This window comes from Flavobacteriales bacterium (assembly GCA_016713875.1).
In the GTDB taxonomy this organism is placed as follows: domain Bacteria; phylum Bacteroidota; class Bacteroidia; order Flavobacteriales_F; family PHOS-HE28; genus PHOS-HE28.
Map to the genome: position 1 here is coordinate 1,596,416 of JADJOI010000003.1, position 113,245 is coordinate 1,709,660.

Sequence of the window (113,245 nt, forward strand, 5' to 3'; positions counted from 1 at the left end):
TGCGCATGGCGTCGTTCACCAGGGAGGCCACGGGCTTCACCTCGCGAGGGGCGTTCAGCAGCGTGCGCAGGTCGCGGCGGGCGCGGTCGGTCTGGTCCAGCGCGCCGTTGAGGCTGGGCAGAAGGGCTTCGCGGTCGCCTGCATAGTTGGCGTAGTAGGCGTGGTCCTCCTCGTTCACGTCCACCACGCTGCTCACCAGCACTTCGCCGGTCTCCAGGCTCACCAGTCGGTAGCTGAAGGAGGCCACCACCTTGTTCTCCTGGAAGTGTTCGGTGTACTCCACGGGCTTGTACTTGGTCACCAGCACGGTTTCGCCGGTCTCGGGCACCTTCTGGCGGACGCTGTAGGCCTCATAGCCTTTCTTGGTGCTGAAGCGCGGTTTGCCGGCCTCCTCGCGATAGGTGATCAGGTCGCCCATCAGCACGGCCTTGGCGCCGATGAGGTTGCCCACCTGCACGGCCGTGGCCTGGTCCACCACGCCGCTGAGGCCGAGGCGTTGCTCCTCGAGGATGCGGTCCATGTTCTCGCGGTCCACCACCTTCAGGAAGGGATCGCCCGAGCCCGTGATGCCGCTCACGGTCTGGGCCTGCAGTCGGGCGGCGAGGTCGGTGCGCTTCCCGCTGCTGGCGAAAGGGAGCACGGCGATGGAGTACTGGCCTTTGGCGAGGGCCTCGGCGCGCAGCGCCGACGCGTCCTTGTAGGCGGGGTCCTTGGCCAGCACGCGGCTCAGTTCCTCGTGGGCCCGGCGGTACCGACCGCCTTCCAGGTCGCTCTTGGCGGCCCGGTACAGCGGCTCCAGGTAGGCGATGTTCTGCAGGCTGCTGGCGTCCTTGTAGCCGGGTTCCAGCTTGGCGATGCGGGCGAAGGTGGCCTCGGCGGCCTGGAACTCCTGGTGCTCCAGCTGCCCCTGCCCTTTCGTGTAGAGCTCAACGAGGTGCTCGCCCTTCACCCGTTCGTACTCGTCCTGCTGATGTTCGGGGATCTCGAGCACCACGCCCAGGCGGCCGGCACGGTCGGCGTAGGCCTTGGCGTCGAGGTAGGTGTCCACCGCCTTGGCGCGGTCGCCGGTGCCGTTCACCTCGCGGAAGAAGGCGCCGAGCTTGTCGTTGAGCAGGGTCTGCCCCGCCTTCTTGAGGCCGATCTTGGCCTCCACGTTCTTCTGGTCGCGCTGCAGGGCCTGCAGGTACATGTCCGCGGCTTCAGCATAAAGACCGGCCTCGTCGAGCTTCTCGCCCTTCTTCACATAGCTCTTGGCGCCGGAGCAGCCCGCCCACAGGGCGGCGGTCGCGGTCAGCACGAGCAGCGGTCGACGCAGGGAGGCCATGGTCGGGGCGGTGCGGTGGTTCCGGCGCTCAGCGTCCGCGGATGTACGCGTTGAGCTCATCGACCGAGCTCTCGAAGGTGAACGCATCGTTCAGCTTGAAGTAGTTGCTCAGGTCGAACGTGTGGTCGTAGGCGAACTTGGCGAAATCGAGCTTGGTCTCCTCGAAGGTGAACAGCTCCATGATGCCCCTCACCTGGTCCACGGTGAAGCAGCGGTCGGTGGCCACCTGCTTGGCGACGCTCATCCGCGTGTCCTCGAAGCTCTTGGAGCTGATGCTGGACCTCGCATCGGCGAACTCGCCGCTGCTCATGGGCCAAGGGCATCCCACGCGGCCGGTGTAGCCGGGCATGGTGTACACCGGAGGTTCCGCCGGACGCGTGGCCGTGGTCTCCACCGGCTCGTCCAGGTCGGTGGTGACGGTGGTGGTGGTCGTGGTCGTCGTGGTGGTGGTCGTCGTGGCGCTGGTGCCCAGCACGGGGTCCGTCACGTTCACGTTCATGTTCACGCCCAGGCCGTTGAAGCCGACGGTCATGTTCACGTTCTCCCCGGTGCCCGGGGTGGTGGTGGTCTGCTCGGTGACCACCACGGTGGTGCCGGTGCTGCCAGTGCTTCCACCGCCGCCCGGGTTGGTGGCGCTGGTGGGCACATCGTCCTGGAAGCCCACGGGACGGGGCTTTTCATCGATCACCAGAGCGCCCGCGGCGGTGCCCAGGGCGGCTTCGCCTGTTGGGCGGAAGACCTTCTCCCCCTTCTTGTTGGTGGTCACCATCACGGTGTACTCCTTGCCGAGCGGGAAATAGCCCTGCTTGCGCACCTCCGGGATGGAGAGGTCCTCGAAGCGCACGAGCACCACGGGCGTCTCGTTGCGGATGCCGGTGGCCACTACGCGAGCGGCCGGCTTCTCGTTCTTCACATCTCCGTCCACCACCAGGGTGAACTTGACGCCATCATCGGTGAAGAGCACCAGGTCGCTGGTCTGGGCATCGGCCAACGCGGAGAGGAACAGGGCGGCGACAAGGGGGATCGGGCGTAGCATGGCTTCAAATGGGTTGCGAAGGTAGGTCCGCCACCGCCTTGGCAAGGCCTGTGCCAAAGGACGGAACGGAGCGCGCTGCCCATCTTTGCGGACGCCGTCACCAGCCGGCGGCAGCGGTCATGCGCACGATCCTCATCCTGGGAGCGGGACGCTCCGCGTCGGCGCTCATCGCGCAGCTCATCCACGATGCCCCGAGCGAGGAGTGGCGCATCACGGTGGTGGACCGCGACCTCGCCCATGCGCGGGCCTTGGTGGGCGGGGGCACGTCGGTGGCCCGCGCCGAGCAGGGCGACGCCGGCGACCCGGCCGTGCGCGACCGCCTGATCGCGGCGCACGACCTGGTGATCAGCATGTTGCCGGCCTTCATGCACATGGATGTGGTGAAGGACTGCCTGCGGCTGAAGCGCCACGTCATCACGCCCAGCTACGTGCCCGACCCGCTGTGGCCGCTGCACGCGGAGGCCAAGGCGGCGGGGCTCATCTTCCTGAACGAACTGGGCCTCGACCCCGGCATCGACCACATGAGCGCCATGCGCATCCTGGACCGCATCCGCGGCGAGGGCGGGCGGATGGAGGCCTTCGAGAGCTATTGCGGTGGACTGGTGGCGCCCGAAAGCGACGACAACCCGTGGGGCTACAAGTTCAGCTGGAACCCGCGCAATGTGGTGCTGGCCGGGCAGGGCGGCATGGCCCGGTACATCAAGGACGGCAGCTACAAGTACCTCCCCTACCACCGGCTCTTCCGCGAAACGGTGCGGGTGACGGTGCCCGGCTTCGGGGACTTCGACGGCTATGCGAACCGGGACTCGCTGAAGTACCGGGCTCACTATGGGCTGCAGGAGATCCCCACGCTGGTGCGGGGCACCCTGCGGAAGGCGGGCTTCTGCGCCGCGTGGGACGCTTTCGTTCAGTTGGGCTGCACGGACGACGGCTTCGCGATGGAGCTGCGGCCCAACGCCACCTGGGAGGAGTACATGGAGGCCTTCCTGCCGCACGATGTGGAACGTGACGTGCGCTCGAACGTGGCCCACACCCTCGGCCTCGACCCGAAGGGCGAGGTGATGGACCGGCTGGACTGGCTGGGCCTCTTCGGCCACGAGCGCATCGGCGTGCAGGGGCTGAGCCCGGCGGCCACCTTGCAGCACTTGCTGGAGGCCAGGTGGAAGCTGGGGCCGGCCGACCAGGACATGGTGGTGATGTGGCACCGCTTCCGCTACACGGTGGAGGACCGGCACCAGGAGCTGCAGGCCTCGCTGGTGGTGCTGGGCGATGACCCGGTGCGCACGGGCATGGCGAAGACCGTGGGGCTGCCCCTGGCCTTCGCGGCACGGCTGGTGCTGGGCGACCGGCTGAAGGGCCGTGGCGTGCTGCTGCCGATCGAACGCGAGATCTACGACCCCATCCTGGACGCCTTGGAGGCGGCCGGCATCGTGTTCAATGAGGAGGAGGTCGAAGGCTAGAACTTCAACAGGTACGGCGCCAGCAGCCTGCGGTACGCCTCGCTGAAGCGGCCGGGCCGGTGCTCCACGAGCAGTTCCTCCTGCCGCAGCGGCGACGGGCCGTGCACGAGTTCCAGGAGCACGCGTTTCGGTGGCCGACCTTCCAGATAGTGCAGCACGCAACGGCATGCGGGGGATAGTCCGTGGCCGGCGGCGATGGCGCAGAGGTCCGCCTCTCTGTTGAGCGGGATGATGCACACGAAGCGGCCGGCAGGCGCCAGCAACCGCGCGGTGACCTTCACCAGCTCCGGGAAGGTGAGCCCGCCGTCGTGCTTGGCCACACCGGTCCGGGCGTCGGGCGAGTCCATCTCACCGGCATAGAACGGCGGGTTGCACAGGATCCGGTCGTACGGCTCGCTCGCTCGCATGCGGCGGGCATCCATGCGGTGCACACGCACACGCGGGGCCCAAGGGCTCGCGGCCGCGTTCGCCGCCGCTTGTTCCGCCGAAGGCTCGTCGATCTCCACGGCATCGATGCGGGCGGCGGGGTTGCGCTGGGCGGCCATCAGGGCCAGCACCCCGGTGCCCGTGCCGATGTCCAGGATGCGCGCGCCGTCCACATCCGCCCACGCGCCGAGCACCACGGCATCGGTGCCCACCTTCAGGGCGCAGCGGTCCTGCTGGAGGCTGAATTGCTTGAAGCGGAAGGGCGTCGCGGCCACTAGCGGTCCCGGTACAGGTCGATCAAGCCCTCCGGCGTGCGGATGGTGAGGGTGCGCTCCTCCATGTCGAGGTCCACGATCATCTCCTCGACGAGGGGCACCATCACTTCCTGCTCGCCGTGGAGGATCACGAGCACGGGGTTGCGGTCTGTTCCTTCGATGGCCGTGACCTCACCGAGGTCGCCGTGCACCTCGTCGCGCACCACCAGGCCGATGAACTCGTCGGGGTCCCAGCTCTCGTCGCTGCCGTCGCTCAGCAGGCCGGGCGGGGCGTAGAGATCGCGCCCCACGAGGATGGCCGCGCTCTGCGGGTCGTGGAAGTCGTCGAACTTCACCAGCACATCACGTCCTTTCTCGCGCAGGTCGGTGAAGAAGAAGGGCACCTTCTGGCCCTCGATGTCGACGAAGAGCGAGCCGGCGTGGACGAGGTCGTCGGTGTCGCAGCCCTCCAGGTGCACGGTGAGGTCGCCCTGGTGCCCCCAGGGTTTGCCCAGCTTGCCGATGCGGTGCAGGCTCTCCAGGTCCATGCCCGAAGGTAGGTCGGTGAACGAAAAGGCCCGCGTCTGTGGACGCGGGCCTCTCCCAGGAACGTGCGGGACGCCTATTCGGCGGGTGCTTCGGCCGGTGCTTCGCCCTCGGCGGGCGCCTCTACAGGCGCTTCCGCGGGAGCGGCGGCGAGCTTGGCGCTCAGCTTGGCGGCCATCTCGGCGGCCTTGCGCTTCTCGGCATCGAGGCGGGCCTTGTGGGCCTGCTCGGCGCCGGTGGCCAGCTTGCTGCGCTTGCCCTCGATCTTGGTGTTCTTCTCGTTCAGCCAGGCGTCGAAGCGGCGGTCGGCCTCCTCCTGACCGAAGGCGCCCTTCTTGACGCCGTTCTGCAGGTGGTTGCGGTACACCACGCCGGTGTAGCTCAGGATGGCCCGGCAGGTGTCGGAGGGCTGGGCCCCCTTCTGCATCCAGTCGAGCGCCTTGGTACGGTCGATCTCGATGAACGCGGGGTTCTGGTTGGGGTCGTAGGCACCGATCCTCTCGATGTACTTCCCATCGCGCGGTGCGCGTTGATCAGCCACCACGATGTGGTAGTACGGCTGGCCTTTCTTGCCTTTCCTCTGAAGGCGGATGCGGGTCGGCATGTCGCTGGTTGTTTATCCCCTTGCTCGAAGGGGCCGCGAAGATAGGCAGATCCCCGCCACGGGCGACACCCTAGCGGAAACTGAGCCAGCTGCCGCCGTTCTCCACCTGGTCGAGGCCCTGGGCGCGGAGCCACGCGGTGGCCTGTCCGCTGCGGTGGCCCGAGGCGCACACCAGCACGATGGGCCCGGTGATGGCCTTGAAGCGCGGCAGCTCGCGCTGCACGGTGTCCAGGGGGATGTTGATGGAGCCCTCCACGTGCCCGCCGGCGAACTCGGCCGGGGTGCGGACATCAATGATGGTGGCCCCGTCCGGCAGGGCGGGTCGGGCGGGGGAACCGAAGATCTGGCCGAAGATGCTCATGGTGCGCGTGTTGCGGGTACAAAGGTGGGGGCCGGATGTCGGCGCCGGACGGTGACCCCGATCACCGGCTCGCGCGATGGGCCATCTTTGCGGGGCAACCCATCGCCATGCGCACCCTGCTGCTGCTCACCGCCCTGCTGGCCGCGCCGCTTGTGCACGCCCAGAACGTCATCCACGCCATGGCCATCGGCAACTGGCGCAATGGTCCGGTGGTGGTCCTCACCCCGGTGTTCGCCACCACCGAGGCGGCCACCACCCCGCAGCTGATCGAGCGCGTGAAGCACGAGCACCCCGAGCTGGCCGCTGCGGTCGACATCGACGTGATGCGCTTCGCCACCGTGGAGGAGGGCGAGGCCCAGCGGGCCTCCCTGAAGGCCAAGTACGGCGTGCGCAAGCTGGAGGTGGTGCTGCTGGAGTCCCCCGCACCGGCGGCCGTGCCTGCCACCAAGCCATGAGGGCGCGGAAGCACCTGGCCGCGGCCCTGCTGCTTGCAGGGGCCGTGGCGCGGGGCCAGGCGGTCCCCGAGCTCATCCCCGCACCGGCCGACCTGCAGCTCGACGGCGGCAGCCTCGACCTGCGCTGCCCGTGGGTGGTGACGGCCGACGCCCCGCTGCTGGGCACGGTGGAAGCGGAGCTCCTGGCCCTGCACCCCGCTTCGGAGCTGGCCTGCTTCGTCCCCACCCCCATCAGCTTCCACCGCGTCGCGTTCGACACGCTGATGCCTCCGGAATGGCATCGGGTGCAGGTCACCGGCGGCGGCATCACCATCACCGCCCCATCGGAGGCCGGGCTCTACCGCGGCAGCCGCACCCTGGTGCAACTACTGGAGCACGGCCGCACGAGCGGGTCCCTCCCCTGCCTCACCATCACCGACCACCCGCGCTTCCCCTGGCGGGGCATGCACCTCGATGTGTGCCGGCACTTCTTCGGCGTCGACTTCGTGAAGACGTACATCGACCTGCTGGCGCGCTACAAGATGAACAGCTTCCACTGGCACCTCACGGAGGACCAGGGCTGGCGCATCGGGATCAAGAAGTACCCGAAGCTCACCGACGTGGGCGCGTGGCGCAGCGGCAGCCAGGTGGGCCCGTACAGCAGGAGGGAGTACGACAGCGTGGCCTACGGCGGCTTCTACACGCAGGATCAGATCAAGGAGGTGGTGGCCTACGCGACGGCGCGCCACATCACCATCGTGCCGGAGATCGAGATGCCGGGGCATGCGATGGCCGCGCTGGCGAGCTACCCGCAACTGGGCTGCACGGGCGGTCCGTACGAGGTGCAGAAAGGCTGGGGCGTGTTCGATGATGTGTTCTGCGCGGGCAACGACAGCGTGTTCACCGTGCTGGAGGATGTGCTCACCGAGGTGATGGCGCTCTTCCCCGGCCCGTACATCCACATCGGCGGCGACGAGTGCCCCAAGGAGCGCTGGAAGACCTGCGCGAAATGCCAGGCGCGGATGAAGGCCAACGGGCTGAAGGACGAGCACGAGCTGCAGTCCTACTTCATCCAGCGCATCGAGAAGTTCGTGAACAGCAAAGGCCGGAAGATCATCGGCTGGGACGAGATCCTCGAGGGTGGTCTGGCGCCGAACGCGGCCGTGATGAGCTGGCGCGGCACCGAAGGCGGCGTGGCCGCGGCGAAGCAGAAGCACCACGTGGTGATGAGCCCGGGCAGCCACTGCTACTTCGACCATTACCAGGGCGATCCCGCGAACGAACCGCTGGCCATCGGCGGCCACACCACCGTGCAGAAGGTGTACGGCTACGAGCCCATCCCGGCCGAACTGAAGCCCGAGGAAGCGGAGTACATCCTGGGCGCGCAGGGCAACGTGTGGACCGAGTACATCCTGACGCCGGAGCATGTGGAGTACATGGCCGCGCCGCGCATGCTGGCGTTGGCTGAAGTGTTGTGGTCGCCAAAGGAGAAGCGCGACGAGGCGGACTTCATCCAGCGACTGGAGAACGAGTTCCCGAAGCTGGAGGCGATGACCGTGAACGCGAGCAAGAGCTTGTACAACGTTGGATTCAAGCTAAGCCCCGGTGGTGCTGGCGATGTGAGGGTTGAGCTAAGGTGCCCAAGCCCTGGCCCTCCCGTGGTCCTGGACGAGGGCAGCACAGCAGCAGCCCTGTATACAGCACCGTTCATTGTGAATGGTGATCGAACCGTGACCGCGATATGTCGGAATGAAAACGGCCTGCTTCGTGGCCGCCCCGCACAACGAAAGTTCTCCTTCAACCTCGCCACCGCCCGCCCCATCACGCTCAGCGTTCCGCCGAACGAGCGCTACAACGACGGCGGAGCCTTCACGCTGGTCGATGGCATCACCGCGCAAGAGAAGCGTGTGAACACCGAGTGGCTGGGCTGGCGCGAGGGCGTCACCATCACGGTGGACCTGGGCAGCGTGCAGGATGTGCGCACCGTGAGCATCGGCGCGTTGAACGAGACCTACAGCTGGATCCACCTCCCAGAGCGCGTGGACTTCAGCGTGAGCAAGGACGGGAAGACGTTCATGGCGGTCGGCTCCGCTGAGGTCGCTCCGACCGTTGGTCGCAATTCCTTCAGCCTGGGCAAGGTCGGTGAAGCGCGCTACGTACGCTTCACGGTGAAGCACCGCGGCAAGATCCCCGAGGGCTTCCCCGGCGCAGGCAACCCGGCGTGGATGTTCCTGGACGAGATCGACGTGCGGTGATGGAACGGCCTGTCGTATCATCGTAAGGCCCATGGCACGTTCAAAGTCGCCTTCCGCCACCGCCTACCGAGACCTGCTGCGCGCCTTGCAGGAGCGCATCGACTCGGCCAAGCTGAACGCTGCGCGAGCGGTGAACCACGAGCTCGTGCTGCTCTACTGGGACCTTGGTCGATCGATCCTCGAGAAGCAACGCAGCGAGGGCTGGGGGGAAAGCGTGGTGGAGCGGCTCTCGCGCGACCTTCGGAAACGCTATCCCGGCACTACGGGTTTCTCGCCGCGGAACCTCTGGGACATGCGCCGGTTCCATGAGACGTGGAGCCGGAATGCAATTCTGCGACAAGCTGTCGCAGAATTATCGGAGCCCTTCCTGAACACGCCCCGCGGGCTGGCCAAAGCACCGGAAAGCCCCGTCAGGAGCGGTGGAAAGCAAACGCTGGCAATTCTGCGACAGCTTGTCGCAGAAATTCCGTGGGGACATCATGTCCTCATCCTGAATAAGGCCCGCAACGATGAGGACCTCCTCTGGTACACCAAGGCCGCGCGGCAATATGGATGGAGCCGCAACGTGCTCCTCAACCAGATCAACGGCAACGCCCGCACGCGCAGCGTGAAGGCCGCCAAGCGACACAACTTCGACCAGGCGCTCTCCAGAGAGTTGGCGCTTCAGGCCGATGAAGCGCTCAAGAGCACCTACAACCTGGAGTTCCTGGGCGTATCGCAGGTGATGAATGAACGCGACCTCGAGACCCGGCTGATCGAACACATCCGCGATTTCATCCTGGAACTGGGTTACGGCTTCTGTTTCGTTGGGCAGCAACACCGCCTCACGCTCGGTCGCAAGGAGTACTTCATCGACCTGCTGTTCTATCATCGGTTCCTTCGATCGCTCGTGGCGATCGACATCAAGGTGAACGAGTTCGAACCCGAGCATGCGGGCAAGATGGACTTCTACCTCAACCTGCTCAACGATCGCGAGCGCGGCGCCGATGATGCACCATCCATCGGGATCATCCTGTGCGCCGAGAACGACGACCTCGAGGTCGAGTACTCCCTGCGGGCGAAGAACAATCCGATCGGCGTGGCCAGCTACAGCCTGCTCCACGACCTGCCCACCCGGTACAAGGGGAAGCTGCCCACGGCACGCCAGTTGAAACAGGCATTGAGCCAGGCCCTGCTCGAACAGGGGCCGTCGGCCGATCCGAAGACCCGCCGGATCTCCCGAAGAAAGCCGTCCACCCGCGCACGATGACCGCCACGAGCCTTCGCCTCCTCACCCTGCTCCGTCTTGCCCTGCTGATGACCGGTGCGCACGCCCAGGTGCTGGACGCCGCAGCTGCGGCCTTCACCCGCGCCGACACGCTGCGCGGCTCCATCGGTCCGGAGCGGACGTGGTGGAACGCCACCTTCTATGACGTCAGCGTGAAGCCCGACCTTGACCGGCGCAGCATCGCGGGTGTCACGGCCATCGCGTTCATCGCCGTGGCCGAGGGGCGGCGGATGCAGATCGACCTGCAGCAGCCGCTGTTGGCGGACAGCGTGACCGTGGAGGTGCAGGTGGTGCGCGACGGCGCCATTGCCATCGTGGACCGCTTGGTGCCGTTCACACGCGACGGGGACGTGCTGTGGGTGGACCTGCCGGACGCTCTGCACAGCGGGGAGGCCACCACGGTACGCGTGCACTACCACGGCATCCCACGCGCGGCGAAGAACCCGCCGTGGGACGGAGGCTGGATCTGGCGCCGGGACGAGAGCGGCGGACCCTGGGCGAGCGTGGCCTGCCAGGGGCTGGGCGCCAGCGTGTGGTATCCCTGCAAGGACCACCAGAGCGACGAACCCGACGACGGGGCGGCGCTGCACATCACGGTGCCGGACAGCCTGCAGGCCGTGGGCAACGGCCGGTGGCGCGGCACCACGGCCAACGGCGATGGCACCAGCACCTGGCACTGGCGGGTCACCAGCCCCATCAACAGCTACAACCTGGTGCCGAGCATCGGGCGCTATGCCCACTTCAGCGAAGTGTACATGGGGCTGGAAGGTCCGCTGGACTGCGACTACTGGGTACTCGCCGCGAACGAGGCCCGAGCGCGCGAGCAGTTCAAGCAGGTGGCGCCCATGCTGGCCTGCTTCGAGCAGCGTTTCGGCCCCTACCCCTTCCGCGCGGACGGCTACAAGCTGGTGGAGTCGCCGCACCTGGGCATGGAGCACCAGAGCGCGGTGGCCTATGGCAACGGCTACCAGAACGGCTACCTGGGCCGCGACCTCAGCGGCACTGGCGTCGGCCTGCAGTGGGACTTCATCCTGGTCCACGAGAGCGGGCACGAGTGGTTCGGCAACAGCATCACCACCGCCGACATCGCCGACATGTGGGTGCACGAGGGCTTCACGCACTACAGCGAGACCATCTTCACCGAATGCCAGCAGGGCCGTGAAGCCGCCGAGCGCTACGTGACCGGCTGTCGTCGCAACATCGCCAACGACAGGCCGATCATCGGCCCGTATGGGGTGAACGAGGAGGGCAGCGGCGACATGTACTACAAGGGTGCAGCGTTGCTGCACACGGTGCGGCACATTGTGGGCGACAGCACCTTCTTCGCCATGCTGTTGGAGATGAACCGGCGGTACCGCCACCGCGTCGTCACCAGCGCGGAGATCGAGGACTTCCTCATCCACTTCGACGAACGCACCCGGGCCAGGCTCAACCGGGCCATCTTCGATCAGTACCTGCGGACAACGCAGGTGCCGGAGCTGCAATGGGGCGTGCACAAAAAAAGGCTGTGGGTGCGATGGACAGACTGCGTGCCCGGTCTGAGCATGCCGGTGCGTGTGCGGGTCGATGGCCGGACCGTGGAACTGGTGCCGGGCACCGACCTCTCCATCGCTGAGGCGGTCATGTCGAGGACCCCGGCCTTGGAGGTGGACCGGAACTGGTACGTCGGCGTCAAGCACCTGAACCGAAAGGAGCTGGACCGGGCCCGGCGTTCCACGCTCGTCAACACCTCTTGGTAGCACACCACCATGAAACATCTGGCCCTTCTCACCTCCGGCGGCGACGCGCCCGGCATGAACGCCGCCATCCGGGCGGTGGTGCGGGCGGCGCACCACTATGGCATGTCCGTCACCGGCGTGCTCGACGGTTTCGACGGCGTGGTGGAGGGCCGGACCCGCGCGCTAGGTCCGCGCGACGTGAGCAACATCATCCAACGTGGCGGCACCCTGCTGCGGAGCGCGCGGAGCGAGGCCTTCCGCACGCCGGAAGGTCGGGCCCGGGCCGTGGCGCACCTGCGTTCGGCGGGCATCGAGGCGGTGGTGGTGATCGGCGGCAACGGCTCGCAGACCGGAGCGATGATCCTGCATCAGGAGTGCGGCCTTCCGGTGATCGGCATCGCGAGCACCATCGACAACGACCTGGCGGGCACCGACCGCACGATCGGCTTCGACACGGCGTGCAACACGGCGATGGAGGCCATCGACCGGCTGCGCGACACGGCCTCCTCGCATGAGCGGCTGTTCTTCGTGGAGGTGATGGGGCGCGACGCCGGGTTCATCGCGCTTCGTACGGCGATCGCCGGCGGGGCGGAGTACGCCATGGTGCCTGAGGCGCGGCAGGACATCGACGAAGTGGTACGCGTACTGACGCAGGGTGCAGCGGGCAAGGGCAGCAGCATCGTGGTCGTGGCCGAGGGCGACGAACAGGGCGGCGCCTTCGCCATCGCCCAGCGGGTGAAGGAACGCGCCCCGCAGTTCGACATCCGCGTGAGCGTGCTGGGCCATCTGCAGCGTGGCGGCAGCCCGACGGTGGCGGACCGCGTGCTGGCCAGCCGCCTGGGCGTGGGCGCGGTGGAGCACCTGCGCGATGGGCGATGGGGCGGTGTGCTCGGCATCGTGAGCGGCCAGCTCGTGCTGACGCCGTTCGCCGAAGCCATCGCCGGCCGCAAGCCTGCGGAAAGCGACCTGCTGCGGATCCTGCCCATCCTCGCCGTGTAGGCCAGTTACCTTCGGCACATGCGCCTCCGCTTCTTTCTTCCTGTGCTGCCGCTGCTGGCCGCACCGATCGTCATCCGGGCCGCGAACGTGGTCGTGACGCACGTGGGCACACCACCCGCGGCGCAGACCGCCATCGACCACGCCGCCGGCATCTGGGGCGGCATCCTGGAGTCCGCGGTGACCATCAAGGTGCGCGTGCTGTGGTTCCCGCTGGGCGGCACCACGCTCGGGATCACCTTTCCGAACGGCCGCCGCGATTTCGCCGGGGCCCCGCTGCCGCAGACCTGGTACGCCAGTGCGCTGGCCAACAGCATCGCCGGCACGGAGCTGAATCCGGGTGAGAGCGACATGGACATCTACCTCAACAGCGGCACGAACTGGTACCTGGGCACGGACGGGCAGCCCGCCGCCGGTCAGCACGATCTGGTGACCGTGGCGCTGCACGAGATGGGGCATGGTCTCGGATTCGTGGGCCTGTCCAAAAAGGTGGCCGGCCAGGGCTCCCTCGGCCTGCTGCAGATGGCCGACTTCGCCCCGCTGACCACGAGCTTTCCCTGGCCGCAGCTGGACACCCTGCCCGGTGTGTTCGATGTGTACCTCAGCGATGAGCAGGACGGCCCGCTGGTGATGATGCCGAACCCCGGAACCCAGCTGGGCGATGCGATGACCGGCAACCAGCTCCATTTCAATGGACCCCAGGTGCTGGCCGCCAACGGCGGGACCGGAGCACGGATGTACGCGCCGTCCACCTTCGCGTTGGGCAGCAGCTGCGTGCACTTCAACGAATCGACGTTCCCGCCGGGCGATCCCGATGAGCTGATGACCCCGTTCAGTTCCAGCGGCGACGCGAACCACTGGCCCGGGCCGCTGTGCCTGGCGCTGATGCAGGACATCGGCTGGGTGCTGGCGCCCGATGTGAGCGTGCAGGAACGACCTGTGGCGGAGGTGGCCCAGGCATGGCCGAACCCAGCCGTGGACGTGCTGCACGTGCGCCTGCCCGGGCTCGTGCAGGGCGAAATGCTTCGCATCGTGGACGGCACCGGTCGCACGGTGGGCCGCGTGGCGTACGGCGACCCGTTGTCCGTCGGCGAGCTCGCGCCCGGCGTGTACACCGTGAACGCCGAAGGGGAAGGCGCGGGGCTCCGGTTCATCCGTGCGGAGCAATGAACAACGGTGAGCACCACTACGCGCTGGACCTGGAATGGCTCGGCAACACCGGCCAGGGCACCCGCACCTACGAGGGCTACTCGCGCGAGCACGTGGTGCGTATCGCGGGCAAGCCCGACCTGCGCGGTACGGCGGACCCGATGTTCCGAGGTGATGCCGCGCTGCACAACCCCGAGGACCTGCTGTTGGCGGCGCTGAGCCAGTGCCACCTGCTCACCTACCTGGCGCTGTGCGCCCGCGCGAGGATCAATGTGCTGCGGTACCGAGACCGCGCCGAAGGCACCCTGATGCTCACCAAGGACGGTGGTGGGCACTTCACCGAGGCGGTGCTTCGGCCCGCGGTGGTGGTGGCCCAGGAGAGCATGCTGGAGAAGGCACGGTACTTCCACGGCGAGGTGCACAAGTACTGCTTCATCGCCCGCAGCGTCAACTTCCCCGTGCGGTGCGAGGCGGTGGTGAAGGTCGGATGAACGGCGTCACGCGCCCTTCGGGCTGGATCGCCGCAGGGACACCCGGATGGCGACCAGTTGGACGCATCCCGCCAGGAGGTACATGTACGGCAATCCCGTCTTCCCCGCGGCGAACAGCTCGAGCATCACCGTGAAGGACAGCAGGGCCTCGATGCCGATGAAGACCGCATCGATCCACGGATGACGCCTTGCGATGGCGTGGTGGAACACGGCCAGTGAGAGGAAGACCAGTGAGGCGGGCGCGAAGAGCATGTAGGTGGCATGCCCGTGCTCCCACCGCTCGTACGCGTGCAGCGCGATGACCAGGCCGGCCAAGATGTGCGCAAAGCGCAGCAGGCGCCGCCTGCGAGGGGACCGTGACGTGGACGACATGTTGACAAAGATGGGGTTGCCGCCCCCATGTGCGAGGGCCGGCGCGTTGTGGAAAACTGCGGACCTCATCCCCCGCTCCCGCCCGGTACCTTCGTGGCCCTCCCCCCATGCAGTTCTCCCACCTCCACGTCCATACCCAGTTCTCGCTCCTCGACGGGGCCGCCAGCATCCCTTCGCTCTTCAAGAAAGCCGCCAAGGACGGCCAGCCCGCGCTCGCCATCACCGACCATGGCAACATGTTCGGGGCCTTCAAGTTCGTGGCCGAGGCCGGCAAGCACAAGAACGACGACGGCAGCCTGAAGGTGAAGCCCATCGTGGGCTGCGAGTTCTACGTGGTGGCCGACCGCTTCAAGAAGACCTTTACCCGCGACGACAAGGACAAGCGCCACCACCAGCTGATGCTGGCCAAGAACGCCGAGGGCTACAAGAACCTCAGCAAGCTGTGCTCGCTGGGCTTCATGGACGGTTTCTACAGCAAGTATCCGCGCATCGACAAGGAGCTGATCCTTCAGTACCACGAGGGCCTGATCGCCACCACCTGCTGCCTGGGCGCCAGCGTGCCACAGGCCATCCTGCGTGCCGGCAACGGAAACCTCAGCGCGGCCGAGGCCGAGTTCAAGTGGTGGCTCGATCTCTTCGGCGAGGACTATTACGTCGAGCTACAGCGCCACGGCATTCCCGAGCAGGACCAGGTGAACGCCGTGCTGGTGCAGTGGGCGCGCAAGTACAACGTGCCCATCATCGCCAGCAACGACAGCCACTATACCGATCAGGAGGATTACAACGCGCACGACATCCTGTTGTGCATCAACACAGGGGAAAAACAGCGCACGGAGATCGCCACGGACGAGGACACTTCCACCAAGGACAAGCGCTTCGGCTTCCCCAACGACCAGTTCTTCTTCAAGACGCAGGCGCAGATGGCCGAGACCTTCAGCGACCTGCCGGAGGCCTTGGACAACACCGGCCTGATCGTGGACAAGGTGGAGACCCTGAAGCTGAAGAAGGACATCCTGCTGCCCAACTACCAATTGCCCGAGGGCTTCAGCAACCAGGATGAGTACCTGCAGCACCTGACGTACCAAGGGGCCATCAAGCGCTACCTCAACGACGGAGCGTCGGGCATCGATTCGCTGGACCCCAAGATCAAGGAGCGGCTGGACTTCGAGCTCTTCGTGATCCGCACCATGGGCTTCGCGGGCTACTTCCTCATCGTGCAGGACTTCATCAACCACGGTCGCGAGATCGGCGTGTTGATCGGTCCGGGCCGTGGCAGTGCGGCGGGCAGCGCGGTGGCCTATTGCATCGGCATCACCAACATCGACCCCATCAAGTACGACCTGCTGTTCGAGCGGTTCCTGAACCCGGACCGCAAGAGCATGCCCGATATCGATACGGACTTCGATGACGAGGGGCGGCAGAAGGTGATCGACTATGTGGTAGAGAAATACGGCCAGAACCAGGTGGCGCAGATCGTCACCTACGGCAGCATGGCCGCCAAGAGCAGCATCCGCGATGTGGCCCGCGTGATGGACCTTCCCCTACAGGAGGCCGACCGCCTGGCCAAGCTGGTGCCCGAACGGCCGGGCATCGAACTGGGCCGTCTATTGCGTGCCCCACTGGACGGCGAAGGCAGCCTGAAGCAGAAGGAGAACCTGGGCAGTGAGGAGCTCGCGCTGGTGAAGCAACTGCGCGAGGTGCTGGAGAGCGGCGAGCTCACCAGCGATGTGCTGAACGCCGCCGAAAAGCTGGAGGGCTCCGTGCGGGGCACGGGCGTGCATGCAGCGGGCATCATCATCGCTCCGAAGGACCTGACGGAGATCCTACCGGTGTGCACCAGCAAGGAATCGACCCTGTTGCTGACACAGTACGACGGCAAGGTGGTGGAGGACGCGGGCGTGATCAAGATGGACTTCCTGGGGTTGAAGACCCTGACCATCATCCGCGATGCGCTGCGCATGATCAAGGCCAACCACGGGGTGGACATCGACATCGACGGCATCCCGCTGGACGACCCGAAGACCTACGCCCTCTACCAGCGCGCCGAGACCAACGGCACCTTCCAGTTCGAGAGCGCGGGCATGCAGAAGTACCTGCGCGAACTGAAGGCCGACCAGTTCGGCGACCTCATCGCCATGAACGCCCTGTACCGCCCGGGGCCGCTGGAATACATCCCCACCTTCATCAAGCGCAAGCACGGCCTGGAGAGGATCGTGTACGACCTGCCGGAGATGGAGGACCTGCTGAAGGAGACCTACGGCGTCACCGTGTACCAGGAGCAGGTGATGTTGCTGAGCCAGAAGCTCGCCGGCTTCACCAAGGGCGATGCCGACGTGCTGCGGAAGGCGATGGGCAAGAAGGACCGTGCCACGCTGGACAAGATGAAGGGCAAGTTCCTGGAGGGAACGGCCGAGCGCGGCTTCGATGCCAAGGTGTGCGAGAAGGTCTGGACCGATTGGGAGGCCTTCGCGCAATACGCCTTCAACAAGTCGCATTCCACCTGCTACGCCTTCGTGGCCTACCAGACCGCCTGGCTGAAGGCCAACTACCCCAGCGAATACATGGCCAGTGTGCTCACCCACTCGGGCGGGCAGATCGACAAGATCACCTTCTTCATGGAGGAGTGCCGGCGCATGGGCATATCCGTGCTGGGGCCTGACGTGAACGAAAGCCAGCTGCAGTTCAGCGTGACACCGAACAGGCAGGACCCGTCCCGCCCCGGCGGGATCCGCTTCGGTCTGGGCGCGGTGAAGGGTGTGGGCGAGGGTGCGGTGGAAGCCATCGTGGCGGAGCGCACCGGCAACGGTCCCTTCACCAGCGTGTTCGACCTGGTGCGCCGCGTGAACCTGCGCGCCGCCAACCGCAAGGCCCTGGAAAGCCTGGCCTACGCCGGCGCCTTCGACAGCCTGAAGGTGCAGCGCGCCCACTTCTTCCACAGCGCCGGCGAGGGCAAGCCCACCTACATCGAAACGCTGGTGCGTTACGGCCAGCAGCACCAGGACGGAGAGGACAGCACGCAGGTGAGCATGTTCGACATGGCCAGCGACACCGGGGCCGCCATCCCCGAGCCGCCCCTGCCGCAGATCGAGGGCTGGAGCGCGCTGGAGCAGCTGCACTATGAGAAGGACGTGATCGGCTTCTATCTGAGCGGGCATCCGCTGGACGACCACCGGTTGGAGATCAAGCACCTGTGCAACACCACGCTGCCCGAGCTGAAGGAGCTGGACAAGCTGGCCGGTCGGGAGGCGGCCTTCGCGGGCATCGTCACCAAGGCCGAGCACCGCATCGCCAAGAGCGGCAAGCCCTTCGGCAGTTTCAGCCTGGAGGACCACGCCGGCACGCACGACTTCATGCTCTTCAGCGAGGATTACATGAAGTTCAAGCTCTACCTGCAGACCGGGGCGCTGCTCTTTGTGAAAGGCCGCGCGAGCGCGCGCACTTGGGGGCGCGATGAAGGACAGATGGAGTTCAAGGTCGCCAACATCGACCTGCTGAGCGATGTGCGGGAGAAGTACTTCACGAAGCTGAACCTGAAGCTCGAGGCCGAGCGGGTGAACGACCTGCTGGCCCGCGAGCTGGGCGCGCTGCTGAAGCGGAGCCCGGGCAAGTGCCGGGTGAACTTCCAGATCGTGAGCCACCAGGAGAACCTGGCCATCGAGGCGCCCAGCAAGGGGCTCAGCGTGGCCGTGAGCGAGGAGCTGATCCGGGCGCTGGAGGGGCTGGGCGATGTGGCGTACACGCTGAACTGACGGATCGTCAGGATAGTTTCCATGGCAAGGAACGTGCGGTGGGGGGTTACCTTTGCACGACCGCTGGTGAAAAGGTGGGCTCCCGGGCCGGGGAACCTGAACCCTGGATGTCGCACCTTGCGGTCACAAGAAGAACCCTCAGCAACCAAACCCGGACGCACGGCGTCCACAGTCAACGACCATGGCACTCGAACTGACCGACAACAACTTTGAGGAACTCGTCCTGAAGAGCGACAAACCGGTGATGGTGGACTTCTGGGCCGAATGGTGCGGCCCCTGCCGCATGGTGGGCCCCGTGGTGGAGGAGTTGGGCAAGGAGTACGACGGCAAGGCCGTGGTGGGCAAGCTGAACGTGGACCACAACCCCGGCATCAGCATGAAGTACGGGATCCGCAGCATCCCCACGATCCTGTTCTTCAAGAACGGCGAGGTGGTGGACCGTAGCGTGGGCGCGGTGCCCAAGCCGCAGCTCGCGCAGAAGTTGGAAGGGCAGTTGCAGTAGGCAGTTGAAGTCGGGCAGTTGGCAGTTGGGCAGGTAGAAGTTGGTGCCAAGCCAGTAAGTTTGGTTTCCAACGCTAGCTGCCATGGCCGGCCTGAAGGACCTGATCGTCTACAAGAAGTCCTTCGAGCTGTCGATGATGATCTTCGAGCTGACGAAGAAGTTCCCGGTGGAGGAACGTTACAGCCTTACCACACAGATCCGCAACAGTTCCCGTTCGGTGCCAGCCAACCTTGCCGAAGCGTATCGCAAACGTCGATACTTGGCCGCTTTCATCGCCAAACTGACCGATTGCGATGGGGAGAACGCCGAGACCAGCGTGCATCTGGATACCGCGCTGGCGTGCAACTACATCACGTCTGAAGAACACGCTCCTGCCGTCGCCCTCAACGCTGAAGTGGGCCGGTTGCTTTGTGATATGTTGAACAGCCCGGGCAAGTACGGGGTGAAGGCCCGCTGATCCCGACAGGAAGCAAGCACCGCGTTCACGGTCGTTCACTTGCCAAGCCCCCTCAACTGCCACCTGCATCTTGTCCGATCGAAGCGACCCGGCACGTCGGATCAACCCACGCATCATCCGACGCCTGAACTGACGACTGCGAACTGCCGACTGCCGAACTGCCGAACTTCTTCCGATGCCCATCGAACAGCAGCACATCCAAGCCCTCTCGGCCCTGGAGTTCAAGGCGCGCCAGGTGGTGGAAGGCTTTCTTGCCGGACTGCACAAGAGCCCGTTCCACGGATTCAGCGTGGAGTTCGCGGAACACCGGGCTTACAACAGCGGAGAGAGCACGCGCCACCTGGATTGGAAGCTCTACGCCCGCACTGACAAGTTGTTCGTGAAGCGCTACGAGGAGGAGACGAACCTGCGTTGCCACCTGGTGTTGGACGCCTCCTCATCCATGTACTTCCCGTCGCGCGGTGAGGCCCGGGAGTTCAACAAGGTGGAGTTCGGCGTGCATGCCGCCGCGGCCTTCATCCAGCTGTTGCGGAAGCAGCGCGATGCCGTGGGCCTCACAGTGTTCCGCGAGGCGGTGACGCTGACCGAGGAGGCGCGCAGCAACGCGGTGCATCTTCGGCACCTGACGCAGCACCTGGAGCAGCTTCTGGCGGCGGACGCGCCGGCACGCGGGCAGCGCACGGGCCTGGTGGAGGCGCTCCATGACATCGCCCGGCGGGCCCATCGTCGCAGCCTGGTGGTGGTGCTCAGCGACATGCTGGAGGATACCGGTCGGGAGGAGGAGGTCTTCGACGCCCTGCAGCACCTGCGCTTCAACAAGCACGACATCATCGTGTTCCACGTCGTGGACCGCCAACGGGAGCTGGAGCTGGCGGTGGAGGACCGTCCCTACACCTTCGTGGATGTCGAGACCGGGGCCCAGGTGAAGGCCCACGCCGCCGAGGTGCGAGAGGGGTATCGGCAGGCCGTGGCCGAGCGCAGGCACCGGTTGAAGCTCAAGTGCGGCCAGTACCGGATCGATCTGGTGGAGGCCGACATCAACGCTGGATTCGGCCCGGTGCTGCTGGAGTTCCTCACGAAACGGGCGCGTCTTTACTGAGCTTTCCGGAGTGGGCTTGCAAAGTCGGCCCGGGGCTTTACATTTGCACCCGCTTCACCGCAAAGAGAAGCCAACGGACCGGTAGTTCAGCTGGTTAGAATGCCGCCCTGTCACGGCGGAGGTCGCGGGTTCGAGTCCCGTCCGGTCCGCGAAAGCCCCTTCCGAGGGGCTTTTTTCTTGCCCTGTCCCATCGATGGGCGCCCGCGGACCGAGGTGCCCGATGGCCGGCTCAACGGAATGTGGCCGCCCTCCTGCGATCACCGGTGGCGGAGCATAGGCCGACCGGGGCCCCTTCCATGGCCGTGAACGCCGAACGCCTGCCACAGGGCAGGCGTTCGGCATGTGCACTGACCGGGTTATGCCCCGCTCAGCGGTTCTTGCCCTCGGTAAGCCCCGGATCGATCGCAAAGTCCACGCTACCGATTCTGATGGGCTTGGGCGTCACCTCGCGGAAGGCATCGTTCCACACCAGCTTCATGTTGGCGAACTGCATGTCCACGATCTTGCCGGGGATCTCGCCCCACACGGTGAAGGCATCGTCCTCGCCCTGGTTGAGGATGACCTCCTTGCTCTTGCTGCTGGCGTTGGCGAACTCCTGGCCCGACTCGATGCGCAGCGCGGTGCGGCTGGGGTCCACCAGGGCCACCTTGCTGCCGCGGTACACCACCTTGAACTTCGCCGCGGTCTTGGCGGTCTCCTTGTCCATGCTCACGAGGTTCACCTCGAAGTTGCCCACCGTGAAGCTGTTCTTGCTGGGCGGGACATCGAAGTCGGGCACGCTGACCTTGCCCTCGGAGCGTGAAACGCGGCTGGCGCCGCCGAACTTCACAGTGAACGCATCGTGGTGCATGTTGCCGCCGGTGACCTCCAGGGTGCGGTTGATCTTGTCGTTGGGCCGGATCACGAAGTCGCGGTCCTTCGGCGAGTAGCTGGCACCGCCCACGGTGAACACGATCTCCGAGGCCTTGATCATCAGGATGTCGGAGGTCTTGTTCGTGAACTCCACGCGCACCTTGCACAGGGCCAGCTGGGCCACGGGGTCCTTGAACTCGATGCGGATCGCCTCGGTCTCGATGGGCTCGGGGATGCGGTAGAAGTTGGTGTGCTTGGGGTCCACCTTCTGCGCGTGGAGGGTGATGGAGGCCATCACGGCGGAGGCGGCGAGGAGCGTGCGGGTCATGGGAGGAGGGGTTCGTGCCCGGCGAAAATAGGCCGGTGCGGGCGGATGGCAACCGGTGTGCCAAAGCGATGACGTCCACCGCTCCTCCCCCGCCCATGCCGTTCGTGTAGGTGCCCCCCAGGCCGGTGCGCGTTCCGGTACTTTCGGGCCATGATCGTCCTGAAGGACATCCGCAAGGCGTACCGCACCGGGGCCAACCTCCTGCAGGTGCTGAAGGGCATCGACCTGGAGATCCGCAGCGGCGAACTGGTGAGCATCATGGGCAGCTCGGGCTCGGGCAAGAGCACCATGCTCAACATCATCGGCATCCTGGACAACTACGACCACGGGGAGTACCTGCTGGACGGGCTCCGGATCCAGGGGCAGAGCGAAACGGAGAATGCCCAGCTCCGGAGCAAGTACATCGGCTTCGTCTTCCAGAGCTTCAACCTGATCGCGTTCAAGAACGCCCAGGAGAACGTGGCACTGCCGCTGTACTACCAAGGGGTGCCACGCCGCAAGCGCAACGAACTGGCATTGGAGATGCTAGGTCGGGTGGGCCTGCGGGAATGGGCGCACCACATGCCCAATGAGCTGAGCGGCGGTCAAAAGCAACGCGTGGCCATCGCCAGGGCCCTCATCAGCGACCCGAAGATCATCCTGGCCGACGAGCCCACCGGCGCGTTGGACAGCAAGACCAGTGAGGAAGTGATGGCTTTGCTCACGCAAGTGAACCGCGACCTCGGCAAGACCGTGGTGATCGTGACCCACGAACGCGATGTGGCCGCCGCCACGCATCGGGTGATCTATTTGCGCGACGGGCAGATCGAGAACGCCCACCTGGACCCCAAGAGCCTCAGCACCAGCATGGATGGTGTACGCGAGGTGAACAAACCCGCCGGCGATGTTCGATAGGGAGAAATGGGGAGAGGTGCTCGAGAGCATCGGCAAGAACAAGCTGAGGGCCGTGCTCACCGGCTTTTCCGTGTTCTGGGGCATCTTCATGCTCATCATTCTCCTTGGTGCGGGTGCGGGGCTGCGGAACGGCTTCAGCTACAACTTCCGCAACACGGCCACCAACAGCATCCGCATCTGGGGCAACGAGACCAGCAAGCCCTGGAAGGGTCTGCCGCCGAACCGGGCCATCGCGCTGGAGGACACCGACATCGCGGCGCTGCGGAACACCATCCCCGGCATCCAGCACATCAGCGGTCAATACAGCGTGTGGCGCGGGCAGAGCAAGCTGCAGTACGGCATGAGCTCGGGCAGCTACAGCATCCGCGGCATCCAACCCGCCTACCAGCAACTGCAGCACCAGCGCATTGTCGACGGACGCTTCATCAACGAAGTGGACCAGGTGCAGGACCGCAAGGTGATCGTGATCGCCGAGGACTGCCGCACGGAGCTGTTCAAGAAGGAGGATCCACTTCACAAGTGGGTGAACGTGAACGGCATCCCGTTCGAGGTGGTGGGGTTGTACGAGTACGACACCGGTGGCCCCGAGCGGGGCCAGCGCAGTCCGGTGTACATCCCGCTCAGCGCCGCCCAGAAGGTGTTCAACGCCAAGGGCATCGTGGACGACATCACCTTCAGCTTCGCCGACGCCAGCATCGCAGGGGCGAAGCGTGCGGAACAGCGGGCCGTCCACACCCTGGCGCGACGACACGACTTCGATCCCACGGATGAGCGCGCGTTGTGGGTGGACAACAACGTGGAGAACGTGGGAACGATGAACTCCATCTTCGGTGGCATCACGGCCTTCCTGTGGTTCGTCGGCATCGGGTCGCTGATCGCGGGCATCGTGGGGGTCAGCAACATCATGCTCATCGTGGTGAAGGAGCGCACGCGAGAGATCGGCATCCGCAAGGCCCTGGGGGCCACACCGGCCAACGTGGTGGGCCAGGTGCTGCTGGAATCCGTGTTCATCACCGGGATGGCGGGCTGGCTGGGGCTGGTGCTCGGCATCTTCCTGATGGAGGGCATCGCCAGTGCGGTGCCGGGCAGCGAGTTCTTCCGCGACCCCACCATCCGCATCGATGTGGCCATCACGGCCTTGATCGCGCTGATCATCGCCGGAGCGCTGGCCGGCTTCATCCCCGCCCGCCGCGCCGCCGCCATCCGTCCCATCGAAGCCTTACGCGACGAGTAAGCCATGTTCGACAACGACCGCTGGGGAGAGATCTGGAACACGCTGAGCAGGAACAAGCTGCGCAGCTTCCTCACCATGTTCGGTGTGGGGTGGGGCATCTTCATGCTCGTGGTGATGCTGGGCATGGGCAACGGGCTGAAGAACGCGGTGCTCGGCGGATTCGAGGGCTTCGCCACCAACAGCTGTTTCCTATGGACGATGCCCACCACAAAGCCGTATGCGGGCTTCCAGAAGGGCCGTTCGTTCACCTTCGACAACGAGGATATCAGCATCATTCGCAACAATGTGCCGGGCATCGAGGTGTGCTCGCCGCAGCTGCAACTGGGCGGATGGCAAAGCGGCAACAACGTGAGCTACGGCTCCAAAGTGGGTGCGTTCAGTGTATATGGCAGCGAACCGGAGGTCATCCAGGTCGAGGCCATACGCCTGCCCCAAGGCCGGTTCCTGAACCACGCCGACCTGAGCGAAGAGCGCAAAGTGGCGGTGATCGGGCAGGATGTGGTGGATCAGTTGTTCAAGCCCGCGGACCCGCTGGGGAAGTACATCAAGATCAACGGGGTCTACTTCCAGGTGGTGGGTGTAAGCAAGAAGAAGAGCAGCGCCGAGATGGGCGACAACCCCGACGCCAAGATCTATGTGCCCTTCACCACGTTCCAGAAGGCCTTCAACGCGCTCAACCAGGTGCACTGGTTCACCCTGGTGGCCGAACCGGGGGTGGACGTAGGCGCGGTGGAGAAGCAGGTGCGGCAGCTGATGGCGCGGAAGCATCGCGTGGACCCTACGGACGAGAGCGCTTTCGGCAGCTGGAACATGCAGGAGTTCTACGGCCAGATGAACGGCCTCTTCCTCGGCATCGGTGGGCTCAGCTGGTTCGTAGGCATCTGCACGCTGCTGGCGGGCGCCATCGGCATCGGCAACATCATGCTGGTGAGCATCCAGGAGCGCACCAAGGAGATCGGCATCCGCCGCAGCCTGGGCGCCACCCCGCGCAACATCACCGGGCAGATCGTGCAGGAGGCCCTCACCCTCACCTTCATCGCCGGCTACTTCGGGCTGCTGGTGGGCGTAGGCGTGTTGGAGGCCATCCGCACGGTGGCCGGTGATGGCGACTTCTTCAAGAACCCGGGCGTCGACCTCTTCGTCGCCCTCGTCGCCTTCGCCGTGCTCATCGCCAGCGGCCTCCTCGCCGGGCTGTTGCCCGCGCGCCGCGCCCTGGCCATCAAGGCCGTGGATGCGCTGCGCGCCGAATGAACGTGACCACCGACCCACCACCGGACCCCATGAAAAAGATCCTGAAATACCTCCTCTTCATCGGACTGGGCGCCCTCTTCATCTGGACGCTCTATTTCCTCTACCAGAAGAGCGCAAGCCGTCCGGACGAGTTCAAGGTGGAGAAGCTCGCGCGCAACAACGTGGTGAAGAAGACGGTGGCCAACGGCAAGATGGTGCCGCGCAAGGAGATCCTCATCAAGCCCGTGGTCAGCGGCATCATCGCCGAACTCTACGTGGAGGCCGGCGAGGTGGTGAAGCGTGACCAGCCGCTGGCCAAGATCAAGATCGTGCCCGACATGCTGAGCCTGAGCAACGCCGAGAACCGCGTGCGCAACGCCGAGATCGCGCAGCAGAACGCGCGCCTCAACTTCGACCGCAACAAGCCGCTGGCCGACAAGGGCGTGATCAGCGCGGCCGAGATGCAGACCTTCGATGTGGCGCTGAAGAACGCCGATGAGGAAGTGGCCGCGGCCAAGGAGGCCCTGCAGGTCGTGCGCGACGGCATCAGCCGCAGCAGCGCGGGCAACACCATCGTGCGCAGCACCATCGACGGCATGGTGCTCGACGTGCCGGTGAAGGAGGGCAACAGCGTGATCGAGCGCAACAACTTCAACGAGGGTACCACCATCGCCGCCATCGCCGACATGGACGACCTCATCTTCCAGGGCAAGGTGGACGAGAGCGAGGTGGGCAAGGTGAAGCTGGGCATGCCCGTGGTGCTCACCGTGGGCGCCATCGAGAACGCCAAGTGGGACGCCGACCTGGAGTACATCGCCCCCAAGGGGGTGGAGGAGAACGGCGCCATCCAGTTCGAGATCCGTGCGGCCGTGAAGCTCAAGGACGGGCAGACCCTGCGCAGCGGCTACAGCGCCAACGCGGACATCGTGCTGGAGCAGCGCGACAGCGTGTACACCGTGCCGGAGAGCATCGTGGAGTTCAACGACAAGGGCGACAGCGCCTTCGTGCAGGTGAAGAACGGCAAGGACTGGAAACGGACCTACATCCGCACTGGCCTTAGCGACGGCATCAACCTGGAGGTGCTGGAGGGCGTGGCCCCGGCGACCGAGCTCAAGGGCGCCAAGGTGGAGCCTGAAGGCGCGTCCATCACGGTGAACTGACCGCTCACGGCTGGGGCAGCGCCTTTACGTGGGCGCGGAACGCCACGCCGTTCACCGTTCCCTCCGCGTCGGCCGCGTTCAGCTTCACCCCCTTCACGTCGTAGAAGAGGCCGTGGGGCGAGATGGCCTTCACGCCCATCTCCCGACCGTCGGGCGCCAGGGTCTTGATGTCGAACACGTTGCCGACCCTGCGCACGGCCTTCACCGGCAACCGGGTGCCATCAGCGGCCACCGCCTTCACATCGAGAAGGGTGCCATCGGGCAGCACGGCCTTCACCGGCATGGGCGACTCCTGCGTGGCCAGCACCTTCACCGGCACCTCGCGGCCGTTCACAAGCGCACGGATGTCGAGCACCGTGGCGTCGCCGTTGGCCTGCAGGGCTTTGATGTCATGGAGCGTGCCGGCCGCATCGATCGCCTTGATGCCCAGCACATGCCCGTCGGGTTGCACGCACTTGACGTTCCACACCGGGTCGCCATCCTGGTCCGTGGGGTGCGGCAGAGCCTTCACATGCGCGTCGATGGCCACGCCGTTGGTCCGCTCGGGCTCATCGGAAAGGTCCAGACCCTTCACATCGCGCATGAGGCCCTCCGCGCTGATCGCCTTTACGGCGTACAGGGCCCGCTCATCGCCGATGGCCTTGATATGCACCAGATGTCCGGCGCGCGCCACCCCCTTCACGTCGAGGCGGCGACCGTCCGGGGCGATGGCTTTCACGTCCAGCACCTCTCCTTTCGCGGTGATGGCCTTCACCGGCCGCATGGCGTCATCCGAGGCCAGCACCTTGATGGGCAGCAGGCTCCCGTTGTCGAGGGCCTTCACATCCATCACATGCGTGTCGTCCTCCTCCAGGGCCTTCACGTCCAGGATGCGGCCCGAAGGGTCGAGGGCCTTCACGTCCAGGGTGGTGCCGTTGGGCAACACGGCCTTGATGTTCCAAAGGACCGGACCTTGGGCCAGGCCGTTGATAGCTGCGAACAGCAGGCAGAGGGGGAGCAACGTACGTCTCATGGTCATGTAAGGTGTGGTCCGAAGCTAGTCAACCGTCACCGCATGCCCGATTCGTGGCCGGGGGTCCCGGTGCATCCGCGGGATCGCGCACCTTCGCAGCATGCGAACGCTGCCTGCTCTCCTGATCGCCGTCTCCCTGACCTGCGGTGCGACGCTGCGCGCCCAACCGGACCTCGCCGCGTTGGACGCCTACCTCGCCGACGCCCTGGTGAAGTTCGACCAGCCCGGCCTGGCGGTCGGCGTGGTGAAGGACGGGCAGCTGGTATGGAGCAAGGGCTACGGCAAGCTCGACCTCGCCAAGGCCGATCCGGTGACGCCCAACAGCATCTTCTACATGGCCAGCATCAGCAAGGCGTTCACCGCCTGCGCCGTGGGCCTGCTGGTGGACGAAGGCAAGGTGGACTGGAACGACCCGGTGGTGAAGCACCTGCCGTGGTTCCGTACGCCGGACGCGTACGTCACCGAGCAGATGCTGGTGAAGGACCTGCTGTGCCACCGCAGCGGCTGGATCACCTTCGACGGCGACCTGCTGTGGTACGCCACGGAGCTGGGCCAGCGCGAGATCCTGGAGCGCCATGCCCGTGAACCCTTCACCCACCCTTTCCGTGACGAATTCGGATACAGCAACCTGATGTTCATCGCGGCCGCGCAGCTCATCGAGGCGGTGAGCGGCAGCACCTGGGACGCCTTCATCACCGAACGCATCCTGCGGCCGCTGGGCATGACCCGCACCACGGTGGAGACGGCCGACCTGGCGCGGTTCACGGACGTGGCGCTGCCGCACGTCCGCAAGGGGCAGGACCCCACCGCCCCGCAGAAGAGCATGCCCTACCAGTCGCTTCGTGGCGCCGACGGCGCGTGCGGGGTGAACAGCTGCGTGACCGATGTGGCCAAATGGGATGCGATGTGGGCCGCCGAGGGCCAGGTGGGCGGCAAGCCCTTCCTGAGCGAGACCAGCTTCCGCACCATCACCAGCAGCCACCTGCCGATGGGCACGGAGGGCGCCGGGCTCGGCTGGTTCCTGGAGGAGTTCAACGGCCATGCGGTGATCACCCACAGCGGCGGCATGCCGGGCTTCATCCTCAACCATGCGGTGGTGCCCGACCAGGACCTGGCGGTGATCGCCTTGGGCAACGGGGAGAGCTACAGCGTGTTCGCCGCCACACAGAAGCTGCTGGACGCCTGGCTCGGCGACGGCAAGGCGGACCCCGTGAGCGACATGATGCCGCGTATCGCGAAGCGCAGGGAGCGCGATGCCAAGCGCGTGGCCGATCGCATGACCGCCCGGGTGGCGAAGACCAAACCCTCGCTCCCGCTGAGCGCCTATGCCGGCACCTACGCGGACAAGATCTACGGGGAGGCGACCATCACCGAGGCGAACGGCGCCCTCCAGCTCACCTTCCAGCCCGCCAAGGACCTGTTGACCGGAACGCTCGGCCACTGGCACTTCGACACCTTCCAGTGGCAGCACGCGGACCCGTTCCTGGAGCCGGGCTACATCACCTTCACCTTCGATGCCGACCACCGGGTGATGGGCTTCAAGGTGGACCTGCACAGCCCCGATTTCCATTTCTACAAGCTGGACTTCCGCCGGAAATGAGCGGAGGCGGCCGAAGCCGCCTCCACATCGTCGATCATCCGGCGTGTTCAGCGCCCGGCGTTCGCCGGAGCGGTGCCATGCTCGATGGCGTCGAGGCGGGCCTCGGTACGTTCCAGGGCGCTCATCAACCGCGCTTGCTGTCCCCGAAGGGTCTCCAGTTCGGCGCGCAGTGCGTCGTTCTCGGCGTGCAGCTCACGCAGGGCCTCCACGGCGAGGGCCTCGAAGCCGCGGATGGTGAGCCGCTTGTAGCCGTCCACCTCCTCCACCCAGTCGGGCATCACCTGCTCCACCTCTTGCGCGATGAAGCCGATGCGGGTGCCGGGCAGCTCGTGGATGGCCGCGGGGTCCTTGTACTCGAAGCTCACCCCGCGCAGGCCGAGCAGCGTGTTCAGTGATCCGGTGAGCGGGGCCACGTTCTTCTTAAGGCGCAGGTCCGAACTGTTGGACCAGCTGCCCCCACCGGGTTTGGCCGCGCTGCCGTTCACCAGCAGATTGAAGGCGCCGGGCGCCGTGGTGCCGATGCCCACGTTCCCTTGCACCAGCAGGCCGTTCGCAGGCGCCGTGTTAGTGCCCGAGTAGCTCGCACCGATCACGGCCGCACCCTCCACATCCAGCTTGTTCACCGGGTTGTCCACCCCGACACCGAAGCGATAGTCAGGATGCACGTAGATGTCGTTGAAAAGGTCCACTACTATGGCACTGTCCATCAACGAACGGGCGAAACGCGACATGATCGCGTACGGAGCAGCACTGATGATCGAAGGAGGAAGTGCGGTGAAGCTCGTTCCTCCGGTGAGGTCGATCTGCACCTCCAACCGGTGCGGGCAATTGCTCGTCCACTCATACCCCTCGAAGGTCCCCACCTCCGGTGTGCCCTGACCCACCCGGAGGTTCACCATGCCGAGGTCGTCGGTGGTCACCAGGTGCGTCTCCCAATAGGTGACCGCGCCGATGCAGGGGCCCAGGCCGATGCGCAGATTGACCAGCTGGTTGGGCAGGGCATTGCCGAGGGCGTCGCGCACCACGGCCTGATAGCTGAACGCGCCGTACGGGGTGAAGGGCTGCGCCGAAAGTGTGCCCACCACCGCCATGGCGCTGGCAAGCAGGGTTGAACGAAGGCTCATGATCGAAAGGAGGTGTTTGGTAAGATCGTGGGTTCAGGGGACGAAGGTGCTGCGCGTGGCGGTGGGCACCGAGCCACCGACGGTGGTGAGGATCACGTCGCGATCGTTGGCGGAGCCGGTGTACTTGGTCGCACCATTGAGGTTCACATCGGTGCCGGCGTAGCCTGAGGTGGTCGCGGTGGGGACCACACCGCCGATGGCGACGAGGATGGGGTCGCGGTCGTTCGCTCCACCGGCGTACTTCACCTGGCCATTGCCGGTGACATCGCCTGCCCACATGGCGCGCACGCTACCATTGAGCCGTTGTGCCGCCGCACCACCGAAGGTGGCCACCGAGCCGTTGGTGAAGTTCACCTGTACCCACAGCGGCCCGAGGCTGATGGTATTGGCCGACATGATCGCCAGGTGGTTCCGATGACGCACCACCAGATAATAGAGGCCGGGCACGGCCACGAACGATACCGGGGTCACGCCGTCCGGGGCCACCACATCGCCATCGCGCTGAAGCAGGCCCACGGCGGTGGCCTTCACCACCGTGTTGTCGCTGGCCGAGCGCAGCTCCAGGAAGACCCAATCGACGATGGCGTTGCTGCCGGTGATGCCCAGCACGTTCGGGCTCACGGTCTCGAAGCCCGATCCGATGTGGGTGTAGCCCGGAAGGGACGAATACGGCTCGGTGAGCGGGAAGCTCGGCAAGGTGCGCAGGTTGTCGTTCATCAGCCCCGACACGAGCGGTCCGTCCAGGAACACCTTGGGCAATGCGCTGACCCGTTCCGGTGCCGGCTGGTGAAAGCCTTGGGTGAGCACCGTGTTCGGCCATCCGGCCGGCCCGATCACGGGTTGGCCGAAGGTGGACTTCAGCGTGCCGCCGTTGGGCAGGGCGTTGGTGGTGCCGCCGCTCGCGATCACCTGGGGACGCACGGATTGCGCGTGACCACCGACCACAAGGAATGAGCCGAGAAGGATGCACAGGGGACCACGCATGTCGTTCGTTTGGGTTAGAAAGCTAGGCTTTTCCGCCAGATGGCCAAGCCGTCCAGCGAAGAGGCTGCCCACCCTTTCGCATCTTGCGCGTCCTTCCCTTCCCCGGTGCGCCCGCTCCCCTTCCTGCTCCTCATGCTGCTGCTGTGCGCCTGGCACCTGGACCGGGGGCCCAACGACAACACGATGAGCCGCGCGGCCATGGTGGCCGCCCTCGTGGAGCACCGCAGCCTGTGCATCGACCCCTACCACACGCACACCCAGGACAAGTCGCTCATCGACGGGCGCCACTACAGCGACAAGGCGCCGCTGCCGGCCCTGCTGGTGACACCGGTCTACGCCGCCGTGGTGGCCGCGGGGCTCGTGTCGCCCGGACCGGACGGGCTGCTGACGCCGCAGTTGCTGATGCTCGGCGGGCTGCTGTGCGGCAGCATTCCTCTGGCCCTGATCATCACCCTGTGCTGGATGCGGCTCCGGCGCCAGGGCACAGCGCTCTCCCCCGCCCTGCTGGCCACCCTGCCCTTCCTCGGCTCCTTCCTGTTCGTGTACAGCGGCAGCTTCAACGCCCACCTGCTCGGCGCGCTCTTCGCCCTGCTGGCGCTGATGGCGGTGGAGGATGATCGTCCGTTGCGGGCCGGCCTGTGGACGGGGTGCGCGGTGCTCTGCGAGTACCCGCTGGCGGTGCTGGCCGTGTGGTGGGCCGTGCGTCCCCTGTGGGGCGAAGGCCCCTGGCCCGCGCGGCTCCGCTCCAGCCTGCGCTTCATCGCCGGTGGGCTTCCCGCGGCGGCGCTGTTGTTGATCTACAACACCGCGCTCACCGGCTCGCCGTTCAGCATCGGCTACGAGCACGAGGCGCACTACACCTTCATGCACGACAGCTACGGCCTGGCCCTGCCCTCGCTGTCCGCGCTGTGGGGGCTCACCTTCAGCGGGTACCGCGGCCTGTTCGTGTACATGCCGGTGCTGCTGGCGGGGCTGCTCGCCTGGGGCCTCAGCGTGCGCCGCGACCACACTTGGCGGCAGGATCCGGTGCTGCCCGCCCTGCTCGCCCTGTTGCTGGTGATCGCCAGCTACCGCATGTGGTGGGGCGGCTGGGCCATCGGACCCCGGCACCTCAGCGCGGCGGCCGTGCTGCTCGCCTGGCGCTGGCTGCCGCTGGTGGCCGAGCACCGCTGGCTGCGCCTCCCGGTGGCCATCACCGGTGCGTTCGGGCTTGTGGTCGCCGTGGCCGCCAAGGGCACCGTGTGGTACTCCTTCCCCACCGAGGTGCAGCGCCCGTTGCGGGACCGGCTGTGGCCCGCGCTGCAGGAAGGCGCGTGGACGGACATGCAGGTCCCCGTGTCCTTCGGCCTGTCCCCCGCCAGTTCGTCCGTGCTGTTCGTGGTCATGCTCATCGCCACGCTGAGCTTCCTTTGGTGGCACGAACGCACACGCCCCCACCTGCCCTGATGCACCGCTTCCACTGCACCGGCCTGCACGCCCACGAGGTCGCCCTACCCGAGGAGGAGGCCGCGCATGCACTGCGCGTGCTGCGCCTGCGCGATGGCGATGCGGTGGAGCTGGTGGACGGCGCGGGCATGGAAGCGGACGGGGTGCTGCGCCTCATCGGACGGCATGAGGTCCACGTGCGGATCGGCGACCGCCGCACGCACCCGGCCCCGCCCAGCACGCTGCACCTGGCCGTGGCCCCCACCAAACAGGCCGAGCGCTTCGAGTGGTTCGTGGAGAAGGCCGTGGAGGTGGGCGTGGAGCGCATCACGCCGCTGTCCACCGCGCGCACCGAACGCGGGCACCTGCGCACGGACCGGCTGCGGCGCGTGGCCGTAAGCGCCATGAAGCAGAGCCGCCGCGCGTGGCTGCCGCGCATCGACGACCTGTCGACGCTGGACGCTTTGCTTCAGCAGGCAGCACAGGGCCAACGCTTCGTGGCCCACGCCTTCGGCGACCCCGAACCCCTGATGAACGCCTTCGTTCCAGCGGAGGACGCGCTGCTGCTGGTGGGACCAGAGGGTGACTGGACCGAGGCGGAGCTGCGGATGCTGCTCGACGCCGGGTTCCAGGCGGTGGGCTTGGGCGCGGCCCGTCTGCGCACCGAGACGGCCGCCCTGGCCGCCTGCACCTGGATGAGCCTGGCGCGTCAGCGGCGGTAACTTGCGCCCATGATCCTGCGGCCGGTCCTGCTCGCGTTGCTGATGGCGGTCCTTTCCGGGGCGCGGGCCCAGAGCACGTACAGCATCGCTCTACTGAAGTACAACGGCGGTGGCGACTGGTACGCCAACCCCACCAGCCTGCCCAACCTCGTCCGCTTCTGCAACGCCAACCTCGGCACGCGTATGAACCCCGACGTGCCCACCGTGGAAGTGGGGTCCAGCGACCTGTTCAACCATCCGCTGGTGCACATGACCGGGCACGGCAACGTGGTGTTCAGCCCCGCCGAGGCGGAGAACCTGCGCAACTACCTCATCGGCGGCGGCTTCCTGCACATCAGCGACAACTACGGCATGGACCCCTTCATCCGCCCCATGATGAAGCGCGTCTTCCCGGAGCTCGAGTTCGTGGCCCTGCCCTTCGCCCACCCCATCTATCACCAGCGCTACGACTTCGCCGCAGGCCTGCCCAAGGTGCATGAGCACGACGACAAGGCACCAGTGGGCCTCGGCCTCATCTGGGATGGACGGCTGGTCTGCTTCTACGACCTGGAGTGCGACCTGGGCGACGGCTGGGAGGACCCCGATGTGCATGGCGACAGTGAGGCGATGCGCACGAAGGCCCTGCAGATGGGGGCCAACATCGTGCAGTTCGTGTTCGCGGGAGCGCAGTAGCGCCACCTATCATCATGCAGGTCGAGGTCGAGCTGTGTGTCGTGCGATCCGACTACCTTCACAGAAGGATCAACCCCTATTCTGCCATGACACACGTTGCCCCCCCCCCGTAAGAAAATCGGTCCGAACAGCGCTTCTCTTTGTCCACGTGGCGTGCGCAGCGCTCCTCACCCGATCAGGCTCCGCGCAAACGTCCTACTCCATCAGCTTCAGCAACCTCACTGGTTGTGACATCAAGATCTGCGCGTATATCGATCAGGTAGCCGACAACTGCACCTCCCCGTATAACCTGGCATGCACCGTGGCCACCGCAGGGAACACGGTCACCTATTCCTTCACCGTACCGGTTGGTCATCTGTTCTGCTATTACACATTCAAGGAGGACACCAATAACCCCAACGCCACCGTGTGGACGTCGGGAAATGACCCCTGTTCCTGGAATTTTTCGGGGATCGATCTGTGCAACACGATGGACGAGGTGAATGGAAAAGGCAACTGCGACTCTGCACGATTCGCACAATGATCAAGCCCATGTGTAAGCACCCCCATTTTAGGCGCAGTGCATTGTAAAGGTACTTCTTGGTGTGGTGGTGTTGTGGATGTCCTGTTGAACTGTGGGGAACTCCGCGCGTGAGCCTGCGTAGTGGGCAGGGAGTTGTCCACATTTCAACAGGAACGCCCGGGGCGAGAGGCGGAGCAGCGAAGCGTGCGGGCGCACATGGTTGTAGCGCCACATCCACTCCTGGGTCATCTGCCGGACCTGTTCGAGGGACTCGAAGATCCAGGCATCCAGCACTTCGGTCCTGTAGGTCCTGTTGAAGCGCTCGATCAGGCCGTTCTGCATGGGCCGGCCAGGCTGGATGTAGGTGAACTCGATGCCGTTGGTTGCCGCCCATTCTTTCATGGCCTGGGCGATGAACTCCGGGCCGTTGTCCATGCGCAGGCGTTCGGGCTTGCCGCGCCACTCGATGAGTTGTTCGAGCTCCCGGATCGCACGAGGGGCCGGCAGTGAAGTGTCCACCGCGATGCACAGCGCTTCGCGGTTGAAGTCGTCCATCACGTTGAAGGTCCTGTACTTGCGGCCAGTGACCAGCGCATCGTGCATGAAGTCCATGCTCCAGGTGATGTTCGGCCCGATGGGCAGCACGATCGGGTCTTTCACCCGCTCGGGGACACGGCGTTTGGTGCGTTTGCGCTGGGGCAACTTGCACTCCTTGTAGATCCGATGCAGACGCTTCTTGTTGGCCTTGCAGCCCTCGTTGCGCATGTGGATCCGTATCAACGAGAAGCCCCACTGCGCCTCGCTCTCCGCCACCCGCATCATGTGTTCGATCACCTCCGCATCGTTCTTCTCCTTGGGCACGTAGCGGTACACGCTCGCGCTCAAGTCCAACAGCTTGCAGGCCCGGCGTTCGCTGTACTGGCGCTGTTCGACCAGCCGGCGTACGATCTCTCGCTTATCGTCCGGGCCTACAACTTTCCCTCGATGATCTCCTTAAGCACCTGGCGGTCCATCTGCGCCTCGGTGTACATCTTCTCCAGCCGGGCATACTTGGCCTTCAGCTCCTTGAACTCCTTGAGCTGGTTGGCGTCCAGGCCGCTGTACTTGGCCTTCCACTGGTAGAACGTGGGCTGGCTCACACCGTGCTCCCGGCACAGGTCCGCCACCTTCTTGCCCGCCTCATGCTCTCGCAGCATCGCAACGATCTGCGTCTCGGTGAATCTGCTCTTCTTCATCCTGATCAAGGTTAGGTGTTTCTACGTTCACCTGCACCTGTTTCAGGGGGTGCTTACACATGCGCCAGCTGCCGACCATATTACTTGGCCTGCTCGTCCAACTCTCGTTTACAAGTGGCGCGCAGAACCAGAATGCCGTGTGGTTTTACGACATCACTACGGGCCTGGACTTCATGACCAACCCACCTACGGTGATGCACGTCAGTACCGAGCTTGAGGGGAGCGTTTCGGTGATCAGTTCCGATGAGGGTGAGCTTATGTTCTACGCCGATGAGGAACGTATCCGGAACGCCCAGGATCAAGTACTGGTGAACGGTGATGGTCTGAACGCAAGTACGTTCATGAGCAAGTCGCAATCGAACATGATCCTGCCCTGGCCTGGCCACTCAGGGCAGTATTACATGATCCAACCCTATCCCTGGAACCTGAACGACCCCATGGCGCCGACGTTCTACCACAGGATCGACATGAATGCGCTAGGGGGGAGTGGCGTGGTAGTGGAGAAGAACATCGTGCTGGCGGACAGCGCCGGGGCATATATCACCGCTGTTCTTGATTCCGCTGGAACAGGCATCTGGGTGGTTCTTCACCACCTTAACGCTCCCCGGTTCATGGCTTATCATCTTGATACCGATGGGCTGTCCACCGTGCCTGTGGTCAGTGAAGCAGGACCCGATATCCCGCCGACGTTCTATCAGTCGCTTGGCTTACTAAGGCCTTCGCCCAATGGCGAGCGGTTGTATCTGGTCAAGCCCTACTCGAACTGGACAAGCGATTGTTCGTTGCATCAAATGGACTTCAACCGCTCCACAGGTGAGATAACGGCTTTTCAAACGATCGGTGGCCCGGGATATGGTGGTTTGGAGATCTCCCCGTCCGGGCAGTTCCTGTACACCAACACCTACGTGTGCGACTCCACCATCGCTTCAAGGTTGTGGCAGTATGATGTATCTTCCGGTGATTCGGCCACCATTCAGGCGTCCAGAACGTTGGTGTACGAAGCACCCAGACCGCCGGGACCCTGTCTCGGCATACAGGGTAATCTAGCCTTGGGCATCGACGGTCGGATCTATTGCGCTGTTTCCTATGCCCAGCACCTGGGCGTGATCAACGCGCCGGACCTTCCCGCCCCGGCATGCGACTACGTGCATCAAGGCTACTACCTCGATGGAGACACCACCTGGCTGGGCCTCCCCAACCAAATGCGCGCCTATCCGATCACGTCAACAGGCATCGCATTGATCACGGACGATGTGCCGCGCCTGCTCATCGTTCCCGATCCAGCCAAGGACGGGTGTCGGATCGTGGTCGGCGCCGACCAAGTGGATCGTCTGGAACTGCTGGACGCCAGAGGCCACCGTGTCCGCACACTGCGCTGCGCCCCGGGCCAACGCGAACTGCAGCTCGACCGGGAGGGCCTGGCCAACGGACTCTACATCGTGGTGGCCCGGCAGGCGGACGGTAAAGTGGCGGCCGTAGGGCGGGTGGTCTTTGAGTAGGACCGGTCCGGTCGAGGCTACAACGTCCCACTCGCGCGCTCGCGGATCTTGAAGGTGCTGGTTCCGAGATCGTTCATTTCGTGTTCGCGGGAGCGCAGTAGCGCGGTGAGTGGCGAGTGCCTGCGCACCAGGCCGAGTGGCGTGTGGCGAGTGACCGCCCATGCGGACTCGCCACTCAACACTCAACACTCGCCACTCGCCACTCGCTACTCAACACTCGCCACTCGCCACTCGCTACTCGCGACTCCTCGTCATCGATTAAGCTTCACCACCCGCTTCCGGTACCGCATGTTGAGCAGTTCCACGATGAAGCTGAAGGCCATAGCGGCATAGGCGTAGCCCTTCGGGATCTCGCTGTGGTGCACCGGCTCCAGCCCCTCGAAGAAGAGCATGAAGCCCACCAGCACCAGGAAGGAGAGCGCCAGCATCTTCAGGGAGGGGTGCTTCTCGATGAAGCCGCTGATGGCGTTGGCGAAGAAGAACATCACGACCATGGCGATCACCACGGCGGCGATCATGATCTCCACATGCTTTGCCAGGCCGATGGCGGTGACGATGCTGTCGAAGGAGAACACCGCGTCCACTAGGAGGATCTGGGCCATCAAGGCGCCGAACGAGGCGGGCTTCGTCCGGGCACCCAGGTCCTGATCATCCCCCTCCAACTTGTGGTGGATCTCCTTCACGGCCTTGTAGAGCAGGAAGAGGCCGCCGAAGAACATGATGCAGTTGCGCAGGTTGAACGGGTAGCCGAGCACCGAGAAGAGCGCGCGTTCGCCGTTGTGCACCAACCACCCGATGCCCAGGAGAAGTGCGGACCGCAGCAGGATGCCGCCGACCATCCAAATGCGCCGGCCGGCGAGCCGCTTCCCTTCGGGCATGCGCCCCAGGATGATGCTGACGAAGATGACGTTGTCGATCCCCAGCACCACTTCCAGCACGGTGAGGGTGAGCAGGCTGATGAGCGCGCCGACGGTGAACAGGTCCTCCATGGGGGCGAAGATGCGAAGGGCGGCCGGACCGGTATATCGATCGAACGGATCGGCAGGTCCGCGTGTACGGGAGCATGAAGACGGACCGTTCACCCCACAAACCCCTGCGCCATGTGGACCCTGCTCGCCCTCGCCCTGCTCGCCATCCTTGCGCTGTTGCTCCACGCCGATGGATGGAACAACGTGCTGTCCCCCGCCCGGAATGAGCTGGTCTTCGCCGGCCGGCACCAGGCCTACGGCGCCTACCGCCTCCGGCGTGATCACCAGCGGGTGATGGCCCTGGCGGTGGCGGCCACGGTCGCCCTGGTGGCCGCGCTCGTGCTGCTACCTCGGCTCTTCGCTCCGCACGGTGCCGCCGCCGCCCCACCCCGCAGCACCGGCATCATCGTGGAGCTGGAGAAGTTCACCACGCAGCCGGTGAAGCCGACAGCACCCACCGCGCCCCCTCAGCGCAGCACCCCGGCGGCCCCGCGGAGCCAGGGACAGGGCTTCGTGCCCGTGGCGGTGGACAGCATCGCCCATGCCCCGGTGGATACGGCATCGACGCCCACGAGCGGTACCACCGGATCGGGGACGGCCACGGACAGCACCGCTTCCGCAGCGCCTGCCGGAGGTGGCGGAGGCACCGCCACCGGGACCACGCCGGCCGGCCCCATGGGCATGATGGCCGTAGAGGAAGTGCCGCTCTACCCCGGCGGCATGGAGGCATTGTACCGCGACCTGGGCCGCTGGGTGATGTACCCCGACATCGACCGCACGGCCGGGCGCGAAGGCCGCGTGCTCGTGGGCTTCGTGGTGGACGAGGAAGGCCGCGTGGGCGAGGTGCGCGTGATCAGCGGAGTGAGCCGCACGCTCGACGCCGAGGCGGTGCGGGTGGTGAAGCGCATGCCCCGCTGGAAGCCCGGACGCCACGGCGGCCAGACGGTGTCCGTGTTCTACGTGCTGCCGATCAACTTCAAGCTGGGCCGGAACTGAGCGGCTCGCCGGCCAGCGCGCGCTGCACGAGCGCGGACACGGTCGGGGCCAGCGTGTACACCATGAGGTGGCCGCCCCCCTTCACCACCACCGCGCCCCGGATGGGGCCCAGCGGCATCAGGTGGTCGTTGTCACCATGGACATGCACCAGGCCCGGCACGGGCCGCGCCGGACCGTTCCACCGCAGCACCGCGTCCACCTGCACCTGCAACTGGGCCACGGGATGCACCTCCAGCAGCGCGTCCAGCAGGGCGATGGCGTCGGCATCGGTGGCACCCATCTGCCAGCGCAGGAAGGGCTTGGTGCGCTGGATGAAGGCCCGGGAGAGCAGCTTCTCCGGATGTGTGCCGCGCAGCACCTTGATCGGCGCCGGCATCTCGTGTGGTCCCTTCCAGCTGGAGATGATCACCACGCGTTGCGGCCCGGTCAGTGCCGCCAGCTCCTGGGCCACCATGCCGCCCATGCTCACGCCCACCAGTGCATGCGGCACGGTGCGGTCCACCCGCTCAGCCAGGCGTGCGGCGAGGTCGGCGAGCGTGCTGCCCGCCGGCATCGTCGGCCAGTCATGCGCGATCACGCGGTGGCCCGGCAGGTCGATCCTGCCGAACAGGCGATGGTCCGCGCCGAGGCCGGGGATGAGGTGCACGTCCAAGACGGCGCGAAGTTGGGCGATGCCGTGCTACATTGGGCTTCATGCGCACCCTCACGCTCCTCCTCCTCCTCGCCGGTCCGGCGGCGACCCCGGTGAAGGCCCAGGTCCAGAACCCCGGCTTCGAGAACGGCATCTCGGGGTGGAACGTGTACTGCCCTTGCCAGCCCTACCTGTTCACGGGTGATGTGCCGCCCGGTGGCGGATCCCAATCGCTGAGCGTGGGCATCCTGGATTTCAACTGCGTCTGCTCCATCGTGGAGACGATCTACCAACCGGCATCCTGGCTCACGCCGGGAACCTGGGTGTTGAGCGCCTGGATCCGCAACGCCGATCCCGGGAACGCTCCTGGCGCGGCCGTGCGGCTGAGCGAAGGACCGGCCTACGCCAGCCCCATCCTCGCGGATGCCTGGTCGGACGACGGCGTGTGGACCTACGTCGCGGACACCTTCCTCGTCACGTCCTCGACCAACATCAGCGCACTTCAGCTCTCGCTCATCCCAGATGATGGCAACCAGATGCCCCTCGGGCTCTTCGCGGCCTTCGATCAGGTGCTGATCCAACCGCTGATCGCCACCAGCATGGAGGAGCATGCGGCGGTCGCCCTATCGGTCTTCCCGATGCCCGTGTCCGATGTGCTCACCATAGCGCTTCCGGAACCGTGGTCATCGCTCACCGTGCTCGATGCCATGGGTCGCGTGGTGCAGCAGGTCACCCCGGTCCGAACGGAGGGGCCGATGCGCATGATGGTAGCTGAGCTACCCTCGGGGAACTACCTGCTGCAGGCCACGACGGACGCGGGCTTCCGCACCGTGCGCTTCATCAAGAACTAGGGTCGGCGAACGTTCACTGCACGGGGCACGCCTTCACGAAGGCGAGGGCCGCCTCCATGTGGTCGTGCATCACGGCGTCGACCCGCAGGAAGGGCACGTGCCGGCGGAAGTCGGCGACGAAGTCCTCCACGGCCTCGGAGCTGCGCGCCGGGCGACGGAACTCCAACGCCTGCGCGGCGGCGAACAGCTCGATGGCCAGGATCCGCTCCACGTCCTGCACCACGTCCCACGTCTTGATGGCCGCGGCGGCACCCATGCTCACGTGGTCCTCCTGGCCGTTGCTGCTGTCGATGGTGTCCACGCTGTTGGGCATCGCGCGTTGCTTGTTGGCGCTCACGAGCGAGGCGGCGGTGTACTGCGGGATCATGAAGCCGCTGTTGAGCCCTGGCTCGGCCACCAGGAATGCGGGCAGCCCACGCTGACCACTGATCAGCTTGAAGAGGCGCCGTTCGCTGATGCTGCCCAGCTCGGCCGCGGCGATGGCCATGAAGTCCAGGGCGAGGGCCAGCGGCTGGCCGTGGAAGTTGCCCGCGCTGATCACCAGGTCATCATCGTCGAACACCGTGGGGTTGTCGGTCACGGCCTCCAGCTCACGCTCCACCACGCGTTCCACGTAGGCGAGGGCATCGCGGCTGGCGCCATGCACCTGCGGGATGCAGCGGAAGGAGTACGGGTCCTGCACGTGGGCCTTGCGGCGCAGGATCAGCTGGCTGCCTTCGAGCAGGCGGCGCAGGCGGCCGGCCACCACGGCCTGTCCGGGATGGGGGCGCACGGCGTGCACCGAGGCGTGGAAGGGTTCGATGCGTCCGTCGAAGGCGTCGAGGCTCACCGCCGCGATGAGGTCCGCCAGGTCGGCCAGACGCGCCATGCGCAGCGAGAGCAGCGCGGCATAGCTGTTCATGAACTGCGTGCCGTTCAGCAGGGCGAGGCCCTCCTTGGGCCCGAGCTCCAACGGCGCCCAGCCCAGCGCCTTCAGCGCCTTGGCCGCGGGCATGCGTTTTCCCTGGAACAGCACCTCGCCCAAGCCGAGCAGCGGCAGACTGAGGTGCGCGAGCGGGGCCAGGTCGCCGGAGGCCCCGAGCGAGCCGCGCTCGTACACCACGGGCAGCACGTCGGCGTTGTGCATGTCGATCAGCCGCTGCACGGTGGCCAGCGCCACCGCGCTGTGCCCGAAGGCCATGTTCTGCACCTTCAGCACCAGCATGGCGCGCACGATGTCGGCGGCCACGGGATCGCCGCTGCCGCAGGCATGGCTCATCACCAGGTTCCGCTGCAGCTGCGCCAGGTCCTTCTTGGCAATGGACTTGTCATACAACGAACCGAAACCGGTGTTCACGCCATAGATCGGCGCATCGCTCTTTTTCAGGCGATCGCTGAGGTAGGCGTGGCTCCGCTTCACGGCGGCCACCGCGTCCCGGGACAGGGCGATCGGGCGGCGCTGCGCGATGATGGCGTCCAGTTCGTGCAGCGTGAGGCCCACGGTGCCGATGGCGTGCGGGCCGGTGGTGGAAGTTCTTTTCATGATCTGCCGTTCGGTCGTTGTGTGCCGGGCCGCTCCGCTCCTGCCCAATGATCACAACTGGCGTTCAAAGATGTAGATGTGCCCCTTCTTCGGATGGAGGAAGTAGAGCGAACCCAGGTTCCCTTCCCAAACCTCATAGTCCGCGGGAGGATCGAACCAGTCCGGCGCCCCATGGATCACCTGGTGCTCCACCGATCGCTCGAACCGCTTGCTCATGACGAAGTCCTTGGCGCGCGGGAACCGGAGCTCGAGGTACAGGGTGTACTCCTTGGACCAGTGGGCCGAGGCCCAGTACTCGCCGTTGAGCACCTGCATGTCCTCGCCGGGTTCCTCGCCGGCCCAATACCGGTAGGTCGCCAGCGCGCCTACATGGTGGCCATCGTCCTCCTCCTGCTCCTGTTCCTGTTCAACTTCCTCCTCGACGGGTACGGGTGCAGGAACCTCCGGAACACCCCTGTCCTTGATCGGGATGGCTTCCACCGCCGCACCACTTCCCGCAGGTGGATCAGGAGAACCACAGGCGAAGTGCAGGACACAGGCCAGCAACGCAGCAAGGCAGGACGGCAGGAACGCGCGGCTCCAAGGGGCACCGACCCGATGTGTCCGATCACATCCGCTCATCAGGTGGAACTGATGTCCATGGCACTGAACAGGCCCACCAGCTCCTCCTGCCTCACGGCCTTCTGCTCACCGCTCTTCATGTCCTTCACGGTGATGATGCCCTGCTTCAGCTCGTTCTCGCCGAGGATGGCCACATAGGGGATGCTCTTGTCGTCGGCGTACTTGAACTGCTTGGCCATCTTGGCCTTGTCGGGGTAGAGCTCGGCCGCGATGCCCGCGTCGCGCACCTGGCGCAGCAGCTTCAGGCAGTGCTGCGCTTCCGCCTCGCCGAAGTTGGCAAAGAGCAGCTTGGTACTGCCGCCCAGCTCTGCGGGGAACTTGTTCGTCTCCAGCAGCACGTCGTAGATGCGGTCGGCGCCGAAGCTGATGCCCACCCCGCTCATGCCCTTCAGGCCGAACACGCCAGTGAGGTCGTCATAGCGGCCGCCCCCGCTGATGCTGCTCTGGAGCGTGCCTTCCATGGCCTTCACCTCGAAGATCGCGCCGGTGTAATAATCGAGGCCGCGGGCGAGCGTGGGGTCGAACTCGAGCGAAGCGCTCTTCAATGCACCGACCGTATCGAACACGAACGCGAGCTCCTTCAGGCCTTCCTGCGCCACTACGCTTGCCGCAAGCCATTGCTCCAACTGCGGACGCTGTTCCCTCCAGGTGCCCTTCAGTTCGAAGAGCGGCGCGATGCCCGCTATCGCCGCATTGCTCACGCCCTTCGTGCGCATCTCCTCCTCCACCTTCTCACGGCCGATCTTGTCGAGCTTGTCGATGGCGGTGACGATGTCCACCACCTTGTCCGGCTGACCGCTCACTTCGGCGATGCCGCTGAGCACCTTGCGGTTGTTCAGCTTGATGGCCACCTGCAGCCCGAGCTCCGTGAAAGCCTCGTCGAGCAGCATCACCAGCTCCACCTCGTTCAGCAGGCTGGTGCTGCCGATCATGTCCGCATCGCACTGGTAGAACTCGCGGTAGCGCCCCTTCTGCGGCCGGTCGGCCCGCCACACGGGCTGGATCTGGTAGCGCTTGAAGGGGAAGGCCAGCTCGTTCTGGTGCTGAACGACGTAGCGTGCGAAGGGTACGGTGAGGTCGTAGCGGAGCGCTTCGTCCGCGAAGCCTTTGCTGCGGTCTTCCAAGGCGCGCTCAAGCTCCGCACCACGCTTCAGGACCTTGAAGATCAACCGGTCCCCCTCCTCTCCATACTTGCCGGTCAGCGTTTCCAGGTGCTCCATCGCCGGCGTTTCCAGCGGCAGGAAGCCGTACTTCTGGAAGACCTTCTCGATGGTGGAGAAGATGTACTTGCGGCGCAGCATCTCCTGCGGACCGAAGTCGCGGGTGCCCTTGGGAATGGACGGCTTCATCAAGCTTCAAGTAGCAAGTGACAAGGGACAAGGGACAAGTCCCTTGCTCCTTGGTGCACGTGAGGCCGCGAAAGTACGGGGCGGGGCGCGGAGGCCCGGGCCGGCTCACTCCTTCACGAAGCGCAGGGGCGGGATGCTGTCGTCATCCACCCGCACCACATAGAGCCCCGGCTTGAGGTCGGCGATGTCGATCGTGACCGCGTGGTCTTGCACCCGGGCACGCTGCACCAGATGGCCGGCCGGGTCGAACACGAACACCTCCTGACCGTGCGCCTGATCCGGGGGCACCAGCATGAACAGAGCATCGCCACGGCGGAGAAGCTGCAGCATGGGCAGCGACTCCTCATCCAGTCCCGTGGTGATCATCGGGCTGCGGAAGCTGAAGGCCTCCAGGAACACGCCGCTGTCGAAGGCTGCATCAGCCATGTCCGCGATGGCCACTTTGAAATGGTAGGTGAGACCGGGCTGCACCACGGCGAAGGCCGTGAGGTTGGTGGTGAAGCCATCGTAGGACACATACTGCCCGGCGACCGGCGTCTCGTTGTTGTGGTAGTACCCGGTGTTCAGCAGGTCGTTCACGTTGTTGATGGCCACGATGGTGCCCCCGGGAATGGCAGCCACGTTCACACGCGGCATGAAGCCCGGGCCGCTGAGGTAGATGGCGAAAGCGTCGTTGAAGGACGAGCCCACGAACTCCTGGTACTCCTCGCTACCGAAGCTGAAGTTGAAGAGCAAGGTGTCGCCCTGGGGCACGCAATCGAACTCCAGCACGCAGGCGTCGTTGGTGGGGATGCCCGTACCGGCATCCAGGTCAAGATCCGGATCCCCCGGCGATCCCCAGCCCAAGGTGGCCCAGTTGCCCACCGGACCGGTCACCAGATCGGCCATTCCCGTGGTGAGCACGAGCCCTTCGGTGATGGCCAGCTCGGAGGTGCCGATGAAGTGGCCCATGGCCGCTTCGGGGCAGTTCACCGTGACGTTGCTGACCACCACACCGATGCCTTCGAGCAGGGTGCTGATGGAGCCCACGGTGAGGCTGTCGGTGATGGTGAGCTGGGCCTGGGCGGAGAGGGCGCCGGCGCAGGCCAGCAGGGTCAGGGTCCGTGGCATGATCCCGGGTTTGGTGAGGTGAACCTACCGAAAAAAGCGGACCGCCCGGGCTGAGCCCTTGGGCGGTCCACCCACCAGAATGTCCCGCAGTGGGGACGCTTCGCACCACAAGGGTAGACGAACGCGGCGTGCGGAACACGCCAAGATCGCGAGCCGATATACCGGTCAGGCGGCTCGTGGGTGGCTGGTGGCCACCGTGGTGGGTGCCTGCGGAGCGCTGGTCAACGCCCGTCGACGGTGGTTCGCAAGGCTCCGCCCCCGACCCGCCTCACTGCTTCACGATCCGCTGTGCCTTCACCGGCCGGCCGTCCAGCTGCAGCAGACAGAGGTAGGTGCCCGCACCGACCGATGACCCGTTGGCGGCACGGTCGTCCCAGGCGGTGGTGTAGCGCCCCTGTGCCTTGCTCTCGTCCACCAGCGTCACGAGCACCCGGCCCTGGAGGTCGGCGATGTGCACCGCCGCACGCGCGGGCCGGAAGACGTTGAAGTGGATGTTGCCGAGCTCCCGCATCGGGTTGGGATGCACGGGCAGCAGGTCGCCCTCGGTGCCGAAGCGGTTCGGCTTCACCGCCGTCTGCCCGTCCAGCACGATGTCGAACACCCCTTCCTGGGCGGTGCCGCCGATGGGGTTCAGGGGGATGATGCGTTGCACGGCGTCGGGCTGTGAGGCCCATGGGTCGGCTGGGATGTACGGGTCGCCCTCGAAGTAGAGCTGGGTGGTGAGCTCGGGGAAGCCTGCATGGTTCACCCGGAAGTGGATGTGCCTGGGCCGGTACTGGTTGCCATTGAGGTAGTCTCCGGGCATGATGGTCTCGAAGGCGTACTGCCCGTTCGCATCGCTGTACAGCGTGGCCCGCAGCCGGAAGTCGGTCGACGTGTCGTACACCGCCGCGGCGTTCGCCTGCCACACCTCGATCATGGCGTTCGGCACCGAGGTGATGCAGATGCTGCTCAGCACCGTGCCCGCGATGAACAGGTGGTCCCCCGGTTCGTTGGTGTCGGCCACCAGGGTGGTCACCGGCGATCCGGCGAGGTAGGAGGGCCCCAGGATGTCGTCGGTGGTGGGCAGGCAGCCGCCCATGGGCGCCTCGGCGAGCTGCGCGGCGTCCACCGCAAAGCTCTTGGGGCCCTGGGCCCACGCGAAGAGCTCGGCGCGCGCGGCATGGCCCTGGCCCAGCAGCGCCTCCGGGCTGAACATCACCACCAGGCCGGCGCTGCTGGGCGACCGCTCCAGCTGGTGCACCTGCCCCGGCGCCACCACGTGCACGCAGGGGGCGGTGAAGGCGATGCGCTCCAGGTCGATCATGTGGGCGCCGCCGCCCTGCGTGAAGAAGAAGAGTTCGTTGAAATCGTGGCGGTGCACCGGGCCTGGCATGGGCCGGGGCTTGGGGCCGAAGCGCTCCACCCGCGTGGGCATGCGCGACGGGGCGGGCAGGTGGTGGACCGGAATGTGCGGGTCGGACATGCGGAGGATGGACGGCGCCGGCCCGCCGGACGATGCCTGGGAGCCGCGGATCAGTGCGTGTCCTCCGGCCTCACCCCCGCACCAGCTTCCGGTACTTGATCCTGTGCGGCACCATGTCGCCGCCGAGGCGCTTCTTGCGGTTCTCCTCGTAGTCGCTGAAGCCGCCCTCGAACCAGTACACCTGGCTATCGCCCTCGAAGGCGAGGATGTGCGTGCACACGCGATCCATGAACCAGCGGTCGTGGCTGATGATGACGGCGCAGCCGCTGTAGTCCTGGATGGCTTCTTCGAGCGCGCGCAGCGTGTTCACGTCCAGGTCGTTGGTGGGTTCGTCCAGCAGGAGCACGTTGCTGCTCTGCTTCACCGTCATGGCCAGATGCAGCCGGTTGCGCTCGCCCCCGGAGAGCACGCCCACCTTCTTGTTCTGGTCGGTGCCGCTGAAGTTGAAGCGGCTGAGGTAGGCCCGCGTGTTCATCACCACGTTGCCGAAGGTGATGTTCTCCAGGCCGCCGCTGATCACCTCGTACACGGTCTTCTCGGCCACCAGGTCCTTGTGGCTCTGGTCCACGTAGGCGATCTGCACGGTGTCGCCGATGGTGATCGTGCCGCTATCGGGCTTCTCCGCCCCCATCACCATGCGGAACAGCGTGGTCTTGCCGGCGCCGTTGGGGCCGATGATGCCCACGATGCCCGCCGGCGGCAGGGCGAAGCTGAGGTTGTCGACCAGGAGCCGGTCGCCGAAGCCCTTGCTCACGCCCTTGAACTCGATCACCTTGTCGCCGAGGCGCGGTCCGTTGGGGATGAAGATCTCGAGCTTGGCTTCCTTCTCCTTCACGCTCTCGCTCTGCATCTTCTCGTAGTTCTGCAGGCGGGCCTTGCTCTTGGTGCGGCGGGCGCTGGCGTTGCTGCGCACCCACTCGAGCTCCTGCTTCAACACGCGCTGGCGCTTGCTCTCGGTCTTCTCCTCCTGCGCCATGCGGGCGGTCTTCTGCTCGAGCCAGTTGGTGTAGTTGCCCTTGTACGGGATGCCCTCGCCGCGATCCAGCTCCAGGATCCAGCCGGCCACATTGTCGAGGAAGTAACGGTCGTGGGTGATGGCGATGACGGTGCCCTTGTACTGCTGCAGGTGAAGCTCCAGCCAGGCCACGCTCTCGGCGTCCAGGTGGTTGGTCGGTTCGTCAAGGAGAAGGATGTCCGGGTTCTGCAACAGCAGGCGGCACAGGGCCACGCGACGGCGTTCGCCACCGCTAAGCACCTTGATGGGCTGGTCACCATCCGGACAGCGCAGGGCGTCCATGGCCACCTCCAGCTTCTGGTCGACGTTCCACGCGTCGCTCACCTCGATCCGGTCCTGTAGCTCCGCCTGGCGGGCAATGAGCTTGTCCATCTTGTCCGGATCGTTCAGGATCTCCTCATCGGCGAACCTGTTGTTCACGTCCTCATACTCCTTCAGCAGGTCCATGATGGGCTTCACCCCCTCCCGCACGATCTCGATCACGGTCTTGGTCTCGTCCAGTTCGGGCTCCTGTTCCAGGTGGCCGATGGTGTATCCGGGGCTCAGGTGTACATCGCCATCGTAGCTCTTCTCCTTGCCCGCGATGATGCGCATCAAGGTGGACTTACCACTGCCGTTGAGACCGAGGATCCCGATCTTGGCGCCGTAGTAGAAGCCGAGGTAGATGTCGTTGAGGATCTTCTTGCCGGAAGGGAGCGTCTTGCCCACCTTCACCATGTTGAAGATGATCTGGCGGCCTTCTTCTGCCATTGTCGTCTTGGATCTGCGGTTACTGGAGGACGTTGCCAGGGCAACGGGGCCGCAAAGGTCGCGCTTCGGCGCGAACATCCGGCGGCCGGCCGCCTAGCGCACGGTGGCGCGCCAGAGCTCCAGCCGCTTCCAGTCCTTCACCCGGTCGGGGGCCGTCAGCTGGTCGGGGCGGTGGTCGTGGTGGAGAAGCACCCCTTCCAGCGTCTGCTCCCGGGCCGGGCTCACCAGGACGTACAGCGTGGCGCCCGGGGTCGTGGGCCGGTACAGCGCCTCGATGGGGATCCTCTGCTCCATGAAGTGGAACTCCACCGGCGCCTCCCACGGGAACTCGGTCATCACGCGGTCGGCGGGCTTCAGCGCGCCGCGGAAGTACTCGGCCGTGCCGGCCGCCTCCGGAAAGCGCTCGATGCGGTCCTGGATGCCGCGCATGCCGGTCCATGAGAGACCGACCAGCACCACCAGGGCGGTGACGCTGGTGCGCACACGCTTGCTGAGCTTGGGCAACAGGGTCTCCTGCAGCAGCTTCAGCAGGTAGAACAGGGCGATGGCCGAGCTGAGGTGGAACACGAAGAGCGTGTAGATCCACACCCGGGGCGGGGCCACCAGCCGCTGGGCGATCACGATCGGGATGGCCCCGAGCGCCATGGCCACAAACAACAGCCGGAACTTGCTGCTGATGTACGCCGCGTAGACCAGGCCGACGAGGCCCAGCAGGCTGATCCAGGTGGCGGCGGTGTCGTTGAGATAGGCGTAAAGGTCGAAGGTGCGGTCCTGATGCGTGGCCGAGAACACCTCCCAACTGTTGTCGCCCATGGTGGGGTGGTGGAAGAGCTGGCCCAGGCCGTGCACCACGATCACCGGCATGTACAACGCACCGGTGAGCAGCATGAAGATCCCAAAGGACAAGGCCAGACGTTGCATGCGCTTGGCAAGGGTGGTGTCATAGGCGGTCATCAGATGAAGCACCAGCCAGAGGTAGCACGCGGCCGCGATGTAGAGCATGGTGGTCACGGTCCACATCCCGAGCGCATTGATCACGGCCAGGGCGATGGCGCTGCCGAGGGCATTGGTCTTGGCGAAGTGGCGGCCGGCCAGCCAGCCCAGCAGCAGCAGGCACCAGGTGAGGCTGTAGCCACGGCCCAGCGCACTGTACTCGATCAGGGCGCCGCTGGAGGCCACGAAGGCCAGCATGAGCAGCGCGATGTACCGGTTGAAGTGGGCCCGGGCGAAGAGGTAGGCCAGCGGCATGGCCAGGATGCCCGCGAGCAGGGCCGGAAGACGGAGGCTCCACAGGTGAACCCCGAGGACCGCCGTGCTCAGCTTCACCAGCAGGGTGTGCAGGATCTGGTTGTTCGGGTAGCTGTAGTCGGAGATGATCACCGGCAGAGGGCGCACGGCGTAATACACGTAGGTGAAGGCCTCGTCATAGATGATGGGCGCCTGCATCTGCAGGATGCGCAGCACGGCCCCGGCGGCGATGAGGCCGGCCACGAAGAGCTTGTGCGTGCGTGACGTGCGCTTGTTCAGCTTCACGAGCGAACGGCGCAGGTCGGTCCACAGGGCTCCGCGCTGCACCTCGCCGCGCGGGAGCGAACGGGCCAGCAGGCGCCCACCGGCGAACACCAGCCCCGCTGCCGCACCGGCGGCCATCGCCAGCATCCGAAGGTTGCCGCGCACCCGCTCGTGGAAGGCCCGGGTGTACGTCTCCACGTCCCCATCGGGCGCCAGCCCGTCCACATAGCCCTTCACCGGCGCGAAGCCCAGCCGCGAGAGCCACCAGGCCATGGCGGCCAGCATCAGGAGAAGGAAGGAGGTGAGAAGGACCATGCGCTGCGGACGGGGCACGGCCAAAAGTAGCCGACGGCGCGTGGCCGGGCCGCCCGCCGCCCATCCCATCGGACAGGCCGCCGGTCACAAAAAGGTACTTTGCCTTGCATAGTACCAACCCAAGCACATATGTTTGCATCGTCAAGTACCAGACACAGCCCAGATGAACGTCGAGAACACCAAGGCGCAGATGCGGAAAGGCGTGCTGGAGTACTGCATCCTGTCGGTGCTGTCGCAGGAGGAGCTGTATCCTCCGGACATCATCGCCAAGCTGAAGGACGCGAAGCTGATCGTGGTGGAGGGCACCCTGTACCCCCTGCTCACGCGGCTGAAGGATGCCGGATTCCTGACCTACCGCTGGGAGGAGAGCCGAAGCGGCCCCCCGCGGAAGTACTACAAGCTGACCCCCGTGGGGCAGAAGTTCCTGAACGAACTGGATGAGACCTGGGACGAGCTTGCCCAGGCGGTGAAAAAGATGACCCGACGCAACGCACGATGAAAAAGACCCTCACAGCCAACATCAGCGGTACGGTGTTCCACATCGAGGAGGACGCGTACGACAAGCTGAACCGCTACCTCGGCACCATCCGCGCGCGCTTCAGCGGCAGCGAGGGCCGCGACGAGATCATGGCCGACATCGAGGCCCGCATCGCCGAGCTCTTCCAGGAGCGGCTGCAGGGCCGCCAGGTGGTGGGCATCGCCGACGTGGACCACGTGATCGCCGTCATGGGCCAGCCGGAGGACTACGCGGACGGCGAGGCCGGCGGCGGTGGCGCCATCCCCCCCCCGCCCACCGACGGGCGCCGGCGCCTGTACCGCGACCCGGAGGACAGCTGGGTGGGCGGTGTCTTCGGCGGTCTGGCGGCCTACCTCGGCACCGACCCCTTGTGGATGCGCATCGCGTTCATCCTGCTGGTGATCTTCGGCGTGGGCTCGCCCCTGCTGATCTACATCATCCTCTGGATCCTGATCCCGCAGGCCTCCTCGGCCGCCGAACGCCTCATGATGCAGGGCGAGCCGGTGACGGTGGACAACCTGAAGCGCAGCTTCGAGGAAGGCGCCGAACGCGTGAAGCAGGGCGCCGAGCGCGTGGCCCGCGAGGCCGATGAACTGGGGCGGCGCTGGAGCAACGGTCCGGCCCGTGCCTACGGCCGGCAGGCCCGTCAGGGGGTCGGCGAGTTCGCCCGCGGCGCCGCCGGCGTGGCCGCCAAGATCGTCGGTGTGTTCACCCTGGTGCTCGGCGCCATCCTCACCCTGGCGCTGGTGGGAGCGCTCATCGGTGGCGGCACCATCACCCTCGACCACTTCGGCGGGCTGGAGGGCACCGGCCTCTTCGACCTCAGCGCGGTGGTGTTCGACAGCGCGGCCCACGCCTTCTGGGGTGTGTTGTGCGCCGTGCTCCTGCTGCTGATCCCCGCCATCGGGCTCTTCATCGGCGGTCTGCGCCTGCTCACCGGCCTGCGCGCCCCGCAATGGCTGGGCTGGACGCTGAGCACCGCCTGGTTCGTGGCCCTGATGGTGGTGCTGGTGGTGGGCCTCCGCCTGGGCAACGACCTCAAGCGCGACCAGAAGCTGCGCGAGGAGCTGTCCATCGCACAGCCCGCCGGGCAGACGCTCTTCCTGGGCGTGCATGACATGCGCGGCCTGGGCAAGGACTGGCGGGTGGCCTACGATGACGGCCGGGTGGACTGGGACATGGAGGGGCTGATGACGACCGCCGACAGCATCCACGGGGCCTGGGCCAACCTGGACGTGGTGCCCAGCCCGGACAGCCTCTTCCACCTGATGGTGGAGCGCCGCGCCAACGGGCGCACCGAGAAGATGGCCCTGGCGCGGGCGAGCCACACCGGGTTCACCCACGCGCAGCGCGACTCGCTGCTCCTGCTGTCCCCGTGGGTGGACATGCCCCGGGAGGACAAACTGCGCGCCCAGCGGGTCCGCTTCGAGGTGCAGGTGCCCGTGGGGCGTGCCGTGCACTTCCAGAGCGGTATCGGCTTCATGCTGGATGATGTGGACAACGTGACCAACACCTGGGATGACGAGATGGTGGGCCGCACCTGGACGATGACCTCGGGCGGCCTCAGCAGCAGCGTGACGCCGGAGCAGGTGCCCGACGACCTGCCTCCACCTGCGCTGCCGGCCACGCCACCCGCCGCAGCCCCGGCGACCACGCCCGAGCCGACCGCGGCTCCGAGCGGCACCAGCGACCTGCGCACCTACAGCGCACCCGACCTGCTCACGGCGGTGTTCCGCCGCACCTGAACCCCGATCACCGGCGGCAACGAGGGGAAGCCATCCGGCCGGGGACCGCCCCGTTCTCGACGAGAGGACGGGGCGGATCGTTCCACAGGCTTCATGTGGGCGGAACGGACCGGGAACAGGGGCCGGTCTACCTTGCGCCCGCGATGATCCGCTGGCGCAACTGGCTCTTCTATATGCTCACCATCAGTGCCTGCGTGGCGCTGATGTACGGCATCGTGGGCGCGGGTGTCGGGCTTGAGGCCGGCAAGTCGGTGGGGGGCGAACTGCAGGAGGTGAGCGGTTACTGGCAGCAGTTCAAGGACACCTACCACCACAACCTCACGCATCCGCTGGCCATCCTGCTGCTGCAGATCCTCTGCATCATCGTCACGGCGCGGGCCTTCGGCTTCATCTGCCAGAAGGTGGGCCTGCCCACGGTGATCGGCGAGATCGCCGCGGGCATCTTCCTCGGCCCGTCCTTCCTGGGTCAGCAGTTCCCGGCCTACTCGGACTTCCTGTTCCCTGCGGCCTCGCTGGGCAACCTGCAGTTCCTCAGCCAGATCGGCCTCATCCTGTTCATGTTCGTCATCGGCATGGAGCTGAACCTCACGGTGATGAAGGACCGTGTGCAGGACGCCGTGGTGGTGAGCCATGCCGGCATCGTGTTCCCCTACACCCTCGGCGTGGGCCTCTCCTACTTCCTCTACGAGCCCTTTGCCCCGCAAGGCGTCCACTTCCTGTCGTTCGCGTTGTTCATGGGCATCGCCATGAGCATCGCGGCCTTTCCGGTGATGGCCCGCATCGTGCAGGAGCGCGGCCTGCACCGAACGGCCTTCGGCAGCACGGTCATCACCTTCGCCGCCGCCGACGACATCACCGCCTGGTGCCTGCTGGCCGTGGTGATCGCCGTGGTGAAGGCCGGCAGCATCGTCAGCAGCCTCTACACCGTGCTGATGGTGCTGGCCTACATGCTGCTGATGCTGCGCGTGGTGCGGCCCTTCCTCAACCGCCTGGGCGAGGTGTACGCCGACCGGGAAAGCCTCAGCAAGCCCATCGTGGCCGTCTTCATCCTGGTGCTGCTGCTCTCGGCCTACGCCACCGAGGTCATCGGCGTGCATGCCCTCTACGGGGCCTTCGTGGCCGGGGTGATCATGCCGCCCAACCAGCGCTTCCGCAGCCTCTTCATCGGCAAGGTGGAGGACGTGGCCGTGGTGCTGTTGCTGCCCCTCTTCTTCGTGTTCACCGGCCTGCGCACCGAGATCGGGCTGCTGAACGACGTGGGCCTCTGGAAATGGTGCGCGGTGATCCTCGCGGTGGCCGTGGTGGGCAAGTTCACCGGCAGTGCCGTGGCGGCCCGCTTCGTGGGTCTGCCGCTGAAGGAGAGCCTGATGGTGGGCGCCCTGATGAACACCCGCGGCCTGATGGAGCTGGTGGTGCTCAACATCGGCTACGACCTGGGCGTGATCAGCCCGGAGATCTTCGCGATGATGGTGATCATGGCCCTGGTGACCACGGTGATGACCGGCCCCACGCTGACCCTGATCGAGCGCCTCTTCCCCACCGCCGCTCGCCCGGCACAGGCGGTGGCCGAAGAGGCCAAGCGCTTCCGGATCCTGGTGCCCTTCGGCGACCCGGGCCGCGGCCGCAACATGGTGCGCGTGGCCCATGCCTTCCTGAAGCGCAACGACAACGCCAGCGTGGTGGCCCTGCACCTCACCCCCAGCAGCGACGTCAACACCTTCAACCTGGCCGAGCGCGAGCGCGACAGCTTCAAGCCCATCCTGAAGGAGAAGCGCGAGAAGGGCATTCCGCTGGAGACGCTCTTCAAGCCCAGCACCGACATCGACAAGGAGCTCATCACCATCGCCAACACGGGCAACTTCGACCTGACCATCGTGGGCATCGGGCGCAGCATCTACGAGGGCACCTTCCTGGGCCGCGTGGTGGGCCTCACCAGCCGCATCATCGACCCCGAGCGCCTCATCGACACCCTCACGGGCAAGGAGGACCTCTTCGCCGCCGCCGAGCTCGACGACCGGGTGCGCCGCATCGTGCGCGAGGTGCGCATCCCCCTGGGCATCTACGTGGACAAGGACCTGCAGCGCACCGAGCGCGTGGTGGTGCCCCTCTTCGGGCTGGCGGACAGTGCGCTGCTCACCTACGCCCAGAAGCTGCAGGTGAACAGCGGGGCGCACATCACCCTGCTCGACCTGGCCGACGTGTTCACCCAGAACCCCGAGCTGCGGGCCCTGGTGGACGGCATGCAGCGCGCGGCGCACGGCTCGGTGGAGCTGTCCACCACGGCCATCGACGGCGGCGGCCCGCTCACCGGCCAGGACCTGATGCTGATCGGCCTCGACGGCTGGAAGCGCGCCGTGGAGAAGCAGGCCCCTTGGCTGGCGCAGGCGCCCAGCATGCTCATCGTGCGGCCCTGAGCGGAGCCGCACGATCACCGAACTTCGCACCGCCATGGGCATCCGCGCGCATGGCCCCGCACCATGAGCAAAGCCGCCAAGATCCGCGCCTTCGACCCCAACAGCCCCGGCGACGCCAACGCCCAGATGTACGGGCTGCCCTTCACCTGCGAGGAGGCCGACATCGTGCTGCTGCCCGTGCCCTGGGAGGTGACCACCAGCTACGGCGGCGGCACGGCCCACGGCCCGCAGGCCATCTTCGACGCCAGCTTCCAGGTGGACCTGTTCCACCCCGAGTTCCCCGACCTGTGGAAGCGCGGCGTGGCCATGGACGAGATGCCCAAGGCGCTGCTGCAGCAGAGCAAGGCCCTGAAGAAGGAGGCCCACAAGGTGATCACCATGCTCACCGAGGGCGGCAGCAAGAAGGAGCTGGCCCAGGCCAAGAAGGCGCTGGAGCTGGTGAACGCCGAGTGCGCCGTGATGAACGAATGGGTCGAGGCCCGCGCCGGGGAATGGCTGGACGCCGGCAAGCTCGTGGGCCTGGTGGGCGGCGACCACAGCACGCCCCTCGGCTTCCACCGCGCCCTGGCCCGCCGCCACAAGCGCTTCGGCATCCTGCACATCGACGCGCACATGGACCTGCGCAACGCCTACGAAGGCTTCACCTACAGCCACGCCAGCATCATGCACAACACCCTCGAGCTGCCGCAGGTGGGCACGCTGGTGCAGGTGGGCATCCGCGATTTCTGCGCCGAGGAGAACAAGGCCTTCCTGGACCACGGCGGCCGCGTGAAGGTGGTGCGCTCGGCCGACATCCGGCGGCAGCAGTACGAGGGCGTCACCTGGCGCGAGCAGTGCGATGCCATCATCGCCGCACTGCCGGAGAAGGTGCATGTGAGCTTCGACATCGACGGCCTGGACCCGGTGCTGTGCCCGCATACGGGGACCCCGGTGCCGGGCGGGCTCGCCTTCGAGGAGGCCAGCTACCTGCTGAGCCGCCTGGTGGCCAGCGGCCGCACCCTCATCGGCTTCGACCTGGTGGAGGTGGCGCCCGGCCGCCACGACGAGTGGGACGCCAACGTGGGCGCACGCCTGCTGTGGCACCTCTGCGGCGTGCTGGCCAGGTCCTGATCGATGGACGGGGCCCCGCTGCCGGACCGCCTGCTGCTGTTCGACGGCGTGTGCAACCTGTGCACCGGGGCGGTGCGCTTCGTGGTGCCCCGCGACCGCCGCGGCCGCATCCGCTTCGCCGCCCTGCAAGGCCCCACCGGGCAGCGCGTCCTGCGCGAGCAGGGGCTCAGCACCGCGGAGCTCAGCACGTTGATCTACCTGCGCCAGGGCCGGGTGCTCACCCGCAGCACCGCCGCGCTGCAGCTCTTCCGCGACCTCGACGGCGCGTGGCCGCTGCTGGCGGTCCTCCTGGGGCTGCCGCGCGTGCTGCGCGATGCCGTGTACGACCGGGTGGCCCGGCGGCGCTACCGCTGGTTCGGCCGCACCGAGGCCTGCCTGGTGCCGGGCCCCGACCTCGCCGCGCGCTTTGTGGACTGAGCCGCGCCGCTCACGGCAGCAGCTCCACCAGCACGGACGAGGGCACCGTGCCACCGATGTTGTTCAGGATCAGGTCGCGGTCGTTGGCCGTGCCCGTATAGCGCACCACCCCGTCCAGGTTGAGGTCCTCGCGGTGGTAGCCGTTCACCGTGTTGGTGGGCACCAGGCCGCCGACCTTCTGCAGGATGGGGTCACGGTCGTTGTCCGCCCCGCTGTACTTCACGAGGCCGCTCACGTTCGCGTCGCCGGCATAGAGGCAACGTACACCGTTCACCGCCTTGGTGGCTGCGGTTCCGCCGTAGAGCGCGGTGGCCGCCAGCGTCAGGTCCCTCAGCGTGGCCGTGGTGCTCAGGGCCTGCGGCGCGGCCAGCATGGTGCCCAAGTGATTGCGATGCCGCACCGCGATGTGGTAGTTGTCCGCCGACACGGAGAAGGCCACATCGCTCGTGCCGTCCACGTCCACCACGTTGCCGTTGCGCAGCAGCAGCGCATGTCGCACGGCCACCAGCATACCGTTGTTCACCTTGTCGCGCAGTTCCACGCGCACCCAGTCCACCACGGACGCGCTACCGCTGACGGCGAGCACGGCGCTCGTCGTCGCCTCGCCCCCGCTGCCGTTCACCGCGTCGAACCCGAGGGCCGTGTACGGCTCGTTGAGGGGCACCAGCCCCGCGCTGCGGAGCGATCCGCGCATCAGCCCGGTGCTGGTCTCGTAGGCCCCTTCCAGCATCACCTTCAGCTTCACGCGCACGGGTTGGGGCGGTGTGGCGAACGGCTCGTATCCGTTGAGCACGGTGGTGCTGTTGGCGGGGTCGAGCCAGTCGCGCAGGCGGTTGCTGGCCGCGGTGCCGTCGAAGCTGCTGGTGAGCTTCACCGCACCGCTGGACGTGGTGGCCGCGTTGCTGCAGGTCTGCGCGCCGCTCACCACATGGCCCACCAGCCGCTTGTTCTGGTCGTACAGCGGCGAGCCGCTCGAGCCGCTCTGGATAATGCCGCTGTCCCAGTACATGCGCCAGAAGTTGGTGCCGTTGCTGCTGTAGCTCGTGGGCGCCTGGTCATCGAACGCGATCTTCTTCACGTCGTAGAGCGGGTGCTCGATGGTGACGGTGCGCGTAGGCGTGGTGCCGCTGCGGTCCCATCCGGCGTAGTAGGGCTGGTAGCTCGAGGGGGGCGCGCTGCTGAGCTGCACCAGGGCGAAATCGTCGTAGTAGTCGCTGGCCTTCAGGGTGCATCCGGTGATCGTCTGCGCCGTGGACCCACTGCTGCCGGTGCAGCCGGTCGATTCGTAGTTGAAGTAGAAGACCCAGCCGCTGGTGTTGGGCTGGTAGCAGTGGTTGGCCAGCAGGAAGTACGGTGTGCCGTTGTTGGCGGTGTTGTTCACCAGGGTGCCGGTGCAGCCGTTGCCGTCGGGGCGTAGGAACATGGCCGTGGCGCGCTTCACTGTCTGCCAGTCGCTGGCGGCCGGGCAGGCCACGTTGGTGTGGCAGGCCGCGCTCTGGTACCCCGGGTCGTAGTCCTTCGGCGTACCGGCCTCGGCGCTGCTGAACGGGTCGTGGAACGCGTGGGTGACGCTGCCGACCTCCACGGCGCAGTCCGCGCGGCGCTCGGCGGGCACATGCAGCTCCAGCACCACGGCGTCGCCGGGCAGCAGGGCCGTGGCGAAGGTGCCGTCGGGCAGCTCGTTGGCCTCGCCGAAGCCGCCGAGGTAGCTGCGCTGCGCGCCGTCGATCACGAAGAGCAGGGCGCCGTCGGGCAGGTCGAAGCGATCGAACTGCACCGCGAGCATGGCCGCGCCGGGGCTCGTGAGGCGGAGGCGCCCGCGCAGCAGGCCACCGGGCAGGCTGTCCCACACCCCCTCGGTCAGCAGGTCGGCCTGCAGCCAGCGCTGGGTGCCGTACCGGAACACGAGGCCCTCGGAGGCGGCCCCGCGCTCCTCCTCCAGCGGGCCGCTGGGCGCGATGGTGGGCAGCGCGACCTGGCGCAGGTGCCGGCCCCAGTGATGCGGCGCACCGCCCTGGGGCACCTGGCCGTGGGCGAAGGCCGTGGAAAGGAGGGACAGCAGCAGCAGGGATCGGCGCATGGTGGACATCGTTGGGGCTGCCAAGGTTCCACGCGCGATGCATACGGCGCCAGCACGATCCGACCGGGGAGGTCGTGCACCCGTTGAGGCAGGAAGAAGTTTCGATCGGTGGGGATGCGCTGCCGACCGAGCAGGCCTCACGGACGGCCACCCGTGTCGACCAGCAATCGTTCCGGCTACCTTTCCCTCATGCGTGCGCTGCTCGTTCTGCTGATGCTGCCCGTGGGTTGGGCCGCCATCGCGCAGGAACTGCTCCGCGGCCGGGTGGTGGATGCCAACGATGGCAGCCCGTTGCCCTACGCCACAGTGCTCGTGCACAGCACGGACCGCGGCACCATCACCAACAGCGAGGGCGAGTTCGCCGTACCGAGCCTGCCCGACGATGACGGGCTCCGCATCTCCTTCGTGGGTTATCGCGCCCTGAATGTGACGGCGGCGATGCTGGCCGCGGACCCTGTGGTGCGCCTCGAACGCGCCTCGTTCACGCTCAGCGAGGTGACCGTGCGACCGGGCGCCGCGCAGTACGACCGCGTGATGGCCGCGGTGCGCTGGCTCAACCGGGCCCCGCCCGTCACGTCACGGCTCTTCTTCGGCATGGAGACCTATGCCGACACGCTGCCCATGGAGGTGCTGCATGCGTTCTTCAACACCCGCATGCGATCGGCCCGCATCGACGGGCTCGAGCTGAAGCAAGGGCGCATCGGCATCACCGAGCGCGACGGTCGGTTCTACATCAACTACAACACCTCGAGGGCCTTCGCGCTCATGGACATCCTGGACCGGAGGAGCCCCTTCCCGTTGTCACCGCTGGCGATGGGAGGCACGCAGGAGATGCGTCGACAGTTCGTCGCCGAACTGGTGTCCGCCGGCTCGGGACCCGATGGCGTGGACCACCTCCGCGTCACGCCGCGCAAAGGCCAAGGAGAGGCCTTCACCCTCGAGCTGTGGATGGAACCCGGCAGCGACCGCGTGCGGTCCCTGCAGCTGACCTGCAAGGATTGCCGGCGCCACCCCTTCCTGCCCCTCTTCGAGCATGGCCGCATCGACACGGTGGACCTGCGGTACCGCCAGACCTGGTCGACCACGGGACCTCCGCTGCCGGAGGTGATGGAGCTGGACTACCGCATGGTATACGCCGGGCCCGACTTCATGCAGGATTTCCGCACCCATGCGGTGATGCATGCCTACGACCGCAGCGTGCCCTTCATCCTGCCGCTCTTCACCTACACTAGCGAGATCCCCGACTACCGCAAGATCGGCTGGCTGCCGGAGGACAGCCTGTTCTGGGTCCGGCAGCGGCCGCCCCTGCCCACGGAGCGCCAGCAGCGCGACATGGACTTCCTGCGCCGCAACGACCTGCGCCATGGCGGCTGGCATCATCGGCTGAGCAACGAACGCAACTTCCTCACCGCGAACTACGCGCTGTGGGACGCCGATCGAAGGCTGTGGTTGCAGGCGATGACCACCCGCGATCCGCGCGAGACCTCCTCCAGGGTCACCGAGGGCTGGTTGTCCGACCATGCATTGTCCATGGAAGGGCCGAAGGTGGCGCTGGTGGCCCAGCTGTACCTGGACATGGACAGCATGGATGGGGTGTTCACGCATCGCACGGCGACCGTGCTGGACGGCTACCACAGCTTCCACCTGGAACCGGAACAGCCGTGGACCGCATGCTTCCAGAACATCTGGTTCGACCTCTGCGAGCTCGAGCGACGCCGGTTGGAGGACCGCCTCCGCATGCCGGGCATGACGGTGGAACGCGCGCGCGTGCTGCACAGCGAGCACAGCACGCGACTGGCGGCCACCACCCAGGAGTACCTCCGCACTACTAAATACGGCGCCGACAAGGAGGCCCTGCTTCCGTGGAACGACCAGGTGCGTCAGGGGCTGGGCATCGATAACCTGGCCATGTTCGGATTGTAGGGGCTCCAAGCCGCCGCATCCGGCGGTCGGAACGGCAAACCTCCGGGAACGCATGCAGGGTCAACGCCGGGGCGTTCCCCCCCCGCCCGCCCACACGCCCCAAGGCCTACCTTCGCGCGGAAGACCGCGACCGATGGCCCGGAAGACCGACCTGACCGAAGAGCTGACCCTGGAGGAGGTGAAGCAGGAGATCCTGCGCGACTATGAGCTGTGCGTGCTGAGCCGCGAGGCCAGCCTGCTGGGCCGCAAGGAGGTGCTGGGCGGCAAGGCCAAGTTCGGCATCTTCGGCGACGGCAAGGAGCTGGCCCAGGTCTGCATGGCCAAGCAGTTCCGCAACGGCGACTGGCGCAGCGGCTACTACCGCGACATGACCTTCATGTTCGCCATCGGCGAGCTCACCGTGCAGCAATGGTTCGCGCAGCTGTACGCCCACGCCGACGTGAACGCCGACCCCAGCAGCGCCGGCCGCAGCATGAACGGCCACTTCGCCACGCGCAGCCTCGACGAGCGCGGCGAATGGAAGGACCTGATGGCGCAGCCCAACAGCAGCCCGGACATCAGCCCCACCGCCGGCCAGATGCCGCGGCTGCTTGGCCTGGCCCAGGCCAGCAAGGTGTTCCGCCACGACCCCGCGCTGCATAACCTCACCCACCTCACCGACCAGGGCAACGAGGTGGCCTTCGGCACCATCGGCGACGCCAGCACCAGCGAGGGCCACTTCTGGGAGACCATGAACGCGGCCTGCGTGCTGCAGGTGCCCCTGGCCATGAGCGTGTGGGACGACGGCTGGGGCATCAGCGTCAGCAAGGCGCACCAGACCACCAAGGCCAGCATCAGCAAGGCGCTGGCGGGCTTCGAGAAGGAGGAGGAGGGCAACGGCCTGCGCATCCACCGCACCAAGGGCTGGGACTATGCCCACCTGAACCGGACCTACGAGAAGGCCATCGCGCTGTGCCGCGAAGAGCACGTGCCCTGCCTGATCCACGTGGAGGAGGTGACGCAGCCGCAGGGCCACAGCAGCAGCGGCAGCCACGAGCGCTACAAGAGCAGCGTCAGCGACTGGATCCGCGACAAGGACGGCACGCCGCTGCAGGAGGTGCCGCTGCTGGACTGGTACAAGGTGTACGACTGCAACGTGAAGTTCCGCGAGTGGATCCTGGGCTTCCGCCCCGGCGGCGAGGTGCTGGCCACGGCCGAGGAGCTGGACGCCATCGAGGTGCGCGCCAAGGCCGAGGCCCGCGCGGCGCAGAAAGCGGCGTGGTCCGCCTTCCAGGCCGAGGTCGGCGCCGAGCGCACCGCGGTGCTGCCGCTGATCGAGTCCGTGGACCCCGTCATCGCGCAGGAGCTCCGCAGCGAAATGGCGCCCGGTCGCAAGGAGGTGCTGAGCGCCGCCCGTCGCGCGCTGATCGTCGCACAGGCCTCCCTGCCTGTGCACGGCGAGCTGCGGGCCTGGGTGCAGCGCGCGCTGGCCGACAACGGCGACCGCTACGGCAGCCACCTCTACCAGGAGGGGCCGGGCAGCTGCCTGAACGTGCCTGAGGTGCCGGTGGAATACGCCGGCGACGAGCTGGTGGACGGCCGCATCATCATCCGCGACAACTTCGCCGCGCTCTTCGCGCGCGAGCCGCGGCTGCTCACCTTCGGGGAGGACACCGGCAAGATCGGCGATGTGAACCAGGGCATGGAGGGCATGCAGGCCCGCTTCGGCGAGCAGCGCGTGGCCGACACCGGCATCCGCGAGGCCACCATCCTGGGCCAGGGCATCGGCATGGCCCTGCGCGGCCTGCGCCCCGTGGCCGAGATCCAGTACCTCGACTACCTGCTCTACTGCCTGCAGGGCCTGAGCGACGACCTGGCCACGGTGCACTGGCGCACCAAGGGCGGCCAGAAGTGCCCGCTGATCATCCGCACGCGCGGCCACCGGCTGGAGGGCGTGTGGCACAGCGGCAGCCCCATGGGCATGATCCTGCACAGCGTGCGCGGCATCGTGGTGTGCACCCCGCGCAACATGCAGCAGGCCGCGGGGATGTACAACACCCTGCTACAGGCCGATGATCCCGCGCTGGTGATCGAATGCCTCAACGGCTACCGCAGCAAGGAGCGCCTGCCCGCCAACCTCGGCGACTTCACCGTGCCCATCGGCATCGCTGAGGTGGTGCGCGAGGGCACCGACCTCACGCTGGTGAGCTACGGCAGCACCTTCACCGTCTGCGCCAAGGCCTGCGAGCAGCTGGAACAGCTCGGCCTCTCCGTGGAGCTCATCGACGCGCGCACCCTCCTCCCCTTCGACCGCACGCAGGTGTGCGTGGACAGCCTGCGGAAGACCAACCGCCTGCTGGTGGTGGACGAGGACGTGCCCGGCGGCGCCAGCGCCACCCTGCTGCGCGAGATCATCGAGGTGCAGGGCGGCTACCGCTGGCTCGATGCCGCCCCCGCCACCCTCACGGCCAAGGCTCACCGCCCCGCCTACGGCAGCGACGGCGACTACTTCAGCAAGCCCAGCGTGGAGGACGTGGTGGAGAAGGTGGTGGGGATGGTGAGGGAGTGAACACCCATCCATGAGCCCGCGCGCCATAAAGGACATCGATGGGTTCCGCTTCTTCTTCTTCAGCAGGGAGAATGATGAGCCTCCCCACATCCACGTGGAGAAAGGCAACGGCTCCGCGAAGTGGTGGCTTACACCGGAGCCAAGGTTGGTATATTCGCTAGGCTATAAAGCCGGAGAGGAACGGAAGATCGAACGCCTTGTCAAGACCCATCAGCATGAGCTCCTACAAGCGTGGCGGCGCCACTTCGGCCGCTAGGGAAGGCCAGGGCATGGACCCGGTCGAGCGGATGATCCTGCACGACGGCTTGCGCATTGCCGACGTACACCCCTACAAGGAGTTGGACCTCCTGGCAATCGTACTGAACAGTGGCGACGTGCTGCAAGCCCGCATCTCCGACTTCGAGCGCTTGAACAAAGCCACCGGCCCACAGCTCAAGAAGTGGCGCCTCATCGGTGGCGGCATCGGCATCCACTGGGAAGCCTTGGATGAGGACCTTTCGCTTCGGGGTTTCATCCGCGACGCCGCACAACAGGAAGCGCTTCGCCGCCTCTCCCCAGCCCGCAGGACCCGCACGAAGAAGAGCACGGCATGAACCCGAACACCGCCAAGGCCCACCGCCCCGCCTACGGCAGCGATGGCGATTACTTCAGCAAGCCCAGCGTGGAGGACGTGGTGGAGAAGGTGGTGGGGATGGTGATGGAGTGAACACCCTCGTTCGCAAGCATTCCCGCCCGAGGCCCTGAGTCCGACCTAAGCATCCGGAAGCTGCTTGGTGATCGTGGGAGCTCACCGCAATGTCACGAACGCGGCCTTCCCTCCTACCTTCATCCCATGCGGTGCGCCGTGGTCCTGGTCCTCGCCCTCTGGGTGGGCTGCTCCTTCACCCACACCGTGCGGGTGGAGAACGTGAGCGATGCGCCGCTGACGATCGCGTACAAGATCCGGCCGGGCCGTGGAAGCACGGGATGTTCATGGCGCGGCCGGTGGTGTGGCGCAAACAGGGCAAGGAGGCCGTGCGCGACACCAGCGTGCGCATGGATCCGACGGACAGCGTGATCACCCTCACCCTGGCCCCCGGCGACGAGGCCCTGCTCGCCTACTGCATGAACTGCACGATGGAAGGTTTCACCCACGAGGGCAGCATGGACGCCTGGGCCGATGAGCCGGGCCGCACGCGTTTGAACCTCTATTGGATGCGCATCGAGCATCGGGGCAAGGCCCGCACCTACACGCCGAGCGAGCTGGTGCTGGAGGTGACGAAGAGCAGGATGCAGTACACGGTGCTGCGCGTGAAGGGCTAGCCCAGCGCCGATGGCCCAGGTGGATCCGGTGCTCTTGTTCTTGATCGATCCGCAGGGGCCCCAAGGCCACATCCCGGACCAGCTTGGAAGGAGCATCCCCGTCCATTCCGCGGATCCCGTTAGATTCACCGCATATCCCCCCTAACCATGCCCCTCAGCAACCTGCAAGCCGGCAACTCCAGAGGACTGGACACCACGATCCGGTTCACGGAAACGCCGGACGCCACGATGTTCTCGGTCAATGGGCTGGTCTCCGGCTCCAGCACCCAGGTTCAGTTCACCGTGGCCCTGGACCCGGCGAGCTTCACCTGCCAGCTGAACGCGGACAGGACCCAGGTCCTCATCACCATCATCGCGATCAACCGGAACCCAACGAACGTGGTGTACACCGTGGACACGGGCATCGACCTGAATAAGGCGAAGGCCAATAGCACGGCGTTGGTCCTACAGCTCGTGCCGGCGGGCCAATCCAACGGCACGGTATATACGTTCGTCAAGGCGACGGGAGGTGGCGGCGGCGCGTTCAAGCGGCCTCGACCGACACCCGACAGGGCCTAGGGACCTGATGCCCACGCAGACGTTCGCACAGGTTCTCGTTCGGGCCGGGCTGCTCATTGCGCTCAGTGCGTGGGCTCACCTTGGCTTCGCACAGACCACGCGGCAGTTCACGTGGGCGGACAGCGTGTTGGAGCGACTCGCCGGGCACAAGCAGGATGATGCGCGCCGAGCAGCAGAGCTTGCCAGAAAGGCGTCGAACGTATTGGAGCAAGGGTCCGACCCGTGTAAAGCGCTTCACATCCGATCGCTCCTGGCCAACTACCTGGACCGCATAGGTGCGGTCGACTCGGCCGCCGCGCTCTTCCTGGACGACCGGTTCACGCGTATAGGGTCGTGTCCACCCCATGTGCAGAAAGACTACTACCGGTTCCTGACAAACGTACAGATCAGCCTCGGCGAGTTCGTGCGCGTGGACTCGATCTGCAGGATGGCTTACGAACTGGGACGCACCGGACCGTTGAAGGGGGTCGACCTGAGCGAACTCCGGTGCAATCATGGCGTTGCTGTGGCCAGTATGGGACGCCTGGATGAAGCCATGTCGATCTTCAAAGGAGCGTACGACGAGGCACGCGGCCAGGGCTCCAGGGAGAACATGATCAATAGCCTGCACAACATCGCCACCATCAATGCCATGATGCGCGACCTTGTATCCGCCCGAAGAAACTACGAGGAAGTGCGTGACCTGCTGCGGGTAGGCGGATTCTCCGATCGGTTAGTGCGCTGTTACCAGAACCTGGGATCAGTGCACAGGGACCTCGGCAACCTGAAGACGGCCATTGCCTATCAGGATTCGGCGATCGCCCTGGCCCGCAGCTCCGGCTTCCTCGAGGGTGAAGCGGCCGCTACACAAGGCCTCGCCCAGATCCTGCGCGACCGCACCCCGAAGAACGAGGCGTACGACCAGCTCGACCGCTACCTGCTGCTGCACGACAGCATCCTCGGCAGCGACCGGATCAAGGCCGTGGCCGACATGCGCGAGAAGTACGAGACGGAGAAGAAGGAACGGGAGAACGTGGCCTTGCGGGCGGAGAACCTCGAGGCCGCGCTGCGCCAGGAACAGTTGCGCCGCACGCGGAACATCTACCTCTCCGTCGGGATCATCGTGCTGCTGAGCGCGATCGCGCTGTGGAGCCGCCTGCGCTTCGTTCACCGCTCCCGCGCCGCCATCCGCAAGGAGAAGGAAATCAGCGAAGGACTGCTGCACAACATCCTGCCGAAGGAGGTGGCCGCCGAACTGAAACAGAAGGGCTACGCGGACGTCAAGGAGTTCGAGGTGGCCACCATCCTCTTCTCCGACTTCAAGGGCTTCACCAGCATGAGCGAGAAGCTCACCGCTGCCGAACTGGTCGCCGAGATCGATCATTGCTTCAAGGGCTTCGACGCGATCATGGAGCGCCACGGCATCGAGAAGATCAAGACCATCGGCGACTCGTACATGGCCGCCGGCGGCCTGCCTGACGCGCGGCACGGTCATCCGGCGGACGTGGTGCGGGCCGCGCTGGACATGCAGGCCTTCATGGACGACTACAAGGCGCAGCGGGCGGCCGAAGGGCGGCTCTTCTTCGAGATGCGGCTGGGCCTGCACACCGGGCCGGTGATCGCGGGCATCGTGGGCGTGAAGAAGTTCGCGTACGACATCTGGGGCGACACGGTGAACACGGCCAGCCGCATGGAGAGCAGCGGAGCCCCGGGAAGGGTCAACATCAGCCAGGCCACCTACGAGCGGGTGCGGGACGAGCCCGGCCTGCACTTCATCCCACGCGGCGAAGTGGAGGCCAAGGGCAAGGGCCGCATGGAGATGTGGTTCGTGGAACGGGCCGCTTGAGCCCGCCAGGCCCGGTGATCACCACCGTTGGTGCGCCGCCACGCGGTCCAGGATCTCCTGTACATGCGTGTCCTCGGATGGGTGCTCCTTTTCGAGGCGGAAGCGCGCCCGCGGGTCGGACCGGTCCACGAAGAGCCCGCTGGGCTTGAGCGTGAAGGTCCACTTGCAGTCGATCAGGTGGAAGGTGACGGGTTGCCCCCGGCGGAAGGTGATCCGACGATGGACCTCGGCACCGTAGGCCGTGCCATCCACATCCACGGTCACGGACCGCCGATCGGTGGCGATCTCCCGGCACGACAGGCGGAGCCCCTCGAATTCCTGGTGCTGGCCTTCCTTGAAGCTCTCGTTGAGCCGGGTGCCCGAATCGTGCCGCTTATCGGCCGGTACGCAGGGTGTGTGGTCCGGCGGTGCCTCCGCCGCCGGCTCGGCCACATAGGCCCCGTAGCACCAGGCCGCCATCACGTGGTAGGGGATCCGGCACCATCCCTCGCGGCCCCAGTCGGTGCCCCAGGAATTGAGCACCAGGTAGGTGCTGTCGGCATCATCATAGCCCGCGCAGATCAACGCGTGCCCCACGATGAGCAGGTCCGGGTCCAGGGTGTCCGGCCCGGCCCAGACGAAGTCCTTCCCCGCTGCGGCCGCGTCGAGGCCCTGGTTCATGAACGAGGCATCGATGCTGAGCGCCACCACGATGGGTCTTCCAGCGTAGAGGTGGTGCTTCCACTGCTCCCTGTTGTCAAGCTCCAACCCCAGTGGGTCGCGCATGCGGTGCTGCGTGGCCTCGGAGAAGGCCTGCGACGGTATGCTGTCCTGACAGGCCGTCAACGCACTGTCGTAGGGCATGGTGGTCCACCGGCACACACCGTTGTCCACCGCCACGGTGAGCGCATGGATCAGGTCCGTCCCTTGGTCGCAGTCCCCCTGGCTCAAGTACTGCATGGTGTAGTTGTAGACGAAGGCCGGGGAATAGGCCACGAGGGACGCCACGCTATCCCTATCCGTTCTCTGAAGGCTTCTGCGGTTCTCCTGGAACGAGCGCAAGGCATAGCCGACCGCCCAGCCCGTGCAGCTGTTGCGGTCGCCTTGAGCGCCCGCCTTGGGGAACCAGGAGGTGAGGTCGGATCGCGCCGGCAGCTTCATGCCGCGGGGGAGATGGAACGGGCGCTCCGTCGGGATGTTCAACAACGACTCGCGGTCGGGATAGGCCGCTCCGGTGGCGAAGGGAACGGTGTCCTGCTGGGCCGAAAGACCTGCACGGCTACCAAGCAGGAGCATGATGAGCACCGTTCGCCACTGCGGACCAAGCATGCACCGAAAGTAGGGATGAAGCGCGTCCGCGCTTGCGCGGAGCTCACTCCATCTCCACACCCATGCCGGCGATCCGCGCATCGACGGGCCGCATCTGAAGCAGGATCCGGAAGCGGCCGTTCCCGACGCTCCGCTTGACCTTCAGCACATACTCCTCCGGGCTCAGTTGCTCCACCCCTTCGATGGTGTGCGCCCCGATGTCGGCGTGCAGCCGCTTGAACATGCCCACGTGCTCCCCGATCAGCATCATGTCCAGGAAACCGGGCCCCAGGTTCTCCATCAACCAGGCCGCCAGCACGGCGTCGTCGCCACCTGCGGCGATCATGGCGGAGAGGGCCTTCATGCGGTCGCCGACCGGGCCATCGGGGACGCCCTCCAGGGCTGTGGCCGCTTGCGGGAGCCGCGGTGCGTAGGTACTGTCGAACACCATGCGTCCCAGGTCCCAGGCCAGGTCCTGCATGCCCCGCTGGTCCGCATTGCTCATCACCACCACGGTCACCCCTTCGTCCGCGTACCACAGCACATCGGCGAACTGCACGCCGTTGCCGCCGTTGTGGGTGATGAGGCGTGTGCCTCGGGGCGTGCGGAAGAGGGCCCAGCCATAGCCATAGTGCGAACCGGCGCCCTGGCCTTCCTCCACGTGCGGGGTGAACATCGCCTTCACCGACGCATCGCTCAGCACCTTGCGGTCGTGGAGCGCCTGCACCCAGGCGGCCATCTCATGGGTGGTGCTGAGCATGCCGCCATTGCCGCGCAGGTGCCAGCCAGGCCCGCCGTTCACGGTGGGATGGTCCAGCATGGTACCCCAGCGGGTCCCGTCCTTGCGGTAGCCGATGGCCAGCTCCTCCGTGGCGGGGTCGGCAAAGCGGTACGCGGTGTGGGCCAGACCGGCCGGTCCGAGCAAGGCGCTGCGGAGGAAGTCCTCCAGTGCCATGCCGCTCACATGCTCCACCACGATCCCCAGCAGGCTGTAGCCCACGTTCGAGTATTCGTACCCCGTGCCCGGCGCGAACATGAGCGGCGAGCCGAACGCCATCCGCGTGAAATCCGCTCCATCGATGGCGGTGTTGTCGTCGCCGATGGCGCCCGGGAATCCCGCGCTGTGCGTGAGCAAGTGGTGGAGGGTGATCCCGCGCTTGTCCGGCGGAACGCCGGGCAGGTGTTCCGACAGGCTGTCCTCCACGCGCAACCTGCCCTGTTCCTGGAGTTTCAAGATGCAGGCGGCCGTGAATTGCTTGGTGATGGACCCGATGGCATGCACGGTGGCCGGTCCATTGGGCAGTGCCTGTTCCCGGTCGCGCAGGCCATAGCCCTTGTCGAGGACGGTCCGGCCAGCGCGGCTGACGAGCACCGATCCGTTAAAGCCGGCCTCCGCCGCGTCTGCGAGGAAGCGGTCCATGCGGTCCGCCAAGCGTCCTTCAGGCGGATCGGGAGCCGCCGTCGTGGTGGGATCGGTGCCAGCAGGGTCCGGCGATCCGCAGGCGAACAGCAGGGCGGCGAGCGCAAGGGGCAGGAGGTGCTTCAGTGGTGCCATGGCGGTGTCGAAGGTGGCGGTGGTCCGCCGGATGGCGTGTTAAGGGGCGTTAAATGGCGCGGGCGGGTGGATCACACATCGACCACGAACACCGGTCGGCGCGGCTCCCGCGCAGGACGCCTACCCACAAAGGGTGAAAATCGTCGCGTCGGGTCCTGGCCCGGATGACCACCTTTGGACGGTCCGATTACCTTGCCCACGATGGACCAACCGGGAGCCGAACTGTACATCCTCTCGCGGCTGCGGCATGAGCTGCCCAAGGCACGCACGTACCACAACTTCAGCCACACGCTGGACGTGTACCGGTCGGTGGTGGCCAACGCCGCTCAGGCGGACGTGCATGGCGAGGATATGGACCTGCTACGGACCGCGGCGCTCTACCATGATTCGGGCTTCCTGGTGCAGGACCTGGAGCACGAGGCGGCCGGTTGTGTGCTGGCGCGCGAGGCGCTGCCGCAGTTCGGGTACAGCCCCGGGCAGATCGAGCGTGTATGCGCGATGGTGATGGCCACCAAGATCCCCCAGCGGCCCCAGGATGAGCTGGGCATGTTGCTCTGCGATGCCGACCTGGACTACCTGGGGCGGTCGGATTTCTTCCGCATCGGCACCACGCTCTTCTGGGAGCTTCGGAACTACGGGGTACTGACCACCGAGCGACAGTGGAACGAGCTGCAGGTGCGTTTCCTGGAGGCCCACACGTACTTCACCGAGCAGAGCCGACGGGAACGTGAGCCGGTGAAACAGCGCCACTTGGCGGAAGTGAAGCGCTGGCTCGAGGAGAACCCGTGATCAGGCCTTTGGGCGCGACCACCAGGCCCAGGCGTACAACAGCGCCACCACGGCCAGTGGACCGCTGATCGCGAGCACCCAATCCGGTCGGTCCGACGCCCACAGGGCATAGATGCCCGCGAGGACCCCGAACGCGAGCGCCCCGATCCACGCCTTGCGCCAGGCCACCACCACGATCAGCAGGCAAGCCAATGCGGGCAGCAGGTGCAGAAGGGCATCGCGCAAGCGTTCGAACCCATCGCCCGGCCCGGTGAACGTGTCCGCGGCGAAGAGACCGAGGAACAGGATGACGAGCAACGCGGCACCGCGCGAGACCCAGCGCAACAGGATGGCAGACATGGACATGACCGGTGGGAAAGTAGCGCAACCTAGGTGAAGGAACGCGGACGCGCGATGACCGCGCTCACGAGCGGCGCCGAGGCGGGAGGAACGGCAGCCGTCGCTGGTCAGCTCAAGCACCTCCGGTGAACAGCGCCCTTCGGTAGGGGCCGTCGACAGCGACCACGACCATGCTCAGGAGCAGCAGCCCTAGGATGCCTGTGAGCCCGGCGATGGACCCCAACAGCGGGTGGCCCTGGACGGCAAAGAGGGCGTAGGTGCCGGCACTTCCGTTGATGATGCCGTGCAGCAGAGCACTGGTCCACACGTGACCGGTTCGCCAGCGCGTGTGGTCGAAGAGCACCGCGAGCACCAGGCAGAGCAACACCATCATGCCGATACCGGCCACGGGATGACCGGGGTAGTTGTGGCCGATGGCGATGAGCGGTGCGTGCCAGAGCCCCCAGACCAGGCCGGTGAAGCCGATGCGCCGGGCCGCGGGCCAATGCGCGAGCCGGCCCCAGAGGTAGCCTCGCCAGCCCAGCTCCTCGCCCAGCATGAAGGGGAGGTTCACCGTGCAGGCCGCCAGCACGGCGGCGAAAAGAGCCCCGAGCAGGATGAGCACCGGTGGAAAGCGTCGGAGCGGGGCGAGCTTCACCTCCTCCACTGGTTCCGCTCCCAGCTTGGCCACGAGGTCCTGCACCTGGTCGACCAGGCCATCGCTGGTGAACACCACACGCCCGAAGCCGCCTTCAGGGAAGCCCCCGGATAGGATGGCGGTGGTGGCCAGGATCACCGGCACGATCGCGATGCCCACGCCGGCGGTGAGCAGGAAGGGACGCAGGCGGAAGGGACGGATCGCCACACCCAGCGCGGGCCAGCCCGCACGGTCGAAGCGATGCGCGCACAGCAGGGCGGCGAGGGCGGGGCCGAACATGGCGGCACCCGCCACCACCGCGTATCCCGGCGCCGTGGCGCTCCGCACCCCGAAGGCCATGCCCACCAAGGCGATCGCCCAACTGATGCCGAAGGCCAGGGCCAGGAACCGCCAACCACGTCCGTCCATGTCGGCAATGTAGGCGGATGGAACGCGGCGACCTTACATGGCCTTGTCGCGCACCACCACATAGTTGAGCTTCAACTGCGTGGTACCGACGAGCGCCTCATCCAGGTGCAACACACCGGCCTGGTGCTCGGTCCGCTCGTTCTTCTCCCCCACGTTGAGCAGGCTGTGGCAGCGCTGGACGGTGATCCGCGGTGCGCTCAGCCGGGTGACGATGCGGAAGCTCTCATGCCACCACCCGATGTCCTGGACGTTGAGCTGCCCCATGACGTAGCGGATCACCGGCGCCTTCTGCGGTCCATTCCAGTACACGTTGCCGAGGGTGACGCTGGCCTTGCTGGGCATGTTGACATGGATGGAGGCGATCCGCGCGGCGTGCTCCACATGGAAGTTGGCCAGGGTGAAGGACTTCACCACCGTGTTGCTGGCGATCGACGCCTCGTCGCCGTCCGTGACCGCGGAGAGGTAAAGATCATGGTCGCACGGGGCGCCCTCGCTCACACAGTCGGTCATACGCACACCGCCGCTGTTGAATACGGCGTAGGCCTCCGTGGTGGAGGCGGCGCAATACACGCGGCATTGTTCGAGGACCGCGCTGTTGCTCTGGCTGTTGAAGGCGGTGGCCCCAGGCCAGTCGCCCTGCCGCACCACGATGCCCCGGCCGGTCGGGTTGGTGACGAACACGTGCTCCAGGCGGGCCATGAGGCAGAACCGAAGGTCCACCGCGGTCTCGGTCTGCCGAACGCACTTCACGTTGCGCACCGAACTGCCAAGCGTGGCCTGTAGGTCGATGGCTTTCCGACCGCCCTCGATCAGGGCGAAATCGCGGATGACGTAGCGGGACGATAAACGGGCCACTGCGGCCTTCTGATCGGCCACTGCGCAGGTGAATCCGCGCGAGCCAGGACCCAAACGCAAGGTTGCCCCAGCCCCATCAATGATCAGGAGAGGTCGGGCGGGTAGCTCAATATCGGTCGAACAGCTGTACTCCGCAGCCCCATCGAACCGCACCTCCGTCGCGTCGGCCGGCAGCGTGGCGAAGAAGGCGGCCACGTTCCCCGGCGGCACGGTGTATGGAACAGCTAGGGTGCGAGGGTATCCATGGCCCAGGACAAGGACGAGCACGAGCGCACTGCGATGCATGGTGCAAAGGTGGGCTGCCAAGGAAAGGAGCTGTGGCATGGGCACGGAACATATGTATGGCCATACATATGTTCCATGGTCCCGAGCGTTGGCCGTGTGGAGGCTCGTTACGCGCCAACCCCGGTCCAGGGCGGATGAGAGGCGATCGAGGCACCAGAGATGCCCAGTACGACCCTGCTGAAGTATGTATGGCCATACATATGTTCCCCCTGTCGAATTGGAGGTTCATGCGCCTGAATTGCTTAGTCCCTTGTCCTGCAAGGAGTGCAGCTCATGGGCCTGAGCCATCACCCCGATCGAAAACCAGGATATATGTATGGCCATACATATGTTCCAAGGTCCGGAAAGGAGACTTCGCCGAAGCCGACATGTGTAAACCCGCGTCCAGTGCGACTCACGGGCGTTCGGCCCTGTGCCGCTCCCCCTCAAGACCATCCTGAAGTATGTATGGCCATACATACATGGATAGTACCGGTCATCGTCTACCTTGACCGCCGTGCGCCCCACCCTCCTCCTCGTCCATGGCTTTCCGCAGGATGCCACCCTCTGGGAAGGAACCGCGGCCGCACTGCACGAACGGGCAGACGTCATCACCCCGGACCTTCGGGGGTTCGGATCGGATGCCCGCGAGGTGCCGAGCGTCCTCAGCATGGACGTGCTGGCCGAGGACCTCGCCGACCTTCTGGACCAGCGCGGTGTGCACCGGGCGGTGATCGGTGGGCTGAGCATGGGCGGTTACGTAGCGCTGGCGTTCGCCGAACGATGGCCCCAGCGGGTGCAAGCCTTGGTGCTGTGCAACACGCGGTCCACCGCTGATACGGTCGAGGCACGCCAGGCCAGGCTCGGTACCGCGGAGACCGCCCTCACCAAGGGAACGGCGGTGATCGCCAGGGGGATGATGCCGAAGCTGCTGTCCCGAACGACACGTCGCGCGCAACCCGGACTGGCCGCGCGGGTCGAGGCCATGATGGCCCGGCAGCGTCCCGTAGCGGTGGCCGCCGCCGCCATGGGAATGGCCGCACGGCCGGACCGCACCGCCGTGCTGCAGGGGCTCCGGGTCCCCGTGCTGATCATCACGGGTGAAGAGGATGACCTGATGCCGCTGCCCACCAGCCAAGCTATGCAGGAGGCTGCGACGGACGCCCGGCTCAGAGTGATCCCTGGCGTCGGGCACCTGAGCAACTTGGAGCGACCTGATGCGTTCCATCGAGCGGTGCGCGACTTCCTGAACGAGCTGTCCCGGTCGACATGAGCACTTCCGGTCCGGAGCGGTGGCGGGTGGTCCTTGCCTTCGCGGCCATCTATCTCATTTGGGGAAGCACGTACTACTTCATCCGTGAAGCTCTGACCGGCTTTCCACCCATGCTGTTGGGTGGCTTCCGGTTCGCGACGGCGGGACTCCTGATGCTCGGCTGGTGCGCGCTCACCGGGCAGGATATCCGGCCGGGTCGGGCCCTGGGGCTCGCTGGGCTCGTAGGGGTTCTGCTGTTGTTCGTAGGCAATGGGGTGGTCGTCTGGGTCGAACGCACCCTTCCCAGCAGTGTGGTGGCCATCCTGATCGCGGTGGCACCCTTGAGCTTCGTGTTGCTCGACCGGCCTCAATGGTCGGTGAACCTGCGCAGCCCTTCCGTGCTGCTGGGCGTGGTAGGTGGGTTCGCCGGCGTGTGGCTCCTGTTCAGTGGGCGGCTCTCTGCCCAGGGCTCCGCGGATGCATGGGCGGAGGAACGTACAGCATTGGTCTGGATGGTGCTGGCCATCACCGCATGGCCTGCGGGCAGCTTGATCGCTAAGTACAGACCCTCCCCACTGCCCGCCGCGGTGAACACCTCGTGGCAGATGCTCTCCGGCGCGGCCGCCTTCATGGTCGCCGCCACCGCCCGTGGAGAATGGGGTGGCGTTCAGTGGCCCTCGATCCCCGTTCGGGCATGGGGCGCCATGGGCTACCTCATCGTGCTCGGCTCGCTCGTGGGGTACAGCGCCTACGTGTGGCTGCTCAGCGTGCGGCCCGCCGCCCAGGTCAGCACCTATGCCTACGTGAACCCGGTGGTGGCCGTTCTGTTCGGCGTGGTCCTGGGCGAGGAGCGGCTGGGCTGGCGGGAGCTGGCCGGTCTGGGCATCATCCTCACCGGTGTGCTGTTGATCAACCTGGCCCGCTACCGCGATCGATCGCGGCGTTGATCCGGAGCGGTTCCTTTGCAGTGACATGCTCACCGCCGACCTCAGCGCAGCCGTGGAACTGCGCACCCCTCGTCTGTTGTTGAGGCCCTTCACGTCCCAGGACACCAAAGCCTTGTTCCAACTGCGTTCCGACGAGCGTGTGATGGGCATGATCGGCAGACCGCGCACGACCTCCCTGGATGATGCCCATGCGTTGATCGAACGCACCTGGGCCGACCAGGCCGCGTCGAATGGGGTCTCCTGGGCCGTCCAGCTCGCCGGTGCCGCGGAGATGTGCGGCACCATTGGCCTCTATCGCCCGAACTGGGAGCACCACCGGATCGAGGTCGGTTATCTGCTCCTCCCCGAGCTCTGGGGTCAGGGCCTGATGGGAGAAGCTTTGCATGCCGTCGTGGATCTGGCCTTCGCGCGGTATGGCTTTCATAGCGTCGAGGCCATCACCGACCCGCTGAACACCGCCTCGCGGAGGCTTTTGGAGAAGAACGGCTTCGTCCTCGAAGGCCTCTTCAAGGAGAACTACCATTGGAACGGCATGTTCCTCGATTCAGCGGTGTACAGCCTGCTGGATCCGGCATCCCGCATGGAGCCAGCGCTGAATGCTCCCCCACCCTGACCTGACGGTCGACCATCGCCTTCATCGGCCTTCACCCACGGTCGATGGCGTCCGGCCGGCGCGGAGCTTTGCCGATCGGTGGATGGTCCGTGCGATGGCGCAGCCTAGGGTCGGACCGCACATGGCAACGTTTCCGATGCACACGGGGTCTTTCCCGAACGGCACTACCTTGCGGTGGCCGCCTGGCCAGCGGCCGATCGAACCATTCGCGACCACCTTGGTCCAACCCTCCAACCTCAACGACCATGATCCGTACCCTCATCATCCCCATCGTCACGCTGGTGCTCGCGGCTTCGCCCCTGCACGCTCAGGAGCGCACCGCCTCGCGGCAGCGCACACCGGAGGACGCCGCCACGCGTGCCGCGCGCCGCACCGAGCATATGCGAAGCACCCTTCAGCTCACCGAGGACCAGGTGGCCCAGGTGCAGGCCATCAACCTGAAGCACGCCGAGGCCGTGGAAGCCGCACGCGCAGCCGACAAGGCCCAGCGTGACCAGGAACGGCAGGAACTGAAGACATCATACGACGCCGACCTGAAGGCCGTGCTGACCCCTGAGCAGTACGACCGGCTGCTCGAACAGCGGAGGAAGCAGACCGAGCGGCGGGAGGAACGACCCGCACCGCAGCGCCCGGCTCATCAGGAGTAAGCGCTGACAACAGCAATGTGCGGGGCGCCTGCGGGCGCCCCGCATCTTTTCCGGCCTACGTGCGTACACGGGCGCGCAACGAACAAGGTCGGGCCCGGTGGTTGTTACCTTAGCGCCCGCGAAAACGACAACTGTTCATCCCACCGAGCACGGGCACGACATGAGCGAGACAGCGAAGATCATCCTGGGGGACAAGTCCTATGAACTACCGGTCGTGGTGGGTTCAGAGGGAGAGAAAGCCATTGACATCAGCAAGCTTCGCGAGGAGAGCGGCTACATCACCCTCGACCTGGGGTACAAGAACACCGGGGCCACGACCAGTGCGATCACCTTTCTCGACGGAGAAGAGGGCATCCTGCACTATCGCGGTTATCCCATCGAGCAGCTGGCGGAGCAGAGCAGCTTCCTGGAAGTGGCCTACCTTCTGTTGAACGGAGACCTGCCGAACAAGCGGCAGATGGAGGAGTTCGAAGGCAACGTGCGCTACCACTCGCTGGTGCACGAGGACATGAAGCGGTTCTTCGAGTTCTTCCCGAACAACGCGCACCCCATGGGGATCCTGAGCGCGATGGTGAACTCCCTGAGCACGTTCTACCCGAAAAGCCAGGACCCGCATCGTCCCATGAAGGACCGGGAGCGCACCATCTTCAGGCTCATCGCGAAGATGCCCACGCTCGCCGCCATCAGCTACAAGAACAACCTGGGCCATCCGTACATGTATCCGAGCAACAAGCTCAGCTACGTGGACAACTTCCTGTACATGATGTTCGGCCTGCCCACCGAGGAGTACAAGGTGGACCCGGTGGTGAGCAACGCCTTGAACAAGCTGTTGATCCTGCACGCCGACCATGAGCAGAACTGCAGCGCAAGCACGGTGCGGATGGTGGGCAGCAGCCAGGCCAACCTGTACAGCGCGGTCAGCGCTGGCATCGCAGCGCTGTGGGGTCCCCTTCATGGCGGCGCCAACCAGGAGGTGATCGAGATGCTGGAGACCATCCGCAATGACGGTGGCGACATCCAGAAGTGGGTGAACAAGGCGAAGGACAAGAACGACCCCTTCCGCCTGTTCGGCTTCGGGCACCGGGTGTACAAGAACTTCGACCCGCGGGCCCGGATCATCAAAAAGGCCTGCGACGACGTGCTGGGCAAGCTCGGCATCTCCGACCCGGTGCTCGACATCGCCAAGCAGCTCGAGGAGATCGCCCTGAAGGACGACTACTTCGTGAGCCGCAAGCTCTATCCCAACGTCGATTTCTACAGCGGCATCATCTACCGCGCGATCGGCATCCCCACCCGCATGTTCACGGTGATGTTCGCCCTGGGCCGCCTGCCGGGGTGGATCGCCCAATGGAAGGAGATGGTGGAGAACAAGGAGCCCATCGGCCGTCCCCGCCAGATCTACACCGGCGCCACCAAGCGCGACTATGTGGTCATGAAGGACCGCAAGTAGGCCAAGCGCACTGACGATCCTCAGCCCCGGCCGAAGCGCCGGGGCTTTGTTTTACGGTCAACGGGTACGAACTTCAACCCATCCAAGCACCCTGACCATGACCACGGCGACCAAAGCACAGACCCACAAGCACATCGGCGACCTGCACTTCGAGCACCAAGTGTGGCTGAACCGCCTCCGCTTCTATAAGGACGAGATCGGGATCTTCGAGAAGCGTCTCGAGGAGATCGTGTCCCGCAACTCCGCCGGCGAGGTGCTCGCCCAAGTGGAGCATTTCCAGAACCAATACATCCGGGAGCGCGAGGTGATCGACGAGCTCCGGCACGACATCAAGGAGCACGAGAATTTCCTGGAGAAGGAGAGCAAGGAGCACCCGGTGGCCATCGAACACCGGCTGTATAAGGACCACGCCGGTCTCCGCGATCGGATGGACACCTTCGAAAAGCTCTATCGGGAGCTGAAGGACGAATTCCATCACTGGCTGGCGAAGTGGATGTGATCCCTTCGACGGGCGAGTACGAACGTGAACAGGCGGCCTGCGGGCCGCCTGTTCCATTCGGGGCAATGTCCAGCCTACTTTCCGAAAATGTTCTTGTCCATGTACTTCCGAAGCTCTTTGCCCAATTTGGCATAGGATTCGGCCAGACGGGACCCGGTGTCATAGTCGTACCCGGCGAATTGCGATCCGGGCACGCCCACGACCAGCATGGCCCCAAGCTCATTTCCGCTGGCCTTATCCACCAACCGGATGGTCGCGTTGATGCTGGCCGGCATCTTGCTGATGCCGATGTTATAGCCTGGCTCGGTGAAGTCGGTGTTCACGACGAACGTGTACTTGGCTTCGGCATTGTCACGTGAGCCGCTCAGCGTACCTCCATCGTTGAACAATTCCTCGAACTTGGGCTCGAAGCGGGCCACTCGGTCGGCGACCCATGAGTTCTTGAAGGTATCTCCCCTTCCAGGTTCCTTCTCGTCATATTCCTTGGCCTTCTTCTCCAGATAATCGGTCTCGGTGTACTTGCCCACCATCATCTTGTCATAGGTGAACTGCAGGTTCACGGTCTTTTCCCCTTTCAGGGCATCGAATGAGCCGGAACGCATCTTCATTTTCTGAGCCACGGCCGGCAGGGCAACGCTGGCTACCAACAACAGAGCGAGGGTCTTCTTCATGGATCGGGTGCTTTGTGCCGCAAGGTGCGAAGAACATGCCGAACTTCGACCAACCCGAAGGCCGGACAGCGGACTGACCGTCGTCATGAACGTGACGGTCGGGTCCCGGTAGGTTCGCGGACGAGATCCGCCCGCCTGATGCTCATGCAACCCGGTGCCCGAAATTTGGCCGGTCTGATCGCCTCCCTGCGCCGGGCTCGTTCACGTGCTGCCTATGAGCGCGTGCTTCGGGCGGCGGACCTCCCCTCGGAGGAACTGGCGTCAGCGGCCACATGGAACGCCAGGCATTACACCCGGAACTGCTTATTGCGCACCGAGGCCTTCGAGCTGATGCTGATCTGCTTCGAACCCGGCCAGAGCACGAGCATCCACGACTACGGTAGCGAGGAAGGCTGGGTGAGGCCTGTTCAGGGAGAGCTGATCGAGGAGCGGTTCAGCGTGGACCGGGACGAGAGCTTGCTGTGCCTGCACGAACGCCGGATCACCGAGGAAGAGGTGAGCCACCTGCCCAAAGGTGCGAGCATCCACCGGTTCACGAATCCATTGCCGATGCGGGTGATGAGCCTGAACCTCTACGCGCGACCATTGCGCAGTTGGAACGTCTACGACAAGCGCAACGGGCCCGGTCGGCAACAGACCCTGACCCGGGCCGGTCGACGGTGACATGGTGCAGGTCCGGGGGCTACATTTCGGCGGTCAACCCCTGCCCATGCATCCGGCCATTGCCGACCACGATGTGGCGCACATCTGCGAACTGCTGTTCCGTTCAGCGGCAGAAGGGCTTGTCGTGGTCGCTGGCCAGGGCACCATGCTACTGGTGAACCCGAGGATGGAGGAACTCTTCGGATACCCCCCCGGCGAGCTCGTCGGCCGGCCCATCGAGCTGCTGGTCCCGGAAGCCGGCCGCAAGGCCCATGTGGCGCACCGGGAACAGTACACGGCCCACCCGGCCAAACGGCCCATGGGCATCGGGCTTGATCTGCAAGGCCTGCGCAAGGATGGATCCACCTTTGCCGTGGAGGTGAGCCTCAATCACTTCGAACTGAACGGAGAGCGGTTCGTCATGGGCCTGCTGACCGACGTCACCAAACGGCGTGTCGCCGAGGCGGAACTGCAGCGGGTGAACGCCGAGCTTGAACAACGGGTGGAACAACGCACCGCCCAGGTGAAGGCAGCGGAGCGGAACCTGCGCGAGGCCCTCGATAAAGAGAAGGAGCTCAACGCCCTGAAGTCGCGCTTCGTGAGCATGGCCAGCCATGAGTTCCGCACCCCGCTGAGCACCATCCTGAGCTCGGTGGACCTCATCGGACGCTACAACGATGGCACCCACAAGGCGAACGTTGAACGCCATGTGCTCAAGGTGCGCAGCAAGGTCCGCGAACTGACGGCGATGCTGAACGACCTGCTGAGCCTGGAGAAGCTTGAACAGGGCCAGGTGCAGTGCGTCGCGGAGGACTTCGACCTGGTGGACCTGTGCATCGAACTGCTCGAGGAACTGGGCGACCTGGCCAAGCCCGGGCAGGAGATCCGGTTCGACCATCCCAGTGCGGACAGACGCCTCCTCCAGGACCCACGCATGATGGCCAATGTGCTTCGCAACCTGCTCACCAACGCGATGAAGTACTCCCCGGAGGACCGACCGATCATCCTGCGGACCTCGATCGAAGGAGACCAGGCCGAGGTGCAGGTCGTCGACCAGGGGATCGGCATCCCCGAGGAGGACCAGCAGCACCTGTTCGAGCGGTTCTTCCGGGCCGGCAACGCCGTCACCATCCAAGGCACCGGCCTGGGTCTTAACATCGTACGCCGTTATGTGGACCTCATGGGCGGCTCCATCGGGTTCGAAAGCCGCCTGAACGAAGGCACCACCTTCACCATTCACCTGCCCACCCGGTACAGCCCATGAAGACCATCCTGTTGATCGAGGACGATGCGGACGTGCGTGAGAACACTGCGGAGATCCTGGAACTGGCCAATTACCGTGTGTTGAAGGCCGAGAACGGCCGCCGCGGTGTGGAGATGGCCCGCAAGGAACAGCCGGACCTTGTGCTGTGCGACATCATGATGCCCGAGCTCGATGGATATGGGGTGCTTCATCTGCTCGGACGCGACCCGGCCACCGCCGAGGTCCCGTTCATCTTCCTGACGGCCAAGGCCGAGCGCTCCGAGGTGCGCAAGGGCATGGAACTGGGTGCGGATGATTACCTCACCAAGCCCTTCGATGAGAGCGAACTGCTCAACGCCATCGAAGGCCGACTGAAGCGCAGCGACCTGTTCCGCAAGGGCTTCGACCACAGCCTGGAAGGCCTGGACCGCTTCATTGACCAGGCACGCGGGGTGGACGCCTTGAGGGACATCAGCCGCGACCGAAAACTGCGCGCGGTACCGAGGAAGGAAGTGCTGTTCTATGAGGGTGACGAGCTGCGGGCCGTGCACTTCGTGCACAAAGGCAAGCTGCGCACCTACCGAATGAACAAGGACGGCAAGGAGCTGGTGACCGGGTTGTACGGACCGGGCGACTTCATCGGCTACATGGGCGTGCTCGAAGGGGGCCGCACCGCAGAGACCGCCGAGGCCCTGGAGGACTCCGAGGTCGCCGTCATTCCCCGAGAGGACCTGCTGGCCCTGCTTTACCGCGACCGCGATGTGAGCATCCGGTTCATCCGACTGCTGACCCGGGACGTGAAGGACAAGGAGGCGCGTCTCCTTGAGATGGCCTATGCCTCCGTGCGGCAGCGGGTGGCGCAGGCCCTGCTGCGCCTGCATGAACGGTTCGGGCAGGAGAAGGACGCCGGCCTGGGCGTTCGGATCAGCCGGGAGGACCTCGCCTCGATCGTGGGCACGGCCACCGAGTCGTTGATCCGCACCCTCACCGACCTGAAGCACGACGGCCTGATCGAGAGCACGGGGCGCGATATCCTCCTGCGCGACATCAAGGGGCTGGAGCACCTGGCCCGGGGTTGAGGAAGGTCGCTCGGCCGGAAGCCGTTACTTTGCCCCTGACCAACCGGATCGCATGAACACCAAGAAACTCCTCGGTCTCCTCTGCTGGCTGCTGGCCTTCGCCATCCCGTTCCGCCCCTCCATCCTCAACACCGACGGTGTGGGCAACACCCTGGGCCTCGTCAGCTTCGTCGCCATGCTCGCCCTGGTCTTCATCGGGTACTGGCTGGTGGACTCCGCGGGGTCCAAGGCCTCCGAAGGGCACGGTCACTGAACTGCCCATGGCCAGGCTGTTGTTGCCCACGGACCTCAGCGACAACGCGCTGAACGCCGCCGTGTACGGCATCCGCCTGATGGGTACGGAGCAGGGACACTTCACCCTGCTGCACACCTTCCTCGTCCCCCCCTTCTCCCCCGCGGCCGACCTTTCCCTCGATGTCGCCACCGTGGAGGCCGCTCAGGAGGGCCTATCACGGTTCACGGCACGCCTGCGCGATGCCGTGCACCTGGGAGGTGCCTTGGTGGACCAGCGGGTCGAACACGGCGAGCTGCCGAACGTGGTCGATCGACTGGTCGGTGAACTCGGCATCGACCTTGTCGTGATGGGCACCCAGGGTGCCTCCGGCCTCGAAGAGGCCTTACTGGGCACCAACGCCGCCGATGTCATCCGGCGCTCTCAAGCCCCCGTGCTCGCCGTGCCGGCGCAGGCCGGGTATCGCGATCCGCGGCGGATCGTGGTGGCTGATGATGGTGGCCCGCTCGGACCAGCCACCGTCGGGCCGCTCCTCAACATCGCCCGGTGGCATCGGGCCGAGCTCACCATCGTGCGCGGGGTTCCCGAGGGCGTGGATGCGTCCACCCTGCCCGCCTCCCCGCTCGACGATCTGCTGGGTGCCGTGCCCCGGTCGGTGCACTACCTGTCCGAGGAGAACCTGGTGACGGCGCTGAACGACCTGGTGGACCAACTGGAGGCCGACCTGCTGGTGCTGACACACCGGCACCGCACGCTGTGGAGCGACCTCTTCCACCGCAGCACCACGGCACACATGGCCATGCACACCCGGGTGCCCATGCTGGTGCTGGAGCAAGCCCTGAGGTCTTGATGGCCGGCCCATCCTTGGGCGGCTCCCTGCGCGTCCTCCGGTTCAAGGGGATCGGCGTGCACGTGCACTGGACCTTTCTCCTGCTGGTGGGCTACGTGGCCGTGTCCGCCGCATCCTCGGGAGGCGACCTCGGCGAGGTGATGGTGCAACTGGGGCAGGTGCTGCTGGTGTTCGTATGCGTGGTGCTGCACGAATACGGTCACGCCCTTACGGCCCTGCACTACGGGGTGCGCACGCGCGACATCACCTTGCTGCCCATCGGCGGGGTGGCCAGCTTGGAACGCATGCCCGAAGAGCCCATGCAGGAGTTCTGGATCACGCTCGCCGGGCCGCTGGTGAACCTGGTGATCGTGGTGCTTGCCGGGGTGCTGCAATGGGCGCTCTTCGGCGGCCTGCACCTGGCGGACCCGCGCGCAGGAGGCCCGCTGCTCCCGGCCCTGCTGTCGTTTCTGCTCACGGCCAACCTGGGGCTCTTCCTGTTCAACCTCCTCCCGGCGTTCCCCATGGATGGCGGGCGGATCCTGCGGGCCCTGTTGGGTCTGCGCCTTTCGCGGGTACAGGCCACCCGCATCGCCTCGGCCATCGGACGCGCGCTGGCGGCGATGCTCGGCATCGGCGGGCTCTTCTTCGGCGAGCCCATGCTGGCCCTGATCGGCCTCTTCATCTGGTTGGCCGCCGGGGCCGAGGCCCGCATGGTGATGCAGCAGGCCGCCCTGCGCGGCATCACCGTGGCGCAGGTAATGCGCACCCGGTTCTGGGCGCTCTCCGCAGAGGCCACGGTGGGCAGGGCCGTCGACGAATTGCTCGCCGGTGGCGATCAGGACCTGGTGGTGCTCAGGGATGGCGAGCTCGCCGGTCTGGTGACCCGCCGGCAACTGATGGAGGCGCTGCGTGCTCGTCGCGAGGAGGTGCGGCTGCTTGATCTTCCACCGACCGCGGTGCGACCGGTATCCCTTCAACAGCCGGCCCAGGAGGCCCTGCAACAGCTCGCGGCCCTTGGCCTGCCGCTGGTGCCCGTGGTGGACAACGGATCCGTGATCGGCGTGCTGGAACCCGACAACCTGTCGGAATTCCTCATGGTGCAAGGGGCCCGCAAAGGGGGCGCACCGGGCCGTCCAGCCTAGACCTTCTTGGGCTTCGGGCGGTAGAGCGTGAACACCCGGCTGATGTTGAACCCGAAGTGGATGTTACCGTCCAGCCAGTCACCCGTGGTCTCCGTGATGACGCCGCGCTCGAACATGGCCGTGGAGTTGGTGAAATGCAGTTGGAACACGTGGCCACCGGTCTCGATGTCGAAGCCGACGGACAGGGAGTTCTTGTAGCCCGGGTTCGGATCGTCCAAGCGGTCGGCCTCGACCACTGGGGCACGGGTCTGTCCAGGGAGGACGTAGAAGTACTCCGCGTTCAAGGCGAGCCGCTTGGTGAGCTTCACGCGACCGGCGGCGCCCATGTTGAGCACATCGTGCGCCTGGTCGGCGGTGGTCACCAGGTTCCGGTGCACCATGCCGGGCATCAGCTGCAGGCTCAGCGCCTCGCTGAACTTGCGGCCCACGATGAGTTGGAAGGCATAGCCGAGCCGGTGGGTGAAGTAGTCTTCCTGGCCGGGGGCGTACCACTCCGTCTTCTCCTTCTCCAGCATGTTGGCGCTCATGCCAGCGAACACCGAAAGGGTGATCGGCATGCCGCAACCGCTCTGGCACTGCCGGAGGATCTTGTACTTCGCGTAACCGTCGAGGGTCTTCTGGTAGCTGCTGCGGCCGAAGCCCATCATCAGCCGGTCGGTGAGCCCGTACTCCATGCCGATGCGCACCGTGGCCTGGTCCAGGCCGAAGAGTTCGCTGATGCCCAGGTTCAGGAAGCCGAACCGATGGCTGATCTTGATGTCCATCGCCCCATGCGCCGTGTTCTCCAGGCTATGCGCGTTGATCACCCGGGTGGTCTTGAAGCTCGCCGTGGTGAGCTCTTTCTCGGGCTCCTCCTCCCCCAACAGACCGAGGAGGTCGTCCTGGGCCTGGAGCGGTGCGAGCGTGGTCAGGAAGAAAAGGACGTACAGGGGGAGGCGCATGCGTGTGGTGGTTGGTGGGGCTCTCGAAGGAACGGCCCCGAGGGCATCGGGGCCGTTCTCAGGTCCTTGGGGCGGGGCTGCGGTCACATCTTCGTGTGGTCCACCTGGACCGTGATCACGATCTCCTTGGCGATGTTGTCGCGCACCATGCCCGGGATGGCGATGTTGTAGTCCTCCGGCTTGATGGAAAAGGTGCTGGTCGCCCGGATGGCCCCGGTGGGCTCCATGCCCATGGTGCCGGTGGCATTCACGGGTTTGGTCACCCCATGCATCGTCAGGTCGCCTTCCACGGTGACGGCGTGGCTGCCGGGCTTCTTGAGGTCCTCGGCGGTGATGCCGGTGATCTTGCCCTTGAAGGTCGCTTTGGGGAACTTGTCGCTCTCCACATAATTCTCGTTGAAGTGCTCCTGCATCAGGGCCTTCTCGAACTCGAAGCCCTTCATCAGGACGGCCATCTCGATGGCGCCCGTGGTGGCATCGAACACGCTGGTGGCCTTGTGGTTGTGCGCCTCGATCTTCTCCATCGGCGTGTCGCTGTGGAAGGAGATGTGGCCTGTGCGGGTGGCGTAGCGCTCCTGGGCGGTGGCGGTGATCGCGGCGAAAAGCGCGGCGGTGAACAGCAGGTCGCGGGTCATGGTCAGGGGTTCTGAAGGGAGGATAGCAAGGGTCATTCCACAACGGCACAGCGTTGCAGCACAACGTCCATCAGGAGGCCGGTGGAGATGCCTTTGATGCGGGCCGGCGCACCGGCGATCAGCGTGGCGGGCACGTCGGCCTGGGCGAACTGGCACACCACCCCGGCGAGGGGGTCGCCGGTCTCCAGCACCACGTCCACCAGGCCGTTCTCCGGGGACTTCACTTCACGCACCGTTCCGCTCACCAGCAGCACCTTGCCGTTGAAGCGCGTGTTGGCGGCGTTCTCGTCGGCGGTGTAGGCCTGCAGCAGCGCTGCGGCCTCGATCGTCTCCGTGGCTTCCAGTTCACTGGTGGGCTCGGCGGTGCGGTTGTACTCGCGCCAGGCGTACCAGCCGCCGGCGATCACGGCCAGCAGGGCGATGAGGATCACGGTCCGTTTCATGTCATCAGTTGTTCGGTGCACCGGCGTTCACCCAGGCTTCGATCCTGCGTCGGTCACAATCGGGGAGCAGGCCGGTGGACGGCATGGGCGAAGGGTTCCCCTGGACGGCGCGCGCTACGAGCGCCCCGGCATCCGCAGCGGCCTTGATGCCCGCATAGCTGCCGAGGTCCGGGGTCTGCGCACCGGCCACATGACAGCCGGGCACCGCACAATTCCCCTGGATCAGGGGCTGCACCGTGCCGGAGAAGGTGACGTTGGTGACGTCGCAGAACCGGTTCGGGTACAACTCCTCCTCCACATCGTAATAGCAGCCGCCCAGGGCCAGGGCGAGCAGGGCGGTCATCAGGGTGCGCATCAGTTGTTCGGGGCTCCGTCCTGGATCCAGATGAGGAACTTGTCAATGTCGCACTGGGGCAGCATGGGGCCCGTAGGCGGCATCGGGATGCCCAGCGGGTCATGGGTCACCGATGCGGCCAGGGTGCCGTCCAGCGCTAAGGTGCTGAGCACAGCATGGGTACCGAGGTTGATCCCACCTTGTGGATTGGCACCGCCGTGGCATCCACCGCATCGTTGTTGCACCAGAGGCACGATCGTTCCGGCATACGTGACATTCGTCGTATCGCAGACGGCCGAGCAGCTATTGTACTGGGCGCCCTGCAGGATCCAGGTCTGGATAAGGTCGATCTGTTCCTGCGACAGGCCGTTCTGGCCCGGTGGTGGCATCACCTTGTCCGGATCGGTCTCGGTGAGCGCTTCGTACATGTCCCCGTTCTGCACGATGCCACTGTTCATCAGGGACGTGAAGGTCGTGATCTCGATCCAATCGTTGTCGTCGGTGGCCTGGTCATGGCAACCGGGAACCGCACAGTTGCTGATCAACAACGGCAGGACCTGCTGCTGGAAGTACACCACATTGGAGTCGCAGGGTACATCCACGCCACCGTTCCCGACATCGTCCACCAGCGGCGCGATGGGCGGTTCGTGCTTGCACCCGGGCAGCAGGAGCAGGATGGCCGCGGCGAACGCGAACAGCACCCCCACGGTGAGGACCTGTTCGGTGCGCGGCTTGGGACTTCCGGGAGGGGGAGGCATTTCCATCGGATCGTTGAGCTTCGCGAAGCTACTTCACGCTCTCGACCCTCACCGAGCCCATGGCGACGAAGCGGGCGATCCATCGGAGGTGTGATGGGCCCCGGACCAGGAGCAGCGCAGTGACGGCGAGTGGGCGGAACATGACCGGCCTCGAACTTACGGCTGTGCGCTGCGCCCTCGCAGGCCGGCGCTATCTTCGCGGCCCGTTCGGAGAGGTGCCAGAGTGGTCGAATGGGCCTGACTCGAAATCAGGTGTGCCCTTCGGGGTACCGGGGGTTCGAATCCCTCCCTCTCCGCCAAGCCGCCCCGCGAAAGCGGGGCGTGTTCGTTCCGGGCAGCGAGGCGAGCTTGCTCGGCCGAGCGGACCGGGACGAACACCAGCCCGCGCAGCGGGTGTGGCTTGAAGCCTTCCCCATCACGGGATGCGCAGCCATCCCTCCCTCTCCGCCAAGCCGCCCCGCGATAGCGGGGCGTGTTCGTTCCGGGTAGCGAGGCGAGCTTGCTCGGCCGAGCGGACCGGGACGAACACCAGCCCATGCAGCGGGCGCGGCTTGAAGCCTTCCCCATCACGGGATGCGCAGCCATCCCTCCCTCTCCGCCAAGCCGCCCCGCGATAGCGGGGCGTGTTCGTTCCTGGCAGCGAAGCGAGCTTGCTCGGCCGAGCGGACCGGGATGAACACCAGCCCGCGCAGCGGGCGCGGCTTGAGGCCTCCCCCGATCGGGATGCGCAGCCATGCCTCATGATCTGCCGAAGGGCTGCGCAACGCCTACGGCAAGGGCACTCCCGCCCGCCGTGCTCTGTCAGGGTCGGACGCGGCCGAAGTTGATGCTCACGGACACAAAGGGGATCCCAACGAAGACGTCCTCGCGGAGGTCCTCGTTGTTCACGAATGAAAGATCCACGGCGACGCGACGGCTCACGAAGCGCAGGCCGGCCGACCACCACACGCGATCGCGACCATCCGTGTGCACCAGCCAGTTGTCCGTCACCACCCAGAGCTTGGGGATCACGCGGACCGCAACGGCGAGCGCGTAGGAAGGACGGGGTTCCCAGCCATCCCACTCGTGGTAGCGCACGCCGGCGGAGAAGGTCCCGTGGAAGCGCTCGGTGCCCAAGGTGAGCAGGCCGTGCCCCGCGAAAAGGCCTTGCCGGACCTTGCCATCATCGAACCGGTTGAAGGGGGCGGGGATCTCGTACGGTGTATTGCTGTAAAGGCCGGCGGCGCCCAGATGCAAATGCGGCGTGACGGACCAGCCGGTGCGCGCGCCCACGACCACGCCCGGGGCATTGGGGGAGAACGAGAGCAGCGAACTGACCTCCAGACCGCCAAAGACCTCCAGGTGATCGATGGGGGCCACATGCACGGATTGAACGGCCAGCCAGGTGTTGCGGTAGGAATGCTCACCGCGCCGCACGGGCAATGCGGACAGGGCCAGGGTGTATCGTGTCCGGTGCCGGTCGCGGAACCAACGCGAACTGTCCGGGACCGTTGCCCGTGCTGACCGACGCGTCCGAGGGGGATCGACGGTGGATCCCGGCCGTGACGGTGCGGGAAGGGTCCGGTCGATCCGTTCCATGCGCTCGACGCGCTGCAACGGGACCTCCACCACGCCGAAGGCATCGGTGCGCACACGAATGGCCCCGGCCACCGGATCGAGCAGTTCGCCTTGGAGCACCGTTCCGTCGTTCAGCTCGATCCGGTACAGGCTTCGCGTGGTGTCCGGTTGGGCCGCGCACATCAGTGAGCAGGCCAGGGCGAAGACGAGCAGGCCGGACCTGAACCCGGAGATGGGCCACCATCGCGAGCGAAGCAGCCCGGCAACGCGGGCCCGAGCGGCGCGGACCGGCCTGGATCCAGGAACGGCCAAGGGTCGCGTGAGGGAGGGCATATTCAAAAGTAGGTACCTTTCACCGCCTCGGACCGCCATGTCCTCAGGGTCTTCCTCGTCCCGTTGATGAAGCGCAACCGCCGCGTACACGCCGTCCGGGCCCTCCTTGTTCTGTTGCCCCTGGCTTGTGGCTCCGCACAGCCGGCCATGGACGCCCTGAGCCCGGAGTACTACGTGCCGCGCACGGTGCAGTACCGGGACGAGGTCTTCGATCCCTTGATCCGAACGGTCCAGTGCTTCAAGGCAGGCTTTGAGCTGGGCGCACCCGTGATCGAACTGGGCAGTACCGAGGCCGTGGAGCTGCGCTTCGACGACCTCCGCACCACCACGCTCGATCTTTCCTATACGATCGAGCACTGCAATGCGGATTGGACACCCAGCGACCTGGCCAAGGGGCAGTACATCGACGGCGCCTTCATCGACCTGGTCCGGGCGCCGCGCATGAGCTTCAACACCCTGCAGCCGTTCTTCCACTACGACCTTCAGGTGCCCAACCCCATGATGCGGCCCACGCGCTCGGGCAACTACATCCTGAAGGTGTTCCAGAGCGGCGATGGATCCGCTGTGATGGTGACCCGTCGCTTCCTGGTGGTGGAGAAGCTGATCGGCATCGAAGCACGGGTGATGGCCAGCCGAGACGTCCAGGTCCGCGACATCGCCCAGCAGGTGGACATCACGGTGCGGACGAACGACCTGACGGTGATCGACCCCTTCGGTGACATCAAGGTGGCCGTGCTGCAGAACCTGAACTGGAACGATGTGCGCACGGGGTTGAAACCCCGCTTCATCAGGAACAACGAGCTGATCTACGATCATCCGCCCGAGGCCCAGTTCATGGGGGGCAACGAGTTCCGCAACTTCGAGATCAAGAACCTGCGCTTCCCCTCCCTGCGAGTGGCCAGCATCCGCACCGGGCAGGACCTGATGGAGGCCGTGCTGGCCGATGAGCCCTCCAGGCACATCCGCGTGTACCTGGAGCAGCCGGACGTGAACGGCCGATACCTCGTGCGCAACGACGATGTGGACGGAGACCCCACCGGCGCCGATTATGTGAACGTGGTCTTCGGCCTGCCGATGGACGCCCCTCTTCCCGGGGGTGATGTGTACGTGGTGGGCGGCTTCAGCGACTTCGTTTGCCGGAAAGAGCTCCGGATGCAGTACGTGCCCGACCGCAAGCGGTACATGCTGGTGGCCCCGCTCAAGCAGGGGTTCTATGACTACCAGTTCGCCTGGCTGCCCCAAGGAGCTCACCTGCCCGACCTCACCCGGCTGGAGGGTAGCCACTTCCAGACCGAGAACGACTATCTGGTGCTGGTGTACCTGCGCGACCACCAGCAGCGCTGCGATCGGCTGGTAGGCGCGCGTTTCGTGAACAGCCGGCGCGGCTGAGCCTCACGGCACCACCAGGCGGCGGACCCCAAGACCATCCACCTGCAGGATGATGACACCGGTGCATGCAGGCACCGCGACCGTGGCCTGCGGACGACCATCGGCGAGCAGCCGCCCCGTGGCATCCAGCACACGGTAGCTGGCGACGTCTGGGGGCAGGCCCTGGAACCGCAGTGAACGACCGTCCGCCGTGAGCGAAACCGAGAAGTCCTCGGATACCGGGGCGCCGGGCACTGCCGTGGCGCAATCGGCCAGGTCGAAGAGGATGACCTGGTCGTTGCCCCCACTGGGGATGCAAATGCGGTCGTGCACGGTATCGAAATCGATGTCGGCCGGCTGGTTCAGGTTCGGCACCATCAGGTCATCGAACAGCGGGGAGATGATGCCCCACTCGAAGCGGGAGATGCGGTTCGGGCTCCAGGAGGAGATCACCACCAGGCCGTGGCATTCGATCGTGATGCCATCGATGCTGCCCACGCCGGTACTGACCGAACCCGTGATGGAAGCGGTGGAACGGTCGTAGCCACGCACGATGGCACCCGGCCCCCAATAGGCCACCAGCAGCACGTCGTTCACCGGTTCGTACACGATGCCGTTCGGTGTGCCGCCCGTGCTCGCCACCCAGGTGGTGAAGGTCGCCGTGGAGGGTTCCAAACGGAAGACCTTCTGCCCGCTGAAATCGGTGACGTACAGGTAGTGCCCGTCGGTCGTGATCCCGTTCAGGAAGCCACCTCCTGTGTTGAGGTCGAAGACCTGCGAACCATCGGCGAGCAGGAATCCCTTCACACGTCCGCCGCTGCAGGCGTACAAGGTGTCGCCCAGGATCTCGAGGCCATAGGGGTCGGGGCTGACGCTGGCGAAGGGGGTCACGACGCCGGCCTGGTCCCGTTGCTTGATGGTGCCATCGCCCAAGTTGCTCACGAAGTAGCGTTCGCCGACCGGGTCATGTTCCACGCTCTCGGGGCTGTTGTACTGGGCGAGGACGGAGACGGTGAGGCCGAGCCAAGGAGCGAGCAGAAGGATCCGCAGGTTCATGGGGCCAAGCTATTCGATCCGTGGACGTGCACCGGGAGCCCCTCCGGGCACGTTATCCTTGCACCCAGATGCCCACGACGGTCACCAACGGGATCCGTGTCAGCGTGAAGGTGCGCTTCGCCGCAGAGGCCAGCGACCCGAAGCTGGGCCGATTCCTGTTCGCGTACCGCATCACGATCGCCAATGAGGGCCAGCACACCGTTCAGTTGCTCCGGCGCCGCTGGACGATCTGGGACAGCCTGGGGCCGGTGCGCACGGTGGAAGGTCCGGGCGTGGTCGGTGAAACACCGGTGCTCCGACCGGGCGGACAGTTCACCTACAGCAGCCAGTGCGACCTGCGCAGCGGCCTCGGCCGCATGGTGGGCACGTACACGATGCAGGACCACGACAACGGCGAGCGCTTCGCGGTGGAGGTTCCGGAATTCCTCCTGCGGTATCCGTTCCTGGCCAACTAATAGTCGGTCCGCCGGTGAACCTACCTTTGTACGCGTTGAACATCCCCTGATGATCCGACCGTTCCTACGTATCGCTGTTCCCCTCCTGATGGCGTTGGCGCTGGTCGTATTTCCGGGTTCGATCCACGCGGCGGACCGGCTACTGGCGGAACTGCACATGGATAGCGGCCAGCTGCCCGCGGCCGAGGAGGAGGTGGGGCATGCCGGTGCGGTCACCCTGCTCACGAACGGTCCTTTGGACTTTTCCCACCGACGCATCGTCGCTCTTCTGGGCCACCAAGCGGTGGAGCAGCTCACCGAGGGCATCCGGCGCATCCACGTGCCACCGCCCAAGAACGGCTGACATCGGCGCACCAGTAGCGCCAGACCCTGCTTAGCACAGGGCTATCGTTCGTGCCATCTCACTTTCAGATCCCTACATCCATCCCCATGGGAACCAACTCGTTCCGTCATTTCCGGTCCGACCTGCCTGCCTCGTTGGTGGTCTTTCTGGTCGCCGTCCCTCTCTGCCTGGGCATCGCGCTCGCCAGCGGCGCCCCGCTCATCAGTGGCCTCATCGCAGGCATCATCGGAGGCATCGTCGTCGGTTTGATCAGTGGTTCGAACCTCGGGGTCAGCGGTCCAGCAGCGGGTCTCGCGGCCATCGTCCTCGGGTCCATCACACAATTAGGATCGTTCCCGCTGTTCCTGACTGCGGTGGTGTTGGCCGGCCTGATCCAGATCGCCTTGGGCTTTCTGCGCGCTGGGGTCATCGCCTACTACTTCCCGAACAGCGTGATCAAAGGCATGTTGGCGGGCATCGGGGTGATCATCATCCTTAAGCAGATCCCGCACGCCGTGGGAGATGACAAGGACTGGATGGGTGACATGGGCTTCGATCAGAGCGACAAACTCAACACCTTCCAGGAACTCTGGTACGCACTTCAGAACCCCACCCTGGGGGCAGTGGTCATCACACTGGCCTGCCTCGCTGTGATGATCCTGTGGGACCTTCCGTTCATCAGGCGCATCAAGGCCCTGTCCTTTGTGCCCGGTCCGTTGCTGGCCGTCATCCTGGGCACCATCATGGCGCGCCTCTTCGAAGGGCATCCGGACCTTGCGCTGGGTGGCGATCACTTGGTGCGCCTGCCTGACCTTTCCAACGGGCTTTCGGCCGCGCTGACCTTTCCCGATCCCTCGGGCCTCACCAACGGAGCGGTCTGGACGATCGCGCTCACCATGGCCATCGTGGCCAGCATCGAGACCCTGCTCTGCGTGGAGGCCACGGATAAGCTCGACACCGAAAAGCGCGTGACACCGACGAACCTCGAATTGAAGGCGCAAGGCCTGGGCAATGCGCTCAGTGGACTGCTCGGCGGCCTGCCCATCACGCAGGTGATCGTGCGCAGCTCGGCGAACATCCAGAGCGGGGCGCGCACCAAGCTGAGCGCTGTGCTTCACGGGGTGCTGATCCTCCTGAGCGTGCTGCTGATACCAGTCCTCATGAACATGATCCCACTTGCGAGCCTCGCGGCCATCCTGCTCATCACCGGTTACAAACTGGCGAAGCCCGCGCTCTTCAAGGACTTGTTCGCGCAGGGCTGGTACATCTTCATCCCCTTCATCGTCACGGTCCTCGGCGTAGTGTTCATCGACCTGCTCAAGGGTGTGGCGCTTGGCATGAGCGTGGGGATCTTCTTCGTGCTCCGCAACAGCTACCTCACACCGTTCCATGTGGTGGAAGGCCACGACGCCGATGGCCCGGTGCGAAGGATCACCTTGAGCGAAGAGGTCACCTTCTTCAATAAGGCCAGCATACAGCGCACGCTGGCCGAACTGCCGAAAGGCACGCACCTGGTACTGGACGCCAGCTCCACGATGAATCTTGATCCCGATGTGCTCGAGATCATCCACGAGGCCAAACAGCGGGAACAGGAACGAGGTGTGAAGATCGACCTGGTCGGCGTGAAGCCCCCCAGAAAACGTAGTACCAAAGAACTGATCGAATCGGTGGTGGGGCGGAATGCCTGAAGCCGATCAATAGACCCATACATCATATGAGAACACAAACGAAAGAGACACAAAGTCACCTGACGCCACAGAAGGCGTTGGACATCCTGATCGAAGGCAACAAGCGCTTCGTGAGCAACCTGAAGGCGAACCGCGACCTGCTGAAACAGGTGAACGAGACCAGCGACGGTCAGCATCCCTTCGCCGTGATCCTGAGCTGCATCGACAGCCGCACCAGTGCCGAGCTGATCTTCGATCAGGGCCTCGGCGACATCTTCAGCGTGCGCATCGCCGGCAATTGCGTGAATGAGGACATCCTCGGCAGCATGGAGTTCGCTTGCAAGGTGGCCGGCGCCAAGCTGATCGTGGTGCTTGGCCACAGCAAGTGTGGCGCGGTGAAAGGCGCGTGCGACGACGTGCGTATGGGCAACCTCACCGCCTTGCTCAACAAGATCCGCCCGGCTGTGGATGACACAAAGGCCGCTGGGGCTCGCAACAGCGGGAACAGCGAATTCGTGGAGGCCGTGGCCCACCGCAATGTGGAATTGGCCCTGGAACAGATCCTGGAACGGAGCCCCATCCTGAAGGAGATGCTCGCTGCGGATGAGATCGGGATCGTCGGTGGCATGTACGATGTGAGCACCGGCGAGGTGGATCTGATCGGGTGCTGATCACGCGAAGGGGAAAGGGCCGGACCCGCTATACTTGTGCGGGCCCGGCCCTTTCGCATGCGCGCCACCTTCAAGATCATCGGTTTGCTCGTCGGCCTGCTGGCCGGGCTGGGCAATGCGCCATTGCACTGGTGCGAAGCCTTCGAGGCCGCAGCTATCGCGAGCTCGGCGGACAACACCGGCAAGAGCGGCGAGGAATCGAACCAGGAAGGCGGCAAGAGTTCCGCGGAAGAAGACAACGAAGACCCCAAGTGGTCGGCCGGCGATGGGAACATCGCCTTGCGATCCGCCGCCGGTGCGCTTTGCAGCCACCAGCATGGCGGCACGCGCGATGGTTTCGCACGCATCGGCCTGCGCCCGCCTTCCGGCTCGTAGAGGCGTATTGCGCCCAGCAAGCCGAATGCGGTCGGCCTTGTCTGCCCTCTTCGTTCCATCACGCCATACTCGTTCACGCAGGAAACTGATCCATTCGTTCCGCTGGTCGCACTGGCCCGGCCACAGCACAATGATCCCAACGAATTCCTGATCTTGAAGACTTCAAGCAGAACCTTCCTCCCAGACCTGCTCGCAGGGCTCTCGGTGAGCTTCGCGGCGCTCGCTTTAGGCGCTGCCTTCGGCGTCATGAGCGGCCGCGGCGCCTTCGCGGGCATGATCGCTGCGGGCGTCATTCCCATCGTCACCGGCCTTTTCGGCGGTACGCGGCTGAGCGTTTCCGGGCCGACCGGTCCCATGACGGCCGTCTCCTCCGTGGTGATCGCCCTGGCCTACGACAAGTTCGGCGGCGAGCGTCTCCTGGCCGAGCAGTTCATCACGCTCGTGTTCATGCTCACGGCCGCAGGCCTCTTGCTGGCTGGGTTGCTCCGCACAGGCCGGCTCATCCGCTTCGTGCCCAAGACGGTGATCCTCGGCTTCATGAGCGGCATCGCCATGGTGATCTGGGTGGACCAGATCAAGGTGCTCTTCGGGCTCGATGGCAAGGAAGCGCCCACCGGTACGATGCACCTGAACCTCGCCTACAGCGCCATCACGTTCCTGCTGATCCTCACGCTTCCCAAATTGCTGGCGAAACTCAACCTGCCCAAGCGCGTGGCCATGTTCATACCGGCAACGCTCACGTCCATCATCATCATGACGGTGATCACCACCGTGTTCTCCATCGACATCCAGCACATCAGCCTGGGCGCTCCCGTGAGCTCGCTCGGTGAGTTCAAGCAGATGATGCTCTCCTACCTGCCCACCAGCCGGATCATGACGCAGGAGCACCTGCTGATGGCCGCGCCCTATGCGTTGCAGCTGATCATGCTGGGCTACCTCGACTCGCTGCTCACGGCCTTGATCATGGACCACCTCACCTCTAAAAAGTCCAGACTGGACAAGGAACTTGTAGGCCAGGGACTCGCCAACGGGCTCTCTGCCCTGCTGGGCGGCATTCCCGGCGCGCAGGCCACCATTCGCTCGGTGCTCTTGTTCAAGGAAGGGGCGCATACACGGATCGGTGCGATGAGCGCAGGGGTGTTCACCCTGCTCGGTCTGGTCGCCTTCCGCAATTCCATCGGGCTCATCACCTCGGCCGTCTTCATCGGTGTGCTCTTCAAGGCGGCATTGGACGTGTTCGAGAAGGAATTCCTCACGCTTTACGTGAAACGGCGTTGGTACACCTCGCGGAAGCGGAACATCCAGATCGCCTTCATCATGTACACCATGCTGCTCACCGCGTTCTACGACCTCAACGTGGCGGTGATCAGCGCCACCATCCTGCACTACGTGTGCAAGCGGTTCTGGAGGATCGCAGACGTGGAGGACAAGCTCGAAAAGGCTGTGGAGGAGGAGCTGGCCAAGCATGTCAGGGCATGAATCCGGTGCCTGCCCTTTTTTCAGCCTTGACATAGATACCGACATTCGCCTTGGAAGAATTCAAGAAGATGAACGAACTGAAGGCCGATCTCCACAAGATCCTCCTGTCGCGCAACCAGGAATGGAGCGCCCGCATGCGCCAGGAGAACCCGGAGCTCTTCACCGAACTGGCCAAGCACCAGACCCCCTTCTTCCTCTGGATCGGATGCGCCGACAGCCGGGTGCCACCCAACCAGATCACCGGCACGATGCCCGGCGACATGTTCATCCACCGGAACATCGCCAACATGGTGATCCACACCGACCTGAACATGCTGAGCGTGGTGGACTACGGCGTGAACGTGCTGGGCATCGATCACCTGATCGTGTGCGGCCATTACGGTTGCGGTGGCGTGAAAGCGGCCATGGGTCCGGAGTTCGGCGGCCCTGCCTCCTACTGGATCCGCGAGATCCGAGACATCGCTCGGATGCACCGGGATGAGTTGGATGCCATTCACGATGAGGAGGCGCGCTTCGACCGGCTCGTGGAGCTCAATGTGGCGGAGCAGGCCTTTGACCTCAGCCGCACCGCCATCGTGCGCGATGCCTGGGCTAAGGGCCGCAAGGTGCATGTGCACGGCTGGGTGTACGGCTTGAAGGACGGATTGATCAAGGACTTGAAGGTCACTCGGTCGAGCTTCGCCGAGGTGAACGCAGGGAAGTGACCACTGATCCTGTGCTGGGCGCGATAAGGCGCATCCCTTAGGCACAGGGCGATGCTGAACCTGAATGGTCGCTGGTCCACCCGGTGTCGAACGCTTCGCGGGCCGCGAGCTGGCTGTGGCCAACATGCACGGCAAGGAAGCGGCCATCGGTACGGCCCTGCTGAAGCGCCTTCCGTTCTCCGGAGTCATCGCCGTCCCCGACCTGGATACCGACCGGTTCGGCGCCTTCAGTGGCGAGGTGGAGCGCGGCACCGATCCGCGCACCGCGGCGCTGCACAAGGCCATGCACGGCGCCGAGCGCAGTGGGGCCGACCTGGTGATCGCCAGCGAGGGCTCCTTCGTGCCCTATCCGCCCGCCCCCTTCATCACCTGCGCCGAGGAATGGCTGGTGCTGCTCGATGCGCGCGATGGGACCAGCTGGACCCATCGCCACGTGACCCTGGAGAGCATGGCCGGCGGCCAGGCATGCACCACCGTGGACGAGGTGCTCGCCTTCGCCTCCCGGATGGGCTTCCCGGAACATGCCCTGGTGCTCAAACCCCGGGAGCACTGGCGCAGCGGCGACACGGTGGTGAAAGGCATCACCGATCGGAGGGCCCTGCAGGGCGAAGTGGACCGCCTGCTGGCCGCGCACGGCGGATTGTGGGTGGAAAGCGACCTCCGGGCGATGATGAACCCCACGCGGATGGCCGCCATCCGCACCACGGCCGAGCGCTTCGCCCGGGAACTGGGCACCTGCTGCCCGCAGTGCGGGCGGTGCACTTCGCGATCTCCGAGGCCCGGCCCGGCCTGCCCTGCGGGCTTTGTGGACAGCCCACCCGCAGCATCCGGGCCCACCTTCGCCGTTGCGCGTCCTGCGAGCAGTTCGCCACCGTACCCCGGGAGGACGGCCGGGTGAGCGAGGATCCGCAGCATGGCGACCACTGCAACCCGTGACCCGTGTCACGGCCGCACCTGAACAGGCGGGGTATCTTCGCGCCCCAGCGAACCCCGGCCATGAGCAACGCCACCTTCCACGTTCCCGTCCCCAAGAACGAACCCGTCCTCAGCTACGCCCCCGGCACCCCCGAGCGCGCGGCGCTGCAGGCCGAGATGGACCGCCGCCTGAGGACGATCATCGATGCACCCATGTGGATCGGCGGCCAGGCCGTGCTCACCAAGGACCTGCGGAAGATGAGCCCGCCGCACAAGCACGCACACAAGCTGGGCATGGCCCACTTCGGCGATGCGAAGCATGTGCGTGCCGCCATCGACGCCGCCCTGAAGGCCAAGCGCGATTGGGAGCATATGCCCTTCACGGAGCGAGCCGCCATCATGCTGAAGGCCGCCGACCTGATCGCTGGTCCGTACCGTGCCAGCATCAATGCCGCCACCATGTTGGGCCAGGGCAAGAACGCCTTCCAGGCCGAGATCGACAGCGCCTGCGAGTTCGCCGACTTCCTCCGCTTCAACGTCGCCTATGCGCAGCAGATCTACAACGACCAGCCCATCAGCTCGCCCGGCGTGTGGAACCGCCTGGAGTACCGCGCGCTCGAGGGCTTCGTGTTCGCCTTGACGCCCTTCAACTTCACCGCCATCGCCGGCAACTTGCCCGCCAGCTGCGCCCTCATGGGCAACACCGTGGTGTGGAAGTGCGCCGACACCCAGGCTTACAGCGCCCAGGTGATCATGGAGATCTTCAACGCCGCCGGGCTGCCCGGCGGGGTCATCAACCTCATCCACGTGGACGGTCCCACCGCGGGGGAGGTCATCTTCAAGCACAAGGACTTCGCCGGCATCCACTTCACCGGCAGCACCAAGGTGTTCCGCCACATCTGGCAGACCATCGGCAACAACCTGCCCCTGTACCGCAGCTACCCCCGCATCGTGGGCGAAACGGGCGGCAAGGACTTCGTGCTCGCGCATCCCACGGCCGACCCCAAGGTGGTGGCCACCGCGCTCAGCCGTGGCGCCTTCGAGTTCCAGGGGCAGAAGTGCAGTGCCGCCAGCCGCGCCTACATCCCCGAGAACATCTGGCCGCAGGTGAAGAAGGAGCTGCTCGCCGACCTCGCCGAGATGAGGATGGGCGACCCGCGCGACTTCCGGAACTTCATCGGCGCCGTGATCGACGAGAAGGCCTTCGACAAGATCGCCGGCTACATCGATGGGCTCAAGAAGGACAGGAAGAACGTCACCATCATCGCCGGTGGCAAGGCCGACAAGAAGACCGGCTACTTCATCGAACCCACCGTGGCCGTCGCGAAGGACCCGAAGAGCGTGACCATGTGCGAGGAGATCTTCGGGCCCGTGCTCACCATCTACGTGTACAGCACCAACCGCTGGATGGACACGCTGAAGCTGGTGGATAGCACCGGCGAGTACGCGCTTACGGGCGCCGTGATCAGCAACGACCGCGCGAGCATCGTGCAGGCCACCCAGGTGCTGCGCCATGCCGCCGGCAACTTCTACATCAACGACAAGCCCACCGGGGCCGTGGTGGGGCAGCAGCCGTTCGGTGGCGCACGCGGCAGCGGCACCAACGACAAGGCCGGCAGCTACCTCAACCTGATCCGCTGGGTGAGCCCGCGGACCATCAAGGAGACCTTCGTGCCGCCCACCGAGCACGGGTATCCGTTCCTGGGGTAAGGCTGTCCACGATCGATCGTTGATCGCGGACCGGTCGGCCTCACCGGGCCTCCCAAGCCACCATGCCACCTTCGCAGGGTGAAGGAGAAGCTGAGCCGCCTGCTGCCCAATAGCCTGCGCAACCGCTACGGCGTGGCCGTCCTGGTCCTGTTCGCGTGGATCGCCTTCTTCGACGAGTACGACCTGTGGACCACCTTCAAGTTGCGCCGCCAATTGGCCCGCATGAAGAGCGAACAGGCCTGGTACCAGGAACAGATCGGCGTCACCCGGCAGCACCTGCACCAGCTGACCAGCGACAAGCAGCTGCTGGAGAAGTTCGCCCGGGAGCGCTACCTCATGAAGCGCGACAACGAGGAGATCTTCGTGCTGGTGCCGGCCGAGGATTGACGCGCTAGAAGCGCGCGGCCACGCTCACCGTGATGCTGGTGTTGTCCTGCACGGGGCCATGGATGCTGTCGTAGATGGCGTCCACGCCGTGGAAAGTGCGCACCTCGGACCGCGCCCACACCTCGTCCACCACGCGCACATCGCAGCCCAGGGAATAGCCCATGGTGGTGAAGCCATGAACGGTGCCGGTGGAGAGGATCACCTGGTCCGGATCGGCATAGTGCTCAGCCCGGGCCACGAGCCTGACGCGATCGCCCACCTGCCGTCGCACGATGAGCAACGGCGTCCACCAGGCCTCCAGGGGCCCCGCGCCGCGGGCCTCCTGCACCCCGACGTCCACGCCCGCCTGCACGCCCCAGGCACCCCGGGTCCACGTGCCGAAGAGGTTGCTGAAGGCGCGGAAAAGCCCCAGGCTGTCCGGCACGTCGCTTCCGGCGAAGGTGCTCCAGTTCAGGGAAAGGCCGTCCTTCGGCCTCCACACGAGCTGCGTGCCCAGGCACGGGGTATCGTTCTGCACCCGACGGATGCGCTGCCAGCCGTTGAGGTACACGGCCGCCACCTCCCACTCGGGATGGGCGCTCCAGGTGAGCTTCGCTCCGCTCATGTAATAGGGCGAATTCTCTGCGGCGATGCTCCGCGTCAAGGTCCAGTTGTCGATCCCGATCGCGCTCTCCAGGCCGATGTGCGAGGGCATGATCCCGGCGTCGAGCCATAGGGTGCGACGGCGGTCCAGCGCCAGCCCCACCCGGGCTTCGAACACATGGCGCAGCAGGTCGGGCTCGGCGATGAGGTTGGCCTGCGCATAGGTGCCGGCCATCACGCCCAGGGCCGCCCGGGTCCGCGGTCGGTCATAGGCCACCTGCAGCAGGCCCAGGTTGAGGTCCACCTCGCTGTGCCGGTCGTACTGATAGAGGAAGCGGGGCCGTTCGTCGTCGCGGCTATGCCCGAAGTCATAGGCGAAATACACATCGACGAACGCAGCCACCCGCAGGCCGCGAAGCGCGGTGCTGTCGCCCGGGCCCACCGCGTGCGCCGAGGCGCCGGCCAGAAGCCCGATCACCAGGCAGGCCGTCCGTGTGGCCCGCACCACCGGAGGCGCCGCGGTGCAGGTGCGGTCAATGGTGATGGCTTCCGGGCCCATGCACATGGCCATGTGCGATCTCGTCCGCGGTGGCCTCACGCACATCGGTGATCTCCACCTTGAAATGCAGGGTGACACCCGCCAGCGGATGGTTGCCGTTCAGCACCACCTCACCGTCCTTGACCTCCACCACGCTCCATACCCGGTTGTCCGGAGTTTGGAACTGCATGCCTTCCTCGACGGTCTGCGAGCCGAAACGGTCCATCGGCACGCGCTGCAGCAAGGAGTGGTCCAATTCGCCGTAGCCCTTGCCCGGCTGCACCACCACGTCCATCGCGTCGCCCTTGACGCGCCCCTCCATCTGCTCCTCCAGCCCCGGTACGATGTTCCCGGCACCATGCAGGTAAGCGAAGGCGTCACGGCCCGCACTGGTATCCAGTAGCACGCCGTCCGGATCGTTGAGGGTGTAATGGAACGAGACCACGGAGTGCTTGCCGATCTGCATGGGGTTTGGATGAGGGGGCAAGGTACGCCGCGCCCCTTGAGCGAAGGCCGCCCCTCGTCAGGGCCGGGCCCGTCATCCTCGGGCCGATGCGCCCTGTAGGCCGCTGCTGTTCAACGCTTCTCGAACCGGGCGGTGCGCACCAGCGCACCATCGGACACGCTCACCATGTAGAGGCCCGGAGCAAGGCCGGAGACATCAACTCCGTCGCCATGGACCGGTGCCGGCACCGCGCGGCCAAGGGCGTCCAGCATCCGAACAGCCGCGATGGAGACACCCGGGGCCAGCCGAAGCCACAGCACCTCCGAGGCCGGATTGGGGTACACCCGGAACGCGGCCTCCGCGGCGACCTCCGACAGGCCCACGGTTGAACAGTCCAGGGTAGTGGCCAAGCTGCTGTTGCGCGCCGTCACGAAGCTCTTAAGGCCCCGGATGGTCTGCTGGCCACCTCCCCCCCCACCGCCACCCTGGACGGTGATGTCCGAAGTGATGTTGGTCGTGAACTGGGCCAGGGTGTACTGTTTGTTCGGATCGGCCGCCACGTGGGGCTGGATCATGGTCGCAAGCGAGTCGATCCTGGGGTCGAGGTATCCGTTGGTGAAGTTCTCCTTGGCCCAGCAATACTCGTTCAGGTAGTCCGTGCGGAACGACTCGATCGCCATCAGCCGGGTCATCAGGGGGCGGTTCGCGGCCATATACGTGGGTGAAAGCGTCAGGGCGTTCTGTCCTTGCGCGGGATAGCTCCCGAAGGCCATGTTCGCGTCCCAATGGACCCACTGCCACTCATCGTTGGTGGCATCGTGGTACAGGTAGTAGTTGCGCGCGCTCTGGATGTACGCGTCCAGGTTGCCGAACAGGTTGTCCAGCGCCAGGGAGCGGAGCAGGTCATGCCAGTTCCACCGGGGCGGGAAATTGGTCTCCAGGTAGGCGTCCGGTGCGTTGTTCAGCATGTCCAGCAGATCGAGCAGGTCGGACCAGTCGTTCACCGTCTCGTTCGTCTTCAGCTCGTACCGGGCGACATAGTCCGCCTGGTCGGTGCCATACCATTTCATGTCCGCTTCTGCAGCACCCCCGCCTCCGCCGCCGCCCATCCCGAAGTTATCCGCCGCCTTGAAGAGGTTGCCGGCGTCATCGTCGATGTGCCGGTCCAGGAACTCTTTATCCACGGCCTCCACCAAGTTGTAGAAGCCCCACAGCGTGCCGTTCATGTGGATGTTGGCGTACTGCACACGCGGAGCGCGGATGCCCTGCTCCTGGCAATAGTCAAAGAAGATCTTCTCCCGCATGAAGGTGGGGTCGCTCCAACAGTTGTTGAAGTGGAGCTTGCGCATGCCGTGGAACTTCTGGTCGATGAAGTCATTGAAATCGAGCTTGAACGACTTCTTGTCGCCCGGGTGGCTGTAGCTGCTGTTGCCCTTTAACGCTACGGACACGCTGTCGTAGGTCCAGGTCCCGGTCTGGTCGGTGATCGTCACACTGCCCATGAGCTCCTCCCCCTGGTCGTTGTTGTGGTAAGTGACCAGCGTGGTCCAGAAGTCCGGGTCGCTGAAAGTGAGGTGCACCTCCACCACCTGGTCCACATCGAAGAGGCTGTCGCTGGGAGCGGTCTGGGAGAGGAGGGCGGTGGCGGCGAACGCGGCCGAAAGGGTGGTCAGAAGGCGCATATGGGAGTGGTGCGGACGGACCGCAAGGTGTGTGAAGACAGTGTTAAGTCAAGGGGGTTTGATCGGTCTCCTCGACGGAACGGGTCGTGGGCATGACCAAGCTGTCGATCACGGGGTCGGACATCGGTTGAACGCCGAACTTCGCCCCAATGGCAGAGACGAAGCTGTTCCACGCCTTCCCCCCCGCCACGCGCGAGCAATGGGAGACCGTGATCAAGAAGGAACTGAAGGACCGTGAGCTTGCCTCGCTGAACGTGCAGGTGGACAGCGCGGTGCTGCCCCCCTTCCACATGGCCGGAGAAGGTGCGCCGAGCGGTGGCCGGCGGCGTAGTGTGAAGCGCAATGGCAACCCGTGGCGCGCCACCATCGGCGTGGACGCCACCAATGCCGATGCCAACGACACGCTGCTCGAAGGCCTCATGGGCGGTGCCGACGCGGTGGAGGTGTATGGAAAGCTCAGTGGTCTTTCCCCCATACTGGACGATGTGCTGCTGGGCGGCGTCGACCTGCAGGTGGACGGGGAACCGGGCCTGCTCGGACTGCTGCTGGAACGCGCCGAGGAGCAGCAGGTGGCACCCACCGACCTCAGCCTCTGCCTGGGACTGCCGCACGATGCGAATGTCAGTGAACTACGGGACCGCATCGCGAAGCACCCGCGCATCCGCCTGTTCAGTGTGAGCGATGGGGCCTGTAGAGACACACAGGAAGCCCTGCAACAAGGCCGCACGCTGTTGCAGCGGATGCTCGACCAAGGCTTCACCATCGACGATGCCTGCGCACGGATCCAGTTCCGCCTGCACCTCGGCGATGACCTGTTCAAGGAATCCGCCCGGTTACGCGCCTTCCGGGAGGCATGGGCCGGCCTGGTCGCCGCATCGGACCCGAAGCAACATTGCTCGCACAACACCTGGATCCAGGCCGTCGTCGCCTACCCTGCTGAAACGTCATCGGCCCACGAGAACGTGATCCGGGCCACGCTGCAAGCCATCAGCGCGATCATCGGCGGATGCGACGGGCTCACCATCCCCACGCCGCAGCTGCCCGAAGGCAATGCCCTGGCACGGCGCATCGTCCGCAATATCCACAACCTGCTCCGCGACGAGAGCTTTCTGGGGCGAGTGGCCGACCCGATCGGGGGGAGCTACACCATGGAGGAACTCACATCATCCTTGGCTGCCAGCCTTCAGCCATCAGCCGCCCGCTTGACCAAGCAAAGGCCGGAGGCCGGTGGCGGGCAGCCGGTGGCGGGCATTCCGAACAGAGAAGAGATCCCGCTCAAGTCGTACTACACCCGTGTGGACCTTGAGGCTATGGAGCACCTTGAATTCGCCGCGGGCATCCCACCCTACCTGCGCGGTCCCTACGGCAGTATGTACGCCATCCGGCCTTGGACCATACGGCAATACGCGGGCTTCAGCACCGCCGAAGCGAGCAACGCCTTCTACCGCCGCAACCTCGCCGCCGGGCAGATGGGCCTCAGCGTCGCCTTCGACCTGGCCACGCACCGCGGCTACGACAGCGACCACCCGCGCGTGAAGGGTGATGTGGGCAAGGCCGGGGTGGCCATCAGCAGCGTGGAGGACATGAAGATCCTCTTCGACGGCATCCCGCTGGATAAGATGAGCGTGAGCATGACCATGAACGGCGCCGTACTGCCCATCATGGCCTTCTTCATCGTTGCTGCGGAGGAGCAGGGCGTTCCACCGGAACAGTTGCAAGGCACCATCCAGAACGACATCCTCAAAGAGTTCATGGTGCGCAACACCTACATCTACCCGCCAGGGCCGAGCATGCGCATCGTGGGCGACATTTTCTCCTACTGCGCGAAGAAGATGCCCAAGTTCAACAGCATCAGCATCAGCGGCTACCACATGCATGAGGCGGGCGCACCAGCTGATCTCGAACTCGCCTACACGCTGGCCGATGGCATCGAATACGTGCGCACGGGTATCGCGGCGGGAATGAAGGTCGATGAGTTCGCCAACCGCCTCAGTTTCTTCTGGGGCATCGGCATGGACCTCTTCATGGAAGTGGCCAAGATGCGCGCGGCGCGGCTGCTCTGGGCGAAGATGCTGCACGAGATCGGCGCGACGGACAAGAAGAGCCTCGCGCTGCGCACGCATTGTCAAACGAGCGGCTGGAGCCTCACCGCGCAGGATCCGTTCAACAACATCGCGCGCACCACGGTGGAAGCACTCGCCGCTGTGCTCGGTGGAACACAATCGCTCCACACCAACTCGCTTGACGAGGCCATTGCGTTGCCCACCGACTTCAGCGCCAAGATCGCGCGCGACACGCAGCTCTACATGCAGAAGAACAGCGGCATCACCCAATGGATCGACCCGCTCGGGGGCAGCTACTACGTGGAAAGTCTCACGCACGAACTGGTGCATAGAGCCTGGGCGCGGATCAAGGAGGTGGAGGAGCTCGGCTGCATGAGCAAGGCCATCGAGACCGGTCTGCCGAAGATGCGCATCGAGGAAGCCGCCGCGAAACGTCAGGCCCGCATCGATACCGGCAAGGACCGGATCATTGGCGTGAATGCATTTGTGACGGACGATGAGACGAAGATGGAATTGCTGGAGGTGGATAACAGCGCGGTGCGGGAGCAGCAGATCGCACGGTTGAATACGATGCGTGCCAACCGAGATGAAGGCGCAGTGGCGAAAGCCCTTGAAGCACTGACCAACGCTGCAAGGAGTGGCGAATGGCGAGTGGCGAGTGGCGAGACTGAAGACGCTACCACTCGACACTCGCCACTCGCCACTCGCCACTCCTCCAACCTCCTCGAGCTCGCCGTCATCGCCGCACGCCACCGCGCCACCTTGGGCGAGATCAGCGATGCCCTTGAACAAGCCTTCGGCCGTTACGCCGCCGTGCCGCGCGCGATCAGCGGTGTCTATTCCGCGGAAGCCATGCAGGACCCCGAGATGAAAGAGGCCATGCGCCTCGCCGATGAATTCGCGAAGCAAGAAGGCCGCCGCCCACGCATCCTGGTGGCCAAGATGGGCCAAGACGGGCACGACCGCGGCGCCAAGGTGATCGCCACCAGCTTCGCCGACATCGGCTTCGACATGGACATCGGTCCGCTGTTCCAGACCCCGCAGGAAGTGGCCAGGCAGGCCATCGAGAATGACGTGCATGTGCTCGGTATAAGCAGCCTCGCCGGTGGCCACAAGACCCTGGTGCCCGAGGTGATCAAGGAACTGCGTGAGACCTATAGCCGTCCCGACATTCTCGTGGTGGCCGGTGGCGTGATCCCGCCGGACCATTACCAATTCCTGAAGGATGCGGGCTGCTTTGATGTATACGGGCCGGGGACGAAGATCCCGGTGGCGGCGAAGGGGATCATTGAGGCGTTGAGAGGCAGAGCCTAAACTGCTCTATGACCTCACCAGCACATCAGTTCATCACAAGCACTGGAAAGCCAAGACCGGGCTTCATCAGTCAGGTTTGCTGGACACTAGTCCAGCACTACTTGAGTGACGTCAGCATGAGCCAAAAACAATGGCGCAAGGAGAGAAGAACATGGAAGGTTAGTTGGAAGGAGAAGAACGGCACGGGCATGACAAGCAAGCCGGTCAACTACTTGCTGATCTCAGAAGTTGTCCGCGAGAAAGGGCACTTTGACCCGGCCTCCTGGAACTTGCCACGTATGGAATGCTTCTGGTTGGATGGTCAATTGGACATCGGACTAAACTTCCACGCGCATGACCACCATGGAGATACTTTGGGAATCATCAGCGGAATGCCCCAACAACAATTCGGCCCGCGCTATCCGATCAAACCCAAACTCGAACGCGAAGGCCACCTCTTCACCACGATCCAGCCTCAGCTTGTTTCGTGGATCATCAACCAGCGGAAGAAGTTGATAGACCAATCCGCCAGCGCCTTGACATTCCCCTGGGTATTCGAGCTTCGCTCACTGATTGGTGATACGATCTCTTTGATCGACGTGACGTTGACACAACTCTACATCAAAGCGGAGTATGATCCAACTTCAAGTTGGGCCTTTGACAAAGCCAAGCTCGGCGAGCGACATGGCAGACGATTGAACGACAAACTGAAATGGGTGCATCAAATCACTGGCGAGAACCTCAACATCGAGCCGGAGCGGTCCAGCCTTGAGTCTCTTCGGAAACTTCGGAATCATCTGATGCACTTCGACCCGCCATCGCTCGTGATAACGATTGAAGAGGCGACTACTTGGTTGAATCAGATTCTTGATATCGGTCAAATCCTCTTCAAGATCCGTCGTGCGTTGCGGGTACCTCCTTCGACCGAACTCCTCAACTTCATGCTCCAGCCTGAAGCGCAGTTCCATCCTCGCAACATGCTTCCCACGCGATCCGCAGCAGGAACGAAAACAGACGCTGACTACAACTCAACTATTTGGCCCGACGCAGTGCAGGGTTAGGCAATTTTCGCGTGAGGGGGCGTAGCGGCAGCCTGCCGATAGCGAAGCGCTGGTGCGGCGCGAGCGAGGAGGCTGCGACGCTAGGAGCAGACCCCGGAGCCGCTGCTGCACCCGCTGAGACGAGGCAGCTACAGCGCAGCACCCGACCCGCCTTTGCCCAGGCTTCGGCGGGCAGGCCCGCGCGTTGGGTGTGGAGGATAGGCGGGGCACGCCCAAATACCGATCAGACGATCGGGCGATCAGATGATCAGACAACGGGCCACCTGACCTGCCCCGGCATTCGACCTTCTGATCGACCCACCATCTGTCCCCTTGTTCATCTTTTGATGCTCGTACGCATCATTCATAGACTCTTGTTCATACTTTGATGCCCTTGGGCATCGTTGTGATGTAACGCACTGGTGGAGGAATGCGTATATTTGTGGCGTGAACGCATCGTTCATGAGCTGAAACACCGTTTACGATGGCTACAAGCAACATCATCTGGCAGGCCCTGAGCGACACCCAGGCGGTGGAGCGGCTGGGCGCGGAGTTGCGGCGCATGCGGCTGGAGCGCAACCTGAGCCAGGCCGAGGTGGCCACCCGCGCCGGTCTGGACCGCACCACCGTGGTGAAGCTGGAGGCCGGCAGGGCCGCCACCCTGCTCACCGTGGTGCAGGTGCTGCGCGCCATGGGGCGGCTGGAGGTGCTCGATGGCTTCCACGAGGAGCCGCGCCTTACCCCCATGATGGCCCTGGAGCAGGAGACGAAATACCTCGCCAAGCAGCGCAAGCGGGCTTCGCGGCGCAAGCCCACCATCGTGCCGCCCAAACCGAAGAGCACATGGTGACCAAGGCGCGGGTGAGCCTGTGGGGCCGCACCGTGGGCGCCGTGATCTGGAACGAGGAGCGCCAGCGGGCCGAGTTCCAGTACGATGCGGCGTTCTGCCGCTCGGGGCTGGACGTCGCGCCGATCATGATGCCGCTGTCGCAGGCCGGTGATGGGGCCACGATCTTCAGCTTCGGCGACGTGCGCGACGAGACCTTCCGCGGGCTACCGGGCCTGCTGGCCGACAGCCTGCCCGACCGCTTCGGCGAGCAGATCCTAAACGCGTGGCTGGCCACCCAGCAGCGCAAGCCCGGCAGCGCCAATCCCGTGGAACGCCTCTGCTACACCGGTCGCCGCGGCATGGGCGCGCTGGAGTTCGAGCCGGCGCACAACGAATGGGAGGCGAGCAGCGAAGCGCTGGAGGTGGAAGAGCTGGTGCGCGTGGCGAACAACGTGCTGTACCAACGCGAAGCCTTCGCCACGAACACGAAGAAGGGCCGCGCCGAAGCCATGCTGGACATCTTGCAGGTGGGCACCTCGGCCGGGGGCGCGCGGGCCAAGGCGATCGTGGCCTTCAACGCGGAGACCGGCGAGGTGCGCAGCGGGTCGCCTGCGCCAAAACGCTCCGGCGACGGCGCCCAGATCGATGGCCTGCCGGGCTTCACCTATTGCCTGATCAAGTTCGACGGGGTGACGAACGAGAAGCTCGGCGATCCCAAGGGCTACGGCCGCATCGAATACGCCTACCACCTGATGGCGCGGGCCTGCGGCGTGGAGATGATGCCCTGTCGCCTGCTGGAGGAGCACGGTCGCGCACACTTCCTCACCCAACGCTTCGACCGCGTGCGCGATGCTGAAGGCACGGTGCACAAGCTGCACATGGCCACGCTCTGCGGCATCGCCCACCTGGACTACAACCAGCCGCTGGTGCACAGCTACGAGCAGGCCTTCCAGGTGATGCGCGTGCTGGGCCTGCCCTACCCGGCCGCCGTGGAGCTCTTCCGCCGCATGTGCTTCAACGTGATGGCCATGAACTGCGACGACCACACAAAGAACATCAGCTTCCTGATGGACCCGCAGGGCGACTGGCACCTGGCCCCGGCCTACGACGTGACCTACGCCTACCACCCGGAAAGCCTGTGGCTGCGGCAGCATCAGATGAGCGTGAACGGCAAGCGCACGGGCATCACCCGCGACGACCTGCTGGCCGTGGCCAAGGCCATGAACATCAAGAAGGCCTCGGCGATCATCGACGAAGTGAGGGTGGGCGTGCGGAAGTGGAAGACCTTCGCGAAGAAGGCGGCGATGCCCGCGAAGCAGGTGGAGAGGATCGGGAAGATGCACCAGGTGCGGATCTGATCCCGGGCCAGCATACGTGCATTCCCAATGTGTTCGATCAAGCGCTTGGCGAGCGAGCACTTACAATGCGGCAAGAAGATCAATGTTGTGCACAGGAAGCATGGGCATCCACGTGGAGATGACGCACTGCCATGCAAGCCGAACTGTAGCGGTGCCCCCCGCATCGATGACACCTATCTTGTAGCGCTCTCCGAAGGACTCAACCGACCCCGGCGAGACCTCAGCATGAAACCCATCCACCTCTTCGGACTCTCGCTCATGGTCGCCCTTTCCGCCTGTTCTTCCCAGCAGGAGGAAGCTACGGACACCACCACTCCGACCACGACCAGCGCACCGGCCGCACCGACAACCACGATCACCTCGGCACCCATGGATGCTCAAGCGCCATCGGCCAGCACCGGCACAGTGACGGATCCGAACCCACCCCACGGCCAGCCCGGCCACCGCTGCGAGATCCCGGTGGGGGCATCGCTCTCGGGAACGCCCCCCTCGTCGGGTCCGGTGGGTCAGATGCCGGCCACGCAACCGATCACCATGCCCCAAATGAGCGCCCAACCCACTGCCGGAGCAAGCAGCACACCCCCGGGCATGAATCCGCCGCACGGCCAACCCGGGCATGATTGCGCCGTGCCCGTGGGCAGCCCCCTGCCAACGAAGTGAGTATACGTGGCCTTCCGGTCCGAGGTGAACATCATGCAACGGATGGAATACCCTTCCGACCCATCCTTCTTTCACCAGCCGCGATCCTGATGCAGAAGCTCAACAAATCATGGCACCTGAAACATCCCATGCCGCCCAAGGCGACCTTCGGGCAACGTGTGCAGTGGCACCTGGAGCATGTGAAGCATTGTGCCTGCCGCCCGATACCTGAGAAGCTCTTGGAGCAGATGCGTGAAAAAGGGATCAAGCCCGCCTGACTTCTCCGGACCAAGCATGAGCAAGCACAAGCTCGACCTCCACGACGTATTCAACAAGGGCGACCAGATCGACCGGGCCTTGCGCGAGGCCATGGACTTCTGCATCGACCGCCGCATCGACATGCTGGAGATCATCCCCGGCAAGGGCAGCGGGCAGTTGAAGATGTTGCATCCCGCCCCTGCGGGAAGAAGGTGCTGTGCTTCCTGCAACTACCGGAGGTGAAGAAGACCTACCACCGCATCGACAAGGACCGGGACAACTTCGGCAGGTTGTTCGTGCGGTTCAAGCACTGAGCCTCACGGCCGCGTGGCGAACCAGAGATGGTGCTTGGTGCCCTTGTTGCGGTGGGCGAAGACCTTCTCCTCCTTCACCCGGAAGCCTGTCCGCTCCAACCGGCGCGTGAAGGGATCGTACTGATCGGTGGACCAGACGGCGAGCACCCCGCCCGGGCGAAGCGCCCTGTAGGCCGACTGCAGTCCCCGCTGTGAATAGAGCCGGTTGTTGGCGGCCTGCGTGAGCCCCTCGGGGCCGTTGTCCGTATCGAGCAGGATGGCGTCATAGCTGCCGTTGCCGGAACGGATCAGCTCGAGCACGTCGCCCTGGTGCACGATCGTGCGGGGGTCCTTCAACGGATTGCCCGAGCGCTCCCCCATGGGCCCCTCGTTCCACGTGATCACCTCGGGCACGAGCTCGGCCACGATCACCTTGCCCTTGTCGCCCACGATGCGCAGCACGGCCGCCAGCGTGAATCCCATGCCCAGGCCGCCGATCACCACATGGGCCTCCTTCGGGGCCTTCAAGCGTGCGAGGGCCAGTTCCGCCAGCGCATCCTCCGATCTATGAATGGCGGTGGTCATGAGCTCGCCGCGGATGCCCACCACCTCAATGGCGTACTCGTCGCCACGCTGGTAGAACAGCAGCTCGCCGCCATTGTTGGGGATCCGGGCCCTGTCGAGCAGCGTGTTGATGCGCATCTTCATGGCGTAGGCCGAATGCGCTGGTGCGCTCGGGCGGCGCAAGGTCGGGATCGGACCGGCACTGACGATCCGGCGTACGTTGCAGATCGGCCCGGTATTGGGCGACGCGCCGCCCGCTCATGCCAAAGACCTCGAAAGAACAACCCACGGCCAGCGCCGAACGCATTCCAGACCGTCCCTCCGCGAGGGATCCTGACCAGAACGGCAAGCCGAACAAGCGGATGCGAAAGGTGACATGGCGGACGGCATTCTGGCAGTACATCTGGCCGCGCCGTAAGCACATGCTACTGGGTCTGTTGCTGATCGTGGTGAGCCGCGTGGCCGGGATGGTGCTTCCTGGAAGCACCAAGTACCTACTGGACGATGTGGTGGCCAAGGGCGACCTGGGCATGCTGTGGTTGCTGCTGGGGGCTGTGGTGGGCGCGCTCGTGGTGCAGAGCGTCACGAGCTACGCCCTCACCCAGTTGCTGAGCGTGGAGGCCCAACTGCTCATCAGCCAGCTACGCACGCAGGTGCAGCGCAAGATCCTCTCGCTGCCCACCAGCTTCTTCGACAACACCAAGAGCGGCGCGCTCGTGAGCCGGATCATGAGCGATGTGGAGGGCGTACGCAACCTGGTGGGCACCGGCCTGGTGCAGCTGATCGGCGGCACGCTCACCGCGCTGATCTCGCTGGTATGGCTCATTTACATCAGCCCATGGATGACGCTCTTCACCTTGGTACCCGTAGGCTTCTTCGCGTTCATCGCCATGAAGGCCTTCGGTCGCATACGCCCCATCTTCCGCACCCGCGGGGTGATCAACGCGGAGGTGACCGGGCGCCTGACGGAAACGCTGAACGGCGTGCGCGTGATCAAGGGCTTCGGCGCGGAGGAGCAGGAGAACCGCATCTTTGAGAAGGGCGTGCAACGGCTGTTCGATAACGTGAAGACCAGCCTCACCGCCACCTCGTTCATCAGCAGCATGAGCACCCTGCTCCTCGGCCTGGCCAGCGCGGGCATCATGGGCATCGGGGCGTACCAGATGGTGGGCGGCGCGCTCACCAGTGGCGAGTTCGTACAGTTCACCGTGCTGTTGGGCTTCATGATCGCGCCCATCGTGCAGATGAGCAACATCGGCAGCCAACTCACCGAGGCCTTCGCCGGGCTGGACCGCACGGAGGAGATCCTGAACATGCAGCCCGAGGACATCGCCTCGGAACGTCCGATCGTGCTGCAGGACGCGAAGGGCGACATCGCCTTCCACAACGTGCACTTCTCCTACGAGGAGGGCAAGGAGGTGCTACACGGCATTGACTTCACCGCTACCAATGGATCCGTGATCGCGCTCGTGGGCACCAGCGGCAGCGGCAAGAGCACCATCGCCGGTCTGGTGGCCACCTACCTCACGGCTACCACGGGCAAGGTGACCGTGGACGGCCATGACCTGAGCAAGGTACGCCTGAGCAGCTATCGCCGTCACCTCGGGGTGGTGCTTCAGGACGACTTCCTATTCGAAGGCACGATCCGCGA

At 65.4% G+C, this 113,245-nt stretch carries 106 protein-coding genes, 2 tRNA genes and 1 pseudogene (2 of these 109 cut by a window edge); 69 read left to right on the top strand and 40 right to left on the bottom strand.

Annotated features, from left to right (window positions below):
* Positions 1 to 1,324 carry the 5' portion of a hypothetical protein gene (locus IPJ87_08505; protein MBK7941902.1) on the bottom strand. Its footprint begins 59 nt before the window's first position, so 1,324 of the gene's 1,383 nt are visible here — the first part of the coding sequence; its start codon is at positions 1,322 to 1,324; its stop codon lies beyond the left edge, outside the window.
* A gap of 28 nt (positions 1,325 to 1,352) precedes the next feature.
* On the bottom strand, positions 1,353 to 2,360 hold the full coding sequence (locus IPJ87_08510; protein ID MBK7941903.1) for a DUF4476 domain-containing protein: 1,008 nt from the start codon (positions 2,358 to 2,360) through the stop codon (positions 1,353 to 1,355).
* Between the two features lie 119 nt (positions 2,361 to 2,479).
* On the opposite strand from IPJ87_08510, the gene IPJ87_08515 reads away from it, so the two are divergent.
* Positions 2,480 to 3,820, top strand: coding sequence for a saccharopine dehydrogenase NADP-binding domain-containing protein (locus tag IPJ87_08515; GenBank protein ID MBK7941904.1), 1,341 nt, complete (start codon positions 2,480 to 2,482; stop codon positions 3,818 to 3,820).
* Here the strand turns inward: IPJ87_08515 and IPJ87_08520 are convergent.
* The 4 genes from IPJ87_08520 to IPJ87_08535 form a co-directional block, all read right to left on the bottom strand.
* The gene (locus IPJ87_08520) at positions 3,817 to 4,521 is read right to left on the bottom strand and encodes a methyltransferase (protein ID MBK7941905.1); all 705 of its coding nucleotides are present in this window, start codon (positions 4,519 to 4,521) and stop codon (positions 3,817 to 3,819) included. The genes IPJ87_08515 and IPJ87_08520 overlap by 4 nt on opposite strands.
* Positions 4,521 to 5,048 carry a 16S rRNA processing protein RimM gene (gene rimM, locus IPJ87_08525; protein ID MBK7941906.1) on the bottom strand — a complete coding sequence of 176 codons (528 nt, stop codon included), beginning with the start codon at positions 5,046 to 5,048 and terminating at the stop codon, positions 4,521 to 4,523. The genes IPJ87_08520 and rimM overlap by 1 nt, the downstream gene beginning before the upstream one ends.
* 74 nt (positions 5,049 to 5,122) lie before the next feature.
* Positions 5,123 to 5,650, bottom strand: coding sequence for a 30S ribosomal protein S16 (locus IPJ87_08530; protein MBK7941907.1), 528 nt, complete (start codon positions 5,648 to 5,650; stop codon positions 5,123 to 5,125).
* Positions 5,651 to 5,720: 70 nt separating this feature from the next.
* Positions 5,721 to 6,011: a rhodanese-like domain-containing protein gene (locus tag IPJ87_08535; protein ID MBK7941908.1), complete on the bottom strand. Its 291-nt coding sequence runs from the start codon at positions 6,009 to 6,011 to the stop codon at positions 5,721 to 5,723.
* A 107-nt stretch (positions 6,012 to 6,118) separates the two neighbouring features.
* Here IPJ87_08535 and IPJ87_08540 point away from each other — a divergent pair, with 107 nt between their 5' ends.
* Genes IPJ87_08540 through IPJ87_08570 form a run of 7 tightly spaced genes read left to right on the top strand, consistent with a single transcriptional unit; the run spans position 6,119 to position 14,321 of the window.
* Positions 6,119 to 6,466 (top strand): hypothetical protein, encoded by a 348-nt coding sequence (locus IPJ87_08540; protein ID MBK7941909.1) that lies wholly within the window; start codon positions 6,119 to 6,121, stop codon positions 6,464 to 6,466.
* On the top strand, positions 6,463 to 8,700 hold the full coding sequence (locus IPJ87_08545) for a family 20 glycosylhydrolase (protein ID MBK7941910.1): 2,238 nt from the start codon (positions 6,463 to 6,465) through the stop codon (positions 8,698 to 8,700). The genes IPJ87_08540 and IPJ87_08545 overlap by 4 nt, the downstream gene beginning before the upstream one ends.
* Positions 8,701 to 8,731: 31 nt before the next feature.
* Positions 8,732 to 9,949 (top strand): DUF1016 family protein, encoded by a 1,218-nt coding sequence (locus tag IPJ87_08550; protein ID MBK7941911.1) that lies wholly within the window; start codon positions 8,732 to 8,734, stop codon positions 9,947 to 9,949.
* A complete protein-coding gene (locus IPJ87_08555) occupies positions 9,946 to 11,706 on the top strand; it encodes a M1 family metallopeptidase (protein MBK7941912.1) in 1,761 nt (586 codons plus the stop codon). The genes IPJ87_08550 and IPJ87_08555 overlap by 4 nt, the downstream gene beginning before the upstream one ends.
* Positions 11,707 to 11,715: 9 nt before the next feature.
* Positions 11,716 to 12,684, top strand: a complete 969-nt coding sequence (gene pfkA, locus IPJ87_08560; protein ID MBK7941913.1) for a 6-phosphofructokinase — start codon at positions 11,716 to 11,718, stop codon at positions 12,682 to 12,684.
* Between the two features lie 18 nt (positions 12,685 to 12,702).
* Positions 12,703 to 13,851 carry a hypothetical protein gene (locus tag IPJ87_08565; GenBank protein ID MBK7941914.1) on the top strand — a complete coding sequence of 383 codons (1,149 nt, stop codon included), beginning with the start codon at positions 12,703 to 12,705 and terminating at the stop codon, positions 13,849 to 13,851.
* Positions 13,848 to 14,321: an OsmC family protein gene (locus tag IPJ87_08570; protein ID MBK7941915.1), complete on the top strand. Its 474-nt coding sequence runs from the start codon at positions 13,848 to 13,850 to the stop codon at positions 14,319 to 14,321. The genes IPJ87_08565 and IPJ87_08570 overlap by 4 nt, the downstream gene beginning before the upstream one ends.
* 6 nt (positions 14,322 to 14,327) lie before the next feature.
* Here IPJ87_08570 and IPJ87_08575 read toward each other — a convergent pair whose 3' ends face one another.
* Positions 14,328 to 14,693, bottom strand: a complete 366-nt coding sequence (locus tag IPJ87_08575) for a hypothetical protein (protein MBK7941916.1) — start codon at positions 14,691 to 14,693, stop codon at positions 14,328 to 14,330.
* Positions 14,694 to 14,800: 107 nt separating this feature from the next.
* On the opposite strand from IPJ87_08575, the gene dnaE reads away from it, so the two are divergent.
* The 5 genes from dnaE (at position 14,801) to IPJ87_08600 (ending at position 20,649) form a co-directional block, all read left to right on the top strand.
* Positions 14,801 to 18,442 carry a DNA polymerase III subunit alpha gene (gene dnaE, locus IPJ87_08580; GenBank protein MBK7941917.1) on the top strand — a complete coding sequence of 1,214 codons (3,642 nt, stop codon included), beginning with the start codon at positions 14,801 to 14,803 and terminating at the stop codon, positions 18,440 to 18,442.
* 181 nt (positions 18,443 to 18,623) lie between these two features.
* Positions 18,624 to 18,944 (top strand): thioredoxin, encoded by a 321-nt coding sequence (gene trxA, locus IPJ87_08585; GenBank protein MBK7941918.1) that lies wholly within the window; start codon positions 18,624 to 18,626, stop codon positions 18,942 to 18,944.
* Positions 18,945 to 19,026: 82 nt separating this feature from the next.
* Positions 19,027 to 19,401: a four helix bundle protein gene (locus tag IPJ87_08590; GenBank protein MBK7941919.1), complete on the top strand. Its 375-nt coding sequence runs from the start codon at positions 19,027 to 19,029 to the stop codon at positions 19,399 to 19,401.
* Between the two features lie 175 nt (positions 19,402 to 19,576).
* Positions 19,577 to 20,500, top strand: coding sequence for a DUF58 domain-containing protein (locus IPJ87_08595; protein ID MBK7941920.1), 924 nt, complete (start codon positions 19,577 to 19,579; stop codon positions 20,498 to 20,500).
* Positions 20,501 to 20,575: 75 nt separating this feature from the next.
* Positions 20,576 to 20,649: transfer RNA gene (locus IPJ87_08600), tRNA-Asp, on the top strand.
* 218 nt (positions 20,650 to 20,867) lie between these two features.
* Here the strand turns inward: IPJ87_08600 and IPJ87_08605 are convergent.
* Entirely contained in the window at positions 20,868 to 21,680 is an 813-nt protein-coding gene (locus tag IPJ87_08605) for a hypothetical protein (GenBank protein MBK7941921.1), read from the bottom strand.
* 150 nt (positions 21,681 to 21,830) lie between these two features.
* On the opposite strand from IPJ87_08605, the gene IPJ87_08610 reads away from it, so the two are divergent.
* The 4 genes from IPJ87_08610 to IPJ87_08625 are packed head-to-tail and all read left to right on the top strand — an operon-like array spanning position 21,831 to position 26,198.
* Positions 21,831 to 22,574, top strand: a complete 744-nt coding sequence (locus IPJ87_08610; GenBank protein ID MBK7941922.1) for an ABC transporter ATP-binding protein — start codon at positions 21,831 to 21,833, stop codon at positions 22,572 to 22,574.
* Positions 22,564 to 23,808: an ABC transporter permease gene (locus IPJ87_08615; GenBank protein MBK7941923.1), complete on the top strand. Its 1,245-nt coding sequence runs from the start codon at positions 22,564 to 22,566 to the stop codon at positions 23,806 to 23,808. Before IPJ87_08610 ends, IPJ87_08615 begins: the two co-directional genes overlap by 11 nt.
* Before the next feature lie 3 nt (positions 23,809 to 23,811).
* On the top strand, positions 23,812 to 25,059 hold the full coding sequence (locus IPJ87_08620) for an ABC transporter permease (protein MBK7941924.1): 1,248 nt from the start codon (positions 23,812 to 23,814) through the stop codon (positions 25,057 to 25,059).
* Between the two features lie 29 nt (positions 25,060 to 25,088).
* Positions 25,089 to 26,198 carry an efflux RND transporter periplasmic adaptor subunit gene (locus tag IPJ87_08625; protein ID MBK7941925.1) on the top strand — a complete coding sequence of 370 codons (1,110 nt, stop codon included), beginning with the start codon at positions 25,089 to 25,091 and terminating at the stop codon, positions 26,196 to 26,198.
* 4 nt (positions 26,199 to 26,202) lie between these two features.
* On the opposite strand, the gene IPJ87_08630 is transcribed toward IPJ87_08625, so the two are convergent.
* On the bottom strand, positions 26,203 to 27,210 hold the full coding sequence (locus IPJ87_08630) for a hypothetical protein (GenBank protein MBK7941926.1): 1,008 nt from the start codon (positions 27,208 to 27,210) through the stop codon (positions 26,203 to 26,205).
* Positions 27,211 to 27,310: 100 nt separating this feature from the next.
* Between IPJ87_08630 and IPJ87_08635 the strand changes: the two genes are divergently transcribed.
* Positions 27,311 to 28,810, top strand: a complete 1,500-nt coding sequence (locus tag IPJ87_08635; GenBank protein MBK7941927.1) for a serine hydrolase — start codon at positions 27,311 to 27,313, stop codon at positions 28,808 to 28,810.
* Positions 28,811 to 28,857: 47 nt separating this feature from the next.
* Here IPJ87_08635 and IPJ87_08640 read toward each other — a convergent pair whose 3' ends face one another.
* Together IPJ87_08640 and IPJ87_08645 are read right to left on the bottom strand one after the other, a co-directional pair.
* Positions 28,858 to 29,934 (bottom strand): tail fiber domain-containing protein, encoded by a 1,077-nt coding sequence (locus IPJ87_08640; protein ID MBK7941928.1) that lies wholly within the window; start codon positions 29,932 to 29,934, stop codon positions 28,858 to 28,860.
* A 33-nt stretch (positions 29,935 to 29,967) separates the two neighbouring features.
* Positions 29,968 to 30,918: a hypothetical protein gene (locus tag IPJ87_08645; protein MBK7941929.1), complete on the bottom strand. Its 951-nt coding sequence runs from the start codon at positions 30,916 to 30,918 to the stop codon at positions 29,968 to 29,970.
* 105 nt (positions 30,919 to 31,023) lie between these two features.
* Between IPJ87_08645 and IPJ87_08650 the strand changes: the two genes are divergently transcribed.
* The 4 genes from IPJ87_08650 (at position 31,024) to IPJ87_08665 (ending at position 34,260) form a co-directional block, all read left to right on the top strand.
* Positions 31,024 to 32,364: a hypothetical protein gene (locus IPJ87_08650; protein MBK7941930.1), complete on the top strand. Its 1,341-nt coding sequence runs from the start codon at positions 31,024 to 31,026 to the stop codon at positions 32,362 to 32,364.
* On the top strand, positions 32,364 to 33,065 hold the full coding sequence (locus IPJ87_08655) for a 16S rRNA (uracil(1498)-N(3))-methyltransferase (GenBank protein MBK7941931.1): 702 nt from the start codon (positions 32,364 to 32,366) through the stop codon (positions 33,063 to 33,065). Before IPJ87_08650 ends, IPJ87_08655 begins: the two co-directional genes overlap by 1 nt.
* A gap of 9 nt (positions 33,066 to 33,074) precedes the next feature.
* Positions 33,075 to 33,737: a DUF4159 domain-containing protein gene (locus IPJ87_08660; GenBank protein MBK7941932.1), complete on the top strand. Its 663-nt coding sequence runs from the start codon at positions 33,075 to 33,077 to the stop codon at positions 33,735 to 33,737.
* 148 nt (positions 33,738 to 33,885) lie between these two features.
* Positions 33,886 to 34,260, top strand: a complete 375-nt coding sequence (locus IPJ87_08665) for a hypothetical protein (protein MBK7941933.1) — start codon at positions 33,886 to 33,888, stop codon at positions 34,258 to 34,260.
* 27 nt (positions 34,261 to 34,287) lie between these two features.
* Here the strand turns inward: IPJ87_08665 and IPJ87_08670 are convergent, their stop codons facing one another.
* On the bottom strand, positions 34,288 to 35,187 hold the full coding sequence (locus tag IPJ87_08670; GenBank protein ID MBK7941934.1) for an IS3 family transposase: 900 nt from the start codon (positions 35,185 to 35,187) through the stop codon (positions 34,288 to 34,290).
* Positions 35,188 to 35,207: 20 nt separating this feature from the next.
* Positions 35,208 to 35,474, bottom strand: coding sequence for a transposase (locus tag IPJ87_08675; protein ID MBK7941935.1), 267 nt, complete (start codon positions 35,472 to 35,474; stop codon positions 35,208 to 35,210).
* A gap of 59 nt (positions 35,475 to 35,533) precedes the next feature.
* Between IPJ87_08675 and IPJ87_08680 the strand changes: the two genes are divergently transcribed.
* Positions 35,534 to 36,973, top strand: coding sequence for a hypothetical protein (locus tag IPJ87_08680; GenBank protein ID MBK7941936.1), 1,440 nt, complete (start codon positions 35,534 to 35,536; stop codon positions 36,971 to 36,973).
* Positions 36,974 to 37,224: 251 nt separating this feature from the next.
* Here the strand turns inward: IPJ87_08680 and IPJ87_08685 are convergent, their stop codons facing one another.
* Positions 37,225 to 37,962, bottom strand: a complete 738-nt coding sequence (locus IPJ87_08685) for a TerC family protein (GenBank protein ID MBK7941937.1) — start codon at positions 37,960 to 37,962, stop codon at positions 37,225 to 37,227.
* 111 nt (positions 37,963 to 38,073) lie between these two features.
* Between IPJ87_08685 and IPJ87_08690 the strand changes: the two genes are divergently transcribed.
* Entirely contained in the window at positions 38,074 to 38,937 is an 864-nt protein-coding gene (locus IPJ87_08690; GenBank protein ID MBK7941938.1) for an energy transducer TonB, read from the top strand.
* On the opposite strand, the gene IPJ87_08695 is transcribed toward IPJ87_08690, so the two are convergent.
* Complete coding sequence (locus IPJ87_08695; GenBank protein ID MBK7941939.1) at positions 38,918 to 39,589, bottom strand: alpha/beta fold hydrolase; 672 nt, start codon at positions 39,587 to 39,589, stop codon at positions 38,918 to 38,920. The genes IPJ87_08690 and IPJ87_08695 overlap by 20 nt on opposite strands.
* A 41-nt stretch (positions 39,590 to 39,630) precedes the next feature.
* Here IPJ87_08695 and IPJ87_08700 point away from each other — a divergent pair, with 41 nt between their 5' ends.
* Positions 39,631 to 40,419, top strand: coding sequence for a T9SS type A sorting domain-containing protein (locus IPJ87_08700; GenBank protein ID MBK7941940.1), 789 nt, complete (start codon positions 39,631 to 39,633; stop codon positions 40,417 to 40,419).
* A 13-nt stretch (positions 40,420 to 40,432) separates the two neighbouring features.
* On the opposite strand, the gene hutH is transcribed toward IPJ87_08700, so the two are convergent.
* From hutH to IPJ87_08735, 7 genes are all read right to left on the bottom strand, one after another.
* Positions 40,433 to 41,941 carry a histidine ammonia-lyase gene (gene hutH / locus IPJ87_08705; protein ID MBK7941941.1) on the bottom strand — a complete coding sequence of 503 codons (1,509 nt, stop codon included), beginning with the start codon at positions 41,939 to 41,941 and terminating at the stop codon, positions 40,433 to 40,435.
* Between the two features lie 51 nt (positions 41,942 to 41,992).
* The gene (locus IPJ87_08710) at positions 41,993 to 42,421 is read right to left on the bottom strand and encodes a hypothetical protein (GenBank protein MBK7941942.1); all 429 of its coding nucleotides are present in this window, start codon (positions 42,419 to 42,421) and stop codon (positions 41,993 to 41,995) included.
* Positions 42,422 to 42,561: 140 nt separating this feature from the next.
* Positions 42,562 to 43,914 (bottom strand): histidine--tRNA ligase, encoded by a 1,353-nt coding sequence (locus IPJ87_08715; GenBank protein ID MBK7941943.1) that lies wholly within the window; start codon positions 43,912 to 43,914, stop codon positions 42,562 to 42,564.
* Between the two features lie 102 nt (positions 43,915 to 44,016).
* Positions 44,017 to 45,021: a T9SS type A sorting domain-containing protein gene (locus tag IPJ87_08720; protein ID MBK7941944.1), complete on the bottom strand. Its 1,005-nt coding sequence runs from the start codon at positions 45,019 to 45,021 to the stop codon at positions 44,017 to 44,019.
* 268 nt (positions 45,022 to 45,289) lie between these two features.
* Positions 45,290 to 46,486: a hypothetical protein gene (locus tag IPJ87_08725; protein MBK7941945.1), complete on the bottom strand. Its 1,197-nt coding sequence runs from the start codon at positions 46,484 to 46,486 to the stop codon at positions 45,290 to 45,292.
* 70 nt (positions 46,487 to 46,556) lie between these two features.
* A complete protein-coding gene (gene ettA / locus IPJ87_08730; GenBank protein ID MBK7941946.1) occupies positions 46,557 to 48,251 on the bottom strand; it encodes an energy-dependent translational throttle protein EttA in 1,695 nt (564 codons plus the stop codon).
* Between the two features lie 93 nt (positions 48,252 to 48,344).
* The gene (locus IPJ87_08735) at positions 48,345 to 50,096 is read right to left on the bottom strand and encodes a glycosyltransferase family 39 protein (protein ID MBK7941947.1); all 1,752 of its coding nucleotides are present in this window, start codon (positions 50,094 to 50,096) and stop codon (positions 48,345 to 48,347) included.
* A 145-nt stretch (positions 50,097 to 50,241) separates the two neighbouring features.
* Between IPJ87_08735 and IPJ87_08740 the strand changes: the two genes are divergently transcribed.
* From IPJ87_08740 to IPJ87_08760, 5 genes are all read left to right on the top strand, one after another.
* A complete protein-coding gene (locus IPJ87_08740; GenBank protein MBK7941948.1) occupies positions 50,242 to 50,577 on the top strand; it encodes a PadR family transcriptional regulator in 336 nt (111 codons plus the stop codon).
* Entirely contained in the window at positions 50,574 to 52,340 is a 1,767-nt protein-coding gene (locus IPJ87_08745) for a PspC domain-containing protein (protein MBK7941949.1), read from the top strand. Before IPJ87_08740 ends, IPJ87_08745 begins: the two co-directional genes overlap by 4 nt.
* A gap of 143 nt (positions 52,341 to 52,483) precedes the next feature.
* Positions 52,484 to 54,754, top strand: coding sequence for a cation:proton antiporter (locus IPJ87_08750; GenBank protein ID MBK7941950.1), 2,271 nt, complete (start codon positions 52,484 to 52,486; stop codon positions 54,752 to 54,754).
* Positions 54,755 to 54,817: 63 nt separating this feature from the next.
* A complete protein-coding gene (locus IPJ87_08755; GenBank protein ID MBK7941951.1) occupies positions 54,818 to 55,864 on the top strand; it encodes an agmatinase family protein in 1,047 nt (348 codons plus the stop codon).
* 3 nt (positions 55,865 to 55,867) lie between these two features.
* Positions 55,868 to 56,281, top strand: coding sequence for a DUF393 domain-containing protein (locus IPJ87_08760; GenBank protein MBK7941952.1), 414 nt, complete (start codon positions 55,868 to 55,870; stop codon positions 56,279 to 56,281).
* A gap of 10 nt (positions 56,282 to 56,291) precedes the next feature.
* Here IPJ87_08760 and IPJ87_08765 read toward each other — a convergent pair whose 3' ends face one another.
* A complete protein-coding gene (locus IPJ87_08765) occupies positions 56,292 to 58,361 on the bottom strand; it encodes a hypothetical protein (protein MBK7941953.1) in 2,070 nt (689 codons plus the stop codon).
* Between the two features lie 189 nt (positions 58,362 to 58,550).
* Between IPJ87_08765 and IPJ87_08770 the strand changes: the two genes are divergently transcribed.
* From IPJ87_08770 to IPJ87_08800, 7 genes are all read left to right on the top strand, one after another.
* The gene (locus IPJ87_08770; protein ID MBK7941954.1) at positions 58,551 to 60,284 is read left to right on the top strand and encodes a carboxypeptidase-like regulatory domain-containing protein; all 1,734 of its coding nucleotides are present in this window, start codon (positions 58,551 to 58,553) and stop codon (positions 60,282 to 60,284) included.
* A 133-nt stretch (positions 60,285 to 60,417) separates the two neighbouring features.
* Positions 60,418 to 62,832 (top strand): transketolase, encoded by a 2,415-nt coding sequence (locus IPJ87_08775; protein MBK7941955.1) that lies wholly within the window; start codon positions 60,418 to 60,420, stop codon positions 62,830 to 62,832.
* A 10-nt stretch (positions 62,833 to 62,842) separates the two neighbouring features.
* Positions 62,843 to 63,088, top strand: coding sequence for a DUF4160 domain-containing protein (locus tag IPJ87_08780; protein MBK7941956.1), 246 nt, complete (start codon positions 62,843 to 62,845; stop codon positions 63,086 to 63,088).
* 31 nt (positions 63,089 to 63,119) lie between these two features.
* The gene (locus IPJ87_08785) at positions 63,120 to 63,425 is read left to right on the top strand and encodes a DUF2442 domain-containing protein (protein MBK7941957.1); all 306 of its coding nucleotides are present in this window, start codon (positions 63,120 to 63,122) and stop codon (positions 63,423 to 63,425) included.
* A gap of 379 nt (positions 63,426 to 63,804) precedes the next feature.
* A complete protein-coding gene (locus IPJ87_08790; GenBank protein ID MBK7941958.1) occupies positions 63,805 to 64,134 on the top strand; it encodes a hypothetical protein in 330 nt (109 codons plus the stop codon).
* 147 nt (positions 64,135 to 64,281) lie between these two features.
* Positions 64,282 to 64,692 carry a hypothetical protein gene (locus IPJ87_08795; protein MBK7941959.1) on the top strand — a complete coding sequence of 137 codons (411 nt, stop codon included), beginning with the start codon at positions 64,282 to 64,284 and terminating at the stop codon, positions 64,690 to 64,692.
* Positions 64,693 to 64,699: 7 nt separating this feature from the next.
* Positions 64,700 to 66,517, top strand: a complete 1,818-nt coding sequence (locus IPJ87_08800; GenBank protein MBK7941960.1) for a hypothetical protein — start codon at positions 64,700 to 64,702, stop codon at positions 66,515 to 66,517.
* An 18-nt stretch (positions 66,518 to 66,535) separates the two neighbouring features.
* Here IPJ87_08800 and IPJ87_08805 read toward each other — a convergent pair whose 3' ends face one another.
* Both IPJ87_08805 and IPJ87_08810 read right to left on the bottom strand, forming a co-directional pair.
* Complete coding sequence (locus IPJ87_08805) at positions 66,536 to 67,825, bottom strand: C1 family peptidase (GenBank protein MBK7941961.1); 1,290 nt, start codon at positions 67,823 to 67,825, stop codon at positions 66,536 to 66,538.
* 43 nt (positions 67,826 to 67,868) lie between these two features.
* Entirely contained in the window at positions 67,869 to 69,359 is a 1,491-nt protein-coding gene (locus IPJ87_08810; protein ID MBK7941962.1) for a beta-lactamase family protein, read from the bottom strand.
* 201 nt (positions 69,360 to 69,560) lie between these two features.
* On the opposite strand from IPJ87_08810, the gene IPJ87_08815 reads away from it, so the two are divergent.
* A complete protein-coding gene (locus IPJ87_08815) occupies positions 69,561 to 70,148 on the top strand; it encodes an HD domain-containing protein (GenBank protein ID MBK7941963.1) in 588 nt (195 codons plus the stop codon).
* Here IPJ87_08815 and IPJ87_08820 read toward each other — a convergent pair whose 3' ends face one another.
* From IPJ87_08820 to IPJ87_08830, 3 genes are all read right to left on the bottom strand, one after another.
* Positions 70,149 to 70,493 (bottom strand): hypothetical protein, encoded by a 345-nt coding sequence (locus IPJ87_08820; protein MBK7941964.1) that lies wholly within the window; start codon positions 70,491 to 70,493, stop codon positions 70,149 to 70,151.
* A gap of 106 nt (positions 70,494 to 70,599) precedes the next feature.
* The gene (locus IPJ87_08825; protein ID MBK7941965.1) at positions 70,600 to 71,532 is read right to left on the bottom strand and encodes a CPBP family intramembrane metalloprotease; all 933 of its coding nucleotides are present in this window, start codon (positions 71,530 to 71,532) and stop codon (positions 70,600 to 70,602) included.
* A 33-nt stretch (positions 71,533 to 71,565) separates the two neighbouring features.
* Positions 71,566 to 72,672 carry a hypothetical protein gene (locus tag IPJ87_08830; GenBank protein MBK7941966.1) on the bottom strand — a complete coding sequence of 369 codons (1,107 nt, stop codon included), beginning with the start codon at positions 72,670 to 72,672 and terminating at the stop codon, positions 71,566 to 71,568.
* Between the two features lie 496 nt (positions 72,673 to 73,168).
* Between IPJ87_08830 and IPJ87_08835 the strand changes: the two genes are divergently transcribed.
* The 6 genes from IPJ87_08835 to IPJ87_08860 all read left to right on the top strand — a co-directional run bounded on the left by IPJ87_08835 (position 73,169) and on the right by IPJ87_08860 (position 78,059).
* Entirely contained in the window at positions 73,169 to 73,924 is a 756-nt protein-coding gene (locus IPJ87_08835; GenBank protein ID MBK7941967.1) for an alpha/beta fold hydrolase, read from the top strand.
* Complete coding sequence (locus tag IPJ87_08840) at positions 73,921 to 74,850, top strand: EamA family transporter (GenBank protein MBK7941968.1); 930 nt, start codon at positions 73,921 to 73,923, stop codon at positions 74,848 to 74,850. The genes IPJ87_08835 and IPJ87_08840 overlap by 4 nt, the downstream gene beginning before the upstream one ends.
* Positions 74,851 to 74,875: 25 nt before the next feature.
* The gene (locus IPJ87_08845; protein ID MBK7941969.1) at positions 74,876 to 75,463 is read left to right on the top strand and encodes a GNAT family N-acetyltransferase; all 588 of its coding nucleotides are present in this window, start codon (positions 74,876 to 74,878) and stop codon (positions 75,461 to 75,463) included.
* 245 nt (positions 75,464 to 75,708) lie between these two features.
* A complete protein-coding gene (locus IPJ87_08850) occupies positions 75,709 to 76,110 on the top strand; it encodes a hypothetical protein (GenBank protein MBK7941970.1) in 402 nt (133 codons plus the stop codon).
* Between the two features lie 160 nt (positions 76,111 to 76,270).
* Positions 76,271 to 77,560 (top strand): citrate synthase, encoded by a 1,290-nt coding sequence (locus tag IPJ87_08855; protein ID MBK7941971.1) that lies wholly within the window; start codon positions 76,271 to 76,273, stop codon positions 77,558 to 77,560.
* A gap of 97 nt (positions 77,561 to 77,657) precedes the next feature.
* Positions 77,658 to 78,059 carry a hypothetical protein gene (locus IPJ87_08860; GenBank protein ID MBK7941972.1) on the top strand — a complete coding sequence of 134 codons (402 nt, stop codon included), beginning with the start codon at positions 77,658 to 77,660 and terminating at the stop codon, positions 78,057 to 78,059.
* A gap of 74 nt (positions 78,060 to 78,133) precedes the next feature.
* On the opposite strand, the gene IPJ87_08865 is transcribed toward IPJ87_08860, so the two are convergent.
* Positions 78,134 to 78,730: a hypothetical protein gene (locus IPJ87_08865; GenBank protein MBK7941973.1), complete on the bottom strand. Its 597-nt coding sequence runs from the start codon at positions 78,728 to 78,730 to the stop codon at positions 78,134 to 78,136.
* 138 nt (positions 78,731 to 78,868) lie between these two features.
* Here IPJ87_08865 and IPJ87_08870 point away from each other — a divergent pair, with 138 nt between their 5' ends.
* Genes IPJ87_08870 through IPJ87_08895 form a run of 6 tightly spaced genes read left to right on the top strand, consistent with a single transcriptional unit; the run spans position 78,869 to position 83,900 of the window.
* The gene (locus tag IPJ87_08870; protein MBK7941974.1) at positions 78,869 to 79,393 is read left to right on the top strand and encodes a cysteine dioxygenase family protein; all 525 of its coding nucleotides are present in this window, start codon (positions 78,869 to 78,871) and stop codon (positions 79,391 to 79,393) included.
* 46 nt (positions 79,394 to 79,439) lie between these two features.
* Positions 79,440 to 80,636, top strand: a complete 1,197-nt coding sequence (locus IPJ87_08875; protein MBK7941975.1) for a PAS domain S-box protein — start codon at positions 79,440 to 79,442, stop codon at positions 80,634 to 80,636.
* Positions 80,633 to 81,694, top strand: a complete 1,062-nt coding sequence (locus IPJ87_08880; protein MBK7941976.1) for a response regulator — start codon at positions 80,633 to 80,635, stop codon at positions 81,692 to 81,694. Before IPJ87_08875 ends, IPJ87_08880 begins: the two co-directional genes overlap by 4 nt.
* A 52-nt stretch (positions 81,695 to 81,746) precedes the next feature.
* Positions 81,747 to 81,947 carry a hypothetical protein gene (locus tag IPJ87_08885; GenBank protein MBK7941977.1) on the top strand — a complete coding sequence of 67 codons (201 nt, stop codon included), beginning with the start codon at positions 81,747 to 81,749 and terminating at the stop codon, positions 81,945 to 81,947.
* Between the two features lie 7 nt (positions 81,948 to 81,954).
* The gene (locus IPJ87_08890) at positions 81,955 to 82,776 is read left to right on the top strand and encodes a universal stress protein (GenBank protein ID MBK7941978.1); all 822 of its coding nucleotides are present in this window, start codon (positions 81,955 to 81,957) and stop codon (positions 82,774 to 82,776) included.
* Positions 82,776 to 83,900, top strand: a complete 1,125-nt coding sequence (locus tag IPJ87_08895) for a site-2 protease family protein (protein ID MBK7941979.1) — start codon at positions 82,776 to 82,778, stop codon at positions 83,898 to 83,900. Before IPJ87_08890 ends, IPJ87_08895 begins: the two co-directional genes overlap by 1 nt.
* Here IPJ87_08895 and IPJ87_08900 read toward each other — a convergent pair.
* The 5 genes from IPJ87_08900 to IPJ87_08920 all read right to left on the bottom strand — a co-directional run bounded on the left by IPJ87_08900 (position 83,897) and on the right by IPJ87_08920 (position 87,011).
* The gene (locus tag IPJ87_08900) at positions 83,897 to 84,841 is read right to left on the bottom strand and encodes a hypothetical protein (GenBank protein MBK7941980.1); all 945 of its coding nucleotides are present in this window, start codon (positions 84,839 to 84,841) and stop codon (positions 83,897 to 83,899) included. The two genes, IPJ87_08895 and IPJ87_08900, sit on opposite strands and share 4 nt — an antisense overlap.
* 83 nt (positions 84,842 to 84,924) lie before the next feature.
* On the bottom strand, positions 84,925 to 85,476 hold the full coding sequence (locus IPJ87_08905; protein ID MBK7941981.1) for a YceI family protein: 552 nt from the start codon (positions 85,474 to 85,476) through the stop codon (positions 84,925 to 84,927).
* Between the two features lie 32 nt (positions 85,477 to 85,508).
* Positions 85,509 to 85,919 (bottom strand): hypothetical protein, encoded by a 411-nt coding sequence (locus IPJ87_08910; protein MBK7941982.1) that lies wholly within the window; start codon positions 85,917 to 85,919, stop codon positions 85,509 to 85,511.
* Between the two features lie 4 nt (positions 85,920 to 85,923).
* On the bottom strand, positions 85,924 to 86,274 hold the full coding sequence (locus IPJ87_08915; protein MBK7941983.1) for a hypothetical protein: 351 nt from the start codon (positions 86,272 to 86,274) through the stop codon (positions 85,924 to 85,926).
* Entirely contained in the window at positions 86,274 to 87,011 is a 738-nt protein-coding gene (locus IPJ87_08920; protein MBK7941984.1) for a hypothetical protein, read from the bottom strand. The genes IPJ87_08915 and IPJ87_08920 overlap by 1 nt, the downstream gene beginning before the upstream one ends.
* A gap of 209 nt (positions 87,012 to 87,220) precedes the next feature.
* On the opposite strand from IPJ87_08920, the gene IPJ87_08925 reads away from it, so the two are divergent.
* Positions 87,221 to 87,310, top strand: a tRNA-Ser gene (locus IPJ87_08925).
* A 502-nt stretch (positions 87,311 to 87,812) separates the two neighbouring features.
* Here IPJ87_08925 and IPJ87_08930 read toward each other — a convergent pair.
* Positions 87,813 to 88,901, bottom strand: a complete 1,089-nt coding sequence (locus IPJ87_08930; GenBank protein MBK7941985.1) for a hypothetical protein — start codon at positions 88,899 to 88,901, stop codon at positions 87,813 to 87,815.
* A gap of 66 nt (positions 88,902 to 88,967) precedes the next feature.
* Here IPJ87_08930 and IPJ87_08935 point away from each other — a divergent pair, with 66 nt between their 5' ends.
* Positions 88,968 to 90,290 carry a DUF5103 domain-containing protein gene (locus IPJ87_08935; protein ID MBK7941986.1) on the top strand — a complete coding sequence of 441 codons (1,323 nt, stop codon included), beginning with the start codon at positions 88,968 to 88,970 and terminating at the stop codon, positions 90,288 to 90,290.
* A 3-nt stretch (positions 90,291 to 90,293) separates the two neighbouring features.
* Here IPJ87_08935 and IPJ87_08940 read toward each other — a convergent pair whose 3' ends face one another.
* Positions 90,294 to 91,325, bottom strand: coding sequence for a hypothetical protein (locus tag IPJ87_08940; GenBank protein MBK7941987.1), 1,032 nt, complete (start codon positions 91,323 to 91,325; stop codon positions 90,294 to 90,296).
* Between the two features lie 68 nt (positions 91,326 to 91,393).
* On the opposite strand from IPJ87_08940, the gene apaG reads away from it, so the two are divergent.
* The 10 genes from apaG (at position 91,394) to IPJ87_08990 (ending at position 100,010) form a co-directional block, all read left to right on the top strand.
* Positions 91,394 to 91,780: a Co2+/Mg2+ efflux protein ApaG gene (gene apaG / locus IPJ87_08945; GenBank protein ID MBK7941988.1), complete on the top strand. Its 387-nt coding sequence runs from the start codon at positions 91,394 to 91,396 to the stop codon at positions 91,778 to 91,780.
* A 49-nt stretch (positions 91,781 to 91,829) separates the two neighbouring features.
* Positions 91,830 to 92,123: a hypothetical protein gene (locus tag IPJ87_08950; protein MBK7941989.1), complete on the top strand. Its 294-nt coding sequence runs from the start codon at positions 91,830 to 91,832 to the stop codon at positions 92,121 to 92,123.
* A gap of 86 nt (positions 92,124 to 92,209) precedes the next feature.
* Positions 92,210 to 93,790 (top strand): SulP family inorganic anion transporter, encoded by a 1,581-nt coding sequence (locus IPJ87_08955; GenBank protein MBK7941990.1) that lies wholly within the window; start codon positions 92,210 to 92,212, stop codon positions 93,788 to 93,790.
* Between the two features lie 26 nt (positions 93,791 to 93,816).
* Positions 93,817 to 94,440 (top strand): carbonic anhydrase, encoded by a 624-nt coding sequence (locus IPJ87_08960; protein MBK7941991.1) that lies wholly within the window; start codon positions 93,817 to 93,819, stop codon positions 94,438 to 94,440.
* Between the two features lie 57 nt (positions 94,441 to 94,497).
* Positions 94,498 to 94,815: a hypothetical protein gene (locus IPJ87_08965; GenBank protein MBK7941992.1), complete on the top strand. Its 318-nt coding sequence runs from the start codon at positions 94,498 to 94,500 to the stop codon at positions 94,813 to 94,815.
* A gap of 153 nt (positions 94,816 to 94,968) precedes the next feature.
* The gene (locus IPJ87_08970) at positions 94,969 to 96,294 is read left to right on the top strand and encodes a SulP family inorganic anion transporter (GenBank protein MBK7941993.1); all 1,326 of its coding nucleotides are present in this window, start codon (positions 94,969 to 94,971) and stop codon (positions 96,292 to 96,294) included.
* Between the two features lie 68 nt (positions 96,295 to 96,362).
* On the top strand, positions 96,363 to 96,998 hold the full coding sequence (locus tag IPJ87_08975; protein ID MBK7941994.1) for a carbonic anhydrase: 636 nt from the start codon (positions 96,363 to 96,365) through the stop codon (positions 96,996 to 96,998).
* Between the two features lie 64 nt (positions 96,999 to 97,062).
* Positions 97,063 to 97,896, top strand: a complete 834-nt coding sequence (locus IPJ87_08980) for a hypothetical protein (GenBank protein MBK7941995.1) — start codon at positions 97,063 to 97,065, stop codon at positions 97,894 to 97,896.
* Positions 97,897 to 97,994: 98 nt separating this feature from the next.
* Complete coding sequence (gene pruA, locus IPJ87_08985; GenBank protein MBK7941996.1) at positions 97,995 to 99,623, top strand: L-glutamate gamma-semialdehyde dehydrogenase; 1,629 nt, start codon at positions 97,995 to 97,997, stop codon at positions 99,621 to 99,623.
* Between the two features lie 78 nt (positions 99,624 to 99,701).
* Complete coding sequence (locus IPJ87_08990; protein MBK7941997.1) at positions 99,702 to 100,010, top strand: septum formation initiator family protein; 309 nt, start codon at positions 99,702 to 99,704, stop codon at positions 100,008 to 100,010.
* Between the two features lie 4 nt (positions 100,011 to 100,014).
* On the opposite strand, the gene IPJ87_08995 is transcribed toward IPJ87_08990, so the two are convergent.
* The 3 genes from IPJ87_08995 to IPJ87_09005 all read right to left on the bottom strand — a co-directional run bounded on the left by IPJ87_08995 (position 100,015) and on the right by IPJ87_09005 (position 103,257).
* Complete coding sequence (locus IPJ87_08995) at positions 100,015 to 101,151, bottom strand: porin (GenBank protein MBK7941998.1); 1,137 nt, start codon at positions 101,149 to 101,151, stop codon at positions 100,015 to 100,017.
* Positions 101,126 to 101,596: a peptidylprolyl isomerase gene (locus tag IPJ87_09000; protein MBK7941999.1), complete on the bottom strand. Its 471-nt coding sequence runs from the start codon at positions 101,594 to 101,596 to the stop codon at positions 101,126 to 101,128. The genes IPJ87_08995 and IPJ87_09000 overlap by 26 nt, the downstream gene beginning before the upstream one ends.
* A gap of 110 nt (positions 101,597 to 101,706) precedes the next feature.
* Entirely contained in the window at positions 101,707 to 103,257 is a 1,551-nt protein-coding gene (locus IPJ87_09005) for a CotH kinase family protein (protein MBK7942000.1), read from the bottom strand.
* Between the two features lie 149 nt (positions 103,258 to 103,406).
* Between IPJ87_09005 and scpA the strand changes: the two genes are divergently transcribed.
* The 6 genes and pseudogenes from scpA to IPJ87_09035 all read left to right on the top strand — a co-directional run bounded on the left by scpA (position 103,407) and on the right by IPJ87_09035 (position 111,051).
* A complete protein-coding gene (gene scpA, locus IPJ87_09010) occupies positions 103,407 to 106,634 on the top strand; it encodes a methylmalonyl-CoA mutase (protein MBK7942001.1) in 3,228 nt (1,075 codons plus the stop codon).
* A gap of 116 nt (positions 106,635 to 106,750) precedes the next feature.
* Entirely contained in the window at positions 106,751 to 107,674 is a 924-nt protein-coding gene (locus IPJ87_09015) for a hypothetical protein (protein ID MBK7942002.1), read from the top strand.
* 463 nt (positions 107,675 to 108,137) lie between these two features.
* Positions 108,138 to 108,503 carry a helix-turn-helix transcriptional regulator gene (locus IPJ87_09020; protein MBK7942003.1) on the top strand — a complete coding sequence of 122 codons (366 nt, stop codon included), beginning with the start codon at positions 108,138 to 108,140 and terminating at the stop codon, positions 108,501 to 108,503.
* Entirely contained in the window at positions 108,497 to 109,840 is a 1,344-nt protein-coding gene (locus IPJ87_09025; GenBank protein MBK7942004.1) for a type II toxin-antitoxin system HipA family toxin, read from the top strand. The genes IPJ87_09020 and IPJ87_09025 overlap by 7 nt, the downstream gene beginning before the upstream one ends.
* Before the next feature lie 749 nt (positions 109,841 to 110,589).
* Positions 110,590 to 110,757 (top strand): hypothetical protein, encoded by a 168-nt coding sequence (locus IPJ87_09030; protein MBK7942005.1) that lies wholly within the window; start codon positions 110,590 to 110,592, stop codon positions 110,755 to 110,757.
* 16 nt (positions 110,758 to 110,773) lie between these two features.
* Positions 110,774 to 111,051, top strand: a pseudogene (locus IPJ87_09035) (Smr/MutS family protein).
* A 3-nt stretch (positions 111,052 to 111,054) separates the two neighbouring features.
* Here the strand turns inward: IPJ87_09035 and IPJ87_09040 are convergent.
* Positions 111,055 to 111,732 (bottom strand): hypothetical protein, encoded by a 678-nt coding sequence (locus IPJ87_09040; protein MBK7942006.1) that lies wholly within the window; start codon positions 111,730 to 111,732, stop codon positions 111,055 to 111,057.
* Between the two features lie 224 nt (positions 111,733 to 111,956).
* On the opposite strand from IPJ87_09040, the gene IPJ87_09045 reads away from it, so the two are divergent.
* A protein-coding gene (locus IPJ87_09045; GenBank protein MBK7942007.1) for an ABC transporter ATP-binding protein crosses the window boundary here: on the top strand, positions 111,957 to 113,245 show its 5' portion. It continues 442 nt past the right edge of the window; only the first 1,289 of its 1,731 coding nucleotides appear in the window; it begins with the start codon at positions 111,957 to 111,959; the stop codon falls past the right edge of the window.

Bases quoted from the DNA above. Each gene is read 5' to 3' on its own strand.
- IPJ87_08510 (MBK7941903.1), bottom strand. From the start codon at position 2,360: ATGCTACGCCCGATCCCCCTTGTCGCCGCCCTGTTCCTCTCCGCGTTG.
- IPJ87_08515 (MBK7941904.1), top strand. From the start codon at position 2,480: ATGCGCACGATCCTCATCCTGGGAGCGGGACGCTCCGCGTCGGCGCTC.
- rimM (MBK7941906.1), bottom strand. From the start codon at position 5,048: ATGGACCTGGAGAGCCTGCACCGCATCGGCAAGCTGGGCAAACCCTGG.
- IPJ87_08530 (MBK7941907.1), bottom strand. From the start codon at position 5,650: ATGCCGACCCGCATCCGCCTTCAGAGGAAAGGCAAGAAAGGCCAGCCG.
- IPJ87_08535 (MBK7941908.1), bottom strand. From the start codon at position 6,011: ATGAGCATCTTCGGCCAGATCTTCGGTTCCCCCGCCCGACCCGCCCTG.
- IPJ87_08540 (MBK7941909.1), top strand. From the start codon at position 6,119: ATGCGCACCCTGCTGCTGCTCACCGCCCTGCTGGCCGCGCCGCTTGTG.
- IPJ87_08545 (MBK7941910.1), top strand. From the start codon at position 6,463: ATGAGGGCGCGGAAGCACCTGGCCGCGGCCCTGCTGCTTGCAGGGGCC.
- IPJ87_08550 (MBK7941911.1), top strand. From the start codon at position 8,732: ATGGCACGTTCAAAGTCGCCTTCCGCCACCGCCTACCGAGACCTGCTG.
- IPJ87_08555 (MBK7941912.1), top strand. From the start codon at position 9,946: ATGACCGCCACGAGCCTTCGCCTCCTCACCCTGCTCCGTCTTGCCCTG.
- pfkA (MBK7941913.1), top strand. From the start codon at position 11,716: ATGAAACATCTGGCCCTTCTCACCTCCGGCGGCGACGCGCCCGGCATG.
- IPJ87_08565 (MBK7941914.1), top strand. From the start codon at position 12,703: ATGCGCCTCCGCTTCTTTCTTCCTGTGCTGCCGCTGCTGGCCGCACCG.
- IPJ87_08570 (MBK7941915.1), top strand. From the start codon at position 13,848: ATGAACAACGGTGAGCACCACTACGCGCTGGACCTGGAATGGCTCGGC.
- IPJ87_08575 (MBK7941916.1), bottom strand. From the start codon at position 14,693: ATGTCGTCCACGTCACGGTCCCCTCGCAGGCGGCGCCTGCTGCGCTTT.
- dnaE (MBK7941917.1), top strand. From the start codon at position 14,801: ATGCAGTTCTCCCACCTCCACGTCCATACCCAGTTCTCGCTCCTCGAC.
- trxA (MBK7941918.1), top strand. From the start codon at position 18,624: ATGGCACTCGAACTGACCGACAACAACTTTGAGGAACTCGTCCTGAAG.
- IPJ87_08590 (MBK7941919.1), top strand. From the start codon at position 19,027: ATGGCCGGCCTGAAGGACCTGATCGTCTACAAGAAGTCCTTCGAGCTG.
- IPJ87_08595 (MBK7941920.1), top strand. From the start codon at position 19,577: ATGCCCATCGAACAGCAGCACATCCAAGCCCTCTCGGCCCTGGAGTTC.
- IPJ87_08605 (MBK7941921.1), bottom strand. From the start codon at position 21,680: ATGACCCGCACGCTCCTCGCCGCCTCCGCCGTGATGGCCTCCATCACC.
- IPJ87_08610 (MBK7941922.1), top strand. From the start codon at position 21,831: ATGATCGTCCTGAAGGACATCCGCAAGGCGTACCGCACCGGGGCCAAC.
- IPJ87_08615 (MBK7941923.1), top strand. From the start codon at position 22,564: ATGTTCGATAGGGAGAAATGGGGAGAGGTGCTCGAGAGCATCGGCAAG.
- IPJ87_08620 (MBK7941924.1), top strand. From the start codon at position 23,812: ATGTTCGACAACGACCGCTGGGGAGAGATCTGGAACACGCTGAGCAGG.
- IPJ87_08625 (MBK7941925.1), top strand. From the start codon at position 25,089: ATGAAAAAGATCCTGAAATACCTCCTCTTCATCGGACTGGGCGCCCTC.
- IPJ87_08630 (MBK7941926.1), bottom strand. From the start codon at position 27,210: ATGAGACGTACGTTGCTCCCCCTCTGCCTGCTGTTCGCAGCTATCAAC.
- IPJ87_08635 (MBK7941927.1), top strand. From the start codon at position 27,311: ATGCGAACGCTGCCTGCTCTCCTGATCGCCGTCTCCCTGACCTGCGGT.
- IPJ87_08640 (MBK7941928.1), bottom strand. From the start codon at position 29,934: ATGAGCCTTCGTTCAACCCTGCTTGCCAGCGCCATGGCGGTGGTGGGC.
- IPJ87_08645 (MBK7941929.1), bottom strand. From the start codon at position 30,918: ATGCGTGGTCCCCTGTGCATCCTTCTCGGCTCATTCCTTGTGGTCGGT.
- IPJ87_08655 (MBK7941931.1), top strand. From the start codon at position 32,364: ATGCACCGCTTCCACTGCACCGGCCTGCACGCCCACGAGGTCGCCCTA.
- IPJ87_08660 (MBK7941932.1), top strand. From the start codon at position 33,075: ATGATCCTGCGGCCGGTCCTGCTCGCGTTGCTGATGGCGGTCCTTTCC.
- IPJ87_08675 (MBK7941935.1), bottom strand. From the start codon at position 35,474: ATGAAGAAGAGCAGATTCACCGAGACGCAGATCGTTGCGATGCTGCGA.
- IPJ87_08680 (MBK7941936.1), top strand. From the start codon at position 35,534: ATGCGCCAGCTGCCGACCATATTACTTGGCCTGCTCGTCCAACTCTCG.
- IPJ87_08685 (MBK7941937.1), bottom strand. From the start codon at position 37,962: ATGGAGGACCTGTTCACCGTCGGCGCGCTCATCAGCCTGCTCACCCTC.
- IPJ87_08690 (MBK7941938.1), top strand. From the start codon at position 38,074: ATGTGGACCCTGCTCGCCCTCGCCCTGCTCGCCATCCTTGCGCTGTTG.
- IPJ87_08700 (MBK7941940.1), top strand. From the start codon at position 39,631: ATGCGCACCCTCACGCTCCTCCTCCTCCTCGCCGGTCCGGCGGCGACC.
- hutH (MBK7941941.1), bottom strand. From the start codon at position 41,941: ATGAAAAGAACTTCCACCACCGGCCCGCACGCCATCGGCACCGTGGGC.
- IPJ87_08720 (MBK7941944.1), bottom strand. From the start codon at position 45,021: ATGCCACGGACCCTGACCCTGCTGGCCTGCGCCGGCGCCCTCTCCGCC.
- IPJ87_08725 (MBK7941945.1), bottom strand. From the start codon at position 46,486: ATGTCCGACCCGCACATTCCGGTCCACCACCTGCCCGCCCCGTCGCGC.
- ettA (MBK7941946.1), bottom strand. From the start codon at position 48,251: ATGGCAGAAGAAGGCCGCCAGATCATCTTCAACATGGTGAAGGTGGGC.
- IPJ87_08740 (MBK7941948.1), top strand. From the start codon at position 50,242: ATGAACGTCGAGAACACCAAGGCGCAGATGCGGAAAGGCGTGCTGGAG.
- IPJ87_08745 (MBK7941949.1), top strand. From the start codon at position 50,574: ATGAAAAAGACCCTCACAGCCAACATCAGCGGTACGGTGTTCCACATC.
- IPJ87_08750 (MBK7941950.1), top strand. From the start codon at position 52,484: ATGATCCGCTGGCGCAACTGGCTCTTCTATATGCTCACCATCAGTGCC.
- IPJ87_08755 (MBK7941951.1), top strand. From the start codon at position 54,818: ATGAGCAAAGCCGCCAAGATCCGCGCCTTCGACCCCAACAGCCCCGGC.
- IPJ87_08760 (MBK7941952.1), top strand. From the start codon at position 55,868: ATGGACGGGGCCCCGCTGCCGGACCGCCTGCTGCTGTTCGACGGCGTG.
- IPJ87_08765 (MBK7941953.1), bottom strand. From the start codon at position 58,361: ATGCGCCGATCCCTGCTGCTGCTGTCCCTCCTTTCCACGGCCTTCGCC.
- IPJ87_08770 (MBK7941954.1), top strand. From the start codon at position 58,551: ATGCGTGCGCTGCTCGTTCTGCTGATGCTGCCCGTGGGTTGGGCCGCC.
- IPJ87_08775 (MBK7941955.1), top strand. From the start codon at position 60,418: ATGGCCCGGAAGACCGACCTGACCGAAGAGCTGACCCTGGAGGAGGTG.
- IPJ87_08780 (MBK7941956.1), top strand. From the start codon at position 62,843: ATGAGCCCGCGCGCCATAAAGGACATCGATGGGTTCCGCTTCTTCTTC.
- IPJ87_08785 (MBK7941957.1), top strand. From the start codon at position 63,120: ATGATCCTGCACGACGGCTTGCGCATTGCCGACGTACACCCCTACAAG.
- IPJ87_08790 (MBK7941958.1), top strand. From the start codon at position 63,805: ATGGCGCGGCCGGTGGTGTGGCGCAAACAGGGCAAGGAGGCCGTGCGC.
- IPJ87_08795 (MBK7941959.1), top strand. From the start codon at position 64,282: ATGCCCCTCAGCAACCTGCAAGCCGGCAACTCCAGAGGACTGGACACC.
- IPJ87_08800 (MBK7941960.1), top strand. From the start codon at position 64,700: ATGCCCACGCAGACGTTCGCACAGGTTCTCGTTCGGGCCGGGCTGCTC.
- IPJ87_08805 (MBK7941961.1), bottom strand. From the start codon at position 67,825: ATGCTTGGTCCGCAGTGGCGAACGGTGCTCATCATGCTCCTGCTTGGT.
- IPJ87_08810 (MBK7941962.1), bottom strand. From the start codon at position 69,359: ATGGCACCACTGAAGCACCTCCTGCCCCTTGCGCTCGCCGCCCTGCTG.
- IPJ87_08815 (MBK7941963.1), top strand. From the start codon at position 69,561: ATGGACCAACCGGGAGCCGAACTGTACATCCTCTCGCGGCTGCGGCAT.
- IPJ87_08820 (MBK7941964.1), bottom strand. From the start codon at position 70,493: ATGTCCATGTCTGCCATCCTGTTGCGCTGGGTCTCGCGCGGTGCCGCG.
- IPJ87_08825 (MBK7941965.1), bottom strand. From the start codon at position 71,532: ATGGACGGACGTGGTTGGCGGTTCCTGGCCCTGGCCTTCGGCATCAGT.
- IPJ87_08830 (MBK7941966.1), bottom strand. From the start codon at position 72,672: ATGCATCGCAGTGCGCTCGTGCTCGTCCTTGTCCTGGGCCATGGATAC.
- IPJ87_08840 (MBK7941968.1), top strand. From the start codon at position 73,921: ATGAGCACTTCCGGTCCGGAGCGGTGGCGGGTGGTCCTTGCCTTCGCG.
- IPJ87_08845 (MBK7941969.1), top strand. From the start codon at position 74,876: ATGCTCACCGCCGACCTCAGCGCAGCCGTGGAACTGCGCACCCCTCGT.
- IPJ87_08850 (MBK7941970.1), top strand. From the start codon at position 75,709: ATGATCCGTACCCTCATCATCCCCATCGTCACGCTGGTGCTCGCGGCT.
- IPJ87_08855 (MBK7941971.1), top strand. From the start codon at position 76,271: ATGAGCGAGACAGCGAAGATCATCCTGGGGGACAAGTCCTATGAACTA.
- IPJ87_08860 (MBK7941972.1), top strand. From the start codon at position 77,658: ATGACCACGGCGACCAAAGCACAGACCCACAAGCACATCGGCGACCTG.
- IPJ87_08865 (MBK7941973.1), bottom strand. From the start codon at position 78,730: ATGAAGAAGACCCTCGCTCTGTTGTTGGTAGCCAGCGTTGCCCTGCCG.
- IPJ87_08870 (MBK7941974.1), top strand. From the start codon at position 78,869: ATGCTCATGCAACCCGGTGCCCGAAATTTGGCCGGTCTGATCGCCTCC.
- IPJ87_08875 (MBK7941975.1), top strand. From the start codon at position 79,440: ATGCATCCGGCCATTGCCGACCACGATGTGGCGCACATCTGCGAACTG.
- IPJ87_08880 (MBK7941976.1), top strand. From the start codon at position 80,633: ATGAAGACCATCCTGTTGATCGAGGACGATGCGGACGTGCGTGAGAAC.
- IPJ87_08885 (MBK7941977.1), top strand. From the start codon at position 81,747: ATGAACACCAAGAAACTCCTCGGTCTCCTCTGCTGGCTGCTGGCCTTC.
- IPJ87_08890 (MBK7941978.1), top strand. From the start codon at position 81,955: ATGGCCAGGCTGTTGTTGCCCACGGACCTCAGCGACAACGCGCTGAAC.
- IPJ87_08895 (MBK7941979.1), top strand. From the start codon at position 82,776: ATGGCCGGCCCATCCTTGGGCGGCTCCCTGCGCGTCCTCCGGTTCAAG.
- IPJ87_08900 (MBK7941980.1), bottom strand. From the start codon at position 84,841: ATGCGCCTCCCCCTGTACGTCCTTTTCTTCCTGACCACGCTCGCACCG.
- IPJ87_08905 (MBK7941981.1), bottom strand. From the start codon at position 85,476: ATGACCCGCGACCTGCTGTTCACCGCCGCGCTTTTCGCCGCGATCACC.
- IPJ87_08910 (MBK7941982.1), bottom strand. From the start codon at position 85,919: ATGAAACGGACCGTGATCCTCATCGCCCTGCTGGCCGTGATCGCCGGC.
- IPJ87_08915 (MBK7941983.1), bottom strand. From the start codon at position 86,274: ATGCGCACCCTGATGACCGCCCTGCTCGCCCTGGCCCTGGGCGGCTGC.
- IPJ87_08920 (MBK7941984.1), bottom strand. From the start codon at position 87,011: ATGCCTCCCCCTCCCGGAAGTCCCAAGCCGCGCACCGAACAGGTCCTC.
- IPJ87_08930 (MBK7941985.1), bottom strand. From the start codon at position 88,901: ATGCCCTCCCTCACGCGACCCTTGGCCGTTCCTGGATCCAGGCCGGTC.
- IPJ87_08935 (MBK7941986.1), top strand. From the start codon at position 88,968: ATGAAGCGCAACCGCCGCGTACACGCCGTCCGGGCCCTCCTTGTTCTG.
- IPJ87_08940 (MBK7941987.1), bottom strand. From the start codon at position 91,325: ATGAACCTGCGGATCCTTCTGCTCGCTCCTTGGCTCGGCCTCACCGTC.
- apaG (MBK7941988.1), top strand. From the start codon at position 91,394: ATGCCCACGACGGTCACCAACGGGATCCGTGTCAGCGTGAAGGTGCGC.
- IPJ87_08950 (MBK7941989.1), top strand. From the start codon at position 91,830: ATGATCCGACCGTTCCTACGTATCGCTGTTCCCCTCCTGATGGCGTTG.
- IPJ87_08955 (MBK7941990.1), top strand. From the start codon at position 92,210: ATGGGAACCAACTCGTTCCGTCATTTCCGGTCCGACCTGCCTGCCTCG.
- IPJ87_08960 (MBK7941991.1), top strand. From the start codon at position 93,817: ATGAGAACACAAACGAAAGAGACACAAAGTCACCTGACGCCACAGAAG.
- IPJ87_08965 (MBK7941992.1), top strand. From the start codon at position 94,498: ATGCGCGCCACCTTCAAGATCATCGGTTTGCTCGTCGGCCTGCTGGCC.
- IPJ87_08975 (MBK7941994.1), top strand. From the start codon at position 96,363: ATGAACGAACTGAAGGCCGATCTCCACAAGATCCTCCTGTCGCGCAAC.
- IPJ87_08980 (MBK7941995.1), top strand. From the start codon at position 97,063: ATGGTCGCTGGTCCACCCGGTGTCGAACGCTTCGCGGGCCGCGAGCTG.
- pruA (MBK7941996.1), top strand. From the start codon at position 97,995: ATGAGCAACGCCACCTTCCACGTTCCCGTCCCCAAGAACGAACCCGTC.
- IPJ87_08995 (MBK7941998.1), bottom strand. From the start codon at position 101,151: ATGGGCCCGGAAGCCATCACCATTGACCGCACCTGCACCGCGGCGCCT.
- IPJ87_09000 (MBK7941999.1), bottom strand. From the start codon at position 101,596: ATGCAGATCGGCAAGCACTCCGTGGTCTCGTTCCATTACACCCTCAAC.
- IPJ87_09005 (MBK7942000.1), bottom strand. From the start codon at position 103,257: ATGCGCCTTCTGACCACCCTTTCGGCCGCGTTCGCCGCCACCGCCCTC.
- scpA (MBK7942001.1), top strand. From the start codon at position 103,407: ATGGCAGAGACGAAGCTGTTCCACGCCTTCCCCCCCGCCACGCGCGAG.
- IPJ87_09015 (MBK7942002.1), top strand. From the start codon at position 106,751: ATGAGCCAAAAACAATGGCGCAAGGAGAGAAGAACATGGAAGGTTAGT.
- IPJ87_09020 (MBK7942003.1), top strand. From the start codon at position 108,138: ATGGCTACAAGCAACATCATCTGGCAGGCCCTGAGCGACACCCAGGCG.
- IPJ87_09025 (MBK7942004.1), top strand. From the start codon at position 108,497: ATGGTGACCAAGGCGCGGGTGAGCCTGTGGGGCCGCACCGTGGGCGCC.
- IPJ87_09030 (MBK7942005.1), top strand. From the start codon at position 110,590: ATGCAGAAGCTCAACAAATCATGGCACCTGAAACATCCCATGCCGCCC.
- IPJ87_09040 (MBK7942006.1), bottom strand. From the start codon at position 111,732: ATGCGCATCAACACGCTGCTCGACAGGGCCCGGATCCCCAACAATGGC.